This window comes from Citrobacter sp. Cpo109, from assembly GCF_030332565.1.
Lineage (GTDB): Bacteria > Pseudomonadota > Gammaproteobacteria > Enterobacterales > Enterobacteriaceae > Citrobacter > Citrobacter portucalensis.
In genome coordinates, this window is sequence record NZ_JAOWHQ010000071.1 from 287,659 (window position 1) to 401,788 (window position 114,130).

Annotated in this window: 112 protein-coding genes, 1 tRNA gene and 1 pseudogene (2 of these 114 running past the window's edge); 48 read left to right on the forward strand and 66 right to left on the reverse strand. The window is 53.6% G+C overall.

Annotated features, from left to right (window positions below; translation table 11 throughout):
- The 3 genes from btsT to yjiA all read left to right on the forward strand — a co-directional run.
- Window positions 1-2,101, forward strand: partial view of a pyruvate/proton symporter BtsT gene (btsT, locus tag OGY71_RS22000; protein WP_003830033.1) — the 3' portion only. Its footprint begins 50 nt before the window's first position; only the last 2,101 of its 2,151 coding nucleotides appear in the window; the start codon falls outside the window, past its left edge; the stop codon is at window positions 2,099-2,101.
- A 106-nt stretch (window positions 2,102-2,207) separates the two neighbouring features.
- Window positions 2,208-2,402 carry a YbdD/YjiX family protein gene (locus OGY71_RS22005; protein WP_003830038.1) on the forward strand — a complete coding sequence of 65 codons (195 nt, stop codon included), beginning with the start codon at window positions 2,208-2,210 and terminating at the stop codon, window positions 2,400-2,402.
- A gap of 12 nt (window positions 2,403-2,414) precedes the next feature.
- On the forward strand, window positions 2,415-3,371 hold the full coding sequence (yjiA, locus tag OGY71_RS22010; protein ID WP_286613724.1) for a GTPase: 957 nt from the start codon (window positions 2,415-2,417) through the stop codon (window positions 3,369-3,371).
- Between the two features lie 102 nt (window positions 3,372-3,473).
- Here yjiA and OGY71_RS22015 read toward each other — a convergent pair whose 3' ends face one another.
- The 4 genes from OGY71_RS22015 to OGY71_RS22030 all read right to left on the reverse strand — a co-directional run bounded on the left by OGY71_RS22015 (window position 3,474) and on the right by OGY71_RS22030 (window position 6,376).
- Window positions 3,474-4,538 (reverse strand): DUF2955 domain-containing protein, encoded by a 1,065-nt coding sequence (locus tag OGY71_RS22015; protein ID WP_164563161.1) that lies wholly within the window; start codon window positions 4,536-4,538, stop codon window positions 3,474-3,476.
- On the reverse strand, window positions 4,528-5,595 hold the full coding sequence (locus OGY71_RS22020) for an HlyD family secretion protein (protein ID WP_149281679.1): 1,068 nt from the start codon (window positions 5,593-5,595) through the stop codon (window positions 4,528-4,530). The genes OGY71_RS22015 and OGY71_RS22020 overlap by 11 nt, the downstream gene beginning before the upstream one ends.
- A gap of 5 nt (window positions 5,596-5,600) precedes the next feature.
- On the reverse strand, window positions 5,601-6,065 hold the full coding sequence (locus OGY71_RS22025) for a MarR family winged helix-turn-helix transcriptional regulator (RefSeq protein WP_164563162.1): 465 nt from the start codon (window positions 6,063-6,065) through the stop codon (window positions 5,601-5,603).
- Window positions 6,066-6,211: 146 nt separating this feature from the next.
- Entirely contained in the window at window positions 6,212-6,376 is a 165-nt protein-coding gene (locus tag OGY71_RS22030) for a DUF1127 domain-containing protein (protein ID WP_008786105.1), read from the reverse strand.
- Window positions 6,377-6,553: 177 nt separating this feature from the next.
- Between OGY71_RS22030 and OGY71_RS22035 the strand changes: the two genes are divergently transcribed.
- Complete coding sequence (locus OGY71_RS22035) at window positions 6,554-7,966, forward strand: aminotransferase-like domain-containing protein (protein WP_164563163.1); 1,413 nt, start codon at window positions 6,554-6,556, stop codon at window positions 7,964-7,966.
- A gap of 51 nt (window positions 7,967-8,017) precedes the next feature.
- On the opposite strand, the gene OGY71_RS22040 is transcribed toward OGY71_RS22035, so the two are convergent.
- Window positions 8,018-8,932: an Rpn family recombination-promoting nuclease/putative transposase gene (locus OGY71_RS22040; protein WP_286613725.1), complete on the reverse strand. Its 915-nt coding sequence runs from the start codon at window positions 8,930-8,932 to the stop codon at window positions 8,018-8,020.
- A gap of 230 nt (window positions 8,933-9,162) precedes the next feature.
- On the opposite strand from OGY71_RS22040, the gene OGY71_RS22045 reads away from it, so the two are divergent.
- The 3 genes from OGY71_RS22045 to mdtM all read left to right on the forward strand — a co-directional run bounded on the left by OGY71_RS22045 (window position 9,163) and on the right by mdtM (window position 12,243).
- On the forward strand, window positions 9,163-9,978 hold the full coding sequence (locus tag OGY71_RS22045) for a helix-turn-helix transcriptional regulator (RefSeq protein ID WP_126957763.1): 816 nt from the start codon (window positions 9,163-9,165) through the stop codon (window positions 9,976-9,978).
- 48 nt (window positions 9,979-10,026) lie between these two features.
- On the forward strand, window positions 10,027-10,677 hold the full coding sequence (locus OGY71_RS22050) for a LysE family translocator (RefSeq protein WP_286605958.1): 651 nt from the start codon (window positions 10,027-10,029) through the stop codon (window positions 10,675-10,677).
- Between the two features lie 324 nt (window positions 10,678-11,001).
- The gene (gene mdtM / locus OGY71_RS22055) at window positions 11,002-12,243 is read left to right on the forward strand and encodes a multidrug efflux MFS transporter MdtM (RefSeq protein ID WP_063941055.1); all 1,242 of its coding nucleotides are present in this window, start codon (window positions 11,002-11,004) and stop codon (window positions 12,241-12,243) included.
- 79 nt (window positions 12,244-12,322) lie between these two features.
- On the opposite strand, the gene metC is transcribed toward mdtM, so the two are convergent.
- Both metC and OGY71_RS22065 read right to left on the reverse strand, forming a co-directional pair.
- Window positions 12,323-13,513, reverse strand: coding sequence for a cystathionine beta-lyase (metC, locus tag OGY71_RS22060; protein ID WP_003830063.1), 1,191 nt, complete (start codon window positions 13,511-13,513; stop codon window positions 12,323-12,325).
- Window positions 13,514-13,543: 30 nt separating this feature from the next.
- The gene (locus OGY71_RS22065) at window positions 13,544-14,776 is read right to left on the reverse strand and encodes a dicarboxylate/amino acid:cation symporter (protein ID WP_149281685.1); all 1,233 of its coding nucleotides are present in this window, start codon (window positions 14,774-14,776) and stop codon (window positions 13,544-13,546) included.
- Between the two features lie 219 nt (window positions 14,777-14,995).
- Here OGY71_RS22065 and OGY71_RS22070 point away from each other — a divergent pair, with 219 nt between their 5' ends.
- From OGY71_RS22070 to OGY71_RS22105, 8 genes are all read left to right on the forward strand, one after another.
- Complete coding sequence (locus tag OGY71_RS22070; RefSeq protein WP_003830068.1) at window positions 14,996-15,922, forward strand: LysR family transcriptional regulator; 927 nt, start codon at window positions 14,996-14,998, stop codon at window positions 15,920-15,922.
- 75 nt (window positions 15,923-15,997) lie between these two features.
- The gene (locus OGY71_RS22075; RefSeq protein WP_191221866.1) at window positions 15,998-17,278 is read left to right on the forward strand and encodes a DUF445 domain-containing protein; all 1,281 of its coding nucleotides are present in this window, start codon (window positions 15,998-16,000) and stop codon (window positions 17,276-17,278) included.
- A gap of 13 nt (window positions 17,279-17,291) precedes the next feature.
- Window positions 17,292-17,756, forward strand: a complete 465-nt coding sequence (locus OGY71_RS22080; RefSeq protein ID WP_003830072.1) for a GNAT family N-acetyltransferase — start codon at window positions 17,292-17,294, stop codon at window positions 17,754-17,756.
- A 95-nt stretch (window positions 17,757-17,851) separates the two neighbouring features.
- Window positions 17,852-19,003, forward strand: a complete 1,152-nt coding sequence (locus OGY71_RS22085) for a double-cubane-cluster-containing anaerobic reductase (protein WP_267395261.1) — start codon at window positions 17,852-17,854, stop codon at window positions 19,001-19,003.
- A 9-nt stretch (window positions 19,004-19,012) separates the two neighbouring features.
- Entirely contained in the window at window positions 19,013-19,780 is a 768-nt protein-coding gene (yjiL, locus tag OGY71_RS22090; protein ID WP_003830076.1) for a putative 2-hydroxyacyl-CoA dehydratase activator YjiL, read from the forward strand.
- Window positions 19,777-20,028, forward strand: a complete 252-nt coding sequence (locus OGY71_RS22095; RefSeq protein WP_003830079.1) for a putative Se/S carrier protein — start codon at window positions 19,777-19,779, stop codon at window positions 20,026-20,028. Before yjiL ends, OGY71_RS22095 begins: the two co-directional genes overlap by 4 nt.
- A 94-nt stretch (window positions 20,029-20,122) precedes the next feature.
- Complete coding sequence (locus tag OGY71_RS22100) at window positions 20,123-21,310, forward strand: MFS transporter (RefSeq protein ID WP_286613726.1); 1,188 nt, start codon at window positions 20,123-20,125, stop codon at window positions 21,308-21,310.
- Between the two features lie 191 nt (window positions 21,311-21,501).
- A complete protein-coding gene (locus OGY71_RS22105; RefSeq protein ID WP_003830083.1) occupies window positions 21,502-21,903 on the forward strand; it encodes a hypothetical protein in 402 nt (133 codons plus the stop codon).
- A gap of 62 nt (window positions 21,904-21,965) precedes the next feature.
- On the opposite strand, the gene OGY71_RS22110 is transcribed toward OGY71_RS22105, so the two are convergent.
- From OGY71_RS22110 to uxuA, 5 genes are all read right to left on the reverse strand, one after another.
- Window positions 21,966-23,021, reverse strand: coding sequence for a porin (locus OGY71_RS22110; protein ID WP_003830085.1), 1,056 nt, complete (start codon window positions 23,019-23,021; stop codon window positions 21,966-21,968).
- Window positions 23,022-23,214: 193 nt separating this feature from the next.
- On the reverse strand, window positions 23,215-23,424 hold the full coding sequence (locus tag OGY71_RS22115) for a hypothetical protein (RefSeq protein WP_003830087.1): 210 nt from the start codon (window positions 23,422-23,424) through the stop codon (window positions 23,215-23,217).
- A gap of 627 nt (window positions 23,425-24,051) precedes the next feature.
- Complete coding sequence (uxuR, locus tag OGY71_RS22120; protein ID WP_032934226.1) at window positions 24,052-24,825, reverse strand: Uxu operon transcriptional regulator; 774 nt, start codon at window positions 24,823-24,825, stop codon at window positions 24,052-24,054.
- A gap of 176 nt (window positions 24,826-25,001) precedes the next feature.
- A complete protein-coding gene (locus OGY71_RS22125; RefSeq protein ID WP_003830089.1) occupies window positions 25,002-26,477 on the reverse strand; it encodes a fructuronate reductase in 1,476 nt (491 codons plus the stop codon).
- Window positions 26,478-26,557: 80 nt separating this feature from the next.
- On the reverse strand, window positions 26,558-27,742 hold the full coding sequence (gene uxuA / locus OGY71_RS22130) for a mannonate dehydratase (RefSeq protein ID WP_003830090.1): 1,185 nt from the start codon (window positions 27,740-27,742) through the stop codon (window positions 26,558-26,560).
- Window positions 27,743-28,003: 261 nt separating this feature from the next.
- On the opposite strand from uxuA, the gene gntP reads away from it, so the two are divergent.
- Complete coding sequence (gntP, locus tag OGY71_RS22135) at window positions 28,004-29,347, forward strand: gluconate permease GntP (RefSeq protein WP_003033260.1); 1,344 nt, start codon at window positions 28,004-28,006, stop codon at window positions 29,345-29,347.
- 49 nt (window positions 29,348-29,396) lie between these two features.
- Here gntP and OGY71_RS22140 read toward each other — a convergent pair whose 3' ends face one another.
- The 4 genes from OGY71_RS22140 to dld form a co-directional block, all read right to left on the reverse strand.
- Window positions 29,397-30,092 (reverse strand): LutC/YkgG family protein, encoded by a 696-nt coding sequence (locus tag OGY71_RS22140; RefSeq protein ID WP_063941052.1) that lies wholly within the window; start codon window positions 30,090-30,092, stop codon window positions 29,397-29,399.
- Window positions 30,085-31,512, reverse strand: a complete 1,428-nt coding sequence (locus OGY71_RS22145; protein ID WP_003830092.1) for a LutB/LldF family L-lactate oxidation iron-sulfur protein — start codon at window positions 31,510-31,512, stop codon at window positions 30,085-30,087. Before OGY71_RS22145 ends, OGY71_RS22140 begins: the two co-directional genes overlap by 8 nt.
- A 10-nt stretch (window positions 31,513-31,522) precedes the next feature.
- Window positions 31,523-32,242, reverse strand: a complete 720-nt coding sequence (locus OGY71_RS22150) for a (Fe-S)-binding protein (RefSeq protein ID WP_001102107.1) — start codon at window positions 32,240-32,242, stop codon at window positions 31,523-31,525.
- Between the two features lie 74 nt (window positions 32,243-32,316).
- The gene (gene dld / locus OGY71_RS22155) at window positions 32,317-34,014 is read right to left on the reverse strand and encodes a D-lactate dehydrogenase (RefSeq protein ID WP_286613727.1); all 1,698 of its coding nucleotides are present in this window, start codon (window positions 34,012-34,014) and stop codon (window positions 32,317-32,319) included.
- Window positions 34,015-34,450: 436 nt separating this feature from the next.
- On the opposite strand from dld, the gene OGY71_RS22160 reads away from it, so the two are divergent.
- Window positions 34,451-36,004, forward strand: coding sequence for an L-lactate permease (locus tag OGY71_RS22160; RefSeq protein WP_079937197.1), 1,554 nt, complete (start codon window positions 34,451-34,453; stop codon window positions 36,002-36,004).
- A gap of 500 nt (window positions 36,005-36,504) precedes the next feature.
- Here the strand turns inward: OGY71_RS22160 and pdxY are convergent, their stop codons facing one another.
- The 3 genes from pdxY to OGY71_RS22175 form a co-directional block, all read right to left on the reverse strand.
- The gene (gene pdxY / locus OGY71_RS22165) at window positions 36,505-37,362 is read right to left on the reverse strand and encodes a pyridoxal kinase PdxY (RefSeq protein WP_284962167.1); all 858 of its coding nucleotides are present in this window, start codon (window positions 37,360-37,362) and stop codon (window positions 36,505-36,507) included.
- Between the two features lie 11 nt (window positions 37,363-37,373).
- Window positions 37,374-38,639: an aromatic amino acid transporter gene (locus OGY71_RS22170; RefSeq protein WP_003830097.1), complete on the reverse strand. Its 1,266-nt coding sequence runs from the start codon at window positions 38,637-38,639 to the stop codon at window positions 37,374-37,376.
- A gap of 190 nt (window positions 38,640-38,829) precedes the next feature.
- On the reverse strand, window positions 38,830-40,200 hold the full coding sequence (locus OGY71_RS22175; RefSeq protein WP_003830098.1) for a tyrosine phenol-lyase: 1,371 nt from the start codon (window positions 40,198-40,200) through the stop codon (window positions 38,830-38,832).
- Window positions 40,201-40,608: 408 nt separating this feature from the next.
- Here OGY71_RS22175 and OGY71_RS22180 point away from each other — a divergent pair, with 408 nt between their 5' ends.
- Both OGY71_RS22180 and symE read left to right on the forward strand, forming a co-directional pair.
- Window positions 40,609-40,782 carry a hypothetical protein gene (locus tag OGY71_RS22180; RefSeq protein ID WP_154816715.1) on the forward strand — a complete coding sequence of 58 codons (174 nt, stop codon included), beginning with the start codon at window positions 40,609-40,611 and terminating at the stop codon, window positions 40,780-40,782.
- 195 nt (window positions 40,783-40,977) lie between these two features.
- Window positions 40,978-41,340 (forward strand): endoribonuclease SymE, encoded by a 363-nt coding sequence (symE, locus tag OGY71_RS22185; RefSeq protein WP_164563172.1) that lies wholly within the window; start codon window positions 40,978-40,980, stop codon window positions 41,338-41,340.
- Window positions 41,341-41,395: 55 nt separating this feature from the next.
- Here symE and OGY71_RS22190 read toward each other — a convergent pair whose 3' ends face one another.
- The 3 genes from OGY71_RS22190 to OGY71_RS22200 are packed head-to-tail and all read right to left on the reverse strand — an operon-like array spanning window position 41,396 to window position 42,669.
- Window positions 41,396-41,881, reverse strand: a complete 486-nt coding sequence (locus OGY71_RS22190; protein WP_003830101.1) for an Hcp family type VI secretion system effector — start codon at window positions 41,879-41,881, stop codon at window positions 41,396-41,398.
- A gap of 18 nt (window positions 41,882-41,899) precedes the next feature.
- Window positions 41,900-42,226: a DUF1493 family protein gene (locus OGY71_RS22195; RefSeq protein WP_003830102.1), complete on the reverse strand. Its 327-nt coding sequence runs from the start codon at window positions 42,224-42,226 to the stop codon at window positions 41,900-41,902.
- Window positions 42,220-42,669 (reverse strand): STM2901 family protein, encoded by a 450-nt coding sequence (locus OGY71_RS22200; protein ID WP_003830103.1) that lies wholly within the window; start codon window positions 42,667-42,669, stop codon window positions 42,220-42,222. The genes OGY71_RS22195 and OGY71_RS22200 overlap by 7 nt, the downstream gene beginning before the upstream one ends.
- A 221-nt stretch (window positions 42,670-42,890) precedes the next feature.
- Between OGY71_RS22200 and OGY71_RS22205 the strand changes: the two genes are divergently transcribed.
- Complete coding sequence (locus tag OGY71_RS22205; RefSeq protein ID WP_149335449.1) at window positions 42,891-43,238, forward strand: hypothetical protein; 348 nt, start codon at window positions 42,891-42,893, stop codon at window positions 43,236-43,238.
- Between the two features lie 149 nt (window positions 43,239-43,387).
- Here the strand turns inward: OGY71_RS22205 and OGY71_RS22210 are convergent, their stop codons facing one another.
- From OGY71_RS22210 to OGY71_RS22230, 5 genes are all read right to left on the reverse strand, one after another.
- Window positions 43,388-44,398 (reverse strand): Ldh family oxidoreductase, encoded by a 1,011-nt coding sequence (locus tag OGY71_RS22210; protein ID WP_126957123.1) that lies wholly within the window; start codon window positions 44,396-44,398, stop codon window positions 43,388-43,390.
- 11 nt (window positions 44,399-44,409) lie between these two features.
- The gene (locus OGY71_RS22215; RefSeq protein ID WP_063941042.1) at window positions 44,410-46,011 is read right to left on the reverse strand and encodes an APC family permease; all 1,602 of its coding nucleotides are present in this window, start codon (window positions 46,009-46,011) and stop codon (window positions 44,410-44,412) included.
- An 11-nt stretch (window positions 46,012-46,022) separates the two neighbouring features.
- Entirely contained in the window at window positions 46,023-47,630 is a 1,608-nt protein-coding gene (locus tag OGY71_RS22220) for an aldehyde dehydrogenase (NADP(+)) (RefSeq protein ID WP_164563331.1), read from the reverse strand.
- A 14-nt stretch (window positions 47,631-47,644) separates the two neighbouring features.
- Window positions 47,645-48,565, reverse strand: coding sequence for a dihydrodipicolinate synthase family protein (locus OGY71_RS22225; protein WP_003830108.1), 921 nt, complete (start codon window positions 48,563-48,565; stop codon window positions 47,645-47,647).
- Between the two features lie 138 nt (window positions 48,566-48,703).
- A complete protein-coding gene (locus tag OGY71_RS22230; protein WP_008786078.1) occupies window positions 48,704-49,519 on the reverse strand; it encodes an AraC family transcriptional regulator in 816 nt (271 codons plus the stop codon).
- Window positions 49,520-49,827: 308 nt separating this feature from the next.
- Here OGY71_RS22230 and OGY71_RS22235 point away from each other — a divergent pair, with 308 nt between their 5' ends.
- From OGY71_RS22235 to OGY71_RS22255, 5 genes are all read left to right on the forward strand, one after another.
- Window positions 49,828-50,769, forward strand: a complete 942-nt coding sequence (locus OGY71_RS22235; RefSeq protein ID WP_079937204.1) for a 4-hydroxyproline epimerase — start codon at window positions 49,828-49,830, stop codon at window positions 50,767-50,769.
- Entirely contained in the window at window positions 50,766-51,869 is a 1,104-nt protein-coding gene (locus OGY71_RS22240; RefSeq protein ID WP_164563173.1) for an NAD(P)/FAD-dependent oxidoreductase, read from the forward strand. Before OGY71_RS22235 ends, OGY71_RS22240 begins: the two co-directional genes overlap by 4 nt.
- Window positions 51,866-52,120 carry a (2Fe-2S)-binding protein gene (locus tag OGY71_RS22245; protein ID WP_008786074.1) on the forward strand — a complete coding sequence of 85 codons (255 nt, stop codon included), beginning with the start codon at window positions 51,866-51,868 and terminating at the stop codon, window positions 52,118-52,120. The genes OGY71_RS22240 and OGY71_RS22245 overlap by 4 nt, the downstream gene beginning before the upstream one ends.
- Window positions 52,107-53,363, forward strand: a complete 1,257-nt coding sequence (locus OGY71_RS22250) for an NAD(P)/FAD-dependent oxidoreductase (protein ID WP_164563174.1) — start codon at window positions 52,107-52,109, stop codon at window positions 53,361-53,363. The genes OGY71_RS22245 and OGY71_RS22250 overlap by 14 nt, the downstream gene beginning before the upstream one ends.
- Window positions 53,364-53,864: 501 nt before the next feature.
- Window positions 53,865-54,737, forward strand: coding sequence for a phosphorothioated DNA-binding restriction endonuclease (locus tag OGY71_RS22255; protein ID WP_126957117.1), 873 nt, complete (start codon window positions 53,865-53,867; stop codon window positions 54,735-54,737).
- Window positions 54,738-55,112: 375 nt separating this feature from the next.
- Here OGY71_RS22255 and OGY71_RS22260 read toward each other — a convergent pair whose 3' ends face one another.
- The 7 genes from OGY71_RS22260 to OGY71_RS22290 form a co-directional block, all read right to left on the reverse strand.
- On the reverse strand, window positions 55,113-57,446 hold the full coding sequence (locus OGY71_RS22260; protein WP_121572215.1) for a primase-helicase zinc-binding domain-containing protein: 2,334 nt from the start codon (window positions 57,444-57,446) through the stop codon (window positions 55,113-55,115).
- A 14-nt stretch (window positions 57,447-57,460) separates the two neighbouring features.
- Window positions 57,461-57,781, reverse strand: a complete 321-nt coding sequence (locus OGY71_RS22265; protein WP_121572214.1) for a DUF5375 domain-containing protein — start codon at window positions 57,779-57,781, stop codon at window positions 57,461-57,463.
- On the reverse strand, window positions 57,778-58,038 hold the full coding sequence (locus tag OGY71_RS22270; RefSeq protein ID WP_378078887.1) for a hypothetical protein: 261 nt from the start codon (window positions 58,036-58,038) through the stop codon (window positions 57,778-57,780). The genes OGY71_RS22265 and OGY71_RS22270 overlap by 4 nt, the downstream gene beginning before the upstream one ends.
- Window positions 58,039-58,109: 71 nt before the next feature.
- Window positions 58,110-58,559, reverse strand: coding sequence for a hypothetical protein (locus OGY71_RS22275; protein ID WP_121572213.1), 450 nt, complete (start codon window positions 58,557-58,559; stop codon window positions 58,110-58,112).
- Window positions 58,552-58,851 carry a derepression protein gene (locus OGY71_RS22280; protein ID WP_121572212.1) on the reverse strand — a complete coding sequence of 100 codons (300 nt, stop codon included), beginning with the start codon at window positions 58,849-58,851 and terminating at the stop codon, window positions 58,552-58,554. Before OGY71_RS22280 ends, OGY71_RS22275 begins: the two co-directional genes overlap by 8 nt.
- Window positions 58,844-59,443, reverse strand: coding sequence for a host cell division inhibitor Icd-like protein (locus OGY71_RS22285; RefSeq protein WP_121572211.1), 600 nt, complete (start codon window positions 59,441-59,443; stop codon window positions 58,844-58,846). The genes OGY71_RS22280 and OGY71_RS22285 overlap by 8 nt, the downstream gene beginning before the upstream one ends.
- Window positions 59,440-59,706 carry a helix-turn-helix transcriptional regulator gene (locus OGY71_RS22290; protein WP_121572210.1) on the reverse strand — a complete coding sequence of 89 codons (267 nt, stop codon included), beginning with the start codon at window positions 59,704-59,706 and terminating at the stop codon, window positions 59,440-59,442. Before OGY71_RS22290 ends, OGY71_RS22285 begins: the two co-directional genes overlap by 4 nt.
- 551 nt (window positions 59,707-60,257) lie before the next feature.
- On the opposite strand from OGY71_RS22290, the gene sid reads away from it, so the two are divergent.
- The 4 genes from sid to OGY71_RS22310 all read left to right on the forward strand — a co-directional run bounded on the left by sid (window position 60,258) and on the right by OGY71_RS22310 (window position 64,199).
- Window positions 60,258-61,061, forward strand: a complete 804-nt coding sequence (gene sid, locus OGY71_RS22295; RefSeq protein WP_121572209.1) for a capsid size-determining scaffold Sid — start codon at window positions 60,258-60,260, stop codon at window positions 61,059-61,061.
- Complete coding sequence (locus OGY71_RS22300) at window positions 61,058-61,300, forward strand: ogr/Delta-like zinc finger family protein (RefSeq protein WP_286613729.1); 243 nt, start codon at window positions 61,058-61,060, stop codon at window positions 61,298-61,300. The genes sid and OGY71_RS22300 overlap by 4 nt, the downstream gene beginning before the upstream one ends.
- 16 nt (window positions 61,301-61,316) lie before the next feature.
- Window positions 61,317-61,892, forward strand: a complete 576-nt coding sequence (locus tag OGY71_RS22305) for a phage polarity suppression protein (protein WP_121572208.1) — start codon at window positions 61,317-61,319, stop codon at window positions 61,890-61,892.
- A gap of 438 nt (window positions 61,893-62,330) precedes the next feature.
- Complete coding sequence (locus OGY71_RS22310; protein ID WP_121572207.1) at window positions 62,331-64,199, forward strand: ATP-binding protein; 1,869 nt, start codon at window positions 62,331-62,333, stop codon at window positions 64,197-64,199.
- A 37-nt stretch (window positions 64,200-64,236) separates the two neighbouring features.
- On the opposite strand, the gene OGY71_RS22315 is transcribed toward OGY71_RS22310, so the two are convergent.
- On the reverse strand, window positions 64,237-65,490 hold the full coding sequence (locus OGY71_RS22315; RefSeq protein WP_121572206.1) for a tyrosine-type recombinase/integrase: 1,254 nt from the start codon (window positions 65,488-65,490) through the stop codon (window positions 64,237-64,239).
- A 163-nt stretch (window positions 65,491-65,653) separates the two neighbouring features.
- A tRNA-Leu gene (locus OGY71_RS22320) sits at window positions 65,654-65,738 on the reverse strand.
- 230 nt (window positions 65,739-65,968) lie between these two features.
- On the opposite strand from OGY71_RS22320, the gene ahr reads away from it, so the two are divergent.
- Together ahr and OGY71_RS22330 are read left to right on the forward strand one after the other, a co-directional pair.
- Complete coding sequence (gene ahr, locus OGY71_RS22325) at window positions 65,969-66,988, forward strand: NADPH-dependent aldehyde reductase Ahr (RefSeq protein WP_111466188.1); 1,020 nt, start codon at window positions 65,969-65,971, stop codon at window positions 66,986-66,988.
- Window positions 66,989-67,135: 147 nt separating this feature from the next.
- Window positions 67,136-68,638, forward strand: coding sequence for a helicase HerA-like C-terminal domain-containing protein (locus OGY71_RS22330; RefSeq protein WP_003830246.1), 1,503 nt, complete (start codon window positions 67,136-67,138; stop codon window positions 68,636-68,638).
- A 103-nt stretch (window positions 68,639-68,741) separates the two neighbouring features.
- Here OGY71_RS22330 and lptG read toward each other — a convergent pair whose 3' ends face one another.
- The 3 genes from lptG to OGY71_RS22345 all read right to left on the reverse strand — a co-directional run bounded on the left by lptG (window position 68,742) and on the right by OGY71_RS22345 (window position 71,037).
- Entirely contained in the window at window positions 68,742-69,824 is a 1,083-nt protein-coding gene (lptG, locus tag OGY71_RS22335) for an LPS export ABC transporter permease LptG (RefSeq protein WP_003025875.1), read from the reverse strand.
- Complete coding sequence (gene lptF / locus OGY71_RS22340; protein WP_032942200.1) at window positions 69,824-70,924, reverse strand: LPS export ABC transporter permease LptF; 1,101 nt, start codon at window positions 70,922-70,924, stop codon at window positions 69,824-69,826. Before lptF ends, lptG begins: the two co-directional genes overlap by 1 nt.
- Window positions 70,925-70,986: 62 nt before the next feature.
- Window positions 70,987-71,037 (reverse strand): hypothetical protein, encoded by a 51-nt coding sequence (locus OGY71_RS22345; protein ID WP_212723231.1) that lies wholly within the window; start codon window positions 71,035-71,037, stop codon window positions 70,987-70,989.
- Between the two features lie 153 nt (window positions 71,038-71,190).
- On the opposite strand from OGY71_RS22345, the gene pepA reads away from it, so the two are divergent.
- The 4 genes from pepA (at window position 71,191) to OGY71_RS22365 (ending at window position 76,830) form a co-directional block, all read left to right on the forward strand.
- A complete protein-coding gene (gene pepA / locus OGY71_RS22350; RefSeq protein WP_003025870.1) occupies window positions 71,191-72,702 on the forward strand; it encodes a leucyl aminopeptidase in 1,512 nt (503 codons plus the stop codon).
- Window positions 72,703-72,821: 119 nt separating this feature from the next.
- Window positions 72,822-73,265, forward strand: a complete 444-nt coding sequence (gene holC / locus OGY71_RS22355; RefSeq protein ID WP_003830256.1) for a DNA polymerase III subunit chi — start codon at window positions 72,822-72,824, stop codon at window positions 73,263-73,265.
- Window positions 73,265-76,120, forward strand: coding sequence for a valine--tRNA ligase (locus tag OGY71_RS22360; RefSeq protein WP_008786064.1), 2,856 nt, complete (start codon window positions 73,265-73,267; stop codon window positions 76,118-76,120). The genes holC and OGY71_RS22360 overlap by 1 nt, the downstream gene beginning before the upstream one ends.
- Before the next feature lie 206 nt (window positions 76,121-76,326).
- A complete protein-coding gene (locus OGY71_RS22365) occupies window positions 76,327-76,830 on the forward strand; it encodes a GNAT family N-acetyltransferase (RefSeq protein WP_003830259.1) in 504 nt (167 codons plus the stop codon).
- Between the two features lie 26 nt (window positions 76,831-76,856).
- On the opposite strand, the gene OGY71_RS22370 is transcribed toward OGY71_RS22365, so the two are convergent.
- From OGY71_RS22370 to rraB, 3 genes are all read right to left on the reverse strand, one after another.
- Window positions 76,857-77,687 carry a hypothetical protein gene (locus tag OGY71_RS22370; protein ID WP_003830260.1) on the reverse strand — a complete coding sequence of 277 codons (831 nt, stop codon included), beginning with the start codon at window positions 77,685-77,687 and terminating at the stop codon, window positions 76,857-76,859.
- A 165-nt stretch (window positions 77,688-77,852) separates the two neighbouring features.
- Window positions 77,853-78,611: a tRNA isopentenyl-2-thiomethyl-A-37 hydroxylase MiaE gene (gene miaE / locus OGY71_RS22375; RefSeq protein ID WP_148362521.1), complete on the reverse strand. Its 759-nt coding sequence runs from the start codon at window positions 78,609-78,611 to the stop codon at window positions 77,853-77,855.
- A 51-nt stretch (window positions 78,612-78,662) separates the two neighbouring features.
- Window positions 78,663-79,088, reverse strand: coding sequence for a ribonuclease E inhibitor RraB (gene rraB, locus OGY71_RS22380; RefSeq protein ID WP_003025845.1), 426 nt, complete (start codon window positions 79,086-79,088; stop codon window positions 78,663-78,665).
- Between the two features lie 98 nt (window positions 79,089-79,186).
- On the opposite strand from rraB, the gene argL reads away from it, so the two are divergent.
- Window positions 79,187-79,282, forward strand: a complete 96-nt coding sequence (gene argL, locus OGY71_RS23335; RefSeq protein WP_370867251.1) for a putative translational regulatory protein ArgL — start codon at window positions 79,187-79,189, stop codon at window positions 79,280-79,282.
- A complete protein-coding gene (argF, locus tag OGY71_RS22385; RefSeq protein WP_003830265.1) occupies window positions 79,252-80,256 on the forward strand; it encodes an ornithine carbamoyltransferase in 1,005 nt (334 codons plus the stop codon). The genes argL and argF overlap by 31 nt, the downstream gene beginning before the upstream one ends.
- Window positions 80,257-80,362: 106 nt before the next feature.
- Here the strand turns inward: argF and OGY71_RS22390 are convergent, their stop codons facing one another.
- Entirely contained in the window at window positions 80,363-80,815 is a 453-nt protein-coding gene (locus OGY71_RS22390; RefSeq protein WP_048215052.1) for a YhcH/YjgK/YiaL family protein, read from the reverse strand.
- 238 nt (window positions 80,816-81,053) lie between these two features.
- Between OGY71_RS22390 and pyrL the strand changes: the two genes are divergently transcribed.
- From pyrL to ridA, 4 genes are all read left to right on the forward strand, one after another.
- Window positions 81,054-81,155, forward strand: coding sequence for a pyr operon leader peptide (gene pyrL / locus OGY71_RS22395; RefSeq protein WP_003025819.1), 102 nt, complete (start codon window positions 81,054-81,056; stop codon window positions 81,153-81,155).
- A gap of 36 nt (window positions 81,156-81,191) precedes the next feature.
- Window positions 81,192-82,127 (forward strand): aspartate carbamoyltransferase, encoded by a 936-nt coding sequence (gene pyrB, locus OGY71_RS22400; RefSeq protein ID WP_003025818.1) that lies wholly within the window; start codon window positions 81,192-81,194, stop codon window positions 82,125-82,127.
- A gap of 13 nt (window positions 82,128-82,140) precedes the next feature.
- Window positions 82,141-82,602, forward strand: coding sequence for an aspartate carbamoyltransferase regulatory subunit (pyrI, locus tag OGY71_RS22405; RefSeq protein WP_003025816.1), 462 nt, complete (start codon window positions 82,141-82,143; stop codon window positions 82,600-82,602).
- 76 nt (window positions 82,603-82,678) lie between these two features.
- Window positions 82,679-83,065, forward strand: coding sequence for a 2-iminobutanoate/2-iminopropanoate deaminase (ridA, locus tag OGY71_RS22410; RefSeq protein WP_000047544.1), 387 nt, complete (start codon window positions 82,679-82,681; stop codon window positions 83,063-83,065).
- Between the two features lie 91 nt (window positions 83,066-83,156).
- Here the strand turns inward: ridA and OGY71_RS22415 are convergent, their stop codons facing one another.
- From OGY71_RS22415 to mgtL, 5 genes are all read right to left on the reverse strand, one after another.
- The gene (locus tag OGY71_RS22415) at window positions 83,157-84,443 is read right to left on the reverse strand and encodes a TRAP transporter large permease (RefSeq protein WP_003830349.1); all 1,287 of its coding nucleotides are present in this window, start codon (window positions 84,441-84,443) and stop codon (window positions 83,157-83,159) included.
- A 30-nt stretch (window positions 84,444-84,473) separates the two neighbouring features.
- Entirely contained in the window at window positions 84,474-84,983 is a 510-nt protein-coding gene (locus OGY71_RS22420; protein ID WP_043018240.1) for a TRAP transporter small permease, read from the reverse strand.
- A 62-nt stretch (window positions 84,984-85,045) separates the two neighbouring features.
- Window positions 85,046-86,023 carry a TRAP transporter substrate-binding protein gene (locus tag OGY71_RS22425; RefSeq protein ID WP_048215053.1) on the reverse strand — a complete coding sequence of 326 codons (978 nt, stop codon included), beginning with the start codon at window positions 86,021-86,023 and terminating at the stop codon, window positions 85,046-85,048.
- Between the two features lie 375 nt (window positions 86,024-86,398).
- A complete protein-coding gene (gene mgtA / locus OGY71_RS22430) occupies window positions 86,399-89,107 on the reverse strand; it encodes a magnesium-translocating P-type ATPase (protein WP_003830356.1) in 2,709 nt (902 codons plus the stop codon).
- A gap of 144 nt (window positions 89,108-89,251) precedes the next feature.
- Window positions 89,252-89,485: a mgtA regulatory leader peptide MgtL gene (mgtL, locus tag OGY71_RS23205; protein ID WP_122973918.1), complete on the reverse strand. Its 234-nt coding sequence runs from the start codon at window positions 89,483-89,485 to the stop codon at window positions 89,252-89,254.
- Between the two features lie 11 nt (window positions 89,486-89,496).
- Between mgtL and treR the strand changes: the two genes are divergently transcribed.
- From treR to nrdG, 5 genes are all read left to right on the forward strand, one after another.
- The gene (treR, locus tag OGY71_RS22435; RefSeq protein WP_003830358.1) at window positions 89,497-90,444 is read left to right on the forward strand and encodes a trehalose operon repressor TreR; all 948 of its coding nucleotides are present in this window, start codon (window positions 89,497-89,499) and stop codon (window positions 90,442-90,444) included.
- Window positions 90,445-90,601: 157 nt separating this feature from the next.
- Window positions 90,602-92,020, forward strand: a complete 1,419-nt coding sequence (treB, locus tag OGY71_RS22440; RefSeq protein ID WP_048215055.1) for a PTS trehalose transporter subunit IIBC — start codon at window positions 90,602-90,604, stop codon at window positions 92,018-92,020.
- Between the two features lie 49 nt (window positions 92,021-92,069).
- Window positions 92,070-93,722, forward strand: coding sequence for an alpha,alpha-phosphotrehalase (treC, locus tag OGY71_RS22445; RefSeq protein ID WP_003830361.1), 1,653 nt, complete (start codon window positions 92,070-92,072; stop codon window positions 93,720-93,722).
- A 408-nt stretch (window positions 93,723-94,130) separates the two neighbouring features.
- Window positions 94,131-96,269, forward strand: coding sequence for an anaerobic ribonucleoside-triphosphate reductase (nrdD, locus tag OGY71_RS22450; RefSeq protein ID WP_003830363.1), 2,139 nt, complete (start codon window positions 94,131-94,133; stop codon window positions 96,267-96,269).
- 119 nt (window positions 96,270-96,388) lie between these two features.
- Window positions 96,389-96,853, forward strand: coding sequence for an anaerobic ribonucleoside-triphosphate reductase-activating protein (gene nrdG, locus OGY71_RS22455; RefSeq protein ID WP_003830365.1), 465 nt, complete (start codon window positions 96,389-96,391; stop codon window positions 96,851-96,853).
- A 3-nt stretch (window positions 96,854-96,856) separates the two neighbouring features.
- On the opposite strand, the pseudogene OGY71_RS22460 reads toward nrdG, so the two are convergent.
- The 13 genes and pseudogenes from OGY71_RS22460 to pmbA all read right to left on the reverse strand — a co-directional run bounded on the left by OGY71_RS22460 (window position 96,857) and on the right by pmbA (window position 107,067).
- Window positions 96,857-97,141 (reverse strand): annotated as a pseudogene (locus OGY71_RS22460) (type II toxin-antitoxin system RelE family toxin).
- On the reverse strand, window positions 97,131-97,373 hold the full coding sequence (locus tag OGY71_RS22465; protein WP_003830370.1) for a type II toxin-antitoxin system RelB/DinJ family antitoxin: 243 nt from the start codon (window positions 97,371-97,373) through the stop codon (window positions 97,131-97,133). The pseudogene OGY71_RS22460 and the gene OGY71_RS22465 overlap by 11 nt, the downstream one beginning before the upstream one ends.
- A 77-nt stretch (window positions 97,374-97,450) precedes the next feature.
- Complete coding sequence (locus OGY71_RS22470; protein WP_126957084.1) at window positions 97,451-99,364, reverse strand: BglG family transcription antiterminator; 1,914 nt, start codon at window positions 99,362-99,364, stop codon at window positions 97,451-97,453.
- A 21-nt stretch (window positions 99,365-99,385) separates the two neighbouring features.
- Window positions 99,386-100,126 (reverse strand): 2-dehydro-3-deoxy-phosphogluconate aldolase, encoded by a 741-nt coding sequence (gene dagF / locus OGY71_RS22475; protein WP_286605973.1) that lies wholly within the window; start codon window positions 100,124-100,126, stop codon window positions 99,386-99,388.
- Window positions 100,123-101,241, reverse strand: coding sequence for a DgaE family pyridoxal phosphate-dependent ammonia lyase (locus tag OGY71_RS22480; protein ID WP_032942188.1), 1,119 nt, complete (start codon window positions 101,239-101,241; stop codon window positions 100,123-100,125). The genes dagF and OGY71_RS22480 overlap by 4 nt, the downstream gene beginning before the upstream one ends.
- Window positions 101,225-102,358, reverse strand: a complete 1,134-nt coding sequence (locus OGY71_RS22485; protein ID WP_003830377.1) for an amidohydrolase/deacetylase family metallohydrolase — start codon at window positions 102,356-102,358, stop codon at window positions 101,225-101,227. Before OGY71_RS22485 ends, OGY71_RS22480 begins: the two co-directional genes overlap by 17 nt.
- Window positions 102,359-102,469: 111 nt before the next feature.
- Window positions 102,470-103,114, reverse strand: a complete 645-nt coding sequence (locus OGY71_RS22490) for a DUF4310 family protein (RefSeq protein ID WP_003830379.1) — start codon at window positions 103,112-103,114, stop codon at window positions 102,470-102,472.
- 11 nt (window positions 103,115-103,125) lie between these two features.
- Window positions 103,126-103,902: a DUF4311 domain-containing protein gene (locus OGY71_RS22495; RefSeq protein ID WP_193134938.1), complete on the reverse strand. Its 777-nt coding sequence runs from the start codon at window positions 103,900-103,902 to the stop codon at window positions 103,126-103,128.
- A gap of 23 nt (window positions 103,903-103,925) precedes the next feature.
- Window positions 103,926-104,225: a DUF4312 family protein gene (locus OGY71_RS22500; protein ID WP_003830382.1), complete on the reverse strand. Its 300-nt coding sequence runs from the start codon at window positions 104,223-104,225 to the stop codon at window positions 103,926-103,928.
- Between the two features lie 2 nt (window positions 104,226-104,227).
- Window positions 104,228-104,590 (reverse strand): SFCGS family glycine-rich protein, encoded by a 363-nt coding sequence (locus OGY71_RS22505; protein ID WP_008786042.1) that lies wholly within the window; start codon window positions 104,588-104,590, stop codon window positions 104,228-104,230.
- 10 nt (window positions 104,591-104,600) lie between these two features.
- The gene (locus OGY71_RS22510) at window positions 104,601-104,909 is read right to left on the reverse strand and encodes a glycine dehydrogenase (protein ID WP_286613738.1); all 309 of its coding nucleotides are present in this window, start codon (window positions 104,907-104,909) and stop codon (window positions 104,601-104,603) included.
- A 332-nt stretch (window positions 104,910-105,241) separates the two neighbouring features.
- Window positions 105,242-105,628, reverse strand: coding sequence for a cytochrome b562 (gene cybC / locus OGY71_RS22515; RefSeq protein ID WP_003025756.1), 387 nt, complete (start codon window positions 105,626-105,628; stop codon window positions 105,242-105,244).
- 86 nt (window positions 105,629-105,714) lie between these two features.
- Window positions 105,715-107,067 carry a metalloprotease PmbA gene (gene pmbA, locus OGY71_RS22520; RefSeq protein WP_003830385.1) on the reverse strand — a complete coding sequence of 451 codons (1,353 nt, stop codon included), beginning with the start codon at window positions 107,065-107,067 and terminating at the stop codon, window positions 105,715-105,717.
- A gap of 95 nt (window positions 107,068-107,162) precedes the next feature.
- On the opposite strand from pmbA, the gene yjgA reads away from it, so the two are divergent.
- Complete coding sequence (gene yjgA, locus OGY71_RS22525; RefSeq protein WP_008786039.1) at window positions 107,163-107,714, forward strand: ribosome biogenesis factor YjgA; 552 nt, start codon at window positions 107,163-107,165, stop codon at window positions 107,712-107,714.
- A gap of 98 nt (window positions 107,715-107,812) precedes the next feature.
- On the opposite strand, the gene mpl is transcribed toward yjgA, so the two are convergent.
- Window positions 107,813-109,189, reverse strand: coding sequence for a UDP-N-acetylmuramate:L-alanyl-gamma-D-glutamyl-meso-diaminopimelate ligase (mpl, locus tag OGY71_RS22530; protein ID WP_003830388.1), 1,377 nt, complete (start codon window positions 109,187-109,189; stop codon window positions 107,813-107,815).
- Window positions 109,190-109,364: 175 nt separating this feature from the next.
- On the opposite strand from mpl, the gene fbp reads away from it, so the two are divergent.
- Window positions 109,365-110,363: a class 1 fructose-bisphosphatase gene (gene fbp, locus OGY71_RS22535; RefSeq protein ID WP_003830390.1), complete on the forward strand. Its 999-nt coding sequence runs from the start codon at window positions 109,365-109,367 to the stop codon at window positions 110,361-110,363.
- Window positions 110,364-110,439: 76 nt separating this feature from the next.
- Here the strand turns inward: fbp and OGY71_RS22540 are convergent, their stop codons facing one another.
- From OGY71_RS22540 to ytfR, 4 genes are all read right to left on the reverse strand, one after another.
- On the reverse strand, window positions 110,440-111,552 hold the full coding sequence (locus OGY71_RS22540; RefSeq protein WP_008786037.1) for a methyl-accepting chemotaxis protein: 1,113 nt from the start codon (window positions 111,550-111,552) through the stop codon (window positions 110,440-110,442).
- Between the two features lie 103 nt (window positions 111,553-111,655).
- The gene (gene yjfF, locus OGY71_RS22545; protein ID WP_063941641.1) at window positions 111,656-112,657 is read right to left on the reverse strand and encodes a galactofuranose ABC transporter, permease protein YjfF; all 1,002 of its coding nucleotides are present in this window, start codon (window positions 112,655-112,657) and stop codon (window positions 111,656-111,658) included.
- Entirely contained in the window at window positions 112,644-113,666 is a 1,023-nt protein-coding gene (gene ytfT / locus OGY71_RS22550; RefSeq protein ID WP_003830397.1) for a galactofuranose ABC transporter, ATP-binding protein YtfT, read from the reverse strand. Before ytfT ends, yjfF begins: the two co-directional genes overlap by 14 nt.
- A gap of 13 nt (window positions 113,667-113,679) precedes the next feature.
- A protein-coding gene (gene ytfR, locus OGY71_RS22555; protein ID WP_286613740.1) for a galactofuranose ABC transporter, ATP-binding protein YtfR crosses the window boundary here: on the reverse strand, window positions 113,680-114,130 show its final stretch. 1,052 nt of this gene lie beyond the right edge of the window; 451 of the gene's 1,503 nt are visible here — the last part of the coding sequence; its start codon lies off the right edge, out of view; it ends in the stop codon at window positions 113,680-113,682.

Sequence of the window (114,130 nt, forward strand, 5' to 3'; positions counted from 1 at the left end):
CATCGGTGCATTCTGCCTCTCGGTAGTGGCATTACGTCGGGGTGAACACATTAGTGCCCTGTGGATCGTGGTCGCCTCAGTTTCTGTTTATCTGGTGGCCTATCGTTACTACAGCCTGTACATCGCCCAAAAGGTGATGAAACTTGACCCAACGCGTGCCACGCCGGCGGTCATCAACAATGACGGTCTGAACTACGTTCCAACCAACCGTAACGTCTTGTTTGGTCACCACTTTGCCGCTATCGCAGGTGCAGGTCCGCTGGTTGGGCCGGTACTGGCCGCGCAGATGGGCTACCTGCCCGGTACGCTGTGGCTGCTGGCAGGCGTCGTGCTGGCCGGTGCGGTACAGGACTTCATGGTGCTGTTTATCTCTTCCCGCCGTAACGGCGCATCTCTGGGTGAGATGATCAAAGAAGAGATGGGCCCGATCCCGGGAACCATTGCGCTGTTCGGCTGCTTCTTAATCATGATCATCATCCTCGCAGTACTGGCGTTGATCGTAGTGAAAGCGCTGGCAGAAAGCCCGTGGGGTGTGTTCACCGTCTGCTCAACCGTACCTATCGCGTTGTTCATGGGGATCTACATGCGATTCCTGCGACCGGGACGCGTGGGCGAAGTGTCGGTGATTGGTATTGTGCTGCTGGTAGCTTCTATCTACTTCGGCGGCGTGATTGCGCACGACCCGTACTGGGGCCCGGCGCTGACCTTTAAAGACACCACTATTACCTTTACCCTGATCGGCTACGCATTTATCTCTGCGCTGCTGCCGGTATGGCTGATCCTCGCCCCGCGCGACTATCTGGCTACCTTCCTGAAAATCGGCGTTATCGTCGGTCTGGCGGTGGGGATTGTTATCCTCAACCCGGAACTGAAAATGCCAGCGATGACCCAGTACGTTGATGGTACCGGTCCGCTGTGGAAAGGCGCTCTGTTCCCGTTCCTGTTCATCACCATCGCGTGTGGTGCGGTATCTGGCTTCCACGCGCTGATTGCTTCCGGTACCACACCGAAGCTGCTGGCCTGTGAAACCGATGCGCGCTTTATCGGTTACGGCGCGATGCTGATGGAATCCTTCGTCGCAATTATGGCGCTGGTTGCCGCGTCTATCATCGAACCAGGTCTGTACTTCGCGATGAACACCCCGCCTGCGGGCCTTGGCATCACCATGCCGAACCTGCATGAAATGAGCGGCGAAAACGCACCGCTGATTATGGCGCAGTTGAAAGACGTCACCGCACATGCGGCAGCGACCGTCAGCTCCTGGGGCTTCGTCATTTCGCCTGAGCAGATCCTGCAAACCGCGAAAGACATCGGTGAACCGTCCGTTCTGAACCGAGCAGGTGGCGCACCGACGCTGGCCGTTGGTATCGCTCACGTATTCCACAAAGTGCTGCCGATGGCTGATATGGGCTTCTGGTACCACTTCGGTATTCTTTTTGAAGCGCTGTTCATCCTGACCGCACTGGATGCCGGTACCCGTTCTGGCCGCTTTATGCTGCAGGATTTACTGGGTAACTTCGTGCCGTTCCTGAAGAAAACCGATTCTCTGGTTGCGGGTATCATCGGTACTGCGGGCTGCGTAGGCCTGTGGGGTTACCTGCTGTATCAAGGCGTTGTTGACCCGCTGGGCGGCGTTAAGAGCCTGTGGCCGCTGTTCGGTATCTCTAACCAGATGCTGGCTGCCGTGGCACTGGTTCTCGGCACCGTGGTACTGGTTAAAATGCAGCGCACCAAATACATCTGGGTTACCGTTGTTCCGGCAGTATGGCTGCTTATCTGCACCACCTGGGCGCTGGGTCTGAAACTGTTCAGCACCAACCCGCAGATGGAAGGCTTCTTCTTCATGGCGAATCAGTACAAAGAGAAGATTGCTAACGGCGGCGAACTGACCGCTCAGCAGATTGCCAACATGAACCACATCGTCGTCAACAACTACACCAACGCAGGTCTGAGTATTCTGTTCCTGGTGGTGGTGTACAGCATCATTTTCTACGGGTTCCGTACCTGGCAGAAAGCCCGCGCCATCAACGGTCGCTCTGATAAAGAGACGCCGTATGTACCGGTGCCGGAAGGCGGCGTGAAGACCTCTTCACACCACTAACCTGAAGCCGGGTGGCGAACTGCGCTCCCGGCCTACAAAGTAAAGTTAACGTAGGCCGGATCAGGCGCAAGCCGCCATCCGGCTTTATTCATTAACAGGGCGTTCCATGTTTGGTACTTTAGGTCAGGCAAAAAAATATCTCGGTCAGGCGGCGAAAATGCTGATTGGTATTCCGGACTACGACAACTACGTCGAGCACATGAAGACCAACCATCCCGATAAGCCGTACATGACCTACGAAGAATTCTTCCGCGAGCGCCAGGAAGCCCGCTACGGTAGCGGCGGAAGCAGTTGCTGTTAGAAGGAGAAGTGAATGACCCCGATTGCAGTTACCCTACTCACCGGTTTTCTTGGCGCGGGTAAAACCACCCTGCTGCGCCATATTCTCCACGAGCAGCACGGTTACAAGATTGCCGTTATCGAAAACGAATTCGGCGAAGTCTCGGTGGACGATCAGCTGATTGGCGATCGCGCCACGCAGATCAAAACCCTGACCAACGGCTGCATTTGCTGTACCCGCTCCAGTGAGCTGGAAGACGCACTGTTAGACCTGCTCGATAACCTCGACAAAGGCGCCATCAATTTCGACCGTCTGGTGATCGAATGCACCGGCATGGCCGATCCCGGCCCGATCATCCAGACCTTTTTCTCCCATGAAGTGATTTGCGAACGCTACCTGCTGGACGGCGTAATTGCGCTGGTTGACGCGGTACATGCCGACGAGCAGATGAACCAGTTCACCATCGCCCAGTCGCAGGTCGGCTACGCCGACCGGATCCTGCTGACCAAAACCGACGTCGCGGGTGAAAGCGAAAAACTGCGTGAGCGCCTGTCGCGCATCAACGCCCGTGCGCCGATTTACACCGTGACGCATGGCGATATCGACCTCGCGCAATTGTTCGACACCAACGGTTTTATGCTGGAAGAGAACGTGGTCAGCGCCAAACCGCGCTTCCACTTTATCGCCGACAAGCAAAACGATATCTCCTCGATCGTCGTCGAGCTGGATTACCCGGTAAACATCAGCGACGTGTCGCGAGTGATGGAAAACCTGCTGCTGGAATCCGCCGAGAAGCTGCTGCGCTACAAAGGTATGCTGTGGATTGAAGGCGAGCCAAACCGCCTGCTGTTCCAGGGCGTCCAGCGCCTGTACAGCGCCGACTGGGACCGCCCGTGGGGCGACGAAACACCGCACAGCCTGCTGGTGTTTATCGGCATTAACCTGCCGGAAGACGAGATCAGAGCTGCGTTTGCGGGATTGAAGAAGTAATCCCCTGCTGAATTGCCCGGTGGCGCTACGCTTACCGGGCCTACTAATGGCACTTTCCCGTAGGCCGGATAAGGCGCAGCCGCCATCCGGCACTTGCCCCACTCACTCGGTAATCACAAATCGCGTCGCGGCAAAGCAGTTCAACACCCGGTGTACCAGGAATACCATGGTGAGCGTTGCCACCAGAGCGACGGTGACGGAGGTGATACGGTACAGATCGCTGAATACCAGGTCCTGATCCGGGTGCAGGTTCTGGCCAAACATAATGCCGATAGTGGTGATGCTAGCAAAACCCACGCCCGCCCCGACTTTTTCCATTACGTGCAGGCGGGCGCTGAACGCCAGCCCGAGGCCAATCAGCGGCATCATCAGCAGCATATGGTTGCTGAAATCATAGATAAGCAGCTGCACCAGCAGAATATACAGGCAGGCCAGCACCACGCCGACCACGCGCCAAATCGAGCTGATCACCGCGCCGCGGTAGTGCATCGGAAACAGGATCAAAATGCCGGCCATCAGCGCCGACAGCGAATCACTCAAATCGCAGATCTGGAAGACCACAAAAATCATCGTCGCCACCGTACCGGAAAGCAGCGATTCATGGCGCACCCGGGCGGCATCTTTCTCAATGCGCGGCGGCGGCTGGCGAGGTTCTACGTCCGGGATCAGATAATGCAGCAGCGCGCTCAGCGCCACTGCCATGACGCAGGCTTCCATATTGGAGAACATCAGCGTATGCCAGTTGGTGGTGGGATAACTCATAAAGTTGAGCATCGTGCTCTGGCACACCACGCCCATCGAACCGAGCAGAAACAGCGGGCCTTTGCTCATAAAACGAAAGCGCATCACGTACAGGCCGAACACCACCAGCGTCATGATCAGCGGCCACTGCGAGAGATAACCGACAATCAGCACCATTTCAACGTAGTTCACCGCCGCGCTGAACACAAACTGTGTTGCCACATGGCGGTTGAATACTGGCACCAGCGACAGCAGCATCAGCGGATAAACCACAAAAAATACGCCGTACTGCACGTTGTAGAATGTCGAGATACTCAGCGCGATTGTCCCGGCAACGGAGATACGCAGGGTCTGGCGAAAATCATTGGCGGTATAGACAATATTCCCGTGCGGCGTAAAGACGTGGGCCAGCGTGTTAATAGACATAATGCAGCCAACTAACGAGGTGGATCTGCGCCCCGGCAAAGGTGCGGGCGAACATCCCCTCGCTGTTATACAGCTGTACCGTGGCGCGCGCCCCGGTCGGTAACGGCGTGTCGAGCGGTTCGTTCAGCGCGACGTGAATGCGCATACGCTGGGCATCGCGCACCCAGCGGGTGGACTGTTCCGGCTGCGACAGCTGGCCGTTAACCTGCTCCTGACCCGCCAGAATACCGGCATCGCTGCTGGTAACGCGAGCAGAGAAAACCTTGCCCGGCATGGCATCGAACACCACGGCGGCATCGGTATTTACCCGAGTGTGACGCAGGCTTTTCTCGCGAAAGTCAGCCACGATATCGGTCTGATGGCTGACCAGCGCCAGTAGCGGCGTGGCGGCGGTGGCGTAAAGTCCGGGGCTAAGCTGGAGATTGCTCACCGTACCGTCGGTCTGGGCATATACTTTGCTCCAGCCGAGGTTCAGTTGCGCCTCTTCCAGCGCGTTACGGTATTTTTGCAGCGTCACGTTACGCTTGTCATCGCGCTCGCCGCGCTGGATCAGCAGGTTCTGAATACTGGCATTCAGCGCCGCCACCGACTGCTCGCTGGTCTGCCAGGCGGTACGCACCTTGTCGAGATCGGATTGCGACACGTTCTGCATGGCGCTCAGGCGCTGATAGCGATCAAGGGTGGTCTTATCGTTATGGGCGTTGAATTGCGCGGTGCGCAGGTTGGCGCGCGCGGAAGCTATCTGCGCATCCAGCTGTTGATTGCTCAGCTTCGCCTGCTCAAGGGCGATTTGCGCAGCCTCGACCTTATTGATAAACGGCGTCGGATCCAGTTCGTACAGCAAATCGCCCTTCTTCACCTGGCTATTATTGTGTACATGCACCTGCGAGACGTAGCCGGAAACGCGTGAGGAAACGGGCGTTACCACACGCATCACCGTGGAGTCCGGCGTCAGCGGGATCCAGATATCAGCAACGATAAACCAGGCGAATATTACCAGGAAAGCGGCAATACTCACCCTTACCCAACGGGCAAATTTTTGTTCTGGGGTCATCATATTTTTTAGTGTTGATTGTCTTCTTCGCGGATTGTCCGCAGATTGCAGGCGATTTGATTGAGCGTGGCGCTGAAGGAAGCGAGTTCCGCCTCAGGGATGGTGCAGGTGACGCGATGTTGGTATGTCTCTATCACCCGGTTGAGTTCGTCCAGCCTTAAGCGGCCTTGCGCGGTCAGCGTTAGCAGGCGGATACGTTTGTCATAAGGCGATGTGGAACGCAGCAGATACCCCTGCTTTTCCAGCTGTGAGAGGGTGCGCATCAGCGGAGGCAATTCAATGCCCTGCATTTGTGCCAGTTCGCTGATCGAGACGTTGTCTCCCAGTTGATACAGCTGCATCAGTACCGTCCAGCTGGACTGCGTCAGGCCAGTATCGGTGATGGCAGCATCAATAATGGCCCGCCACTGGCGCACCACCATTGCCATGCGCATTCCCATTGGTCGGCGGGCAAACAATTCATCTTCAGTCATCTTATTTTCCCCTCATCGCTGAAAAGAAAATAATACTTATCAGGATAAGTATCAAGGAACAGGCTATCCAGAAGCATGAATTGATAAATATCGTGAATATAAAAGAGGCCGGGACGATAACCCCAGCCTCAGTCAATAAAAGAAAATCACTCCACCTGATCGCGTCGCAGCCCGACGTCCCGCAGCCGCTCATCACTCATCTGTTGCAATACGCGCCGCGTTTGCGCTCGCAGCCGCCACGCCTTGTATGCCCGCCAGATCAGTACAAACCCAATAAACGGCTGTTTTGCTTTATTCTCGTGAAATTCCATACCTTGCCTCCCCGCCTTGCCAGAGGCTTTATCTTCACGGATCTGGCCTAAAACAATACAGACTCACAAAGTACTTTTATTTAACATACAGATTGGTTAAAAAGAGTTCTGCATCGCTTTTTTCACACCAATCTGTACTAATTTTTTAATCTGTATGGTACCCATGAGGGATACAGCATGACGCGTTACCAACATCTGGCCAATCTGCTGGCCGAACGCATTGAGCAAGGGCTGTATCGCCATGGCGAAAAACTGCCCTCGGTTCGCAGCCTGAGCCAGGAGCATGGGGTCAGCATCAGCACCGTCCAGCAGGCGTATCAGACGCTGGAACAGCGCCAGCTGATCACGCCCCAACCACGTTCCGGTTATTTTGTCGCGCCACAAAAAGCGCAGCCACCCGTGCCACCGATGTCGCGTCCGGTACAGCGTCCGGTCGAAATCACCCAGTGGGATCAGGTGCTGGATATGCTAAAGGGCAACGCGGACAAATCGATAATTCCGTTTAGCAGCGGCGTGCCCGACATTGATCAACCGAGCCTGAAGCCGTTGTGGCGCGAGCTCAGCCGCGTGGCTCAGCATAATCTGCGCGCGATACTGGGCTACGATGAAATATCCGGATGCCGTGAACTGCGTCAGCAGATTGCACGGCTGATGCTGGACGGCGGTTCAGTGGTCAATGCAGACGATATTGTGATCACCAGCGGCAGTCAGAGCGGAATGTCGCTGGCGCTGCTGACGGTCTGCCAGCCCGGAGATATTGTCGCCGTTGAATCACCGGCCTACTACGGCACGATGCAGCTACTGCGCGGCTTAGGGATCAAGGTGATTGAGATCCCAACCGATCCGGATACCGGGATCAGCATTGAAGCGCTGGAGCTGGCGCTGGATCAGTGGCCGATCAAAGGTATGCTGCTGGTTCCAAACTGCAACAATCCGCTCGGATTTATTATGCCGGATGCGCGTAAACGGGCGGTGCTCGCCCTCGCCCAACGGCACGATATTGTGATTTTTGAAGACGATGTGTATGGCGAACTGGCCACAGAGTATCCCCGCCCGCGCACGATCCACTCCTGGGACAGCGACGGTCGGGTAATACTCTGCAGTTCGTTTACCAAATCCGTCGCCCCCGGTCTGCGTGTGGGTTGGGTGGTGCCCGGTCGCTATTACAACAAACTGCTGCACATGAAGTACGCCGTCATTGGAACTAACGTTCCCGCTACGCAACTGGCAGCGGCTTCCTTTGTGCGCGAAGGTCATTATCATCGGCATATCCGGCGTATGCGCCAGATTTATCAGCGCAATATGGAAATCTACACCTGCTGGGTACGGGAATACTTTCCCTGCGGGATCTGCATCACCCGACCAAAAGGCGGCTTTATGCTGTGGGTCGAGCTACCGCTCCAGGTCGATATGGTCTGTGTCGCTAAGCAGCTTTGTCGCCTGAAAATCCAGGTTGCGCCGGGTTCGCTGTTCTCCGCATCGGGGAAGTATCGCAACTGTGTGCGCATCAACTGCGCATTGCCGCCAAACGATAAGCATCGGGAAGTAATGCAGAAGCTCGGAGAGGCGGTAAAAACGGCAATAGAGTAGATCGAGCTGCCCGGCGCTTCCGGGCAGGCAATTAGGCAGTTTAAGCTATATCTAATGTCTTAAACCCTGAATATCTTCAGCGGAAAGTCGGGTGATTTTTTGTACCGTGCTGATATCGATGCCATCTGCCAGCATGGTGCGGGCAATACGCAGTGCCTCATCACGTCGCCCCTCTCGAAGCCCTTCCAGCCTGCCTTTTTGTAGTCCTGCCTCATGTAATCTGTCCGCGATCGTCATCAATTGCTCCTTGTGCTGCGGTGAACGTTCGGCAACCCCGCGAATAAACTCACTGAATCGAGGTGCATCGCCAGTTCGTAAAATATAATTAAACAGTGTCTTTATCTGGCTGTCATTAGTCAGTCCGGTAAGTAGCAGGGAAACAATTTGCTCAACCAATCCCATAAGATCGCGTTGACGGATATGTTTTTGGATTAACTCCAGCAGCGCCATACGTCGATGCTGCACAATTTCGTCATCCGGAATAACCGTAATATCCACCAGCGGAAACGCCGCAGCATACAGCTGACGAGCCAGCTTCGGGTTGGCAAACTCATCCAGCCAGCACAGCGAATAAGGGTACGGGCTTTTAGCGCCGTGATAAAACAGCATCGGCACCACCAGCGGCAACTGCTGATGCCCGGCATCTAAATGTTTCTGCATGGCCGCTACCGCATAGCGCATCAGTCTGAATGCCATATGCGCATCCGGTGTGCTTTGGTGTTCAATCACTACATAAATATATCCATCCCCATCCGTCGTTTTCACCGACCACAGCACATCGGAATAGTACGCACGTAAATTCTCTTCGATAAAACTGTCTGACTCGAGTTTAAGCGTCCGAAGATCGCAAAGCTCGCGCAGCGAAGCGGGAAGATGTATTTGTAGGAAATCCCGTGCAGTCTCAGGGTGACGTAAAAATGTTTTAAAAACCGCATCATGCGGTGTTGAAGCGGAAGCTTTGTTCATGGCGATCCTTCACCTGAAAATAAGATGCCATGACTGTAGCGCCGGAAAACCACATCCTCACCTGCAACTTTCTCTCTTTGCGAGGCGATTTCCGGGATAACAACGCCCTTATGTAACGTCTACATTTGTCTGGAACACGTCACGCAGAATCGCCATCTCAATGCGCATTCCCACTTTTTCACCTCCCGGCCTGTGCTATAACAAACCATCACTTTCAGGGAGGACACGATGTGACGCATACCCGAGATATTCCACAATCGTTCTGGCGTGATGAGCAGTTGCCGTGGCTGGAGCTGCGCAGCACCTGGCAGAGCCAGCAGGCCTATAAGCGGCATCACCACTCTCAGCTCTCGATTGGGGCAATTCTCGAGGGGGAAACGTGCTGTCTGTGCGATGGCGAGGAATACCATCTGCAGGTGGGCGATCTGATTGTGATACCGCCGCTGGCACCTCACAGCTGTAATCCTGTGAACGGACAGTTTCGCAGCTATCATATGCTTTATCTTGATGCCCAGTGGTGTCTTGCTAATCTGCCTGCACAGAACACCAATCAGCGGCTTTGCACGCCTGCTCCCGTTATCCGCGATGCGCAATTATTCCAGCGTTATATGCACCTTGTGACGCTCATGCCGCAACGCCAAACCGCGCAAATAACGGATGCCGCACAAGCATTGCTGCACACGCTGCCGTTGCAGTCGGTCACACAAGACAACCTAAGCGCAACCAGCCAGTATCTGCGCGAACGGTTGCAGTCCAGCCTGCTCGCGCCGCCCTCGCTCGATGAGCTGGCACATGAGTGTCATATGCGTAAAGAGACGCTGATCCGTACCTTTAAGCAAGATACCGGGCTGACGCCAGGAAGTTATCTGAACATCATACGGATTGACTATGCTCGCCAGCGGCTACGGGCCGGGGACGAAATTGCCGATGTCGGATACCAGAGCGGGTTTGCCGACCAGAGCCATTTCCATCGCACCTTTGTTCGCTACACCGCCGCCACACCGCGCCAGTACGCGTTGGGACGATCAATATCAGACAATAATTAGCGCTGCGTCAGGCGTACGGTGCTCTCAGATTCATTCTCTGAGGTCGCTATGTCGCTGCTTTCTGTACTTTTTCCTTCTGCTTTTCCCGCGCTGGCGCTGGCGCATTTCGTCGCATTGCTTAGCCCCGGGCCGGACTTCTTTTTACTGGTCGGTTACGCCGCACGATACCGGATGCGCGGCAGCGCCGGGTTGTGCGTGGGGATCGCTTTCGGCAACGGGCTGTATGTTCTGCTGGCAATTATCGGTTGGGGGATCCTGCGCCAGCTTCCCCTGTTGTTAACGGTTATTGAGCTGCTGGGCGCGCTTTATTTATTGTGGATTGGCAGCCTGCTGGTACGCAGCCGCCCGCAAACGCTGACCGGAACAGACACCCAGTCTACCTGTCCAGGATTTGGCAAACAGCTACTGCTGGGATTGGGTTCGTCACTGCTCAACCCAAAAAATGCGCTGTTCTATCTGGCGCTAATGACCGCCCTGCTCGGCCCGTCGGTGACGCTGCTGCAGCAAACCATGAGCGGGATCTGGATGACCAGCGTAGTGCTGTGCTGGGATCTGCTGATCGTGATGTTCATCGGTTTACCGCAGATCCAGCGACGGTTATCCAGAGGGATATTATGGGTGGAACGTATCGCTGGGGGTGTATTGATTATCTTCGGTTGTGCCATCGCGCTGCGATTTTTGCCGAGCATCGTAGTCTGATTTCCAGGGTGATTTTCTGCACATAAACCGGATAAACTCGTTTAATTAATATCCAATCCGCATTACACTGCGGATGGTTATTACCCGTTCAACTTACTCTTCCTGAGGTGCGATGTGCTGATTGTTACCTGTAATCGTTACGTTTTCTGACCCCGCGTCAGTGAGCGTATCTTCTGTTTGCGCTTCGCGCAGACAGCGTTTTTGATTACATGAAATTCAGTACATTTGCAGTCTGCTTTTTTCTGTCATCGGTCTGACGTCTCAAAGACGGTATTGAATTTCGCTATTCCCGTTGAGGGTTTTCTCCCGACAAGGAGCTGTTTTATGCAACGGATTCTCGCGTTTTTCTCCCAACGCGCCACAACGCTATTTTTTCCTGTCGCGTTGATTTTATATGACTTCGCCGCCTATCTGTCGACGGACCTGATCCAGCCTGGCATCATCAATGTGGTACGTGATTTCAACGCCGATGTTAGCCTGGCACCCGCTGCGGTGAGCCTCTATCTGGCGGGCGGCATGGCGCTGCAATGGCTGCTGGGGCCGCTTTCCGACCGAATTGGCCGTCGACCCGTGCTGATTGCGGGGGCGTTAATCTTTACCCTCGCCTGCGCTGCCACGCTGTTCACCACCTCAATGACGCAATTTTTGGTAGCCCGATTTGTGCAGGGCACCAGCATCTGCTTTATCGCGACCGTTGGCTATGTCACGGTGCAGGAGGCGTTTGGGCAAACGAAGGCCATTAAGTTAATGGCGATAATCACTTCCATTGTGTTGGTTGCACCGGTTATCGGCCCGCTCTCCGGGGCCGCGCTGATGCACTTTGTACACTGGAAGATCCTGTTTGCCATCATTGCCGTCATGGGGCTTATCGCCCTGATTGGGTTAATGTTAGCCATGCCGGAAACCGTCCAGCGCGGCACGGTGCCGTTCAGTGCCCGCGGCGTAGTGCGTGATTTCCGCGACGTTTTCCGCAACCGGGTGTTCCTGTTTGGCGCAGCCACGCTGTCGTTAAGCTATATCCCGATGATGAGCTGGGTGGCGGTCTCACCGGTTATTCTGATCGATGCTGGCGGCATGACCACATCGGAGTTTGCCTGGGCACAGGCCCCGGTGTTCGGCGCAGTTATCATCGCCAATATGGTGGTGGTTCGTTTCGTGAAAGATCCGACCCAACCACGCTTCATCTGGCGGGCCGCACCTATACAGCTGAGCGGGCTGGCAGTGCTGATTGTCGGCAATTTACTGTGGCCGCACGTCTGGCTGTGGTCGGTGCTGGGGACCAGCCTGTATGCGTTTGGTATTGGGATGATCTTCCCAACGCTGTTCCGCTTTACACTGTTTTCCAACAACTTACCGAAGGGTACGGTTTCCGCATCGTTGAATATGGTGATCCTGACGGTGATGGCGGTTTCTGTCGAAATTGGGCGCTGGCTATGGTTTAACGGCGGCAGGATTTCGTTTCATCTGCTGGCGGTTGCGGCAGGGCTCACTGTCGTGTTCACGCTGGCAGGTTTACTCAAACGGGTACGCCAGCATGAGGCAACGACGTTAGCCACTGAAAACTAACCTGCCCGCTTATCCGGCCTACGACAACTATGTAGGCCGGATAAGCGCTTGCGCCGCATCCGGCTACGCTCACCTCACCTTACGCAATGCGTGCAAATCCCGCTTCCAGATCGGCAATCAGGTCGTCGATATCCTCAAGGCCGATATGCACCCTGACCAGCGTACCGCTGAAATCCACCTCTCCAGCCGGGCGAATGCTGTTTAGCTCTTCCGGCTGGTTCGCCAGAATGAGCGATTCAAATCCGCCCCACGAATAGGCCATATGGAACAGCGAGAAGTTATCGAGGAAATTCGCCATCTGTTCGTCGGTCAATCTCTTTTTCAGCACAAACGAGAACAGGCCTGAGCTTCCGATAAAATCACGCTGAAAATACTCATGGCCCGGACATTCCGGTAATGCCGGATGATTCACCCGTGCCACTTCCGGCCTTGCCGACAGCCAGCGGGCAATATGGATGCTGCTCTCCTGATGCTGCTTAAGGCGTACCGCCAGGGTGCGCAATCCGCGGCTGCCATTGTAGGCCGTATCGGCGTCCAGCGTTTGCCCCATCAGATAGGAGTTCTCGCGCAGACGATCCCAACAACGGGCGTTCGACACCGCCGTGCCCAGCATGCCGTCCGAATGACCGATGGTGTACTTCGTTCCCGCCTGAATGGAAATATCCACGCCATAATCCAGCGCTTTGAACAGCACGCCCGCCGCCCAGGTGTTGTCGATCATAATAACAATCTCCGGATTCACCGCGCGGATAGCCTTCACCATCCCCGGCACGTCCTGGACTTCCATGGTGATAGAACTTGGTGACTCAAGGAATACCACCTTCGTTTCCGGACGCAGAAGATCGACGATACCTGCACCAATCAGCGGATCGTAATACGTTGTTTCCACGTTGAATTTACTCAGGATCTTATTGCAAAAATCCTGGGTTGGTTCATAGGCCGCACCCGTCATCAGAATATGATCACCACCCTGAACAAACGCCAGAATCGCGTTTGTCACCGCCGCAGCGCCGCAAGGGTACAGCGCGCAGCCAACGCCGCCTTCCAGCTCGCTCATTGCCTTCTGAAAGGCAAAGTGGGTGTAGGTTCCGCGACGACCGTAAAACAGCTCGCCGTTAGCGCGATTGGCGGTGGCAAATTTCTTGTCCTTCACGGTATCAAATACCAGTGAAGAGGCGCGTTGGATAACCGGATTCACCGCTCCCTGGGTGTAGCGTTTGTCACGACCAGCAACAACCAGGTGCGTTTCAAGCTTCATTGCGTCTTTCATAACATCTCCTGTTCTTAATCCGTGTGAGACCTATACCACCGCAGCAGTAGAGTTTATTTCAGTGTTGGTCTGCTTTTTTCCAGCGAACCGTTCAACAATCTGCGCCGCATTCAAATCATGGATAACGTTAATCAGTGTGGCCGGCGCATCGGTAATGGTGCCCAGCACCACCAGCATCGGGATTGCTTCCATCGGCAGGCCGAGCGTTGTGACGATAAAGATTTCACCGAGGAACGCCCCGCCCGGTACGCCACCAACGATAATGGCGGAGAGCACCGCAATCAGCATCGTCAGGAAGAAGGTTTCGGTGGTGAATTCCATGCCCAGCACGGAATAGATAAAGACAATTTTTAGCGCGGCAATCATCGCCACGCCGCCCTTGTTGAGATTAACCAGCAGCGGAATGGAGACATCAACGATTTCCGGGTTAATCCCCATCGCCTTACCGGCACGCAGCGTCACCGGCAGCGTCCCCAGTGAAGAGCAGGTCCCCAGCGCGGTCGCAGACGGTTCAATCGCGTTACGCCAAAAGGCTTTGACCGCCGGAATACCGCCGCCAATATACGAATAGAGAATTGAGCCAAAAACAAAGTAGACCAGCGTGGCAATCATAAACAGGCCGATGGCGCGGGCAAAGGTTAACAGTAGTGCAGAGTCCTGACTGGCCATGGTGGCGGCGAAGTAGCAGCCCAGACCAATCGGCGCGACCTTCATAATGATCGACACGATCTTCATGATCACGGTATTGGCGTCTTCCAGCAGTGACGCAATGCGTTTACCGGCCTGATCCGACTGGCCAATTGCGACACCGGCGATGATCGCCATTACGATCAGCGCCAGAATATTGGACTTAGAAAACAGTCCGATAAAGTCGCTGGTGGTGATCATACTGACAAAATCCATCTTACCGCTGCCCGCCTGTACCGACTGCGAGAGATCGATAGTGACGCCCTGCGCCGGGTTATACCAGAGCGCCAGCGCGACGATCCCGGCGGCTGGAATAAAGGCCATGGCGATCGAAACAATAAAGATAATCGCCATAATGCGCCCTAACCTTTTCAGGTCGGTCATACTGGCGATCGAAGACATGACGCTGATCCCCACCAGCGGCACAATAATCATAAATAACAGGTTTAAGAATATCTGACCTATTGGCTGGAGTTTACTTGCAAACGATGGGGCATAAATACCTAATAAGCCGCCAATCACCAGAGCAACTAATAAAATAATCGACGATCTGTAGGGTTCGAGTCGTGACCACATAATCGGTACCTTTAGAATAATAATTAATGAGATTAAATTCACAATGTGATGAGTTTCCGTTTCGCCTCCTTTTATTTTGTGACGTAACTCACCTAAGTTGTTATTTTTTCATTTTGCCAGCAAGTTGTTTCCTGTGATTCAATAGTTGCATGTTTAAAACGCGAATGTAACGGCCTATTCGTACCGTTTTTGCAAATCACTTGTGAATTAAAGGAAACTATGAGTACGCCGATTTCACTCAAGCATCTGGAGTTTTTTACTAAAATCGTCGACTGCGGAGGATTGTCAGAAGCCGCGGCGCAGCTCAACGTATCGCCGTCTGCGGTCAGCAAAAGTCTGGCTGCGATGGAAGACACGCTGGGCACGACATTAATTAAACGCACCACCCGCAGTATTACCCTGACCGACGCAGGGCAATATCTCTTCAACCGCGCTAATAAGCTTTTGAAAGAATTCGATGAAACGCTGAATACCACTTCCGGTTATTACCACAGCCCGCAGGGTGAATTACGCATAACCTGCTCAATTGCGTTTGGTTATTCCCGGCTGGTGAACCTGGTGGATAAATATCGCTCCCAGTTCCCGGATGTGAATCTGTATATCGATCTCAACGATAACTTTGTGAATCTGAACGAAACAGATTTCGACATCGCCCTGCGCATCTCCACCGCACCGCCGCAAAACTATGCGATGCGCAAGCTGGTGCCTGTTCGCTGGGCGTACTGCGCTTCACCCGGCTACCTTGCCAAAAAAGGCATGCCCCAGCGCCGAAGCGACCTGGTCAACCATGATTGTCTGGTTTACCCAGGCCTCACGCCGGTGCTGAAGGTGGCGGATGAACAGGATCGCCTGCACCAATTAAAACTGCATATGCCAATCCAGGCCAACAGCAGCCTGGTATTACTGAAGTCGGTGTTAGAAGATCAGGGAGTGGCGTATTTGCCCACCTATCTGATTGGCGATCATATTCAAAAAGAAGAGATAACGCCGCTGATGCTCGACGGCACTATCACCTGTGAAACTCACGCCCTGTATGCGCTGTACTTTCCCAGCAAGTACAGCAATCCTAAGGTGCGATCGTTTATCGATTTTCTGGTGGCGGAACTCGGCCCCTTGCCCGCCTGGGACAACTGGATCCCGGAGTAAGCCCAGCCCACCTGAAAATGGGAGGCGCTCCACATTTTTTGCGCGATCCCCCCGTCTGGCTCTATCCTTAAGCCTATGAATAAAATTGCTGAACTCAAACGCGCCAAGCGACTGGCGCTCTCATTACTGCTGATTGCCGCTGCCACCTTCGTCATCACGCTGTTTCTGCCACCTAACTTTTGGGTACTGGGGATCAAAGCGATCGCCGAAGCGGCGATGGTGGGCGCGCTGGCGGACTGGTTTGCCGTGGTGGCGCTTTTTCGCCGGGTGCCGATCCCGTTTATCTCGCAGCACACGGCGATTATCCCGCGCAATAAGGATCGGATCGGCGAAAATCTCGGGCAATTTGTCCAGGAAAAATTTCTCGATACCCAGTCGCTGGTCGCGCTGATCCGCCGCCATGAACCGGCGCTGTTGATCGGCAACTGGTTCAGCCAGCCGGAAAACGCCCAGCGCATCGGCCAGCATCTGCTGCAAATTATGAGCGGTTTTCTCGAACTGACCGACGACTCGCGCATTCAGCGGCTGATCAAGCGGGCGGTGCACAAGGCCATCGACAAGGTCGATCTCTCAGGTACCAGTGCGTTGATGCTGGAAAGCATGACCAAAAACAATCGCCATCAGGTGCTGCTCGACACGCTGATCGCCCAACTGATCGCCCTGCTCCAGCGCGACAGCTCGCGAGCGTTTATCGCCAGACAGGTCGTGCACTGGCTGGAAACCGAACATCCGCTGAAAGCGAAGATCCTGCCGACCGAATGGCTGGGCGAGCACAGTGCCGAGCTGGTGTCTGATGCCGTTAACTCCTTGCTGGATGACATCAGCCACGATCGCGCGCATCAGATCCGCCATGCCTTCGATCGCGCCACGTTTAAACTCATCGATAAGCTCAAACACGATCCGGAGATGGCCGTGCGGGCCGAAAGCCTGAAAAGCTATCTGAAGGAAGATGAAGCCTTCAACCGTTATCTTGGCGAGCTGTGGGCAGACCTGCGTCAGTGGGTGAAAACCGACATTAACGCCGACGATTCCCGCGTGAAGCAGCGTATCGCTAGTGCGGGACAATGGTTTGGCGAAACGCTGGTAGCCGACAGCGCCCTGCGCGCCTCACTGAATGGGCATCTGGAACAGGCCGCGCATAAAGTAGCGCCAGAGTTCGCCACCTTCCTGACGCGCCATATTAGCGACACGGTGAAAAGCTGGGATGCACACGATATGTCGCAGCAAATTGAACTGAACATCGGTAAAGATTTGCAGTTTATCCGCGTCAACGGCACGCTGGTTGGCGGTTCTATTGGGCTGGTGTTATATCTGTTGTCGCAAATTCCGTCCCTGCTGACGCTGGCGAATTTTTAAGGAGAAAAATTCAATGACGATGAACATCCGCATTTTTTCCCTGCGCGAAACACCGGAAAAACTGCACGAGGTCACCGCTTACTTTCAGCAACAATGGGCCTCAGAAGACTCCGTGAAGGTATACGAAGATGCGCTGCATCGTTGCATTGGCGCAAAGAACCCGCTACCGCAGTGGTACTGGCTGCAGGACGGCGACAGCATTGTTGGCTGCGCCGGATTGATCACTAATGATTTTATCAGTCGCGGCGAACTGTGGCCGTGGCTATGCGCGCTCTATGTCGATCCTCGCTATCGTGGTCACGGTCTGGCATTTCGCCTGATTGAACATATTGCGCAGCAGGCTAAACAGCTAGGCTTTATGCAGCTCCATTTGTGTACTGACCTGGAAGGCTTATACGAGAAAGCGGGATTTTACTTTGACGGGCCGGGCTATCATCCGTGGGGGGAAGTCTCACGGGTCTACAGTCGTAATCTGTAAGCGCACAATTGTTGTACATCAATAAAGCCAGATAAATTGCATGGTTATAATGCGACGTCTTTTTACTGTCTCCCGTGTTACGGGGAAGGAAAATCATGTCGCTAATCACCGATTTACCCGCCATTTTTAATCAATTCTCCGACGCCCGTCAGAAAGGTTTTCTCACCGTAATGGATCTTAAAGAGCAGGGTATCCCGCTCGTTGGGACCTATTGCACCTTTATGCCGCAGGAGATAGCGATGGCGGCAGGCGCGGTCGTCGTTTCGCTATGCTCAACCTCTGATGAAACGATTGAAGAGGCCGAAAAAGATCTGCCACGAAACCTGTGTCCACTGATCAAAAGCAGCTACGGGTTTGGTAAAACGGATAAATGTCCGTACTTCTACTTCTCTGACCTGGTGGTGGGCGAAACGACCTGCGATGGTAAAAAGAAGATGTACGAGTACATGGCTGAATTTAAAGCGGTACATGTGATGCAACTGCCCAACAGCGCCAGTGATGCGGCTTCGCGGGCGCTGTGGAAAGCCGAGATCCTGCGTTTGCAGCAGGTAATCGAAGCCCGTTTTAGCACCCCGATAACCGAAGCCGCGCTACGTGAAGCCGTCATTCTAAAAAACCAGGAACGTCGTGCACTGGCAAACTTCTACCGCGTTGGTCAGCTCAACCCACCCGCACTCAGCGGCAGTGACATTCTGAAAGTCGTCTACGGTGCAACCTTCCGCTTTGATAAAGCAGCACTGATCGACGAGCTTAATAGCATGGCCGAGCGGGTACATCAGGAATGGCAGGCCGGGAAACGTCTGGCGTCACGTCCACGCATACTGATAACCGGCTGCCCCATCGGCGGCGCGGCAGAAAAAGTGGTTCGTGCCATTGAAGAAAACGGCGGTTGGGTGGTGGGCTATGAAAACTGCACCGGGGCGAAAGCCACTGAACAGTGCGTGGAGGAAACTGGCGACGTCTACGACGCGCTGACCGATAAATACCTCGCCATCGGCTGCTCATGTATTTCCCCTAACGATCAACGTCTGAAAATGCTCAGCCAAATGGTTGAAGAGTACCAGGCTGACGGCGTCGTCGATGTCATTTTACAGGCTTGCCACACTTACGCTGTTGAATCACTGGCCATTAAACGCCACGTCCGCCAGCAGCACAACATTCCCTATATCGCTATTGAAACCGACTACTCCAGCGCGGATATCGGCCAACTTAGCACTCGTGTCGCCGCGTTCATTGAAATGTTGTGAGGAACAGGGATGACATACTCAATAGGGATCGATTCCGGCTCCACGGCGACTAAAGGGATTTTGTTGGAAAGGAACGTCATCAGACGTCGCTTCCTCTGCCCAACACCTTTTCGCCCTGCCGAAGCGATCGCTCAGGCATGGGAAACGCTGCAAGCGGGGCTGAACGATAGACCATTTTTAACCCTCACTGGCTACGGACGGCAGCTCGTGGATTATGCCGACAAACAGGTCACTGAAATTTCCTGCCACGGTCTGGGGGCGCGCTTGCTGGCTCCCGGCACCCGCACAGTGATTGATATCGGCGGTCAGGACAGTAAAGTCATCCAGTTAGATGATGATGGCAACCTCAGCGATTTCTTGATGAACGACAAATGTGCGGCAGGGACCGGACGATTTCTGGAAGTCATCTCACGCACGCTCGGCGCCAGCGTAGAGCAGCTAGATGCGATTACCGCTGGCGTCGAACCACATGCCATCACCAGCATGTGCACGGTTTTTGCCGAGTCAGAGGTTATAAGCCTGCGCTCTGCGGGTGTCGCGCCGGAGGCCATTTTAGCAGGTGTGATCAACGCGATGGCCCGACGCAGCGCGAATTTCATCGGACGGCTTTCAGGGCAGGCTCCACTGTTATTTACCGGGGGAGTAAGTCACTGTCACGCCTTTGCTCGTATGCTTGAAGGCCACATTGGCATTCCCGTACACACGCATCCCGACGCGCAGTTTGCTGGGGCGATTGGGGCCGCGTTAATTGGTCAGCGTCAGGGGAAACGTGAGTGAAGGAAACACTGTTCTTGTTTCATACTACCCTCGGCGTCATCAAAACGCGTAAAGCGCTACAGGCTGCGGGTATGTGCTTTCGGGTGGCAGATATTCCCCGCGAGCTACGCGGTGGCTGCGGGCTGTGCATTTACATCGACTGTGTTGCTGGCAAGGAGGATGAGTGGATAATTCCGGGTCATACCGAATCTATCTACCGTCTTGAAAACGGAGACTGGCGCTGCCTTGCCACTTTTCCTCCTTCCTGAACGAGTCAGGGGACTTGGTTTTATTTTACTTTTCATTATCATTTACGCATGTAATATAACAATTATCAGCTAACAGCGCGAAATGAGAGTCCGTATGTCCCAGGGAAGCCCAGATTCAAATCGTCATGCCATCAGCGTCGCGCTTTTTGGCATGCTGGTCTTAACACTGGGTATGGGAATTGGGCGCTTTCTGTATACACCAATGCTGCCAGTGCTGCTGTCGGAAGGTCTATTTACGTTTGACCAACTCTCCTGGATTGCTAGCGCCAACTACGCCGGGTATCTGGCAGGAAGCCTGCTCTTCTCCTTCGGGCTCTTCCATCTTCCCTCACGCTTACGCCCGATGCTGCTAACGTCCGCGCTCGCTACCGCAGGGCTGATTCTGGCGATGGCCAGCTTTACGCAGCCCGCGCTGGTGATGCTGATCCGCTTTCTGGCAGGCGTCGCCAGTGCCGGTATGATGATCTTTGGCTCAATGATCGTTCTGCATCATACCCGGCATCCCTTCGTGATCGCGGCGTTGTTCTCCGGCGTTGGTGCAGGCATTTTGCTGGGCAATGAATATGTCATTATCGGTCTGCATTTTGCGCTTTCATCGCACACGCTCTGGCTGGGCGCAGCGGCAGCCTCGGCTCTGTTCTTCGTGCTACTGGTTATACTCCTGCCATCTCGCGACCACATGCTCCCCGCTGCGGCCCCGGTAAAAACAGAGTATCAGCCTATGTCCTGGTGGCTGCTGGCGCTACTGTACGGGCTGGCCGGATTTGGCTACATCATTGTCGCCACCTACCTGCCGCTGATGGCGAAAAGTGCCGGTTCGCCGCTGTTGACTGCCCATCTCTGGTCGCTGGTCGGCATATCGATAATTCCGGGGTGTTTCGCCTGGCTGTGGGCCGCCCGACGCTGGGGTGTATTGCAATGCCTGACGGCGAATTTGCTGATTCAAAGCGCCTGCGTGGTCATGACGCTCGCCAGCGGCTCCTTGCCGCTGCTGGTGATAAGCAGCATGGGGTTTGGCGCAACGTTTATGGGAACCACTTCACTGGTGATGCCGCTTGCCCGACAACTTAGCGTACCGCGCAATATTAATCTGCTGGGCCTGGTCACTCTGACTTACGGCATTGGGCAAATACTTGGTCCGCTATTAACCAGCCTGCTGGGAAGCGGCGCACAGGCGATCGTTAACGCCACGGTGTGCGGCGCGGTCGCGTTGTTTATTGCGGCACTTATCAGCCTCACGCAATTATACAAACAGCGTTTCGCCTCGCCCAAAAGGGTATAACCGGCTAACGTCTAAAGAAGATATATTCGGATTAGTCCGCAATTAAATGTCAGCATTTAATAAACCGCAAATAATCGGCAATTATCCGTCAGACAATTTATAATCCCCGGCTGTTCATTTATAAACTCAATTTAAAATGCGTAAAAATGGACATATTAATTCAACATCAACACCATCTTCGGGAAAGGCACATGTCGTGGTTTAAAAAAATACTACTGGGGTTAATTATTTTAGCGGGTTTAATTGGCACGCTAAAGGATTATAAAGACTTTGGCTTATTTGGCGCACTGGGATTGTTTATTATCTTCCTGTTATCAACAACATTCTTATGGCAATGGGCCTCTGGCAAGTTACCGGAGATAACAAAGTTACATGCCATACTTATTTTACTGGCCAGCGCGGTAGCCTCTATTTTTGTTATCAATATGGCAATTGCCGGAAATTTGCATGTGGATTTAATGGAAGTCATGCGCGTTACCATTACCCATAATCCGCTTTTTTATCTGATCCTCTGCGTGGTCGCATGGGTAAAAGTGGGCATCTGGCAATGGCTGTTTAACGGTGTACAGATGAAAGAGAGTCAGCCGGTTTAAACTCCAGCAAATGTAAAAAAGGCGTCTTAACCAAGACGCCTTTTTCGTACTAGTATAACTACTTAGAACTGATAGGTCAGACCCGCAACAACCTTGTTGTCGCCGTCTTTGCCATCAAGCAGGTTAATTTTGTAACCCACATCAGCAACCATGTTTTTGTTGAAGTAGTAGTCTGTGCCCAGCGCAACGTATTCGGTCAGATCGTTATTGTTGTTGTCACGCGTATGGACGTAGCCCACGTTCGGACGCAGACCAAAATCAAACACATAGGCCGCCATCGCTTCAAAGTGCTGCGCTTTGTCCGCATCCTGAGGGACACCCTGAGAATTTTTTTCGCGCGTATTCAGGAGCAGGTTGTGGGATTCGCCGTACATGGTCGCAACGTAGATTGCGTTTGCATCATACTTAAGGCCTGCGCCCCAGAACTCTGCGTTTTCACCATCCCATATACCGTCTGTATTGCCTTTCTTTTGGGCCGCGGTAATTGAGCTTTTTGTATAGGCCGCAATGGCAGAAACACCAGAATCCGCGATATTGTCATAGCCCAGGGAGAAGCCGTAGCCGTTGCCGTGCTGTTTGGTCGGATCCGTATTGGTATCGTCCTGCCCCTGATATTGCGCACCAACGCTCAAACCATCAACGGCACCAAACAGATTTTTGGTACGGAGTGTTGCAACGCCAGAAGTGCGTGAAGTAAGGAAGCGGTCAGCATCTTCAAAGGAGTCACCGCCGAACTCTGAGAGAGTGTCAGTGTAAGCTCCCACGTCGTAAGCGATACCGTAGTTACGACCGTAGTCAAAGCTAACGTCATGGCCGTAATCCAGGCCAGCAAACGCCAGACGTGTCTTAACGCCATTCTGAGAACCTTCTGCTTTAGAGGCATCAAACTGACTCTCAAATTGGCCATAACCGGTCAGTTGATCGTTGATTTGTGTCTCACCGCGAAAACCCAGACGCGCGTAGGTCTCATCGGCGTTATTGCCGTCAGTCCAGGAATGGACCGCTTTTACTTTGCCGTACAGATCCAGTTTGTTACCATCTTTATTATAAATTTCCGCTGCATGAACGGAGGTTACCCCTAATGCCATTACAGCTAATGCCACTACTGACTTTTTCATGTTATTACTCACTTTTAATTGTGAATTTTGCTATCAACTTTGTTATGAAGGCGGGATGCCCACATAAAAAAGTCCCCTCCAGATAAGGGGAAACACCAATAACACACCGAAAAAATATACCAATAAAGGCAATAATGAAGTGGCAAGACCTGTTTCAATTTTGGGTTTTAAAGAAAACCCGAACAGAGAGTAATTACTTAGATTCTTCGCTTGTGCTCTCATTAATAGAGCGATGCAACATTAATGCCTCGGCAATAATGTCTTGTTTACTTTTACGAGTTTCAAATGCCAGCGTCCGAACATATTCCCATAGAGAAGTATCGACACGGGCACTTAATAGAACCATATCTTTTGATCGGGTTCCCCTGGCTTTTCGGATATCAGGGTAATCTCGAGAGGGCATAATCATCTCCTGAACGCAAACACGCTTATGGCGATGAAATATGCAGTCAGTGTAAAAACATGTCAACGGCAAAATACAGTCACAATAGTAATGAAACTGTTAATAAAGAACAAAAAACTGGAACGTTATTTCAAATGAAAGATAACTTGATTATAGAATAATGTGTAATGTTAGCTTTACATATATCCGTTTTTATTCATATGATTAAAAAGCCACGAATCATTCACATTAATAATAATGCTCAATCAAAACATCACTACAGACAATGAGTTACATGCCATTATTAATGTCTACTTTTACGCAAACCACCAGTTTTTATGCGCTGTTATGCCAGGCGGCCCTGCACTATCTGCAGCGGAAATCACTTTGATTCTCACTTAATACAGACCTGTATTGTCTAAAAATAAGCACAAAAAGGTAAAAATAAGGTAAATAGCGCATTTTTTCGCAAGCAAAAATAAGTTGTTTTTAATTGATGAAAATCAATTTACATCACACAGGGGCGGCGAAAAAAATGATCATTGAAGACTATGGAAACCATTTTTTACATGAGGTTTAAGACGTGAAAAGAAAGGTTGTTATGCAATGCCGAGCGGGCCGCAACAGCCCGCGTGAGAGGTGGTAAAATCAAGCGTTAACTTTATCCAGCGGCCAGGAGTCAAACAGATAGCCATCGAAGTCGATATCATCAACATTTGAAAACTCCAGCAGGCGCTGTTTGACGTTTTCCAGATGCTGCCACATCGCCAGCTTGGCCGCGCGAGCATCCTTTTTGATTAACGCCGCCAGGATCTGCTTGTGGTCACCCATCCACTCTTTACGATAGTGGGTATCATCGAGATGGCTATGAAGCTGGATCCACATCGGGTTGTTCTCGCGCCACTGCCATGACTGGCGGAACAGCTCCACCAGCATGCTGTTATGCGTGGCCTCGGCGATAGCGAGATGGAACTGCATGTCACCGCTTTCAGAACCGTTGGGTTCGCTGGAGGCCAGCTCCCGCTCTTCCAGCTGCAACGCCTGGCGCATTTTGACGATATCTTCGCGGGTGGCCTGCAGCGCGGCAAATTCGGCGATGTTGCTTTCCAGCAGCTGTCGCGCCTGTAGCAGCTCAAACGGGCCTGCATCATTGCAATGATTCACATCCGAACTGTCGATAGTCTGAGCTTCTGCATTGTCGAGTACGTAGATCCCGGCACCACGACGCACGTCCACCAGACCTTTAATTTCCAGCATGATTAACGCTTCGCGCACCACCGTGCGAGTGACATTGAGCCTCTCGGCGATTTCACGCTCCGGAGGTAAGCGCTCACCAGGCAGGTACGGCGTCTGGACAATCAGATCGCGGATCATTGCACCCACTTCCTGGTAGGGTCTTTGCTGAGAAGTGTTTGATTTCATCGTGTTATGTCCGTCAGATGCGTCAATTCAGAATCCGGAGGCTGGATGACTGCGCACACCTTATCCGGCCTACCAATAACGTTTTTTTCGCCTGAACTATAGCATTTGCGGGAAGCCAAAAACAGAAAACGGGTCAACCAAATTAGTATTTTGATTGACCCGTCATACCTGGGAGGTTATGCGTCAGCGCTTAACGCTGCAACGCACTCGCGTGCGCCGTGTTCACACAACTGTTGATACTCCGCGATAATCGTTTCCACAAAATCGGCGTTTTCCGCCAGATCGTGACCAAAAATGCCGCTTAACCCCAGCAGCGCCGTCACCCGTTCGGCTCCCTGGAACTGTTGGTTAATGCGCTGGAATTCGGCCTGCATTGGGTCGACAACATCAATGACTTGCCCCTGTTCATCCACACCGTGGGTGTAGCGCATCCAGCCCGCGATGCCCAGTGCCAGATGACGCCAGCCGCTGCCGTTTTGCAGATGCAGACGCACCGGATCCAGCAGGCGCTGCGGCAGTTTCTGGCTGCCATCCATCGCAATCTGCCAGGTACGGTGGCGCAGAGACGGGTTGCTGAAACGCTCGATCAGCAGCGTCGCGTAGGCACTGAGATCGGTGCCTTCCGGCATCGACAGCGTTGGCGCTTGCTCCTGCATCATCAGTGCAAACGCCGCTTTGCGGTACGCTGGATTGGTCATGGTGTCAGCGATGGTTTCATAACCGCCAAGATAGCCCAGATAAGCGAGGAAAGAGTGGCTACCGTTGAGCATGCGCAGTTTCATCATTTCAAACGGTACTACGTCGGCAACAAACTGTGCGCCGACTTTGTCCCAATCAGGACGACCGTTAACAAAGTTGTCTTCAATCACCCACTGGCGGAACGGTTCGCAGGCGATAGCGCACGGATCGTAAACGCCCAACTGGTCGGCAATCTCTTGCAACGTTTCTGGCGTCGCCGCCGGAACAATGCGGTCGACCATGGTGCATGGGAAAGTGGCGTTCGCTTCAATCCACTGCGCCAGCTGCGGATCGCGCGCCTGCGCCAGGCCCAGCACCGCAACTTTCGCCACATGGCCATTTTCGCGCACGTTATCGCAGGACATCACGGTAAAGGCCGCCAGCCCCTGCTCACGACGCAGATGCAGCGCCTGTACGATGTAACCAATCGCCGATTTCGGCGCGGCCGGATTCGCCAGATCGTGTTTAATCAGTGGGTTATTGAGATCTAACTGACCGCTGGCGGCATCGGTGCAGTAGCCTTTTTCCGTGACCGTCAGCGAGACAATTGCCGTCTGCGGGCGCGCCATGGCCTGTAAAATACCATCACAGCCATCAAGCTCCGGGTGCAGGGCTTCTTTCATTGAGCCAATCACTTTCAGCACGGTATTGTCCGCGCCTTTTTCCGCCACGGTATACAGCAATTGTTGCTTGCGCAGGTTTTCAATCAGTATGCAGTCATTACCCGGCATCAGGTTAACTTCACAGATACCCCAGTCGCTGTCGGTGGTTTCCAGCAGATGGTGGGTGTACAGCGCCTGATGCGCGCGGTGAAAAGCGCCGCATCCCAGGTGAACAATGCGGGATTGCAGACGAGAGCTGTCCCATGCGGGGCGTGCAACCGGCAGGTTGCTATTGGCAATTGTCGTTGTCATCGTGAACTCCAGATCCCGTCGGAAAGACCAACGGAGAGAAAAGAAAAAAGCCGGCCAGACAGGCGACCGGCAACACTGCTTTAGCGGCTAAAGAAAGCGCGCTGGATAGCCATCTCAACGCCACGCACTTCCGCCAGGCCTTTCAGGCGACCAATCGCGGAGTAACCTGGGTTGGTTTTCTTTTTCAGGTCGTCAAGCATCTGGTGACCGTGGTCCGGGCGCATAGGAATCAGATCCTCTTTGCCCTCGGCTTTACGGCGCTGTTCTTCCTCAACGATCGCTTTCACCACTTCGTACATGTCGACGTCGCCGTTAAGATGCGCCGCTTCATGGAAAGTTTTCGGGTTATCTTCACGCAGCGTGGAGCGCAAATGTGTGAAGTAAATGCGCGGGCCAAACTGTTTGATCATGTCGACCAGGTCGTTATCCGCACGAACGCCGTAGGAGCCGGTACACATGGTGAAACCGTTCGCCATGCTGTTGACCGTATCGACCATCCACTGCATGTCTTCCACGGTGGAAACAATGCGTGGCAGGCCAAGGATTGGGCGCGGCGGATCGTCCGGGTGTACCGCCATGCGCACACCGACCTCTTCTGCTACAGGAATAATCGCCTTCAGGAAGACGGCAAAATTCTCACGCAGCGCAGCTTTATCGATATCCTTATAGCGTTCAAGATGCTGGCGGAACTGGTCGAGCGTGTAGCCCTCTTCCGCGCCCGGCAAACCGGCGATGATATTGCGGGTCAGACGTGCTTTGTCTTCTTCGCTCATGGTGGTGAAGCGTTCATGCGCCTGCGCAATCTCTTCGGCGGTGTAGTCCGCTTCCGCGCCCGGGCGTTTGAGGATATGCAGCTCAAAGGCGGCAAATTCAATTTGATCGAAACGCAGCGCTTTGGAGCCGTCCGGCAGGACGTATTCCAGGTCGGTACGGGTCCAGTCGAGAACCGGCATAAAGTTGTAGCACACGGTACGAATGCCGCACTCGGCCAGGTTACGCAGGCTTTGCTGGTAGTTGGCAATCCACTGCTGATAGTTGCCGGAACGGGTTTTAATGTCTTCGTGGATCGGTACGCTTTCGACGACCGACCATACCAGGCCCGCCTGCTCAATAATGGCTTTGCGTTTTAGGATCTCATCAACCGTCCACACTTCCCCGTTCGGGATATGGTGCAAGGCGGTAACAACGCCCGTAGCACCCGCCTGACGTACATCCGCTAAGGTGACCGGATCGTTAGGACCATACCAGCGCCATGTCTGTTCCATGTTTTATTCCTCATTTACGTTATGGACTCGACGATATGGCACATAAATTCCTCCTTTTGGTATTACATGTCAACCTGAAGCGCTAAATTGGTTAACCAAATCACGATGCCTGCTGATTAGATCGCCTTTTTACGTCCAGACAACCCAGTATTAATGTAAACATGTAACGCAATGTGACATCCATCGCATCATAGGTTGACCAATATATGTAACATCTCAACCAAAATCATAATAGTTCAACCAAAGTAAGGTAGACGTTATATGCACGTTCTCAATATTCTGTGGGTTGTATTCGGCATCGGCCTGATGCTGGTGCTCAATTTAAGATTCAAAATAAACTCGATGGTCGCCCTGCTGCTGGCGGCACTCTCGGTCGGTATGCTGGCGGGAATGGATTTAATGGAACTGCTGCATACCATGAAATCCGGCTTTGGCAGCACGCTGGGTGAGCTGGCGATTATCGTGGTATTCGGAGCCGTCATCGGTAAGCTGATGGTTGACTCCGGGGCGGCGCATCAGATTGCCCATACGCTGCTGGCGCGACTCGGTCTACGTTACGTGCAGCTGTCGGTGATCATTATTGGTCTGATCTTCGGCCTGGCGATGTTCTATGAAGTGGCGTTTATTATGCTGGCACCGCTGGTGATCGTCATTGCCGCGGAAGCGAAGATCCCGTTCCTCAAGCTGGCGATTCCTGCGGTTGCCGCCGCCACCACCGCTCACTCACTGTTCCCACCGCAGCCGGGTCCGGTCGCGCTGGTTAACGCCTACGGCGCTGACATGGGCATGGTCTACATCTACGGTATCCTGGTGACCATTCCGAGCGTAATCTGCGCCGGGCTTATTCTGCCGAAATTCCTCGGCAACCTCGATCGTCCAACGCCGTCATTCATGAAGGCCGACGTACCGGTTGACCAGAACAACCTGCCGTCCTTCGGCGTGTCTATCCTGGTGCCGCTGATCCCGGCGATCATCATGATCTCCACCACCATTGCCAACATCTGGCTGGTGAAAGGGACGCAGGCGTGGGAAGTGGTCAACTTCTTAGGCTCCTCGCCGATTGCAATGTTTATCGCCATGGTTGTCGCCTTCGTGCTGTTTGGTACCGCGCGCGGTCACGACATGCAGTGGGTAATGAACGCCTTTGAAAACGCGGTGAAAAGCATCGCCATGGTGATCCTGATCATCGGCGCGGGCGGCGTACTGAAGCAAACCATTATCGATACCGGCATCGGCGATACCATCGGCATGCTGATGTCACACGGCAACATTTCTCCGTACATTATGGCGTGGTTGATAACCGTACTGATTCGTCTGGCAACGGGTCAGGGCGTGGTCTCAGCCATGACGGCCGCGGGGATTATTAGCGCAGCAATCCTCGACCCGGCAACCGGTCAACTGGTGGGCGTCGACCCGGCGTTGCTGGTACTGGCAACAGCGGCGGGCTCCAACACCCTGACCCATATCAACGATGCTTCGTTCTGGCTGTTCAAAGGCTACTTTGACCTGTCGGTGAAGGATACGCTGAAAACCTGGGGTCTGCTGGAGCTGGTAAACTCCGTGGTTGGCCTGATTATCGTGTTGATCATCAGCATGATTGCATAACGTCGATACCGCTCTGGCCTATAGCGCCAGAGCGGTTTTCCATCCTGCCTCAACAATCCTCAATAATCAGATACACCGCCTTCACCGGGCCATGTACCCCAACCACCTTGATAAGCTCAATATCCGCCGTCGAGCTGGGTCCACTGATGATATTAATGCACGATGGCATACGCTCACCGGCCTGCGCTTTCTGATGCAGTTTTTCTGCCAGTTGCGCCACACGCGGCAGAATGGAGCTTTTACGCAGCACGAAAATCGAGGACTCCGGCAACAGGCTCAGGGAACGCCCACGCTCGGGCGCAGAAAACAGCACCACGCCGCCGGACTCCGTCAGGCCATATTCGGCATACACCACGCCGACTTTCGCCTGTTCGGCCTGGGTAATATTTTCGCTACCACGCGCCGGATCCCAGACCACGGCGTTGCATTCCTGCTGCAAGCGTTCGGTGATACCCAGCTCCACCAGCCGGCTGTCGCCGCTCAGCACCACCGGCTGCTGACCCAATTCTTCGCACAGGCGTAACGCCGCGTCTGCGGCCAGGTCCTCGCGAGTCAGCTCGCAGCGAGCCAGCATCACTTCGCTGGCGAACTGGATGAACGCATCGCAGCGCTGCTGCGGGCTAAGTTCGGTCAGGCGCTCGTTGGCATAGTTGTTAACCGGCGCGGCATCCGCTTGCGGTTCGAAACGCAGCGGGCGACCCAGCGCCTGGGCGATGGTGTTTAAAAACGCGGTACGGTTATCCATTCTTTTTCTCCTGCGCCTGATGTTTCTTAAACCAGCTGCGGAAGCTCTCGCCGTCAGCATCAGGCAGATCGCGCGCCTCCATCCAGTCACCAATCGCGCCAACCTTGAGCGGGGTTTTGCCGCCATTGATAAACCAGCTCGCCGCATGCGCGCCCGCCATCATCCCGACTTTCCACAGCCCCGGATGGCTATTGGCATAGGCGAACATCTTGATCGCCCGTCGCTCGGCTTTCGGGGTAATGCCCTCCTCGGCCATCACCCGGCGATGACGCAGGATCAGTTTTGACAGAGGAATGCGCACCGGGCAGACGCTGTCACAGGCCGTGCATAAAGAACAGGCGTACGGCAGGTCTTTAAAATCTTTATAGCCGCCGAGCAGCGGAGAAATCACCGCGCCGATAGGTCCTGGATAGATAGAGCCATAGCCGTGTCCGCCGATGTGGCGGTATGCCGGACAGGTGTTCATACAGGCTCCGCAGCGGATGCAGCGCAGCACATCGCGAAACTCTGAGCCCAGCACCTGCGAGCGACCGTTATCGACAATCACCAGATGGAACTCTTCCGGTCCGTCAACGTTATCCGCCTCGCGCGGGCCGGTCAGCCAGGTGTTGTAGCCCGTCAGACGTGCACCCACGGCGCTGCGCGCCAGCATGGTGATCAGCACATCCACCTCGGCAAAGGTCGGCGCGATACGCTCCATGCCCATCACCGCAATGTGCGTTTTCGGCAGCGTGGTGCACATGCGCGCGTTGCCTTCGTTGGTCACCAGACACACCGAGCCGGTTTCCGCCACGGCAAAGTTACAGCCGGTAATACCGATTTCGGCACTGAGGAAATCCTCACGGATCTTCTGACGAATGAACAAGGTCATGGCTTCCGGGGTTTCCGGGCCGTCATACCCCAGACGTTCGTTCAGCACGCGGCGGATCTGATAGCGATCTTTATGAATCGCCGGGACCACGACGTGCGAAGGCGGATCCTGATCCAGTTGCAGGATATATTCCCCGAGATCGGTTTCGATCACCTGGATTCCGGCATCCTGCAGCACATGGTTGACGCCGATCTCTTCGGTCACCATCGACTTGGACTTCACCACCTTCTGCGCATTTTTACTTTGCGCAACCTGCAAAATGTAGCGAGTGGCATCTTCTTTGGTTTTGGCGAAATAGACGTGCCCGCCGTTTTCCGTCACTTTCTCGGAGAGTTGATACAGGTAAGCGTCGAGGTTGCTCAGAACGTGATCGCGGATCTGGCTGGCACGATCGCGCCAGTCTTCCCAGTGGCCTAACTCATCGACCATTTTTTGCCGATTTGCGCCGATACGCTCCTGCGCATTAGCCACGGCTTTGCGCATGATCGGATCTTCTATCTGCTGACGAATGCGCAGTTTAAATTCTACATCGCTGGTTTTTATCGACATCTCTTTCCCCTCAGCGGCTCATCAGCACTTCAGCAATATGCATCACTTTGACCGGCTGGCCTTCCCGTTGCAGTCGGCCGCCAATGTTCAGCAGGCAGCTGACGTCTGCGCCAATCAAATATTCCGGCTTTGCATCCATCAGATGTAAGACTTTCTCTTTCACCATCTCACCGGATATCTCGGCCATCTTGACCGAGAACGTTCCGCCAAAGCCGCAGCAGGTGTCCTGATCGGCAAACGTCAACAGCTCCAGTCCGCGCACGTTTTTCAGCAGCGTGAGCGGCTCTTCCTTCACCCCCAGTTTGCGGGTCAGGCTACAGGAAGGATGATACACAGCGCGCCCCTGCAGGCTGGCGCCAACGTCCACCACGCCCAGTTTGTTGACGATAAAGGAGGTGAGATCCTGCATACGCGCGGAAACTTTCTCAGCACGCAGCGCCCATTCAGGTTCATCGGCCAGATACGTTGGGTAGCTTTTTACCGCGTAGGTGCAGGAGCCCGCAGGGGAGATAATCGGATCGTCGTTGTCTTCCAGCGCGGCGATCAGGTTTTTCATCCCAGGGATCGCCTCTTTGATGTAACCGCTGTTGATGGCTGGCTGACCGCAACACCCTTGCTTCTCGGGGAAATTCACGCGACAACCCAGTTTTTCCAGCAGCAATACGGAGTCTCGTGCCATCCGTGATTTCAGTGCGTCACCAATGCAGGTAACAAAGAAATTTACATTCACAATAACTACTCCATTGCTTCATTTCTGTTTATTGCGCTTGATATCGCGATATCAAACAAATGTTCATTCATATTTCATGCCCAGTTTTTCTGTTTACTGGTTTTACCAATGCCTGGGTTCATAGTGTTGGTCGGATCATTCTCCTGATAAAAACGCGCCAAATTCTCCGGCGCTTTATACAGATGACCGACATTGTGTTCCGCCGGATATTGCGCTCCGCGTTGGCGCAGTAATTCCAGCATCTGTTCTTTTAACGCGTGGGCATCTACGCCTTTTTTAACGATATAATCCTGATGGAAGACATGGCACATAAAATGACCGTAATAGAGTTTATGCACCAACTGACTATCAATTTCTGCCGGTAAATGCTCATACCATTCGGTATCATTACGGCGTAATGCAATATCCAGCGCGAGAATATCCTCAACCTCATCGGAATGAACGGCCTGATAACGAATGGCAGCGCCCGCAGCGGCAAAACGATGCAGAAACGCCTTACTGCCCTCTTCCGCGGTACAGGTAAAGAACGCGCCCTCGGCCGATTTAAAATAGTCCGTTAACCATGCCTGGGCTTCGGCCACACCCTCACCGGACATTTTCAGCATTAGATGGTGTTCATAGTTATCGCGCCAGGTCTTCATCCGCGCCGGGAGATGGCTCGGGAACAGATGGCTAAAAGCCTGCATAGCGCGGTCGGTAAAGTGCGGACGAAAAATCTTCACTTTCTCAAGTATGGCCTCGGTACGCCCCTTCAGGTTGAAGAAGAACGGCATTTTGTCCGTGCCAAGTTTGTCGATCATCAGGAAGGTATCTTTGCTATATTTCTCTGCAATATCATAGATATCGCGGTGCATATACTCCCCAGCAACCGGCAGGTTTGTAAAATTCGCCAGGATGTGGCGGCGAATCTCGGTCAGGACATCAGTCTGATTGGTACCGATATAAAAGACCTGCTGGTTCTTCTCGGCTTCAAAGGTATCCAGACGTACGGCAAACACCGCTAACTTGCCCGCGCAGCCAGAGGATTCAAACAAGCGATCCGGGTCAGCGTTGTAACGTGCTGGCGTGTCGGCATTGATGTCCCGCACGCGGCTAACATAGTCGTGATCGTGCGCGTGACGCCCGTCATGGTTGACGAGCGCGGCTTCAATCGCATTGTTATCCAGCCGGGCAAGGATTTGCTCTGGCGTCTGACCTAGCTCAATGCCAAGGTGATTGACCAGCTGCAAGCGTCCCTGTTCATCAATGCGGGCAAACAGCGACATCTCGGTGTAAGCCGGGCCTCGCTGGACCAGAGAACCGCCCGAGTTATTACAGATACCGCCGATAACCGACGCGCCGATGCACGAAGAGCCGATCACCGAATGCGGCTCACGGCCAAACGGCTTCAGCACCTTTTCCAGCGAGTACAGCGTGGTGCCCGGATAAGCCAGCACCTGCTTGCCCTCATCCAGCACATGCAGACTGTCCAGCCGCAGCGTGCTGATAATGACGATCTCGCGGTCGTAGTCATTACCATTTGGCGTCGAACCCTCGGTCAGGCCAGTGTTCGACGCCTGCATCAGGATTATTTTATCGGCCTCAACGCAGGCGCTAAGGACTTTCCAGAGTTCAAGCAAAGAGCCGGGGATAACCACCGCCAGAGCATCACCCTGACCCGAGCGGAATCCCTTACGGTAACGCGCAGTTTTTGACGGTTCGGTGAGGATATGAGCAGGGCCAACCAATTGGGTAAGAGTCGTCAAAAAGGTCTTATTATCAGTATGTTTCATGGAGGGCGGCTCTCCGCTCCTTATATCAGGGCCAGTGAAAATGGCTATAAGTTCATTTGTATGACAAAACAGAATATTCCCTCAATCAATATCCACATGCAATACCCCATTTTATTTCTTTCGGTACCGCTCACATTTTTTTAATGAAATTACCACCGCCATATAATTCATACCTCGCCCTTTGAGGGGATGCCAAAACACTTATTTCATTTATTGCAAAGATCATCCCATACCTATTAATGATTAACTCTAATGGGTGTTGTAATATTTAGTGGTTATTCATATTTAATAAAAAAATAACATTATTCATACAATTATTAACCTTTATAACTTTATTTCACTGAAGCGATTCAGTTTGCATTTTTTATTTTATTATTCAGGTAGCTTCCTTCCCCCTAAATATAGTTCAGTCTAAAAAAGTAAATCGGGAATTGTAATGCACGAATATTTAATGTTTGCTCTGGCACTCTCTCCTTTGCTGCTGATGGTATTTTTAATACTGAAATTAAAAATGCCCATCCATTATTCCGTACTGATCTCTTTGGTATTCACCGCTGCACTATCGGCAATATTCTGGGAAATGCCCGTACAAAATCTGAAAGCCGCGATAGGGTATGGCGCACTGAAGGGACTATGGCCGATCGTGATTGTGATCCTCGGCGCTATTTTCAGTTATAACGTCATGCAGGCGACCAAAGCGCTGGATATTTTGCGCGATATTCTCGCCAGCATTAGCGAAGATAAGCGTATTCAGGTGCTGCTGATTTCATGGTGTTTTGGTGGATTTCTTGAAGCCGCAGCGGGCTATGGCACGGCGGTCGCTATTCCGATCGGCATTCTCATTGCGCTGGGATTCAACCCGTTGAAGGCGGCGATTGCCTCTCTCGTGGCAAATACAGTTCCTACCGCATTCGGCGCGGTCGGGATCCCGGTTTCTATTCTGGCTGAACAGGTTAATCTGCCGGTTTATACCTTAGGCGGAACCATTATTTTGCAGCTCGCGTTGTTTAATATCCTGCTGCCGTTTGTGATTGTCTGCATTATTGGCGGTGGCCTGAAAGCCATTCGCGGCGTATTTCTGATCACGTTGATTTGCGGCATTTCCACGCTGGTTCCACAATATTTTGTCGCCATCCATCTTGGCGCGGAATTACCCGCCTTTGCCGGTAGCCTGGTCAGCCTGTTTGCCGTGGCGATGGTCAGTCGCCTGCGCAAAGGGAAAACCGATCCCGAGTGGCGCATTGAGGTCAGCCATACCCGCGAAACCACGCCGCGCTCGGCAAAAGTGTTGTTCCGCGTGGGCTCTATCTATCTGTTTATTTTTGTGTTTATCCTGCTGTGTTCGCCGCTGTTCCCGACAATAAAAGGTGCGGCGTCCCAACTGGCTTCTGTGCTGCATTTCACGTTGGCTGACGGCAAAACGATGGCACTGAAAGTTGAATGGGTGACCACACCAGGGATGCTGATTATCTTTGCGACCATTATCGGCGGTTTTATTCAGGGAGCGTCCGCACGCGGGATGCTGGAAGTATTTATCAAAACGATTTTCCAGCTTAAAAACTCTATCGTGGCAATTATGGCGATCGTCGCGCTGGCCACGGTGATGGATCTCAGCGGGATTATCTCCACGCTGGCGCAGTCGATTGTCGATCTGACCGGCAGCTCGTACGTCTTCCTCGCCCCGGTGATTGGCGCGCTGGGCACGTTCGTTACCGGCAGCGATACCAACTCGAACATTCTGTTCGGCAAGCTGCAAACCATAGCTGCCAGCAAGTTACATATCGATCCCAACTGGCTGGCGGCGGCCAATACCTCTGGCGCTACGGGGGGCAAAATGATTTCGCCGCAAAGCATCGCTATCGCGGTTTCTGCCACCAAAATGGACGGTCAGGCCAATCAGATCATGTCTGGCACCATGAAATACTGCTGTGCCTACATTGTGATCCTTGGCCTGAAAGTCGGTCTCTTTTATTACTGGTTTATGGCGTAAGCCATTGTCAACCCCGTCAAATTCGCGGCAATCGTATTTGACGACACAGTGACCAAAAAGGTTTACACCACCCCAGAAACAGAACAAGGCGACAGGCTTTACGATTTGTCGGCGCTGACTAAAATAGCGCCGATGTTTCAAATCGAGGATTGTTGTTATGTTGTTCTGGAAAAAGATGGTGAAGAAGTTCGACGCCTTTTCCGCGTTGATTCCACCACGCTACTTCCGCGTGTAATACCTGGCACTTATGCCTGATGGCGCTTCGCTTATCAGGCCTACATTTCACACTCATTTGTAGGCCTGCGTTTCACGCTCATTTATAGGCCGGATAAGGCGCGAGCCGCATCCGGCAGCAACAGCAGCGTAAAATGCTCACCCCTTTCTCTTACGTAGACCGCATGCTCTTAACACCACCACCCACAGACGAAGCCACGCAAAACGGTAGACCAGCGGATGCTGAAATCGCAGCAATGTCAGAAACATAAAGCCTCCCTGCGGCGCTACAGTACCGCTGCCCGATAGAGAATTTGCGGATCCATTATCTGGTGACGCGCATCTATCAGCCGCAGTTCATACGAATCATGCTCTTTTGTCAGTCGCATCACCGCATCGACGACACTGGTGGTCCGCTCCAGCGCCTGCTTATCCTCATAACCATTGAGCAGTGAGGCCAGCATCACGCTGCAAATCAGATCCCCAACGCCCACCGGCATTTTGGCAAAGGTATACAGCGGCCGGGCAATGTGTAACATCTGTTCCGGCGTCACCAGCAGCATTTCAAACGACTGTTTGTCCCGTGAGCAGTCGCCGAGATGCTTCACCAGCACCTTTTTCACCCCCCATGCCACCAGCTGTTGCGCAGCTTCCACCACCTCGTCAAAACCACGCAGTTGTCTGCCCGTCAGCACGCCCAGCTCATAGAGATTCGGTCCCATTATGTCGGCCAGTTGAATGGCATCATCGACAAAAAAGGACTCTACGCCCTGCGCGACAATGCAGCCTTTTTGCGGATCGCCCATCACCGGATCGCAAAAATAGAGCGCCTGCGGATTACGTTGACGAATGGTGGTGACCGCGTGCTTCACCTCTTCACAATGACGTTTATCTCCAAGATACCCGGACAGCACGGCATCGCATTGCGCCAGCTTTTGCAGGTCATCCAGCCCGCTGATGATGGCACTCAGCTCGCCGTGCGGCATCGCCATGCCCTGCCACATCCCGTACTGGGTGTGGTTGGAAAACTGTACGGTGTAAAACGGCCAGACATCGATCCCCGAAAGCTGCATCGGCAGCACAGCGGCTTTATTTCCGGCATAGCCATAAACGACTGACGACTGAACAGACAACACGTTTTTCATTTTGACTCCGTCTAACGAAACGTTGGCAGCAGACCAAATACGTCCAGAACAACCGTCAGATAGACAACCGCCCCACAGACAATCACCAGGTTAAGTACGGTGTTATTACAGGGCGCGGTATAGCTGGCGGTCGGAAAACGTTTCCGCGCGGCTTTCACCAGGAACGGCGGCAGGATCACGCTCCAGATGGTAAAGGCCAGACCGGCGTAGCCAATCGCGTGCACAAAACCGTTCGGGAAGAAGAAGCACACGGCGGCTGGCGGAAAGTAGGTCACCAGCGCGGTTTTCAGGCGGCCCATGCCGTCATCCGGGAAGTGAAACAGGTCGGCGATATAGTCGAACAAGCCAAGCGTCGCCGCCAGCAGAGAACTGGCTACTGCGAAGTTGCCGAAGAAGGTCAGGATCAGATCCATATACCGGCTGGTGAACAGCTCGCTGATGGCCTCAACAAACACATCGATATTGCCGCCTTTGGCGATAATTGGCGGGAACGCGGAACGGCTGATGTTACCCATCGTGACGCCCAGCCAGAAGATGTACAGCAGCAGGGCAAACAGCGTACCGATGATAATCGAACGCGTGATATTCGGGACCCCACTCTTGCCATACAGCTTGACCAGGCTCGGCACGTTACCGTGAAAACCAAACGAGATAATACAGAACGGCAGCGTCATCAGAATGTAAGGCAGGTATTGTGAGTTGGGCAGCGCCACCGCCACGCTGTCGACAAGTTTCGCCACTTCAATATGACCAACCAGCCCGGAGAAAGTAGCAAAGAACGCGATAAACTTACCGATAATCAACACGGTAGTGATGCGTCCGACCAGCAAGGAGCTATACCAGGCAATCGCGCCGACCAGCATACTGACGATCACCACCGAGATATTCGCCGGAAAGCGCACGCCGCTGTATTTGAACACGGTTTGCGCCATCACCGCTGACGATCCGGAAATATAGGCATAGGTCAGAATATACAGCACAAAGCCGAAAGCGATACCGACTACGATATTCCACTTACGGCCTAATAAATCCTGAGTAAAGGTATTAAAACTGGCACCGGCACCATAATGCAGATTAACTTCAACCAGCATCAGACCGGTTAATAACATCATGATGGCGATAAACAGAAGAATAACAGACGCACCGGGGAACCATACGCCGGCCATCGCAATCGGCAGGGAGAACATCCCGCCACCCACTACGGTTGCGATAACCAACATGGTTCCGCTAATCAGTCCGGGGGTACTACTCTGTCGCTCAATGGCATTAATATCCATGATAAATGTTCCTGTAGACTATTCGTTATAATTACAGCTGTCATTTGTACATCATGCGGATAATAAAAATGTCGGAGTCAGGGTTTACTTTTTTTTAGTTATGTCACGGTAACGAGCACCGCAAAGGCTTCCTGTTCATGGAAAAGGAATACAAAAAAGCCCCATCATGTGATGGGGCCATAACTATTTTTTAGATGTAATCAAAGCGTGCAGTAAAGAAACGTAACTGCTTCGGCTCGTAAATAAACTTCAGCCCGCGAATATCTTCTTTGTGCTGGTAAAGTTTAATAATGCCGTCAGCCACGACATCCATATGTGCGTAGGTATATACACGACGTGGAATAGTCAGACGCACAGTTTCCAGTTTCGGTCTGTGGTGTTCACCGGTCACGTTATTCCGGCCCGCAGAGATAATTCCGCGTTCCATACTGCGTACGCCGGTTTCCACATAGATGCTGGCGGCCAGACTTTGTGCCGGGAACTCGTCCTGCGTCAGGTGCTCGCAGAAGCGACGCGCATCGAGGAATACCGCGTGACCGCCCACCGGTTCAACAATCGGTACGCCAGCGGCTTTCAGCTTATCGCCCAGGTAGCGAACCTGCTTCACGCGGTGCTCGATGTACTCATACTGCATGGCTTCACGCAGGCCAATCGCCATGGCTTCCATGTCGCGTCCGGCCAGACCGCCGTAAGATGGCATCCCTTCGTACACCACGACTAACTCTTTGGCAGAAGAGAACATTTCGTCATCGTTCATGCACAGGAAGCCGCCGATGTTCACCAGACAGTCTTTTTTACCACTCATGGTGCAACCGTCGGCGTAGCTGAACATCTCATGCACGATCTCGGCGATGCTCTTGTTCTCAAAGCCCTGCTCTTGCTCTTTGATAAAGTAGGCGTTTTCCACGCAGCGGGTAGCGTCGTAGAACACTTTAATGCCGTGTGCTGCCGTCAGTTCACGCACCGCACGCATGTTCGCCATCGAGACCGGCTGGCCGCCCGCGAGGTTAACCGTCACCGCCAGGCAAATATACGCAATATTCTCTGCGCCTTTTTCATCAATCAGCGTTTGTAATTTTTTAAGATCGATATCACCTTTAAACGCAATATTCAGACCGGCATCGTGCGCTTCGTCACGAACGATATCGACAAACACCGCACCATTTTTTTCCTGGTGATAACGGGTAGTAGTGAAATACATATTACCAGCAACATATTGCCCTGGTTTAATAGCCAGTTGTGATAATAAGTTTTCTGCGCCGCGGCCCTGGTGAGTCGGAACAATATGTTTAAAGCCGAACAATTCCTGCACGGTTCTTTCCAGATGATAGAAGTTTTCGCTGCCCGCGTACGCTTCATCACCCATCATCATTCCGGCCCACTGCTTGTCGCTCATTGCGTTGGTGCCACTGTCGGTCAGCAGGTCAATATAAATATCTTTCGAATTTAACAGGAAAGTATTGTAACCCGCTTCTTGCATTTTCTTAAGGCGCTCATCACGCGGGATCATAGATACAGTTTCAACGCTTTTAATACGGAAGGGTTCTGCCGGATAATTCATTTTGTTTCTCCAGTAACAGTGGTCATGTACGTATTAATGTGAAGTAAAGCATACCTGGTTCATCAATAAAGTCTGATGAAATATAACTATTCGCCTCCTGATCCAGGGGGAGAAATAATGTGGAGGCACTATGCAAGATTTGATTGATTATGGAAATAGCCCGGTCAACATTAATCACTGGCAATAATTTAAAAAGCTGTAAATGTGAGTGATGCAAATCACACGCCTTTTTTTTACCCGTTAATATTCAACAAGTTTTTTTTTGCGTTTCGATTTGCCATTCATCGTAGTGTGTCTGCGGAGAGTGGAAATACTGAAAACTTAACTTTCCAGGCTGTGCTCGTAATGTATTGCTGAATGAGTACACCTCATTTTGTGAGAGTCGGATCACTTCACGGAGTGATATTTGTGATTTACATCACTAAAAGTGTAAAGCAAAGTGTACAAAACGGTGTTGTTTCAGAGTTTGCTATTTGCTTCAGTGAGTTAGATCGCATTTTTGGCCTGATGCAGAGGAGCGCTATTTTCTGGAAATGGCCGTATTTGGCGGACTGGAAGGGAATGGATTTATACGGTGAATAATACCGGATTTATTGGGGTGAAGGCGTTTTCTATTTATTCCGAAAGCGTGCTATTCGCGCTTATTTCATCTTATTTACATCTGGACTTACCGAAGATCACTGGGGGAATTTACAGGGGTTTTATTAGCGCGATACGAAGGTGCGCCAACACCTGCGCATCGCTAATCACAGTAACTATTTCACGAGAATAGCCATCATGACTGATACGCATTGTATTGCAGTTTCATTTGATCCAGAAGTGCACGCCGCAGATAACCGTCGCCTGAAAGTGGGTTATGCGAGCCGTTATCCTGATTACAGCCGTCTGCCGGTGAAGTACGTTCAGTTTCCGTCCATCGTGATGAAGGGCCAGTGGCTTAAAGCCGCCGGATTCGACACCGGCACCCGCGTTGATGTGCGCGTAATGCAAGGTTGCATCGTGCTCACCGCCCGCGCCGCCGAACCCGAAGAGTCAGCGCTGATGAAATCGCTGCGCAAAGTAGAAAAGCTGCCGGCACGCAAACAAAAGCAAGTGCTGGAGTTTATCGGGGTGATTGCGGGGAAAACGTTGAAGGGGTGAGAGTGTCCTTGAGGCGCCTGTGGCGCCTTTATTAGGGGTTATTGCGCCATCTTTGTTATGCCGTAGTACGTTCGTTCCAGGCGTCGGTATATTGAATATTGCCATCTACAATACACCAGGTGATTTTTTCATAGCGCAGTTGTACGCTTTCCAAATGCCCGGTTCCCGTTACCGTACGTGTGTCATGCACGATTGGTGTCACTGATACAACTTTTACACCTTCAAGTAGGGTATTAAAATATTCCACTTCCTGGCCTGCGTCGTTTATGTGATAGAACTTAAGTTCCGCACTTTGAAGTGTCTGACCTGTCGCAACTGCTTTGTAAAGGTATGGGCTGGAGGAGTCGATCTCTTTGTCAAATAGAAATGGGCCATGTTGGCGTGTGCCGGTTAGCTTCCCGGTGGCACCATCTGTTGGAATGCTAAGGTTATGTGTCAGACCACGGAGCTCAATACTGCCTTCACGTCCCCGGACATCTGAACCTCCACGAATCATCGCGCCACCATCATCTTTTAAAAATAAATGAACGGGTACAGCCATTTTTAAAACTCCTTGTAATCAATCATATAACCAGTGACCTGCTCTGGCTGATTCTGCGAACATACGCACAGTAAGCGGTTTTGACACTTGTTTGATGGGTTCTTTGGTAAACCACTTTCGATAGACCGACTCTCTTTCCCACGGGTAATAGGCCTCGAAATCAATGACTGAAACATCAACGTTATATTTCTCTCCAAAATCTTCAATGGCATACGGTAATTCATCCCATTCAGCGTAACCTTGCAGCGGCGTATCAAGTTCAATCGGGATAGGCTTGAAAGTAAACGTTACCGCGAGAGATAACTCTCCCCGAAAAAATTCTAATACCTCGTTATCAGTCACCATACGCGATCTTCCTCTCTGGCAATGGTGTTGTAGGTATTCACCGTTTTATAGACAATTTGGGCGACATCACTTGCGAGTAATGCCCAACCAATCACAGGAATTGTTCGTCCAACGAATGCCCCAAGATTGTTAGTCATCATTGGTTTTAAATATTTGATACTGGCATTGGTGATGGTAGGAAGCCTGACGGACAATGTTACGTTAAGAAACTCACGAGAATATTTGGAGGCAATTGATGTGCCTTGTGTTGCCCCATATGGTTTACCCCGTGTTTTCAGCAATGGTAACCCAAGAATGATACATGACATTGTTACCACATCTTTAATTCCCCCAAATTGTTCATCAATTTTATCGAGGAAGATCCAGAAAAATAGCTCACCTGCAGAAATGTTACAGACCCCTTTATAAAAGTATGTTCCGTTGAGTTCCTCTACTGTATCCATCAGTCCCCCTTCTTCCCTCAATGATTTGCTTGCTTATCGTACTCCAGGGGAATCACGAAGAATAAAGATGACTACCGTATAAAGTCTATTTTCAGATAAAATAAATATCATGCCGTTAGTAGTAATGTACCAGGAAGACATAATGTAGTGATTGAGTGTTATATCTGGTAAGGAAAACGTTCAGAACAATAATGCAAATAAAACTACCGAGGCATAGTGATATGAGTAAGTTTACTATTCCGATAATAAATATAATTCTTAGCGGTTATGTAGCTACCTTATTTTTAATTTGCTTGTTCGAATTCGATTCATGGCAAGATAAAACCCTTGCCGTTATTATCATCGTAGGGAGTATTTATATTATCGTTTCTATCGTAAACAGGTTTTTACCCACGAAAATGCGTCTATTGGGTGGAGTACTTGACCTATTATCCGGACCATTGCTGATCGCAGGAATCCTCGCCTGTTTCGCCTTGTTTGAACCCTGGCCCATACAAATTATTGGCATTTTTATATGGGTTATCTTTATGATTTATTTACCTTTGCGTATAAATAATGGTAAGGATTAATCATGTTAATTCTCCGTCACCATACCCGATTTCCCTCTCTGCATAGATCCTGGCAGGGCTACTTTACGCTCAAAATACAGTGTGAAAAAGGAATATGTAACGATACACGTATAACAGGAGGGACATCATCCCTCCTGTTCTCGCGATAATTATTTCACTAACGCGGATATATCCTTGAACAGCGAATGGGCTATTTCCACACCGTCACGAGTTGTACGCGTACGGGAATGGTAGCGGCGCTCGCCCGGTAAACGCGCCCCTTGCCGCTGCATATCGGCAAAGAGTCTCTCGGCACGTGCCAGATGCTGCGGAGCCTCCAGTCCCAGAAAGCGGGCCGGGTCCAGGGCCAGAATCAGCTCGCCACCATAGGGCAACCCGCCAGCCCCCTTATCCCACGCCAGCGATTCCGCGCTGGTCATATCGCCGATGAGCGGTCCGGCAAGCAGTTCCACCATCGCCGCCAGTGCCGACCCTTTATGCCCGCCAAACGTTAACATCGCGCCGTCGAGGATCGCCTGCGCGTCGGTGGTGGCCTGACCGTCACCGTCAATCCCCCACCCTTCCGGCACCGCTTTTCCCGCCCGTTGATGGAGTTGGATCTCTCCCCGTGCCGCCGCACTGGTGGCCATGTCGAAGATAAACGGGGGTTTTTCTTCACGCGGCCAGCCAAATGCTATCGGGTTAGTGCCAAAAAGCGGCTGCGTCCCGCCTGCGGGAGCAACCCACGCATGGCTGGGCGTCGTCGCCAGCGCCACCAGCCCCGCCTCGGTGAGCGGCTCAACGTCGGCAAACAGCGCCGAAAAGTGCACACAGCGGTTAATCGCCAGGGCTGCAATACCGCTGTGGCGCGCCTTTTCTATCAGCAGTGGAAGTGCGCGCTCGAATGCCAGCAGGGAAAATGCCCCACCGGCATCCACCTTCACAATGGCCGGCGCGGTATCGGTGATAACCGGCTCAGCGTCAGGTGACACCTTTCCTTTACGTCGCGTCTCCACAATCCCCAGCAACCGCCACAAACCATGCGAGGCACAGCCATCACGCTCACCGTGGGTCACGTTTGTCGCGACCACCACGGCATGCGCTTCACTGAATCCGTTCCCGCGCAGCACCTTATATGCCAGCGCATAAGCCTCTGTTAACGAGAGGTTTACCATCTCCATGACCGACTCCTTTACTCTTCTTCATCACCGGTAAAGTTAGCCTGCGGCAGACAGGTTCGCTCGCCCCAGTAGTAAATTCCCAGCGACATCACCGCTACCACCACCGTATCCCACGGATGACCAATCACCCCTGTGCCTCCAAAACTGCCCAGCCAGGAGAAGAGCATAATCAGTGCATAGAAGGCGATAAGCCACAGAGACGACTTCACCTGCTGTGCCAGACTCACGGTGTGCACCGGCACTTTTGATTTGCAAAGCACATAGACGACAAACATCACAATCTGCAGTCCCAGCAGCCATGACAGCGTGCCCCAGCCAGACCAGAATACAATCAGCGCCGAAATCACAAACGACACCGGACCGATAATCCCGAAGGCCCGCACGCGGAATGGACGCGGCAAATCCGGTGCATTACGGCGTAGCCCCGCCGCCGTGACCGGGGCAATGGCGTAGCTCAGTACCAGCGCCGCCGACACCACGCTTATCAACTGTTCCCATGACGGGAACGGCAATGTCCAGAAGATAGACAATGCAAAGGTCAGCCACAGCGCCGGACGCGGAATGCCAGACTCTTTATCGATGTGGGTAAACGTCTTAAAGAAGGTGCCTGCTTTCGCCCAGCCATAAATCACGCGCGGCGTGGCGTTCATGTAGATATTGCCGGTACCACTTGGGGAGACAATCGCGTCGCACACTACCATAAACGCCAGCCAGCCCATACCGAGCGTAATGGCGATATCCCGGTACGGCAGCGAAAATTGCTTGCTGATCTCTGCCCAGCCGCCACCCAACATATCGGTCGGAATACTGCCAAGAAATGCCAGTTGCAACAGCACGTAAATAATCGTCGACAGCACCACGGATAAAATCAGCGCCACCGGGATGGTACGCTGCGGATTCTTGACTTCACTCGCCACAGAAATAATTGGCGTCAACCCCAGGTAGGCGAAGATGATCCCACCGGCGCTAATCGCAGCCTCAACGCCCGACATACCAAAGGGTGCAATCCCCTGAACGTGCAGGTTCTCAGGTTTGAAAAAGGTAAATAGCGTTACAACGACCGCTAACGGCACCAAAAATTTCAGAATACTGATGATGTTATTGGAGCGGGCAAATGTTTTTACGCTGTAGTAATTCAGCCCGAAGAACAAACACAGCAGCAAAAACTGCACTATCCATCCCAGCAGCGTTGGGTCGCTTGAGCCAGTTTGAGTCAGCATCGGGAACCATGCTGCCGCATACTGCCGCGCGGCAACAATCTCTATGGAGATGAGGCTTGAAAACGCAATCAGCGTAATAAATCCAAGCAGATACCCCATCAACTCACCGTGGGAAAAAACCGGATAACGGATAATCCCCCCGGCACGAGGCAGTGCTGCGCCCAGTTCACAATAGACAATCCCCAGCAGCAGAACGGCAATCCCGCCGATGACCCACGAGGCAATGCCCGCAGGTCCGGCAATCGATGCCACATGGCTTGCTGCAAACAGCCAGCCGGAACCGAAGATAGCCCCAAGCCCAATAAACGTCAGGTCGGTTAGCGTTAGCTGCTTTTTAAATTTACCCACCTCAGCAACGCGGGCCTGTGTTTGGTGCGTAGAGTGAATCGTCATGGTCATGCCCTTCAGTCAACAGAGGGGGAAATGGCTTCCCGGGTCCACTGCCCGTTAATCAGGCGCAGCAGGTTCAGAGGGTTGTCATCCTGGACAGCAGGCGGAAGCAGCGCGGCAGGCACATTTTGCAGGCATACCGGGCGTAAAAAACGGTCGATGGATTGCGTCCCTACCGAGGTACCGCGAGCATCGGTGGTGGCAGGCCACGGGCCGCCGTGCACCATGGCATCGCAGACCTCAACGCCGGTCGGATAACCGTTAAACAAAACGCGTCCCGCTTTTTCAGTGAGGGCTGGCAGCAGGCGCTGCGCCAGCGGCCCATCATCAGATTCGGCGTGCACGGTTGCCGTCAACTGGCCCGGAATCACGCGCAAAATGGACTGCAACTCCGCCTCATCGGCCACCTCGACCAACACCGCCAGCGGGCCAAACACCTCCTGCTGTAGCAGTGGATCCTGTGCCAGCAGCAGCGAAGCCGGAGCCTGATACAACCGGGCCTGCGCGCGGCCGATAACCGATTCATCAGACCCTGCCAGACGCTGAATATGCGGATGTGCCTCAAGCGCGCTGACACCCTCTTCATAATGGGCAAGCGTTGGGGCATTCAGCATGATCTGTGCCGGTGCCAGGTCAACCGCGACCTTCAGTGCCTGCGTGAAGCGGGACATACCCTCGCCGCGTAAGACAAGGATCAGCCCCGGCTTGGTACAAAACTGTCCACATCCCAGAGTGAAAGAGGACACCAGCTCATTGGCCAGCGTTTCTGCCCGCGTGGCGACGGCCTGCGGCAGAATAATCAGCGGGTTAATGGCCGACATTTCCGCAAAGACGGGGATCGGCTGCGGACGCTGCTGCGCCAGCTGCCAGAGCGCCTTACCGCCGCGCAGCGAACCGGTAAAACCCACCGCCTGAATCGCCGGATGGCGAACCAGATCCGCGCCAATATCGGTGCCGAAAATCATGTTAAAAACGCCCGCAGGCAGGCCAGATGCCGCGACCGCACGCACAATCGCCTGGGCAGTCAATTCCGCCGTCGCCATATGTCCGGGATGGGCTTTCACCACCACCGGACAACCCGCCGCCAGCGCGGATGCGGTATCGCCTCCTGCCGTAGAAAAGGCCAGCGGAAAATTGCTGGCCCCGAACACCGCCACCGGGCCAAGCGCGGTCAGAAACTGACGCAGATCCGGGTGCGGCAGCGGCTGGCGGTCAGGGAGTGCGGTATCAATACGTACGCCAAAGGCATCGCCCCGACGCAACACCCCGGCAAACATGCGCAGCTGATTACTGGTACGGGTGCGCTCTCCCTGTAACCGCGCCAGCGGCAGCGCCGTTTCCTGGTGGGCTATGGCGAAAAAATCCTCGCCGAGCAAATCCAGCTCGTCGGCAATAGTGTCGAGAAAGCAGGCACGCACGTCTGGCGCTGTCTGTGAATAGACCGGAAACGCCTGGTCAGCCGCCTCCGCCGCGGCGGCGGCCTCCTCACGAGAGGCCGGGTAAAAATGGTATCCGGTCAGCTTGCCGTCAGCGGCACGCAGACTTGGCAGCGTCGCCTCACCGCTTGCCACGCGGCGTCCGGCGATAAACTGCTGACCCGAAACAGAGAGGGGTAGCGTCATCATCACTCCTTTACTTAAAGGCCGACATCCGGCAGCTGTGGACGGGTCGCCAGCGCCTTCTCAACAATCGCCACCACTTGCGCACGGGTATCCCCTTCCAGCGCCAGACGCGGTGGACGGGTAATGGCGCTGCCACGCCCCAGCAATTCTTCACAGAGCTTGATGCACTGCACCAGATCCGGGCGCGCATCCAGATGCAGCAACGGCATAAACCAGCGGTAAAGCGCCATCGCTTCCTCATAACGCTGTTGTTTCGCCAGGCGGAACAACGTCTCCCCTTCACGCGGGAAGGCGTTCGACATTCCGGAGATCCAGCCTTCCGCCCCAACGGCAATGCTCTCGACCACCACATCATCCAGCCCAGCGAACAGCACAAAGCGGTCACCAACAGAGTTACGCAGGTCGATAAAACGGCGGGTATCGCCGGAGGAGTCTTTGAAGCAGACGATGTTGTCGCAGTCGGCAAGCGTCGCCAGGATATCCGGCGTCACGTCGTTTTTGTAAATCGGCGGGTTGTTGTACACCATGATAGGCAGGTCGGTAGCTGTAGCCACACTGCGGAAGTGGGCCGCTGTTTCATGCGGTTTTGAGGAATACACCAGCGCAGGCATCACCATAATACCGTCGACGCCCACGCGCTCTGCCTCTTTCGCCATCTTCTGTGCAAACGCGGTGGTGAATTCGGCCACCCCCGCAATGACCGGGATCTGACCGCCCGCTGCATCTTTCGCTACTTCGATAATCTGCAGCTTTTCCTGCGTGGTCAGAGAGGTGTTCTCCCCCACGCTGCCGCACACCACCAGGCCAGAAACACCATCCTTGACCAGATTTTTCATCACCGTGTGGGTGGCATCCAGATCCAGGGAATAATCGCTACGAAACTGGGTGCTGACTGCCGGGAATACACCGCTCCAGTGAATGGCTTTCTTGCTCATGTTCGGTTCCTTGTCGTCAATTTGTTAATTTAAAGTGAATGAATGGTGAATATTCACTGACAGATTGACGTTTCAGGCGACCGACTGCTTGGTGGTTTTCTTCCTCTTTGATGACGAAATTAGCACAGTGAGTGTGTCTTACCCGGCAAGCGTAATGCGAAAATCACGCGGCGTAGAGCCCGTCATCGCCTTAAACTGGCGGCTAAACGCGCTGTGATCGGTATAACCGCACTGCAACGCAATATCGGTAATCGGCGTATCGCCCGCCAGCAGTTCGGTGGCTTTTTCCAGCCGAACTTTGTGGATCATCTGGCGCGGCGTGAGATGAAAAATACGCTTACAGTAGCGCTCAATTTGCGCCACCGACATGCCGCTCAGGGCGGTTAGTTCTTCCATCGCGATGGGACGGTGATAATGGTTGCGGATATGATCGTCGACGATCGCCAGCCGCTGCCACGCCGGGTGACGCGCCTGCGCTTCCTGCAGATCGTGTGAAATCCCCGCCATACCGATGACCTGGCCCTGCGCATCCCGCAGCGCCAGCTTCTGGGTCAAACACCAGCCGCGTTCACGACCGTTGTAGAGATGCATTTCCAGCTGATCGCGTAGCGTTACCCCTTCGCGCAGCACCCGCATATCCTGCTCGGTATAGCCCAGCCCAAGCGCTGAAGGGAAAACATCAGCAGAAGTTTTACCCAGCAGAGAAACCACCGTCTTAAACCCGCAGCGTCGTGCCAGGGTCATATTGACCATCAAATAGCGGGCCTGCACATCTTTGATAAAAAAAACCACATTCGGAATGGCATTGAGCAGCGGCGCAATCAATGCCATCGCATGGAGCAACGTCTGGATATTGTCCGGACGCTGACGCGCCAACCCCTCACATATCTGGCTAAGTTCAGCCACTTCCGGCACCGGCGACGGGGCCCGCACATCATTAATCACACAGGACATCATGCTTCCTCCCGATTAGTGACCTGAATATTTATTAACTTTTTGTTAACCGAGCAAGCATCCTTACTGCGTTTTGCGATCCTGCCGTAGATTTATAACTTCCCCTTTTCCAGCCACTGGCGCGGTTGCCTTTTTTGGTTTACCACACCACTAACGAAATGATTAATAACAAATAAATATGATACCGACTTAACGATGACAGCGGCCATTATGCTGATTTCGTCATTTGCGGTGACGAAAGCGATCAAGCCGGGACGCAAGGCTTGCGTCAGCATTTAGCAACAAAATATTAACTTTCCGGAGATCCTATGACAGCGCAGTACAGTGAACTGAGAGTGATTGATTCTCACACCGGCGGTGAACCCACTCGCCTGGTCATCGACGGCTTTCCGGATCTGGGTACGGGGAGCATGAGCGAGCGTCGGGAGCGCTTTTCCCGCGACTACGACGACTGGCGTAAAGCCATTATTCTTGAGCCACGCGGTAACGACGTTCTGGTCGGTGCATTGCTCTGTGAACCGGTTTCGCCACAGGCCACGGCGGGAGTCATCTTCTTTAACAACTGCGGCTTTCTGAACATGTGCGGTCACGGCACCATCGGGCTGATTGCCTCGCTGGCATGGCTTGGGCGCATTCAACCCGGTAAACATCTGATTGAAACGCCGGTGGGCGATGTGACCGCCACGCTGCACGAAGACGGCAGCGTCTCGGTCGAAAACGTGCCGGCCTACCGCTGGCGTAAGCAGGTACAGGTTGAAACCGTCCACGGTACGGTAACGGGTGATATCGCCTGGGGCGGCAACTGGTTTTTCCTCGTCAACGATCATCCGTTCGCGGTCTCGCCGGAAAAGATCCCTGAATTGACGGAGTACGCATGGGCAATCCGTGAAGGGTTAGATCGTGCAGGCATCCGTGGTGAACATGACGGCATTATCGATCATATCGAACTGTTTGCAGAAGATGATCGCGCGGACAGCCGCAGCTTTGTTCTTTGCCCCGGTAAAGCCTGGGATCGCTCGCCCTGCGGCACCGGCACCAGCGCCAAACTGGCCTGCCTGGCAGAGGACGGAAAACTCAAATCCGGAGAGTCATGGCGGCAGGCGAGCATTATCGGCAGCGAATTTACGGCGCATTTCGTGCCGCATGGCGACAAGATCGTCCCGACGATCCGCGGGGAGGCATGGGTCTGTGGCGATAACAAGCTGATCCTCAATCCTGAAGATCCGTTCTGCTGGGGGATCTCACTGTGATCGAAAGTGACGTCATCGTCATCGGTGCCGGGATTATCGGGGCCGCCTGCGCCTGGCAACTGGCCGCTCGCGGGCAGCGAGTCACGCTGATTGATGACGGCAATGCAGGTGCGACGGCGGCGGGTATGGGTCACCTGGTGTGCATGGATGACGATCCTGCGGAGCTCGCACTCTCCGCCTGGTCTCTGGAGAGCTGGCGCAAACTGACGCCCCGGATGCCGGAAAGCTGTGCCTGGCGCGGATGCGGCACGCTGTGGCTGGCGGAAACGCCGCAAGAGCTTGCGCTGGCAGAAGAAAAGCAACAACGGATGGCACAATACCAGGTTGTCAGTGAAATGCAGACCCGCGATCGGCTTGCCGCGCGCGAACCGCTGCTCACCACCGGGCTCGCTGGCGGGCTGTGGGTCCCCGGCGACGGGATAGTTTACGCCCCAAACGTCGCCCGCTGGTTTATTAACGATGCCGATTTAACGCATCTTCGGGATAGCGCCCTCTCTGTTGATGCCCCTTACGTCACCCTACACAGCGGCAAACGACTGCGCGCGCGCGCCATTGTCGTCGCCAGCGGTCTGGGGGCCAATATGCTGCTGGGTGAAAACTGGCTCAGGCCCAAAAAAGGTCAGTTGGCGATCACCGACCGCTACGGCCCCTTGCTCAGCCACCAGCTGGTAGAGCTGGGATACGGTGCCAGCGCCCATGCAGGCGGTACCTCAGTGGCCTTTAACATTCAGCCACGCCCCACCGGACAGTTGCTGATTGGCTCCTCTCGCCAGTTTGATAACACCGACCGCGAGGTTGACCTCCCTCTGCTGGCACAGATGCTGGCGCGCGCGCGCCATTTTTTACCCTCTCTTGAGGCACTTAATATCATTCGTTGCTGGAGCGGTTTTCGCGCGGCATCGGCTGACGGTAACCCGCTGATTGGCCCACATCCTGCACGTCCGGGTATCTGGCTGGCGCTGGGACATGAAGGACTGGGCGTCACAACCGCGCCAGCAACCGCCGAGTTACTTTGCGCCCAGATCCTTGGCGAGCGCCCGGCGGTATCCCCGGACGCCTGGCTCCCCGCACGCCTGCACAAGCAGGAGGCCATCGCATGACAACCCTGAACGTAATTATCGACGGCCAGAGCTGTGAGGTTCCCGTCGGAATGAGTATTGCAGCAGCACTGGCCCTGGTGGGCAACGGCGTGACCCGTCGTTCTGTGAGTGGTCAACTGCGCGCGCCCTTCTGCGGAATGGGAGTGTGCCAGGAGTGCCGCGTCACGGTGAACGGACACCGGGTGCTCGCCTGCCAGACGGAATGCCAGCCCGAAATGGTGATTGAAAGGAGCCATCATGCAAAGCGTTGACTGTGAGATCCTGATCCTTGGCGCAGGGCCAGCCGGATTGTCGTCGGCGCTGGCTGCCGCACGCTGTGGAAAATCAGTGATAATCCTTGATGACAACCCGCGCCCCGGCGGGCAAATCTGGCGCGACGGGCCGCAGGTCTCACTCCCCCGGCACGCCAGACGGCTTCGTCAGGCGGTAGCTGAACATCCCAACATCACACTGCTGAGCGGTGCCCGGCTAATTGCCCGCCCCACCCCACATTCCGTAGTCTTCGAAACCGCAGACGACTGCGGCGAAATCCGCTGGCAGCGGCTGATTTTATGCTGCGGCGCCAGAGAACTCTCGCTGCCTTTTCCTGGCTGGACGCTACCCAATGTGACGGGGGCCGGAGGCCTGCAGGCGCAGATAAAACATGGCCTGCGACTCAAAGGGGAACGCGTGGTCATTGCAGGCAGCGGTCCTCTTCTGCTGGCGGTCGCCAGTACGGTGAAACGCGCTGGCGGGAATATTGTTGCCATCATCGAACAGGCACCGATGACCGCACTGGCCCGTTTCGCAACCGGGCTATGGCGCTGGCCTGAAAAATTGCGTCAGTTCGGCGAGCTCTTGCCAACCCGCTATCATCCTGCAAGCCAGGTCATCCAAGCGCAGGGTGATACCTGTCTGCAGTCAGTGACCGTGCGCCACCAGGGACAAACCCGGGAGATAGCCTGCGACAGGCTGGCCATTGGCTATGGGTTGGTACCGAATATAGAACCTGGCGCCATCTTTGGCTGCAAAACAGAAAATCAGGCTATTTGGGTCGATACGGATCAACGCACCAGTGTGCAGGATATCTATGCGGCAGGAGAATGCACCGGCTTTGGCGGCAGCGAGCTGGCGTTAGCCGAGGGAGAAATTGCCGGCTACGCCGCCGCAAATTGTCCGCAAAAAGCCCAAAGCGCCATCTCCGCGCGCGCCCGCTGGCAGCGTTTTGCCCAGGCGCTGCATACGACTTTTGCATTGCCGGAGTCGCTAAAAGCCGCGACCACCGCAGATACGCTGCTCTGTCGTTGTGAGGATATTCGTTGTGGCGACGTGCAAAACGCCGAAAGCTGGCAAGCGGCAAAGCTCGCCTCACGCTGTGGAATGGGGGCCTGCCAGGGAAAAGTCTGCGCCACCAGCGCCCGCTGGCTGTACGGCTGGCCGCTGCCGCAGCCGCGCGAACCGCTCTCCCCTGCGCGTATCGACACGCTTATCCATCTAGCAAAACCAGAGGGGTGATGGTCAGGTTTAAAGGCGCCCACTGGCGCCTTTTTTGATGTGGTGTATCCGTAGACCATTTCGTCAAAGGGAATAATTTTATCTTCACCCATATCTATTTCACTCTGTGTTTTGGGAACCGAGCGTCCTATTTCTGCCAAGCATTCAAAAATATAAAGGGAATGTAATGCATGTTTAAAATATGATAAACCCAACAATTCAAATTACCGATATTGCTTTTATTAGTAAGCAGAAACTAGCATAACACCCCAGGAAATAACCTTTTCTCTCCGTATCGTTAGAAAAAATAACACTTACTAAAGCAATGTTTATTTTTATAAAATACCCCCTATGAATAAGCTTGAATAACTTAAAAATAATATGGCGAAAAAAGTTTTTTAATTAATCTGCGAATTCGATAATGAATATTATTTTTAGTGTTGGCCGTAATAGGCACAGCAACGCTTGATTAAGTGATATTTTGCGAGCATCATCGCAATTATTTACCCGAAAATGAAATCAATGACTTCTAGTAAATCCCTGCAACAGGCAATTGCTGACATCACCATCTGGCGTAAAGGCGAACAGCGCGCGCCGCACAAGCCCCTACTGCTGCTTCACGTGCTGGCGGGGTATCAGCAAGGCCATGACCGCCTGTTTGATTACGGTTCAGAAGTTCGCGCCCCCTTGCATAGCCTGCTGGAGCGATTTGGACCACAGCGCGCGCAGTACCGCCCGGATATGCCCTTCTGGCGCTTACAGGGCGATGGATTCTGGGAGCTCCAAAACGCCGAGCATTGCTCAACATCCGGCAGCAGCAAACAGCCCCCCGCCGGAGAACTGGTGACGCATAACGTTGTGGGAGGTTTTGATGAACAGCATTTTGCCCTACTGAAAAAGAGCAAAAACCTCATTAACACCCTGGCACAGCAAATTCTCGAGGCTCACTTCACCGAAAGCATCCAGGAAGAGATCGCGGATGAACTGGGGTTTGATATCCTGCAAATCCGCAAACAGCGGGACCCATTGTTCCGCCAGCAGGTTCTGCGTGCCTATAACTATAAATGCGCCATTTGTGGCTTCAATATGCGCCACGACAGCACTTCGGTTGCCCTAGAGGCCGCCCATATTAAATGGAAACAGCACGGCGGCCCGTGCGAGATTTCAAACGGCCTGGCGCTGTGTGCAATCCACCATAAAGCATTTGATAAAGGTTCGATTGGGCTGGATGAGAGTATGCGAGTTCAGGTGTCACCCGCAGTAAATGGCAGCGGCATGGTGGGCAGACTATTCTGGGATTTCGACGGGAAGGAGATTGCTCTACCGATGATGCGCGAGAATTATCCAAAAGAAGGTTTTGTGGAGTGGCACAGGAAGGAGGTGTTTAGAGGGTGAGTGCGAAGGCCGGACTCAAATCACAACTTAACATGTTAAATATAAAGAATTTATTTACCAAATCTCATTAAAGTGCCCCCATTTGTGCCCCCATCATTTTTTAACCCCCTTCAAACGACAACACATTGATAAGAAAGATTAATAACTTCAAAACATGATCTCCGGTTTGGATCCGTGCTACGGATCCAAACCGGAAGAATGAAGAACCTAAAAAAAACTTTTTTTACGGAAAACTGTTCACACTGTTCACTCGCCATTATTTATGTTTATTTTCAATATTATACGCAGTGAACAGTCCGTGAACAGTGAACACTTTACTGTTCACTTTCCGGGATTTCAGGTAAAAAAAGACCGGCTGATGCCGGTCCGGGTAGGTTATGTCGCGGTGGTTTCATCGCACCGGGGCAGCCAGTCGGCGTTGCTTTCCTCCCTGAGTGCAAGGTTCGTCTGCATCCCCTGATTTGTTCGCCGCTTACCGTAATTCAGCCCGTACTCTTTCAGCATCGATGACAGTCCTTTGCCGAACATGGTCAGGCTGAGTGTGTTCTTGTAGCCGTGCGCCTCCATGTAGACCAGATAGGCGTGATACAGGTACAGGCGCGGCTGTCGCGGGATGATATTCGCATTCCCCATGTACATACCGTCAGGCTCGGGCAGTGCCTCCAGATAGCCACAAAAATCAAATGTCGGGTCGGCGTCGCGCTTGATGCTGAGTGCCTCGTCGGAGTTCTGCTGCGACTGGAGCAGTGTACGCGCGGTCATCGGGTCGCTGAACGTCTGCATGAGCTGGCGCACGATGACGGCCAGCTCCCGGGCGATTTTATCTTTCAGTTTCGGGTCACGCTCTTCCGGGGCAATCTGTTCCGGGAAGTGCATTATCACCCGGCGACGCGACACCCCGCCGCTGCGGTCGGTGAAGCGCATCGGATTGTTGTTTACGGCCAGTATCACTGCCGGAATATGGGTGGAGTATGCATCGCGGTATTTCGGGTCGACGGAGACCGCATCCCCGCCGGTGATGGCCTTGAGTCCTGCCCCGTCACCGCTCCATTTTTCCTGGTCAGGCAGACGTATCAGCGAGAAGCCAATCAGCGCCGCGCGCTCGCGGGGCGACTCCAGCGTCTCGATGGTCGCTGACGTGGCGTTATCTTCTCCGGCGAGCATGGTCGCTATTTCGGCCAGAATACTTTTCCCGCTGCCACCGGGACCGGTCACTTCGAGGAAGAGCTGCCAGTCGTAACGGTTCGCCAGCACCATAAACAGCGCGGCAAGTATCACGTCACGTTTATCGGCGCGCGAACCGGCGGCGCGGTCGAGCCAGCGCCAGAAATTCGGCGCGTGCGTCTCCAGCGTTTCCCCCTCCACCGGCGGGGTGAAATCCACATCGCACAGCGTGCGCAGCCAGTGCGCTTTGCTGTGCGGGCTGAATATACCGCTTTTGGTATCGAGCACGCCGTTGCGAAAGCCAATCAGCCGCCGCGCCGGGGCGTCCTGCTGCGGAATAATCAGTTTCAGGGTGTCCACCACCGAGGCAATTTTCCCCGATGAGAACGGTGCGCGCAGACGCTGGAACAGCCCGGCCACGTCGCGCGCAAAGTCCGACGGCGGAATGATTTTCCAGATTCCCGCCTCATAGCGGGACAGGAGCTGCCCGTTCGCATCCACCGCCAGCGCTTCGCCGTAATGCTCATGCACCCGCATGGCTTTCTCACTGGTGCTCATGGCGGTAAATTCCGCCTCGCTCATGGTGCTGAACGGGCTGTCAGCCGGTGGCCGGATGGCGTCATACATGGCTTTACGCATGGCCTCCCCGCCGTGCTGTGTGTACGCATCATTCCAGTCACCAAACACCGGCGGCAGGGCGACCACGCCCTCGCAGGACTCTGCGGCCGCAGACGCTTTGGTCTGGCCGTCGCCGTTAAGGTCACGGTCGGCGGCGAGGACAATCTGACAGGCCGGATATTTCTGACGGGCAAGGCTCGCCAGAGAAAGGAGGTTCACGGAGGACAGCGCCACCATGACGGTTTCCCCGGTCAGGTGATGCACGGTGAGCGCGGTCGCGTAGCCCTCCGCTATCCACAGCCGTTTTCCCGCCTCTTTTTTCCCGTCGAGAATATGACACGCCCCTTTGACCTGCCCCCCTTTCAGGGTGCGCTTGAGTCCGTCCGCATTAATGAGCTGGACGTTAACCAGTGCGCCGCTATCGTCATACAGCGGGACAACCACATCCCCGGCGCGGTACGTCACGCCGCCGGTTTTATGCAGGGTGGTGAGCGTCAGACATTCCCGGCCGGGGAAGCCCTTGCGGGTGAGGTAGGCATTGCCGGTGGCCGGGCGGGCTTTCTCCGTCAGTTTTACGGCCAGCGCGGCCGCCGCCTTGCGGTCGGCTTCTGTTTCAGCGTCTGCGGCCGCAGTCACCGCCGGGGAAACCGGCGGCAGGTTGCCGGTCACGGCGTTCACCTTCCCGGCCGCCACTGACGGGGTCACGCCGAACACTTTCTCAACCAGTTTCAGACCGTCTCCCGCGCCACACTGGTTACAGAACCACGTCCCGCGCCCCTCCTTATCGTCAAAGCGAAAGCGGTCGGAGCCGCCACACACCGGACAGGCCTGATGGCGGTTTTTGATGACCGTTACACCCAGCGCCGGGAGAATGCGCGGCCAGTGGCCGCACGCCTGTTTTACGGTGTCCGTTACGTTCATTTTCATGGTTATTTTCTCCCTCAGTGCAGTGCCGGTGCGGTGATATGACGGGCGCAGAGTTCATCCATCACGACCAGCCCGAGAAAGGACAGCGACGGGGCGGCCTTGAGTGGTCCGGCTTCCATTAAATCTTCGAGCAGGGCACAGGCAATCTGGCGGCCTTTTTCCTCGCCATGCTGGCGCAGGTAGAAGCCCTCCAGCTCGGTCGCAATGGCACTTTCCAGCGTACTGAGTGTGAGCTGCGGGTAGCGGTGCTGACGTTCGCAAAGGGTCAGCCAGGCACAGGCGACCGCGCGGCGATAAAGCGCAGCGCGCAGAACGGGAGATAATGCGGTTTTCATACATTGCCCTCCCCGGTCAGCCAGCGCTGATTGCAGCGGTCGACCACGCCGTCAAGCCGGGCAGTCATGAGGTAAATCACCGAGGTGAGCTGTAGCTGCTGCGCCGGATTGTGGCGCAAAGAGGTGCAGTCCTGCACCTGCATCAGGTCGCCGACAAGCTGGCCGACATTGCGAAGGTGTTCGAGACATTCAAGGTCTGCCCGGCTGATAGTGGGCTGTTTTATATTCTGCGGCCGTTCCGTACTGTTAACAGGCATTATTTCGTCTCCTGAGGACGTGCGTATCCCTGCGCAGATACGCACATTTTATTTTTGGGTGTCGTTTTTAATTACAGATAATGGCGGTAGCTGTTATCCGGTTTTATTTCCGTTTCCGGCCTGAAATTATTCCGCCATTTATGCGCCACCGGCGCCGGACGTTTAACCGGGGGAATATCATCAGGATAGTTATCGATATTTCGCGCCCGGTATTGCTGTAATGCCGGGTCGGCCGCTATTTCGCGTAATACGGCATGGCGGTTGTCAGGGTTGCGCTTAAATACATCGGGATGCTCACAGGTAAAGTCCCGCAAAAAACGACTGAGCGGAATTTCTGCCATACGGCCACCGGCAATTATACGAATGAGGATGGTGTAAGTGCGCCGGTACGGGTTCCAGACCAGCCCCGGACAGCGGTACGGCATATCCCACGGAATACCGTCGGCCAGCACGCCCGACACCACCACATCAGGAAATCCTGTACAGCGATATGTTTCGCCCGGCTGAGGGAAATCAAACATGGTGCTCCCCTCCGTTTCCCGACGTCGTGGTGAGAAAGTCACGGCACAGGCCTTTGGCTTTCAGCTCTTCCAAGACGTAGCTGACGTCCTCATGGATATAACTAAAAATCTGCGGCAGGTATAGCTGGTGTAAACCGTTCAGTTCACGGCGCAGCAAATCACCGCCCACGAACTGCGAGACGGCGCTGGCGCGATTGAGTTTATGGTACGCCTCAATGCTGAGGTGTTCCTGCATGGGGTTAAGGTCATCACGACGCGCTGAGACGGTCTGAGAGGTGTTTTTATTATGCATGCGACACCTCCACAACCGGCAAACGGGCGGCAAGGGAAAGCACGTATTCCCGGACAAGGGTGCGGCGGGCGGCCAGCTCGTCACCGGCCACGGTGCGGAGCATACAGATACGGGGCTTACGGTCTGCGCGACGGACGGCGGCAAACACAAAGACAAACTGCGGGTGTGACGGGGTGAGGGTCGTAGCCATAAGGCAACCTCCTTCGAGTAGCAAATTATTGCTATCGCCGGAGTTTCCACGCTCAGTGGCGATAGCCCAGACGGGGGTGGAAATACCGGCCTCGAAGAATACCGGCCAGCCCGAGGGCTGCCCCGCCTGAGCTACCATTGACATGACAGCATGATATGCGATTGCGGACAGGAGACACAAAGTGACGTCTGCACGACAATCCGCACACCACGCCATTATCTGGCGCTCTGTGGCGTTAGTTGCGACACAAAAAAAGACGCATGGCGCGTCTGGTGTCGCCTTCGAGTTGCTCGGGTTTCCACGCCCGGCTGTCGATTTTGCGACAGCGACAAAACTGTACCAGGAAACACACAACGGATGCAAGCCAGAAAAAGGGGCTTTGTGAAATCGGCTCTGATTCATGCGTCGTATTTCCGGTTGCGGTGCGCGACACGTTCTGCCATCCACGCCGTGATTTCAGACTGTAGCCAGGCGACATTTTTACCCCCGAGGGAAACCTGCGCCGGGAAAGCATTGCGGGCAATTAAATCGTAGAGCGTGGAGCGGGACAGGCCGCACTGATGAATGACTTCCGGGAGACGTAAAAAACGCTCCTGAGCCGGGGCTGAAACCGGCATCGGGTGCACGGTGCTGGGGGAGGATGGTACTGATGAAACTGTGAGCATAACGCTACCTCGTTAATATCCGCAGAGATCCGGACGTGTCCGTCCGGTATCAGGTAGCGCTCTATTTTGTGAATATTTTTTCTCAATGCAACAGGGGGAAATTGTACAAAGCACGGGACAACGGGTGCTGTTTTTTTACTCATGACCATTTAAAGGCGCTGGAAGCAGTTATAAGGCGCTGGAGATTTCAAAAGTGAAATGCAAATTGATTCAATCACCCTAACAGCATGAATTAATAGGATATACCGCATAAAATTTACATTCGGGATGTTCAGACCAGTGAACAGTAGTGAACAGTTGGTGAACACTTCCCTCTCAACTGTTCACTCTTTAATTTATTGTTTTACTTATATTTTTATACTGAGTGAACAGTAGTGAATAGTTATTAGTAAAAAAACAAACAGAGAGAGGGGTTTACCTGCGCCCTTTCTCTGGCCAGCCGGGTTTTTAAGTCCTGTTTGTGCCATGTCTGCGACAACGGCAATGAATCGAGTTGTTGTCTGAGGGACGGCAGAATGGCGTCAGGTTGAAAACACAGAGAGAACCCGACGATGAAACCAGATTTGTTTACCGCAGTAATGAAAACCATCGGCAGCACGCAGGATGAGAACATCCGCACGGCCATTGACAGCGCACTGGATACCCTTAACGAGAAAGCAAACCAGAACGCAGAGGCCACGATAAATAATGCGCTTGAGGCATTCAGCAAGGCCAAATCCGCGCACACGGAAAATATGCTGAAGCTGAATGATATTGATGCCGCCATTACCCGCAGCGAGAAAGAGCGTCAGAACGCCCTGAATGAAAGTGCCGAAGCGGAACAGAACTGGCGTACCCGTTTTCGCGAACTGCGCGGCATGATGACCCCGGAACTGAAAGCCGAACACAGTCAGCGAGTGGCCGGTCGGGAGCTGGCGGAGGAATTTACCGCCCTGATTGATGAACTCAACGATGATAAGGCCAGTACCATGCTGGCCGCCTGTACATCAGGAGATAAGTATGTCGGCACGCATTTTACGGTGTTCTCTGCCTACTCCCGGAATGAGTGGGCGACCGTAATGAAAGACATCCCTCCCTCACTGATGCGCGCATTTGCGTTACGTCTGCGTGAACTCGAAATGAAAGGAGAAGAACACCCTCACAACGTTCTCATTCAGGAACTGGGGGAGAATGTACTGGCGCAAAGCAGGTACTACACATTCAACATGGCGCAGGAGCCGGTAATTTCAAAAATTGGGCTTCACCGTCCGGCACTCACCGGCGTGGATATGAAACTCTATAAAAGCCCTGTTCTCAGAATGGCGCGGGCTAAGGAGCTGGCACAGAAGAAAAAATCGCGGGGGGTTAAGCCATGATGCGCTGCCCGTACTGCAAACAGGCTGCCCATGTCCGTACCAGCCGCTACCTGTCGGATAACGTCAAACAGAGCTACCTCCAGTGCGTGAATGTCTTTTGCTCCGCAACCTTTCGCACCACCCAGTCTATCGACGAGGTGATACGGCCACCGGCAGAAGAAAAGCCCGAACCGCCGCAGACAGTACCAGAAACACCGCCCCGAATTCTGGACTGCGCCCGCTCATCGCTGCGCCACTGATTCAGGAGAAAAGACAATGGCACGAGCACTACTGGAACAGGCCTTTGAAACCTGTCAGAAGAATAAATCGGACTGGATGAGCAGCAAGTCTGCACTGGCGCGGGCTGAAATGGCACTGAAAGAGCTGGAGCTGACCTGCACCCGTTATGAACCGGAGGCAGCACAGGCGCTGCGGGATGATATTGACCTGAAAAAATGGGCGGTAAATCAGTCGGCCGGGCAGTACATCCGGTCACATGAGGCCGTGCAGCGTATCAGTATCCGGCGTCAGCTCCACGCTTTTATGCAGGTAAGCGGCGACGCGCTGGCCGCTGCACTGGCACCGGAATTACTGCATCTCAGCGAACAACCTGACATCGTCAGAGAACGGGCGCTCGACCGGGCGGCCGCCAGTGTTCGCGAAGCGCTGTCCGTTCATGTAACCCGCGGAGGAAATATTGATTACGCAGAGGAAGATCGCGACATTCTGACAACCATCGGTTTCCGGCCTGACAGAGCATCGAGAGACGACAACCGGGCAAAATATACGCCTGAACAGAGTCAGATTTTCATGCGCCGACAGGCCACGCAGACCCGCAAAAAATCCGCATAAAACGCCCCGAAAATACCCGTCTTTTTAATAAAAATAGCCATGCATGCCTACGCTGCATGGCTTTGCATGCAAAAACCTGAATTTTCCACACCCCGCCGCACCAGTACTGGCGCGGCCTGAGCCCCTTCACGTACCTGCATTAAAAGCTCCCCACGAAGCGGGCAGGCGTGGCGGGGAGAGCATTGCGCGCTTGGGCTGATATTTATTTTCATTTTTTTCATAAATCTGAATGGCTAATGATAATGTCGGTTGCGTTTCCATCATGCCGATGATGAAACGACAGACGCTGCAGACCTCGTCTCGATCACTTTGCTTTTGAAGTCATCTAGCTATATGATTTTCTGAGAAAGTACAAACGAAAGATTACATTCGTAATCACTAAAAGAAGCGAAATATTCATTTCTAACTAGAAGATTTAGAATCTCTAATGGAGTTCAAATGAGTCTCATTGGTATCGAGGAAAGAGCATTAACGGCAGTAACTTTGGGAGAAAGTCATTTTAGGGAGTTCAAAAGCGCACTTCAGGGGCCACCAGACAAAAAAGAAAAAAGGCCCACCAAAGATATTTCGACCAACATCGCACAAACTCTTGTTGCATTTGCAAATGCTGATGGCGGCGAGCTGCTTATAGGTGTCGAAGATAACGGAGAAATCACTGGAATAGATGCCTTCAATGACACTGAAATAAACACTCTCCTGGATGCACCAAGAGTTAGAGTACACACTGACACTCCTTTAAACTCTGTCAGAAAAAAACTAATAACGATAGAAAACAGAAGAGTAATTTATTTTTCAGTTGAAAAGAGCACTGAGGTCATACATATAACATCAGATGGAAGATGCTTACAAAGAAAGGATTTAGAGTCAGTTCCAGTACCTCATGAAAATATAAAATTTGATCGACAAGACAAATTATCCAGAGAGTATGACAGGCAGTTTATTGATGCAGCCAAGGTCGATGACTTAGATATTGAGCTTATCCGAACAGTATCTGATGTTATTTTGAAAGGAATGTCCCCTGAGAAATGCCTTCAATATTTGAATTTAGCAGAGTTTGGAACTAGTAAACTCAACTTGAGAAGAGCTTCTTTGCTTTTATTTTCTAAAGAATATATTCGATGGCACCCTAGATTACAGGTCAGAATTATTAGAGTAGATGGGACGGAACTCTTAACAGGAAAAAATTACAATGTTGTAATGGATGAGGCAATTGGCGGGAATATTCTAAATCTTGTTGATAAGTCATGGGAGGCATTGAGACCACATTTAGTACAAACAAAAATTGATAAATCGGCTCGATTTGAACAGAAAACTATTTATCCAGAGTTAGCCTGCCGAGAGGCGTTGCTGAATGCAATAGCTCACAGAGATTATTCTCAAGAGGGTAAAGGTGTCGAAGTATATATATTCAATGACAGATTGGAATTCAAAAGCCCGGGAGCATTACTTTCGACCATCAGAATTAAGGATATAATTAATCAAACGGGAGCGCACCAATCAAGAAATACATATATAGCAAGAGTCTTAAGGGAATTAGGGTATATGAGGGAATTGGGCGAAGGAATGCGAAGAATATATCAACTGATGCAAGAGAATGAACTTACGCCACCAGAACTTAGAGGAAGCCAGGATAGTTTTAGCATAACGTTATTTAACAAACCCATATACTCGAATAAGGAAGCTTTTTTCTTAGAGCAGTTTGATAGATTTAACTTGGATAAGGATATGAAAGCAGTCATCCTTTTAGGTATGGATGAGGCTATATTCTCTGCCCAGAATATATGGGATGCTGTGGGGATAGTAGACACCGAACATTATAGAAGGTTAGTTGAAAAGCTTTGGCGTTTAAAAATATTAGAAAATAAAGTCGATCGTGAATTAGCTAAAAAAATCAGCCGTAAAGAAAAAATACCATTTAAAAAGTATCCACGCTATTCAATCTCTTTCCCTAGTAAATCTTCTCAGGTTCCTCAGGTTCCTCAGGCTCCTCAGGCTCCTCAGGCTCCTAAGGTTTCTCAGACTCCTAAGGTTCCTCAGACTCCTAAGGTTCCTCAGACTCCTCAGACTCCTCAGACTCCTCTGGCGCACCAGTCCATAGTAATAAAAGCTTCCGCCACCATTAATGGAAAAGTAAAGAAAGTTTCTCCTAGAGGATTTTTTGGATTTGTAGTTGATGAGAAAGGTAATGAATACTATTTCAGACTTAATGAAAATAAAACAAATGATAAGTTGACAGTTGGTCAACCGGTAAAGTTCCAGATAAGTCATGGTAAAAGAGGTGACATTGCAATAAATATTACAAATTAACATCTCATCGTTAATGAAAATCGCTGACAAATAAAAATCAACATTTTGCGAATTCATAAGGAGGAATATATTCCTCCTTAACTCCATCCAAGTAATCAGCCCACCACTGAACCATCAGTTGCCGTTCATCCAAATGCTCAGATGTATGAATATAAGCCGCACGTACATTATTACGCTCTGTATGGCTCAACTGACGTTCAATCGCATCATCGCTCCACAGCCCCGACTCACCCAACGCCCCACGCGCCATCGTTCTAAACCCATGCCCGCAGACCTCAGTTTTCGTGTCATATCCCATAGTACGCAGCGCACTGTTTACTGTGTTCTCACTCATGACCTTAGTTGCGTCGTGATCACCCGGAAAAAGCAGCTCTTTCTCACCACTGATTTGTTTAAGTTGTCCTAACAAAATCATCGCCTGACGACTAAGCGGAACGATATGCTCCTCTTTCATCTTCATGCCACGATACGAATAACGCACACCCTTAATTTCTTCTCGTTTTGCAGGTACACGCCAGAGAGATTTATCGAGGTCGAATTCATCCCAACGCGCGAAACGTAACTCACTAGAACGAACAAAAGTAAGTAAGGAAAGCTCGACCGCGATCCGTGTCATTACACGGCCACGATATGCAGCAAGACGAGCAAGAAACTCAGGGAACTGGCTGGAGGGTAAAGCGGGGTAATGTCGCGCTTTGGTTGTCGATAGCGCACCGGCCATATCACTGGCTGGATTTGAGTCGATGTAATCGTTCTGTACGGCGTAACGCATTATGGCCGTGACGCGCTGTTGCAGGCGCTGAGCAACGTCGTGTTTACCACTGGCATCAACTTTTTTAATCGGGGCTAACAGGTGGCTGGTTTTGAGCTGGCGAATGTCGGACGAACCGATATGAGGGAAGATATAAAGCTCAAGATAGCGAAGAACGCGCGATCGATGGTCTTCACTCCAGCGCTTGTTACTGGCGTGCCATTCACGAGAGATAGTTTCGAAAGTGTATGCCCCCGAGTTCTCGGCCTGAGCTTCTTTCTGTTCGGCTTTTGGGTCGATGCCCTGCACTAACAGCTTTTTAGCTTCATCGCGCTTTGCCCTTGCCTGAGCAAGCGTCACGGTAGGCCAAACACCAAAAGCGAGGCGATCCTCTTTTTTGTCAGAGGGGCGTCTGTATTTCATGCGCCAGTATTTAGAACCCTTTGCAGAAACCTCAAGATATAAACCGCCGCCATCGGCCATTTTGTAGGTTTTGTCTTTTGGCTTTGCGGTCTCGACTTGTCTGGCGTTGAGCTTCATTTGGGGGCACATTTCTAATCGAAGTTAAGATGCCCCCAATTATGCCCCCAATGACATCCGGATTTCAACGGACAACCTCGGACGGCTCAGGACGTAAAGATCGCTGCAAGCATTGATTTTAAAGGGATAATCGGACTTTCTAGGATGGTCTTGGAAGTACTAATGGTGCCGAAGGCCGGACTCGAACCGGCACGTATTTCTACGGTTGATTTTGAATCAACTGCGTCTACCGATTTCGCCACTCCGGCACGGAAGGGATGCGGAAAACGTTGTGGATTATACCTGTCATGCGCCACCATGCAAGCGCCAGCGTGTGTCTGGCTCGCTAAGTGTTGAAAATTTCAGCATTACCTTTTGTACCTGCAATCAACATCACGGTTTAGCCCACGCAATAACCGCCTTAATCCCCCCTTCTGCGAAGCGTCCCGTTTCCCCATGCTCTACACTTCCAGTTCAACACCACACTGAGGGAAACACGATGTCGATGATAAAAAGCTACGCTGCAAAAGCGGCGGGCAGCGAACTCGAACTCTATGAATATGATGCTGGCGAGCTTAAGCCGGAGGATGTAGAAGTCCAGGTCGATTACTGCGGTATCTGCCATTCCGATTTGTCGATGATCGACAACGAATGGGGATTCTCTCAGTATCCGCTGGTTGCCGGGCATGAGGTGATTGGTCGCGTGGCGGCGCTCGGCAGCGCGGCGCAGGATAAGGGCCTGAAAGTTGGTCAGCGCGTCGGCGTTGGCTGGACGGCGCGCAGCTGCGGGCATTGCGACGCCTGTATCAGCGGTAATCAGATTAACTGTCTGGAAGGGTCTGTTCCCACAATTCTTAATCGCGGCGGCTTTGCCGAGAAGCTGCGGGCCGACTGGCAGTGGGTGATCCCGCTGCCGGACAGTATCGATCTGGCAGCCGCTGGCCCCTTACTGTGCGGCGGCATCACGGTGTTCAAACCGCTGCTGATGCACCATATCACCGCCACCAGCCGCGTCGGGGTGATCGGCATCGGCGGCCTGGGGCATATCGCCATTAAGCTGTTACATGCGATGGGTTGCGAAGTGACCGCGTTCAGCTCCAATCCGGCGAAAGAGCAGGAAGTGCTGGCAATGGGGGCGGATAAAGTGGTCAACAGCCGCGATCCGGATGCGCTAAAAGCGCTGGCGGGCCAGTTCGATCTCATTATTAACACGGTTAACGTCGATCTCGACTGGCAGCCCTATTTTGAAGCGCTGGCCTACGGCGGTAACTTCCATACCGTCGGCGCGGTGCTGAAGCCGCTGCCGGTTCCGGCGTTCACCTTAATTGCCGGCGATCGCAGTATCTCTGGTTCGGCGACCGGTACGCCGTTCGAACTGCGCAAGCTGATGAAGTTTGCCGGGCGCAGCAAGGTGTCGCCCACCACCGAACTGTACCCGATGTCGCAAATTAACGAAGCTATCCAGCACGTGCGTGACGGCAAAGCCCGCTACCGCGTAGTGCTTAAAGCCGACTTCTGATCGTCTTTGCCGGGTGGCGTAAGCTTCCCGGCTATTCTCCCCGCTATTCCAGACAGGTTAAATTCTCCTCACAATCTCTGCAATTTAGCGGTGAAGAGTGCGTCACGGTTGCCTATACTCCAGGCAGGATAAATGGAGGAAATCTCAATGAGCGCACCCCTGCTAATTGCCCGCACACCGGACACCGAATTGTTTTTACTGCCAGGTATGGCCAACCGCCACGGGCTGATTACCGGCGCGACCGGGACCGGTAAAACCGTCACGCTACAGAAACTGGCCGAATCGTTGTCCGAGATTGGCGTGCCGGTATTTATGGCCGATGTGAAAGGTGACTTAACCGGTGTAGCCGAGGAAGGACAAGCCTCTGAAAAGCTGCTCGCCCGCCTGAAAAATATCGGCATTACCGACTGGCAACCGCATGCTAATCCGGTCACGGTGTGGGATATTTTCGGCGAAAAAGGTCACCCCGTGCGGGCCACGGTATCTGACCTCGGACCGCTGCTGCTGGCCCGTCTGCTGAACCTCAACGACGTGCAGTCCGGCGTGCTGGATATTATCTTCCGTATTGCCGATGACCAGGGTCTGTTGCTGCTCGATTTCAAAGACCTGCGGGCTATCACCCAATACATTGGCGATAACGCTAAATCCTTCCAGAATCAGTACGGCAATATCAGTAGCGCCTCGGTCGGGGCTATCCAGCGCGGGCTGCTGTCGCTGGATCAACAGGGCGCGGCACACTTCTTTGGCGAACCGATGCTGGACATCAAAGACTGGATGCGTACCGACGCCAGCGGCAAAGGGATGATCAACATCCTCAGCGCCGAGAAGCTCTACCAGATGCCCAAACTGTACGCTGCCAGCCTGCTGTGGATGCTCTCCGAACTGTACGAACAATTGCCGGAAGCAGGCGATCTGGAGAAGCCAAAACTGGTGTTCTTCTTCGATGAAGCGCACCTGCTGTTCAACGATGCTCCGCAGGTGCTGCTGGATAAAATCGAGCAGGTGATCCGCCTGATCCGCTCGAAAGGGGTCGGCGTGTGGTTCGTCTCGCAAAACCCGTCGGATATTCCGGACAACGTGCTTGGTCAGTTGGGGAACCGCGTGCAGCACGCCCTGCGCGCGTTCACCCCGAAAGACCAGAAAGCGGTGAAAAGCGCGGCGCAAACCATGCGCGCCAACCCGGCATTTGATACCGAAAAAGCCATTCAGGAGCTGGGAACCGGTGAGGCGCTGGTGTCGTTTCTGGACGCCAAAGGCAGCCCTTCTGTGGTTGAACGGGCGATGGTGATTGCGCCATGCTCACGGATGGGACCGGTGACGGACGACGAGCGCAACGGGCTGATTAATCACTCTTCGCTGTACGGCAAATATGAAGAAGATATCGACCGCGAGTCCGCCTATGAACGTTTACAGCAAGGCGTGCAGGCCAGTACCGAGCAGCAAAATACACCTCCCGCCAACGGTAAAGCTGTCGATGTGGATGGCGGTATTCTCGGTGGGTTGAAGGATATTCTGTTTGGCAGCACCGGACCGCGCGGCGGTAAGCGCGATGGCGTAGTGCAGAGCGTGGCGAAAAGCGCGGCGCGACAGGTTACCAATCAGATAATCCGCGGCATGTTGGGGAGTTTGATGGGCGGGAGAAAACGCTAGCCCCGTGTTACGTTGCCGGATGGCGGCGTAAACGCCCTATCCGGCCTACGGGTCCGGAGTAGGCCTGAAAAGCACAACGCCATCAGGCCTACGATTACTGTGATTACGACTTACGTAGCATCAGCCACAGGCTTATCAGGAAGAAGCTGGCGCTTGGCAGCAGCGCACCGATAATCGGCGGAATGCCGTACACCAGCGTCAGCGGGCCAAAGATTTGGTCCAGCACATAGAACACAAAGCCAAAGCTAATCCCTGTCACCACGCGCACGCCCATCGGGACGCTACGCAGCGGACCAAAGATAAATGACAGCGCCATCAGCATCATGACCGCTACAGACAGCGGCTGGAAGACTTTGCTCCACATATTGAGCTGGTAGCGTCCGGCATCCTGGCCGCTCGACTTCAGGTACTTCACGTAGTTATGCAGACCGCTAATCGATAGCGCGTCAGGATCCAACGCCACGACGCCGAGCTTGTCGGGTGTCAGGTTGGTTTTCCAGGTGCCGCTCACCGTTTGCGAGCCGGTGATTTGCTTCGGATCGGTCAGGTTGGATTCATCCACCTGCGACAAACGCCAGACCTTCTGCTCCGGGTCAAATGTCGCGCTTGCGGCATAGCGAACGGACTGCAGACGGCGCTTGTCGTTAAACGAGTAGATGCTAATCCCGCCCAGCTCGGCCTCGCCTTTCACTCGCTCGATGTAGACAAAGCTGTCACCGTCTTTCGCCCACAAACCCTGCTGAGTAGAGAGCAGCGAGCCGCCGTACATCTGCTGCGCACGGTAGTTACGCGCCATCTGTTCGCCTTGTGGCGCGACCCATTCGCCGATAGCCATCGTCAGCAGCACCAGCGGAATCGCGGTTTTCATCACCGACAACGCCACCTGCATACGGGTAAAGCCAGAAGCCTGCATCACCACCAGTTCACTACGCTGGGCCAGCATGCCCAATCCCAGCAATGCCCCCAGCAGCGCCGCCATCGGGAAGAAGATCTGGATATCTTTCGGCGCGCTGAGCAGGGTATACAGCCCGGCGCCCATCGCATCGTAGCTCCCCTGCCCGGCTTTTTTCAGCTGGTCAACGAACTTGATGATCCCAGAGAGCGACACCAGCATGAACAGCGTCATCATGATGGTGGTGAAAATGGTTTTACCGATATAGCGGTCAAGTACACCAAAAGGCTGCATTATACCGCTCCTTTACGCATAAAACGGGCACGCAAGCGGCGCATCGGCACCGTATCCCAGAGGTTAAGCACAATCGCCAGCGCCAGATACGCCAGGTTAACCGTCCACATCCAGAACACTGGATCCAGCTTACCTTTACCACCGTTCGACTTCAGCGACGTTTGAACCAGGAAGAACAGCAAATAGAGCAGCATTGCTGGCAGCATCGACAGCACGCGACCCTGACGCGGGTTCACCACGCTCAGCGGTACGACCATCAGCGCCATCATAAATACGGTGAAAACTAACGTGATACGCCAGGTCAGCTCCGCGCGGGCACGATCGGTGTCGGTCGTCCACAGCGTACGCATGTTCATCTGGTCGGTATCGTTTGGATCCAGCGCCACGGCCTGATGACCGATAATCGCCTGATAATCCTGGAAGTCGGTAATGCGGAAATCGCGCAGCAGCGCGGTACCTTCAAAGCGCGTCCCCTGGTTCAGCGTCACGACCTGAGAGCCATCACGCATCTGGGTAAGATGTCCGGAATCGGCTACGACGACCGAAGGACGAGCGTTGCCTTTCGGGCGGATTTGCGCGAGGAACACGTCTTTGAAGTTGCTGCCGTCAACGCTTTCGATAAACAGCACCGAACTGCCGTTGGTCGCCTGCTGGAATTGCCCCTGAGCAAGCGCCGCCATACCGGGGTTCGCTTTCGCCTCCGCCAGGACTTCGTCCTGATGTCTGGAGGACCACGGTCCAGCCCACATCACGTTGACCGCCGCAATAATACTGGTAAACAGCGCCAGCACCATCGCAGCTTTCACCAGCACTGCCTTGCTCAGCCCGCAGGCGTGCATGACCGTAATTTCGCTTTCGGTATACAGTTTGCCCAGCGTCATCAACAGCCCGAGGAACAGGCTTAAGGGCAAGATAAGTTGCGCCATTTCTGGCACGCCCAGCCCCAGCAGCGAGAGCACCAGATTTGCCGGGATATCACCGTCAACAGCCGCACCAAGGATCCTGACCAACTTTTGACAAAAGAAGATCAAAAGCAGGATGAATAGGATCGCAAGTTGGCTTTTGAGCGTTTCCCGAACCAGATATCTTATGATTATCACTTTAAATACGCCCGTAAAAACCCGTCTTTTGCCGGAATTTAGCTTGTTTCATGGCTTAAACGTCATTTATTCTCTTGAGTCGTCGAAATCGTCGCTAAGATCATTATACTCAACGGATCCACCTCTCAGAAATTGTTCTGACGTGCCAATGCCGTAATAACGTTAAGATTAACACGAAGTCACCGCAACAGCGGGTATGAGTTACGAAAGCTTGCAATTCTATCCGTAGCCACCGCCGTTGTCTTTAAGATTCAGGAGCGTAGTGCATGGAGTTCAGTGTAAAAAGCGGTAGCCCGGAGAAACAGCGGAGTGCGTGCATCGTCGTGGGTGTCTTTGAACCACGCCGCCTCTCTCCGATTGCAGAGCAGCTCGACAAGATCAGCGACGGGTACATCAGCGCACTGCTGCGTCGCGGCGAACTGGAAGGCAAACCGGGTCAAACCCTGTTGCTGCACCATGTTCCTAACGTTCTGTCTGAGCGAATTCTCCTCATTGGATGTGGCAAAGAGCGCGAACTTGATGAGCGCCAGTACAAGCAGGTCATTCAGAAAACCATCAATACCCTGAATGATACAGGCTCAATGGAAGCCGTCTGCTTTCTGACTGAGCTGCACGTCAAAGGGCGCAATAACTACTGGAAAGTGCGCCAGGCCGTTGAGACGGCACAGGAAACGCTGTACAGCTTTGATCAACTGAAGACCAACAAAAGCGAGCCACGTCGCCCGCTGCGTAAAATGGTCTTCAATGTGCCGACCCGCCGCGAACTGACCAGCGGTGAGCGTGCGATCCAACACGGTCTGGCGATCGCCGCCGGCATTAAAGCGGCAAAAGATCTTGGCAACATGCCGCCGAACATCTGTAACGCCGCCTACCTGGCCTCTCAGGCGCGCCAGCTGGCAGACAGCTACAGCAAAAATGTTGTGACCCGCGTGATCGGCGAGCAGCAGATGAAAGAGCTGGGCATGCACTCTTATCTGGCCGTCGGTCACGGCTCGCAAAATGAGTCGCTGATGTCGGTCATCGAGTACAAAGGCAATCCGTCCGAAGACGCGCGTCCGATCGTGCTGGTCGGTAAAGGGTTAACCTTTGACTCCGGCGGTATCTCCATCAAACCAGCCGAAGGCATGGATGAGATGAAATACGACATGTGCGGCGCGGCAGCGGTATACGGCGTGATGCGCATGGTGGCCGAGCTTCAGCTCCCCATCAACGTTGTCGGCGTGCTGGCGGGCTGTGAAAACATGCCGGGTGGCCGCGCGTATCGCCCAGGCGACGTGCTGACCACCATGTCTGGACAGACCGTTGAAGTGCTTAATACGGATGCCGAAGGCCGTCTGGTGCTGTGCGACGTGTTAACCTACGTCGAGCGCTTTGAGCCAGAAGCGGTGATTGACGTCGCGACCCTGACCGGCGCGTGCGTGATTGCGCTGGGCCATCACATCACCGGCCTGATGTCGAACCACAACCCGCTGGCGCATGAGCTGATCGGTGCGTCCGAGCAGGCTGGTGACCGCGCATGGCGTTTGCCGTTGGGTGATGAATACCAGGAGCAGTTAGAGTCCAACTTTGCGGATATGGCGAACATCGGCGGACGTCCTGGCGGTGCCATTACCGCGGGCTGCTTCCTGTCACGCTTTACCCGTAAGTACAACTGGGCGCACCTGGATATCGCCGGTACCGCATGGCGTTCAGGGAAAGCCAAAGGCGCAACCGGTCGTCCAGTGGCGCTGCTGTCGCAGTTCCTGCTCAATCGTGCCGGTTTTAACGGCGAAGAGTGATGTAAAACGCCGGGTGGCGGCTTCGCCTTACCCGGCCGACAACGTTACTCAACCGTAGGCCGGGTAAGCGTAGCGCCACCCGGCTTTGCATTTAAATCCACAACAAGAAGCCCCATATCATGAGAAACGCAACGTTCTATATTCTGGACAATGACAACACCGTCGATGGCTTAAGCGCCGTTGAACAACTGGTGTGTGAAATTGCCGCAGAACGTTGGCGTGCTGGCAAGCGCGTGCTGATCGCCTGTGAAAACGAAAAGCAGGCTCTTCGACTGGATGAAGCTCTGTGGGCGAGACCGGCAGAAAGTTTTGTTCCGCATAATCTGGCGGGAGAAGGCCCCAGAGGCGGCGCGCCGGTAGAGATTGCCTGGCCGGAGAAACGCAATAGCAGCCCGCGCGACCTGCTCATCAGTTTGCGCGTTGGCTTTGCAGATTTTGCCACCGCTTTCACAGAAGTGATAGACTTCGTTCCTTACGAAGATTCTTTGAAACAATCGGCACGCGATCGCTACAAAGCTTACCGCGTGGCTGGTTTTAACCTGAATACGGCAACCTGGAAATAATGGAAAAGACATACAACCCACAAGATATCGAACAGCCGCTTTACGAGCACTGGGAAAAGCAGGGCTATTTCAAACCTAACGGCGATGAAAGCAAAGAGTCCTTCTGCATCATGATCCCGCCGCCGAACGTCACCGGCAGTTTGCATATGGGTCATGCTTTCCAGCAAACCATCATGGATACCATGATTCGCTACCAGCGCATGCAGGGTAAAAACACCCTGTGGCAGGCCGGTACCGACCACGCGGGTATCGCTACCCAGATGGTGGTTGAGCGTAAGATTGCCGCTGAAGAAGGTAAAACCCGTCACGACTACGGTCGCGAAGCGTTTATCGACAAAATCTGGCAGTGGAAAGCGGAATCCGGCGGCACCATTACCCGTCAGATGCGCCGTCTCGGCAACTCCGTTGACTGGGAGCGCGAGCGCTTCACTATGGACGAAGGTCTTTCCAATGCCGTGAAAGAAGTCTTTGTTCGCCTGTACAAAGAAGATCTGATCTACCGTGGCAAGCGTCTGGTCAACTGGGACCCGAAACTGCGCACCGCTATTTCTGATCTGGAAGTGGAAAACCGCGAGTCTAAAGGCTCCATGTGGCACATCCGCTATCCGCTGGCCGACGGCGCGAAAACCGCAGACGGTAAAGATTACCTGGTCGTCGCCACCACCCGTCCGGAAACCGTACTGGGTGATACCGGCGTAGCTGTGAACCCGGAAGATCCGCGTTATAAAGATCTGATTGGCAAATTCGTTGTTCTGCCGCTGGTTAACCGCCGCATTCCGATCGTCGGTGATGAACACGCCGACATGGAAAAAGGCACCGGCTGCGTGAAGATCACCCCGGCGCACGACTTTAACGACTACGAAGTCGGGAAACGTCACGGCCTGCCGATGATCAACATTCTGACCTTTGACGGCGACATCCGCGAAACTGCGGAAGTGTACGACACCAAAGGCGAAGAGTCCGACGTTTACTCCAATGAAATCCCGGCTGAGTTCCAGAAGCTGGAACGTTTTGCTGCGCGTAAAGCGGTGGTTGCCGCCGTTGATGCGCTGGGCCTGCTGGAAGAAATTAAACCGCACGACCTGACCGTACCTTACGGCGACCGTGGCGGCGTGGTTATCGAACCGATGCTGACCGACCAGTGGTACGTCCGTGCCGACGTGCTGGCAAAACCGGCGGTTGAAGCGGTTGAGAACGGCGACATCCAGTTCGTACCGAAGCAGTACGAAAACATGTACTTCTCCTGGATGCGTGATATTCAGGACTGGTGTATTTCCCGTCAGCTGTGGTGGGGTCACCGTATCCCGGCATGGTATGACAACGACGGCAATGTCTACGTTGGCCGTACCGAAGACGAAGTGCGTCAGGAAAACAACCTCGGCGCCGACGTTGCGCTGCGTCAGGACGAAGACGTTCTCGATACCTGGTTCTCTTCTGCACTGTGGACCTTCTCTACGCTGGGCTGGCCGGAAAATACCGACGCACTGCGTCAGTTCCACCCAACCAGCGTGATGGTTTCCGGCTTCGACATTATCTTCTTCTGGATTGCCCGCATGATCATGATGACCATGCACTTCATCAAAGATGAAAACGGCAAGCCGCAGGTTCCGTTCAAGACCGTCTACATGACCGGTCTTATCCGTGACGACGAAGGCCAGAAGATGTCCAAATCCAAGGGCAACGTGATTGACCCACTGGATATGGTCGACGGTATCTCTCTGGCAGAACTGCTGGAGAAACGTACCGGCAACATGATGCAGCCGCAGTTGGCTGAGAAAATTGCCAAGCGTACCGAGAAGCAGTTCCCGGACGGCATCGAGCCGCACGGCACCGACGCCCTGCGTTTCACCCTGGCAGCGCTGGCCTCTACCGGTCGCGATATCAACTGGGACATGAAGCGTCTGGAAGGTTACCGTAACTTCTGTAACAAGCTGTGGAACGCCAGCCGCTTCGTGCTGATGAACACCGAAGATCAGGATTGCGGCTTCAACGGCGGCGAAATGACCCTGTCGCTGGCGGATCGCTGGATCCTGGCTGAATTCAACCAGACCATCAAAGCGTACCGCGAAGCGCTGGATAACTTCCGCTTCGATATCGCCGCGGGCATTCTGTACGAGTTCACCTGGAACCAGTTCTGTGACTGGTATCTGGAACTGACCAAGCCGGTCATGAACGGCGGTTCCGAGTCTGAACTGCGCGGCACCCGCAATACGCTGGTTACCGTGCTGGAAGGTCTGCTGCGCCTGGCGCACCCGATCATTCCGTTCATCACCGAGACCATCTGGCAGCGCGTGAAAGTGATTTGTGGCAACACTGCAGATACCATCATGCTGCAGCCGTTCCCGGAATATAACGCCGCACAGGTTGATGAAGCCGCGCTGGCCGATACCGAATGGCTGAAGCAGGCGATCGTTGCCGTACGTAACATCCGTGCGGAAATGAACATCGCCCCGGGCAAACCGCTGGAGCTGCTGCTGCGTGGTTGCAGCGCTGACGCAATGCGTCGTGTGAACGACAACCGTAGCTTCCTGCTGAACCTGGCACGTCTGGAAAGCATTACCGTGCTGCCAGCCGATGACAAAGGCCCGGTCTCCGTGACCAAAATCATCGACGGTGCCGAACTGCTGATCCCGATGGCTGGCCTCATCAACAAAGAAGATGAGCTGGCACGTCTGGCGAAAGAAGTGGCGAAAATCGAAGGCGAGATTGCCCGTATCGAAGGCAAACTTTCCAACGAAGGTTTCGTTGCCCGCGCACCGGAAGCAGTTATCGCCAAAGAGCGTGAGAAGCTGGATGGTTACGCAGAAGCCAAAGCGAAGCTGATTGAACAGCAGGCGGTCATCGCCGCGCTGTAATTGCCTATGCCGGATAGCGCTGCGCTTATCCGGCAAACGGGCACCGTCATCGTAGGTAGGATAAGCGTAGCGCATCCGATACCACAGACGATAAAGCCTCTGACGCATAGGCTCAGAGGCTTTTTATTGAATTATCCTCGCTTGCGCTTCCCCTCGCCGCAGTGGTATTAACTGCATATGTCTCACTTTTATGTCATGAGTTCGCTATGAGTGCCATTACCTCCGTCGCGGCAACGCTGCGCCGAATTTCTGCCGATGATAACGCCGCCATTGCCCGTGTTATCCGCAAAGTTTCCGCTGAATACGGGCTTACCGCCGATAAGGGGTATACCGTTGCCGACCCTAATCTGGACGAACTGTTCCAGGTTTACAGCCAGCCGGGCGCGGCCTACTGGGTGGTTGAGCAAAACGGTGAAGTCGTGGGCGGCGGTGGCGTTGCGCCGTTAGGATGTAGTGAACCAGGCATTTGTGAGCTGCAAAAGATGTACTTCCTGTCGAGCGCGCGCGGTCAGGGGCTGGCGAAAAAACTGGCGCTGATGGCGCTCGAACATGCCCGCGAGCAGGGTTTTAAACAGTGCTATCTGGAGACCACAGCGTTTCTGACCGAGGCAATCCGCCTGTATGAACATTTAGGCTTTGAGCATATCAGCGAAGCGCTGGGCTGTACCGGGCACGTGGATTGTGAAGTGCGGATGTTAAAGCCCCTCTGACCTTACGCCGAGAGGCTTTAGCCACGTTACTGCATCTCGGCTGAGAGCATCAGTCTAATAACGCCAGCCGCGCGGGCGGTTGGCAGTTTCAGCACCTGTGACCAGAGATCCTGCACTATCTCACAGGCAATCTTCTCTTTGCCGATCGCTTTAGTCGGATCGGCCATGATCTGAATATCCGGCCCATAGCGCTGTACTAACCCAGGGCTTATTGCTTGCAGATCCTGCAACGCCAGCTGTTTCTCTTCTGCCGCGACCGTATGTTTGTTCGGACCATAGGCAGCACGCATCATACTCATATCACTCGCCATACGACGGTTCATGATCTCATGCGGAACCAGACGTGCCGGGTTAATCCCCCCTTTCACTGCCGGAAACAGAAAGCGGAAGCATTCGTCATCACCGATTTTGGCCACAGCAGCGATCTGCTCAAGGTTAATTTTCATATATTCAATGACATTGGCATCTGGCGCCTGCTGCAATCTTGCCATTTGCAACTGAAGAATTTGCGGCTGTATCGCGTCGATAACCTGCTGTTCGCTACTCCCTGCTTTCTTCATCTGCGCTGCCTGGCTGATAATTTTTTGTGTCAGCTCAGGTTCCTGCTCCTTAATCACCTGAAACGCCGGATTGGAGAGCATCGCCTTTTCAAACTGCTGCTCTTCGGTCAGACCATAATCCGGGCTTTCGCGTGGGATCAGGTAGTGCACATCAAACAGATTCCACGCGATAATCGCCAGCACAAAAACCACCGCGCCGGAGATCTTGCCCAGCCAGCCTTTTTTGCGAAACATGCCGACGACGATAGCAATCACCGCCCCGATATAACCTGCCAACAAAACGTGTGCCCAGTTCATTAACCATCCTTATGCCAAATCATCTCTGTTACGGGGATATATTTCCCCTTCGTGTGTTTTGATTATTACGGCAGCAGCGAGCGATTTCCAGCCACCAGATTTTGCTAACAGAAACAGGAAGGATTAAACCGCGCGGCGATGAGCACCGCGCGTCAAAGAAAGGAATTAAGCTGGCACACCGCTGTGGAAGCGGAATTCATCGTCAGGAGAGGTGATCAACGCGGCTTCTACTTCGCCAAAAAACCGCACCCGGCTACTGATATCATCGGCTGAAACCTGCTGCGCCAGCGCCAGGTAATCCTGATAGTGTCGGGCCTCGGATCGCAATAGCGACAGATAAAACGCCTGCAGATCATCATCCAGATACGGCGCCAGCGCGGCGAACCGTTCGCAGGAACGCGCCTCAATGTAAGCCCCGCAAATCAGTTTATCGATTAGCGTTAAAGGCTCATGGGTGCGTACCTCTTTGAGCATGCCTTTGGCGTAACGGCTGGCGGTAATCTTGATATAGGGAATGTTGCGGCTCATCATCGCCTCACGCACCTGCCAGAAATGATGCAGCTCTTCTTTGATCAGCAAAACCATGCTGTCGATAAGCTTGCGTCCCCACGGGTCGTCGGTTTGCGGCATCACGCTTTTGCTTATCTGTTTATTCAGCGCGATAAAATCCGGCTCATCCCCTTCTCTGAAAGCAAACGCTTCATAGGGCTTCAGCCAGTCCAGCAGCGCCTGCGATCCCTGTTTATCCGCGACATACTTACGCACCAGCAGCATCGCCGTTTGCGCCGCTTTCAGCTCACAGACGAGGTGATCGGTCAATAACAGAGGCAGATTCGCTGGGTCTCGCGCTTTATCAAGCCAGGCCTGGGGCGTTTTACAGTGCAGGAAGTTGTAGATCGGGGAAAGTATTTGCAGGTAATCCATACGTTATCCTTGGCCTGCGGCAGCCGATGCTACCGCAGGTCAGTAGATGACTTAGTGACGCACGCCGTCATCATCTTCGTCGACGAGGTCTTCATCGTCGCCGTCTTCACCTTCTTCGCCGTTCGGGTCTTCAAAATAGGTACCCCAACCGTCGTATTCCACATCATATTTTTCAGCCAGGTTCATCAGTTGCTCAACCTGAGCATCAATCAACTCCGCATTCAGTGCACATTCGCTCAGAATGTCACAGCAAATAACCGTGTCGCCTTCTTCCACTTCCAGCTCTTCCGGCTCGGTCACTTCATAACCCAGCTTGAAGGCTTCTACTGCCGCTTTTTCCAGGGTTTCGAAGTCATCCGCGGAAAGGTGATGCTCGATGGTGTACAGCGCATCTGGATCGCTGCCATCTTCGAGTAGCTCTTCAATAATCAAGCGCGTTTCTTCACGCTGTTCTTCCAGTAGTTCCGGGTTTGCCATGGCTCGTTCCTCATAATGTCCTGCCGATACTCTTATTGTCACATACCGCTGTCATTGCCTCCACCTTTCCAGGAAAGATTTGTTAAACAAGGTTGCAAATGAATAAACATCCATATAAATTGAATTTTAATTCAATAAATGGCCTAAGCCATGTGAGGGAACCATGTCTGCGTTTTATCAGAAACATTTTTTGAAACTGCTTGATTTCACCTCTGCTGAACTCACGTCACTGCTCCAGCTCGCCGCACAGCTGAAGGCAGATAAGAAAAACGGCACTGAAGTCGCTAAGCTCACCGGTAAAAACATCGCGCTCATCTTCGAAAAAGACTCAACCCGTACCCGTTGCTCTTTCGAAGTTGCCGCATACGATCAGGGCGCGCGCGTGACGTATCTCGGGCCAAGCGGCAGCCAGATTGGCCATAAAGAGTCGATCAAAGACACCGCCCGCGTGCTCGGCCGCATGTACGACGGTATTCAGTATCGGGGTCACGGTCAGGAGATTGTCGAGACGCTGGCGGAATATGCCGGAGTTCCGGTGTGGAACGGATTAACCAACGAGTTTCACCCCACTCAACTGCTGGCGGATCTGTTAACTATGCAGGAACACCTGCCGGGTAAAGCGTTTAATGAGATGACGCTGGTCTACACCGGTGATGCCCGCAACAATATGGGCAATTCCATGCTGGAAGCCGCCGCGTTAACCGGGCTAGATCTGCGCCTGGTCGCACCGCAGGCCTGCTGGCCGGAAGAAAGTCTGGTTGCGGAGTGCAAAGCGCTGGCGCAGAAAAACGGCGGCAATATTACGCTGACTGAAGATGTCGCCACTGGCGTGAAAGACGCGGACTTCATCTATACCGACGTCTGGGTATCAATGGGCGAAGCAAAAGAGAAGTGGGCCGAACGTATTGCGCTGCTGCGTAAGTACCAGGTTAATAGCGCGATGATGGCGTTGACCGGCAATCCGCAGGTGAAATTCCTGCACTGCCTGCCCGCGTTTCATGACGATCAAACCACGCTTGGCAAACAAATGGCACAGGAATATGGTCTGCACGGCGGAATGGAAGTGACCGATGAGGTCTTTGAATCCCCCGCCAGTATCGTATTTGATCAGGCGGAAAACCGGATGCACACCATCAAAGCGGTGATGGTGGCGACGCTGGCGAAGTGAGGGCATGGATGAAAAGAATGCCGGATGGCGATGCTGAGCATCTTATCCGGCCTACAACCGCGCTCCCGTAGGCCGGGTAAGGCGAAGCCGCCCCCGGCAAATACGCTTATGCCACCCGCATTTTCACCACGGCTTTGCGTACCAGCGCTGGAGCACCGACCGCGCACAGCGGTTTATGCACTTCGCCCGGATAAAACACCACGAAATCACCTTCGTTCAGCACCACCGTTTTCTCCTGTACCCCTTCCGGCAGGAAGGCGATATCTTTATCCGCCAGCCAGTCAGTTTCCGGCGCGCCCGCAGGCTGCGTGCTGAAGGTCATGCCTTCCTGACCTTTGAGCAGGATCTGAATATCCAGATAGCGCGCGTGATACTCGGCGCGGCGCTGTGCAAACGGCTCCGTCATATCTTCAGCAATCAGATAAAACAGACGATCGCCGTCGATGTCGTGCTTACCTTTTTCCGTCTCATCCGTCACATGCGCTTTAATGTGTTCAATCGCCTGACGCAGCTCTTCCGGCAGCCAGGCATCCAGGTTGTGAATATTGCCGACAATCATCTCAAACCCCTTAATTAAAACATCGTTTCACTTTAGTTGTTATACGAAAAAATGGTCTGCCATACTACTGCTATTTGCCGATATTTTGCGTCAACGCATGTTTATCTCATTGTTACTGTTTGGCATTCAGGGTGAATGAATATTCATGAGAATCGTTTGCGATGAATAATTTGTGCATTTTTCGCTTGATCCCATAACGGAGCTGAGTATAATCGCGGACAATTTGCCGGGAGGATGTATGGTTCAGTGTGTACGACATTTTGTCTTACCGCGTCTGAAAAAGGACGCTGGCCTGCCGTTTTTCTTTCCGTTGATCACCCATTCCGAGCCCCTCAATTGAGGGGCTTTTTTTTTGCCCAGGCGTCAGGAGATAAACATGGCTAATCCGCTCTATCAAAAACACATCATTTCCATAAACGACCTCAGCCGCGATGACCTCAATCTGGTCCTCGCAACGGCGGCGAAATTAAAAGCTAACCCACAGCCGGAGCTGTTAAAGCATAAGGTTATCGCCAGCTGCTTCTTTGAAGCCTCAACCCGCACCCGTTTATCCTTTGAAACCTCCATGCACCGCCTGGGCGCCAGCGTGGTGGGTTTCTCTGACAGCAGCAACACCTCTCTGGGCAAAAAAGGTGAAACACTGGCCGATACCATTTCCGTCATCAGCACCTATGTCGACGCCATCGTAATGCGCCATCCGCAGGAAGGCGCCGCGCGTCTGGCTACGGAGTTCTCCGGTAACGTTCCGGTACTGAACGCAGGCGACGGCTCCAACCAACATCCCACCCAAACGCTGCTGGATCTGTTCACCATTCAGGAAACTCAGGGTCGCCTGGACAATCTTCACATCGCCATGGTGGGTGACCTGAAATATGGCCGCACCGTCCATTCCCTGACCCAGGCGCTGGCGAAGTTTGAAGGTAACCGTTTCTACTTCATCGCCCCGGACGCGTTGGCCATGCCGCAATATATTCTGGATATGTTGAATGAAAAAGGTATCGCCTGGAGCCTGCACGGCACTATTGAAGAGGTGATGGCGGAGGTCGATATCCTCTACATGACCCGCGTACAAAAAGAGCGTCTGGACCCGTCCGAATACGCCAACGTGAAAGCGCAGTTTGTTCTGCGCGCCAGCGATCTGAACGGCGCCAGAGCAAACATGAAGGTACTGCATCCGCTGCCGCGTATCGATGAGATCACCACCGACGTCGACAAGACGCCGCACGCCTGGTATTTCCAGCAGGCTGGCAACGGCATCTTCGCCCGCCAGGCGTTACTGGCACTGGTACTGAATAGCGAACTGGCACTGTAAGGGAGAAAAAGAGATGACACACGATAACAAACTGCAGGTTGAAGCCATCAAACGTGGCACCGTGATTGACCATATTCCCGCACAGGTTGGTTTTAAGCTGCTGACGCTGTTCAAACTGACGGAAACCGACCAACGTATCACCATCGGTCTGAACCTGCCGTCAGGCGAGATGGGCCGTAAGGACCTGATTAAAATTGAAAACACGTTCCTGACCGATGAGCAGGTAAACCAGCTCTCCCTGTACGCCCCGCAGGCAACGGTAAACCGCATTGACGATTACGACGTGGTGGGTAAATCACGTCCGAGCCTGCCTGAGCGTATCGACAACGTACTGGTTTGCCCGAACAGCAACTGTATCAGCCATGCTGAACCAGTATCTTCCAGTTTTGCAGTGAAAAAGCGCGCTGATGACATCGCACTCAAATGCAAATACTGTGAAAAAGAGTTTTCGCATTATGTGGTGCTGGCCAACTAATTGGGGTTGGTTATGAGATCCCGGCTCCCTATAATGAGCGGGAACATTCTACTACCGCTGTAATTCAGGAGAAATCATGAGCAAGACTATCGCGACGGAAAATGCACCAGCAGCAATCGGCCCATACGTTCAGGGCGTTGACCTGGGTAGCATGGTAATCACTTCCGGTCAGATCCCGGTCGATCCGAAAACCGGTGCCGTAGCGGAAGACGTGTCCGCTCAGGCACGTCAGTCGCTGGAAAACGTAAAAGCTATCGTTGAAGCAGCAGGCCTGAAAGTGGGCGACATCGTAAAAACGACCGTTTTCGTTAAAGACCTGAACGATTTCGCAACTGTAAACGCGACCTACGAAGCATTCTTCACCGAACACAACGCGACCTTCCCTGCGCGTTCTTGCGTAGAAGTTGCCCGTCTGCCGAAAGACGTGAAAATCGAGATTGAAGCGATCGCTGTTCGTCGCTAAGTCTTCTTGTGCCGGATGATGGCTTTGCCTCGTCCGGCCAATGCACGGGTCCTTTACAGGCCCGGTAAGCGCAAGCGCCACCGGGCATTTATCACATCACACCAAACAGTTTCGGCAGGAACAGTGAAATCGCCGGAATGTACGTCACGAGCATCAGCACCAGGAATAGCACGAGGTAAAACGGCAGCATCGCCTTCACCACCTGCTCTATTTTCTGTTTACTCACCGCACTGGCCACAAACAGCACCGACCCTACCGGCGGCGTAATCAGGCCGATCCCTAAGTTCACCAGCATGATCATGCCAAAATGAACCGGATCAATGCCGAGCGCGTTGGTCACCGGCAGCAGAACCGGCGTCAGAATGAGGATCAGCGGTGCCATATCCATCAGCGTACCGATCAGCAGCAGCATGATGTTAATACACATCAGGATGACGTATTTGTTGTCCGAGATGCTGGTGAAGGCTTCAGTGATACGCATCGGCAACTGCATATAGGTCATGACGGCACCGAACGCAGCGGCAAAGCCTATCAGGATCATGACGATAGTGACCGTTTTCACCGTGCGGAACATCAGCTTCGGCAGCTCAGACCATTTATAGTCACGATAGATAAACATGGTGACAAAGAAGGCCCACAGGCAGGCAATTGCCGCAGACTCCGTTGCGGTAAAGATACCTGACAGGATACCGCCCATGATGATCACAACGGTCATCAGGCCCCACAGCGTATCGACGAAAATCTTCAGCGCCTGGCGAAACGGTACACGTTCTCCTTTTGGATAACCGCGCTTGTGCGCGAACGCCACACACATCACCATCAGGCTGAGGCTTAACAGCAGCCCCGGCAGGATCCCGGCGATGAACAGCGCGGCAATCGACACCGTGCCACCGGTTGCCAGCGAGTAGATAACCGAGTTATGGCTGGGCGGCGTAAGAATCGCCTGCACCGAACCGCTGGCCGTTACCGCTGCGGCAAAGTCACGCGGATAACCTTTTTTATCCATCTCCGGGATCATTACCGAACCGATGGACGCGGTATCCGCCACGGACGATCCGGAAATAGCGCCAAAAAAGGTTGATGCCACAATATTTACCAGCGACAGTCCGCCGCGGATAAAACCAACAAAAATATAGGCAAAGTTCACCAGTCGCCGCGCAATTCCCCCTTCGGCCATAATAGCCCCGGCCAGAATAAAGAATGGGATCGCCAGCAGCGAAAACTTATTCACCCCACTGGTCAGTTGGATCATTACCGCTTCCAGCGGAATATCTATGTACCAGGCCCCAATGATGGCGCTAATGCCAACTGCGTACGCTACCGGTACCCCAATCGCCAGCATAATGCCGAGCGTAAAGACGAGAATAAATGCATCCATCTGCTTTCCTTTCTGAAATGGGGGCGGTAACTAGCTGGTCGATCCCAGCATAACAACGGGACGTTGGTACTGCGGTCCACGGAAAATCTTTTCTGCGATAAACAGCAGCGTTATGGCAGAGCCAATTGGCAACGGAAGATAGTTTTGCCCGGCGCTTAAAAGCGGGAATTCCGCCACGGGCTGGTCCCACAGTTCAAGACAGAGATTGGTTCCGTACCAGAGGATAAACAGGCTTATCGCCACCAACATAACGTCTGCGATTACCGAGCAATAACGGCGGGAAGCATCCCCCAGACGGTCAGTCACCATGCTCACCGCGATATGCGAGCCTGCACGATAGCTCACCGCCGCGCCAATAAAGGTGAATGTCACCATACAGAGAATAGCGACGGGTTCAGGCCATGACAGGGCGTTATTCAGAACATAACGCGCGAATATGCCAATGGGGATAATGGCGACCATGACCAATAATGCGATACCGGCAATCCACATTGACACCCGATAAAGAAAATCCATTACCGATGAATAGCATTCACCCATAATTATCACCTCGAATTAATCAAAAGATTCAGGCGGAGGGTTGATATCCTCCACCTGATGAATTACTTCACATCCTGAATACGTTTGATCAAATCCTGGTGGTCTTTACCGTAATTATCCCGCACTGACTGCGTGGCTTTATAGAAATAGTCCGTATCAATATCGTGGAACTGAACGCCGTTGGCTTTCATGGTCTCCAGTGATTTCGCATTATAATCCTGCCAAAGTTTTCGTTGCTCTATCTGTGCTTCCTTGGCGAGTTTAATAATGAGATCCTGATCTTCTTTTTTCAACTTATCCCATTTAGCTTTCGAAAACAGAAAAAGCTCAGGAATAATAAAGTGTTTACTCCAGGTATAGTTTTTCACGACCGGCAAATAGTTATGCGCAACAAACGTTGGCGGGTTATTTTCCGTGCCATCAATAACGCCGGTCTGCATGCCGCTAAATACTTCACTGACGCCCATGACAACGGAGTTAGCGCCCATCGCTTTCAGGGTATCCAGCGCTATCGGACTTCCTTGAACGCGGATTTTCATACCGTGTAAATCTTCCGGTTTCACCACCGGATTTTTGGTGATCAGGTTACGCGTGCCGGCATCCATCCAACCGAGAAACACCAGCCGCGATTTGGTATTGGCCGTCAGACGGTCGCCAATTTCCTGACCGATCATGCCATCGAGAACCTTATGCAGATGGTCCTCATCGCGGAAAATATATGGCAGGGTAAACACGTTAATTTCAGGGAGAATGGCGGCAACAGGCGTCATTGAGACACGAATAATATCGATAGCGCCTAATTGCGCCTGTTCAATCATCTGTTTTTCGTCGCCTAACACGCCACCTGGAAAGGTTTTAATCTCCAGACGGCCGTCGGTCGCAGCGCTAAGTTTTTCCCCCATATGTTTGACAGCAACAACGTTAGGGTAATCAGCCGGATGCACATCTGCGGCGCGAAAAGTTTGTGCCAGCGTTGCATGACTCGCCAGGAATACAGACGCGCCAATACACAGACTTAACAGGTTTTTTGTCAGTTTCATTTGTCCTTCTCCAGAAGTTCATAATATCCATTAACAGGAATAGCTTGCAGAGCAAATGACTGCCGGAATTAAAAACGGGCAGCGAGAAACTTTCTTAACAACGTTACCTGCGCAGACTAACTGGTGTAACAATTTATTTCGATGACTGTGTTCACAAAAAATCGCAGATGCTTAAAATTTTTAGCACACTGTTTCATTTTTGCAATGAAGATCGTTTTATTGATACAAAAACAACGCAAAGAAGGCGATTTGATACTAATAACACCCGTTAGCATTTCAATAAAAATAAAACACTAATATTTTGGGATAATATCTTTCGAATGAAAAAGAGAAATGCAGGATGGTATTAACACCATCCTGCAGAGACGTTGAGGATTACTGCCAGCCGTAGCGACGGCTATAAAAACCTTTCACAAGCTGGGTTAATGTCATGTAACCCGCCAGAATCGCAATCAGCCATGGGAAGTAGCTCAGCGGCAGCGCCTGCAATTGCAGGTAGCTGGCCAGCGGCGAGAACGGTAATGCAATGCCCACCACCATTACCACCAGCGTCATCAGCATCAGCGGCCATGCGGCGCGGCTCTGGATGAACGGCACGCGACGGGTACGGATCATATGCACAATCAACGTTTGCGACAGCAGGCCCACCACGAACCAGCCAGACTGGAACAACGTCTGATGTTCAGGCGTATTGGCATGGAAGACGAACCACATCAGGCAAAAGGTCAGAATATCGAAGATCGAGCTGATCGGTCCAAAGAAGATCATAAAGCGGCCCAATTCGCTGGGATTCCAGCGCTGCGGCTTTTTGATCTGCTCTTCGTCGACGTTATCAAACGGAATCGCTACCTGGGATACATCGTACAGCAGGTTCTGAATCAGTAAGTGCAGCGGTAACATCGGCAGGAACGGTAAGAAGGCGCTCGCCACCAGCACGCTAAACACGTTACCGAAGTTAGAACTGGCCGTCATTTTGATGTACTTCAGCATGTTAGAGAAGGTACGGCGTCCTTCGATCACCCCTTCTTCCAGCACCATCAGGCTCTTTTCCAGCAGAATGATATCCGCCGCTTCACGTGCAATATCTACCGCGCCGTCAACGGAGATACCAATGTCCGCCGCGCGCAGCGCCGGGGCATCGTTTATACCATCGCCCATAAAGCCGACCACATGGCCTTCGCGCTTGAGCAGCGTGACAATGCGCTCTTTGTGCATTGGCGTCAGACGGGCAAACAGCGTGGTGCGCTGAGCAAGCCGAGCCAGCTCATCATCGCTTAACCCTTCAATGCTGCTACCGATAACCACATCACCCGCATCCAGGCCCACTTCATGACACACTTTCGCCGCCACCAATTCGCTATCGCCAGTGAGGATTTTCACCGTAATACCGCTGGCTTTCAGCGCTTTAAGCGCAGGTGCGGTGGTCTCTTTCGGCGGATCGAGGAACGCAATATAGCCTTCGAGGATCAGATCTGATTCATCAATACGCTGATAATCACCTTCACGCGCTGGCAGGTATTTCGTCGCCACCGCCACCACGCGCAGCCCCTGGCGGTTCAGCGTGTCCGTGACGCGTTTCACCCGACGCAGCATGTTGTCATCTAACGGGACTATCTCACCGTTGTGACGCACCTGGGTACAGACGTTGAGGATCTCCTGTAGCGCCCCTTTACAGACCAGCTGGTGCACATCGTTTTCTTCTGCCACCACTACCGACATGCGGCGACGTTCAAAATCAAACGGGATCTCATCGATTTTCTGCCAGCGAGTCGAGAGCTGGCGGGCTGATTCTTCGTCCACGCCTTCCAGCACCGCCGTATCCAGCAGATTCTTCAGCCCGGTCTGATAATGGCTGTTCAGCCACGCAGAATGCAGGACATGTTCGCTGGGCTTTCCAGAGATATCCGTATGATTCTCAAGTACAATTTTATCCTGAGTCAGGGTGCCGGTTTTATCGGTGCACAGGATATCCATCGCGCCAAAGTTCTGGATAGCGTCGAGGTGTTTAACGATAACCTTTTGTTTTGACAGCTTCACCGCCCCACGCGCCAGCGTTGAGGTGACGATCATCGGCAGCATTTCCGGTGTCAGTCCCACCGCCACAGACAGGGCAAACAGCGCCGCTTCCCACCAGTCGCCTTTAGTGTAGCCGTTGATGATAAGCACGATGGGCGCCATCACCAGCATAAAGCGGATCAGCAGCATGCTGACGCGGCTGATCCCTTTCTGGAAGGCATTCTGCTCGCTTTCCTGCTCGCTGACGCGGCCTGCCAGTTGCCCGAACCAGGTATTGGCGCCGGTTGAAATCACAATGGCCTGCGCCGTGCCGCTCACTACGTTGGTGCCCATAAAGCACAGGGTATCGCATTCCAGCGGGTTGCTTTGCTGCGGATCGCGACTGGTTGCCACTTTCTCCACCGGCAGCGATTCACCGGTCAGCGAAGCCTGGGCCACGAACAGGTCACGAGCCTGCACCACGCGCAAATCGGCTGGGATCATATCCCCTGCCGCCAGCTTGATGACATCGCCGGGAACCAACTGGTCGATCGGCAGTTCAACCCAGCCGTTCTCCCCTTTCTCGTTGATAACGCGCAGCACCGTGGCGGTGTTGCTGACCATCGCTTTCAGCGCATCAGCCGCTTTGGTGGAACGCGCCTCTTGCACAAAATTCAGCAGCGTAGAGATGACGACCATCAGGGCGATGACCCCAGCGGCAAACAGATCTTCGGTGGCATAGGAAATCGCCCCGAGAATGGTCAGCAGTATATTAAACGGGTTGCGATAGCAGACCCACAGATGCACCCACCAGGGCGACGGCTTCTGCGCCGGCAACTGGTTCTCGCCATGTATTTCACGGGCGTTTTCGACTTCTGTGGCGTTTAAGCCTTCCGGATGAGCGCCGAACGTTTTCCACAGCGCTTCTTCGTCCATCAGCGCCATTTTCAGGCAATGTTCGCTCAGCGATGGCGGGATCGGCGTGCTGGCAACGGTCTGAGCATTCGGCAATGGATCACGATGCACCAGACGATGCGGTAAATGGCGGTTTAGCCGGGCAAACAGCTGGCGGGTTATATTTTTGAACATAGGCAGTCCCTCTGCACCAGTATAAACAGGCGCAGTAAATCCTTCAGGCGTGGCAAAGCCTTGCCTGGTGGCAATATTAAAATCACAACAGGGACGTCAGAACGTCACTGTCTTACAGTTCCGGTAAGACAGTGAAAGACAAGCTTACCGGAAAGGGTTGTTTCTCCATCTCGGGAGAGGGGTGGGATCGGGATCCATATAGCCTCCGGTAAGTGAATGATTTGCGCTGCGGATTATACGCAGAAAACCATAAGGTTTGTGGCAATTATGGCGGTATGATAAACCATGGAAACTAAACCAAACATATACCAGACTTTGCCCATTGCACTGTGCTTGAGTAAAGTTATTCTCTATTTGGCATAACTTCACACGCAACATGGGAAAACAGGATGCAAAATCGGCTGACCATTAAAGACATCGCCCGCTTAAGCGGTGTGGGAAAATCAACCGTTTCCCGTGTGCTCAACAATGAAAGCGGCGTGAGTGAACGCACCCGCGAACGCGTTGAGGCGGTGATGAATCAGCACGGTTTTTCCCCTTCCCGCTCCGCACGCGCCATGCGCGGACAAAGCGACAAGGTGGTGGCGATTATCGTCACGCGTCTGGACTCGCTTTCGGAAAATCTCGCCGTGCAGACCATGTTGCCCGCCTTTTATGAACAGGGCTACGATCCGATCATGATGGAAAGCCAGTTCTCGCCCGAGCTGGTTGAAGAACATCTCGGCATGCTCAGACGCCGTAACATTGATGGCGTGGTGCTGTTCGGTTTTACCGGCATTACTGAAACCATGCTCGCCTCCTGGCAGGATTCTCTGGTGCTGCTGGCAAGAGATGCAAAAGGCTTTGCCTCCGTCTGCTATGACGATGAGGGTGCCATTCGTACCCTGATGCAGCGTTTATACGAACGCGAGCATCGCCATATTAGCTTTCTTGGTGTTCCGCATAGCGATGTGACCACTGGTAAACGCCGCCATGAGGCCTACCTGGCATTCTGTAAAAAACATAAACTGCATCCTGTGGCAGCGCTACCTGGTCTGGCCATGAAGCAGGGCTATGAACAGGCCGCCAACGTCATCACCCCGGAAACCACCGCCTTAGTCTGTGCGACGGATACCCTTGCCCTTGGCGTCAGCAAATACTTGCAGGAGCAGCGAATAGAGAACCTGCAGTTGGCAAGCGTGGGCAGCACGCCGCTGATGAAATTCCTCCATCCGGAAATTATCACCGTCGATCCAGGATACGCCGAAGCCGGGCGACAAGCGGCCTCGCAGCTGATCGAACAGATCAACGGCCGTAGCGAACCACGACAAATCGTTATTCCTTCCACCCTCTCCTGATCGCTTTCTGAGCATTAATTTGTGATCTTCGCTGCGTTTCGGGAACGTTCCCATTTTTAAAAATTCATCGAAGATATACTCTGGCGTCAACAACGAGAGAGTTGCCGAATGACGACGCAACAGCGTCTTTTCCGGTCTACGGGGAACACACACCATCATGAGCAAAATAAAACAAGCAGACATCGACCGGCTGATTGAGCTGGTTGGCGGGCGCGACAATATCGCTACGGTGAGCCACTGCATTACTCGCCTGCGTTTTGTGCTGAATCAGCCTGCGAACGCCAGGCCGAAAGAGATCGAATTGTTGCCAATGGTCAAAGGCTGCTTCACCAACGCCGGGCAATTTCAGGTGGTAATTGGCACCGAGGTGGGCGATTACTACAAAGCGCTGTTGGCGACCACCGGACAAGCCAGTGCCGACAAAGAGCAGGCAAAGAAAGCGGCGCGGCAGAACATGAAGTGGCACGAGCAGCTGATTTCTCACTTCGCGGAGATCTTCTTCCCGCTGCTGCCAGCGCTGATTAGCGGCGGCCTGATCTTAGGTTTCCGTAACGTGATCGGCGATCTGCCCATGAGTAACGGGCAGACGCTGGCGCAGATGCATCCTTCGCTGAAAACCCTCTATGACTTCCTGTGGCTGATTGGCGAAGCGATCTTCTTCTATTTGCCGGTCGGGATTTGTTGGTCGGCGGTGAAGAAAATGGGCGGTACGCCGATCCTCGGTATTGTGCTGGGCGTGACCCTGGTTTCTCCGCAACTGATGAACGCCTATTTGCTCGGTCAGCAGGTGCCGGACGTGTGGAACTTCGGCCTGTTCAGCATTGAGAAAGTGGGCTACCAGGCGCAGGTCATTCCGGCACTGTTGGCCGGGCTGGCGCTCGGGTTTATTGAAACACGCATGAAGCGCATCGTCCCGGATTACCTGTATCTGGTGATCGTCCCGGTGTGCTCGCTGATCCTTGCGGTATTCCTTGCGCACGCCTTTATCGGTCCATTTGGCCGCATGATTGGCGACGGTGTCGCGTTTGCGGTCCGTCATCTGCTGACCGGCAGCTTTGCCCCGATCGGCGCGGCGCTGTTCGGTTTCCTGTACGCCCCGCTGGTGATCACCGGTGTGCATCAGACCACGCTGGCTATCGATATGCAGATGATTCAGAGCATGGGCGGCACGCCGGTATGGCCACTGATCGCCCTGTCGAATATCGCTCAGGCCTCTGCGGTGGTCGGGATCATTATCTCCAGTCGCAAACACAACGAACGTGAAATCTCCGTTCCTGCCGCGATCTCCGCTTATCTCGGGGTAACCGAACCAGCGATGTATGGGATCAACCTGAAATACCGCTTCCCGATGCTGTGCGCGATGATCGGTTCCGGTCTCGCCGGACTGCTGTGCGGCCTGAACGGTGTGCTGGCGAACGGGATTGGCGTCGGCGGTTTGCCGGGCATCCTCTCCATCCAGCCGACTTACTGGCAGGTCTTTGGCATGGCGATGGTCATTGCGATTGTCATCCCAATGGTACTGACCTCATTCGTTTACCAGCGTAAACACCGTCTGGGCACATTACAGATTGTCTAACTTTTCTTCGGGGCGCAGTTGCGCCCCAGCGTATTTCCAGGAAACAACCATGAATATTCCCCACTGGTGGCAAAACGGCGTTATCTATCAGGTTTACCCCAAGAGTTTTCAGGACACCACCGGCAGCGGCACCGGAGATTTACGCGGCGTGACGCAGCGCCTCGACTATCTGCAAAAGCTGGGCGTTGATGCCATCTGGCTGACGCCGTTCTATATTTCGCCGCAGGTTGATAACGGTTACGACGTCGCAGACTACACGTCTGTCGATCCGGCCTACGGCACGCTGGAAGACTTTGACGAACTGGTGGTACAGGCGAAAGCACGCGGCATCCGTATTATTCTCGACATGGTGTTTAACCACACCTCAACCCAGCACGCCTGGTTTCGTGAAGCGCTGGATAAAGACAGCCCGTATCGTCAGTTTTATCTCTGGCGCGACGGCACGCCAGACTGCCCGCCGAATAACTGGCGTTCCAAGTTTGGCGGCAACGCCTGGGACTGGCACGCCGAAAGCGAGCAGTACTATCTGCACCTCTTTGCTCCGGAGCAAGCCGACCTGAATTGGGAAAACCCGGCGGTCCGCGCCGAGCTAAAAAAAGTCTGCGAGTTCTGGGCCGATCGCGGCGTGGACGGACTGCGCCTCGACGTGGTGAATCTTATCTCTAAAGACCAGGACTTCCCGAACGATCCCGACGGCGATGGACGGCGTTTTTATACCGACGGCCCACGCGCGCATGAATTTTTGCGTGAGATGAACCGCGATGTTTTTACCCCACGCAACCTGATGACGGTCGGCGAAATGTCATCCACCACGTTGGAACATTGCCAGCAGTACGCCGCACAAGATGGTAGCGAACTGTCGATGACCTTTAACTTCCACCACCTGAAAGTGGATTACCCCAACGGCGAGAAGTGGACGTTAGCAAAACCCGACTATATGGCGCTGAAAACCCTGTTCCGCCACTGGCAGCAGGGCATGCACAATCAGGCCTGGAACGCATTATTCTGGTGTAACCACGATCAGCCGCGCATCGTGTCGCGTTTTGGCGATGAAGGTAAATACCGCGTTCCGTCGGCCAAAATGCTGGCGATGGTGCTGCATGGCATGCAGGGCACCCCCTATATCTACCAGGGTGAAGAGATCGGTATGACCAACCCGCACTTCCGCCAGATTACCGATTATCGCGATGTGGAAAGCCATAACATGTTTGCCGCCCTGAACGGCCAGGGACGCGATGCGCAAGAGCTGCTGGCGATCCTCGCCAGTAAATCACGCGATAACAGCCGCACGCCGATGCAATGGGATGCCAGCAAACACGCGGGCTTCACCTGCGGCGAGCCGTGGATCAATCTGTGTGACAACGCGGCAGACATCAACGTGGCGGCTGCACTGAACGATACTGACTCGGTGTTCTACACCTATCAGAAGCTGATCGCATTGCGCAAAGCGGAGCCGGTTATCACCTGGGGCGACTACCAGGATCTGCTACCGGACAGCCCGCATCTGTGGTGCTATCAACGAGAGTGGCAAGGGCAGCGGCTGCTGGTCATTGCCAATCTGAGCGATACCTTCCAGAGCTGGCAGCCAGCCCAGACCGACGGAAACTGGCAGGTGCTGATGCACAACTATGCCGAGGTTGCCAGCCAACCTGGGGACATGACACTGCGTCCTTTTGAGGCCGTCTGGTGGTTGCAAAAATAGCTTGCAATTATGTTCAGGCCCGGTACGCATAGCGCTACCGGGCGTTGCTACATACGCTTAGCTTAGCTTCCTGTTTTTGTTGAATAATTAATCAGAATTTTCTGCCCACAATTTACAATCGCTGTACTGCCCGTCATCTGTACGCTCCGATTTTTACTTTGCGCTACATCAAATAAATCGTAAACATCCTTGATGCAAATCACTACATATAGAACTTAAAATGCACGCCGACCCAATATGTTGTATTAATCGACTACAATTGCTACAACTACAGTGCACCGTTTAACGGTGGAATTGTGGATAAAGTGGGTCAGGATTGCGGGAAGTCATTGGCCAGAGAGATGAATAAAGCCATGGCCGCTTCTCCAACCTCTGTGGATAACCTGTTCTTATAAATATGGAGTGATCATGACACCGCATGTGATGAAACGAGATGGCTGTAAAGTGCCGTTTAAATCAGAGCGCATCAAAGAAGCCATTCTGCGTGCAGCTAAAGCAGCGGGAGTCGATGACGCAGATTACTGTGCCACCGTCGCAGAAGTCGTTAGTAGCCAGATGAATGAGCGCAGCCAGGTCGATATCAACGAGATCCAGACAGCGGTAGAAAACCAGCTGATGTCTGGTCCGTACAAACAACTCGCCCGTGCGTACATCGAATATCGCCACGACCGTGATATACAGCGTGAAAAACGTGGCCGTCTAAACCAGGAAATTCGTGGTCTGGTTGAGCAAACCAACTCTGCTCTGCTGAATGAAAACGCCAACAAAGACAGCAAAGTGATCCCGACCCAGCGCGACCTGCTGGCCGGTATCGTCGCCAAACACTATGCACGTCAGCACCTGCTGCCGCGTGATGTCGTCCAGGCGCACGAGCGTGGTGATATTCACTATCACGATCTCGACTACTCTCCGTTCTTCCCAATGTTTAACTGCATGCTGATCGACCTGAAAGGTATGCTGACGCAGGGCTTTAAGATGGGTAACGCGGAGATTGAGCCGCCAAAATCCATCTCCACCGCGACGGCCGTCACCGCGCAAATTATTGCGCAGGTTGCCAGCCATATTTATGGCGGTACCACCATTAACCGTATTGACGAAGTTCTCGCACCGTTCGTGACCGAGAGCTTTAATAAGCATCGCAAAACCGCTGAAGAGTGGCAGATCCCAGATGCCGACGGTTATGCGCATTCCCGTACCGAGAAAGAGTGCTACGACGCATTCCAGTCCCTTGAGTATGAAGTGAATACCCTGCATACCGCCAACGGTCAGACGCCGTTCGTTACCTTCGGTTTCGGCCTGGGAACCAGCTGGGAATCGCGTTTGATCCAGCAGTCCATTCTGCGTAACCGCATTGCCGGCCTGGGTAAAAATCGTAAAACCGCTGTGTTCCCGAAACTGGTGTTTGCGATTCGTGACGGTCTGAACCACAAGTTTGGCGATCCGAACTATGACATCAAGCAGCTGGCGCTGGAGTGCGCGAGCAAGCGTATGTATCCGGACATCCTGAACTACGATCAGGTGGTTAAAGTGACCGGCTCGTTCAAAACGCCGATGGGCTGCCGCAGTTTCCTGGGCGTATGGGAAAACGAGAACGGCGAACAGGTCCACGATGGCCGTAACAACCTCGGCGTTATCAGCCTTAACCTGCCGCGTATCGCGCTGGAAGCTCATGGCGATGAAGCCACCTTCTGGAAACTGCTCGACGACCGTCTGATCCTGGCGCGTAAAGCGCTGATGACCCGCATTGCGCGTCTGGAAGGCGTGAAGGCCCGCGTTGCACCGATCCTGTATATGGAAGGGGCCTGCGGCGTGCGTCTGAAAGCAGACGATGACGTGTCTGAAATCTTTAAAAACGGCCGCGCGTCGATTTCTCTGGGTTACATCGGCATTCACGAAACCATCAACGCGCTGTTTGGCGACAAACACTTGTACGACAGCGAGCAGCTTCGCGCTAAAGCTATCGCCATTGTGGAACGTCTGCGTCAGGCGGTCGATCAGTGGAAAGACGAAACCGGCTACGGCTTTAGTCTGTACAGTACGCCAAGTGAAAACCTGTGCGATCGTTTCTGCCGTCTGGATACCGCCGAGTTTGGCGTGGTGCCGGGTGTTACCGACAAAGGTTACTACACCAACAGCTTCCACCTCGACGTGGAGAAAAAGGTTAACCCGTACGACAAGATCGATTTTGAAGCGCCGTACCCGCCGCTGGCGAACGGAGGCTTCATTTGCTACGGCGAGTACCCGAACATTCAGCACAACCTGAAAGCACTGGAAGACGTCTGGGATTACAGCTATCAGCACGTGCCGTATTACGGGACCAACACGCCAATCGATGAATGCTACGAGTGCGGCTTTACCGGTGAGTTCGAGTGCACCAGCAAAGGCTTTACCTGCCCGAAATGTGGTAACCACGACGCCGCACGCGTGTCGGTCACCCGCCGCGTATGCGGTTATTTAGGCAGCCCGGACGCTCGTCCGTTTAACGCCGGTAAGCAGGAAGAAGTGAAGCGCCGCGTTAAGCATTTAGGTAATGGGCAGATAGGTTAATTTCCGTTTGCAAAGGCCGTAGGCCTGATAAGACGCGATCGCGTCGCATCAGGCATCACAATGTTGCCGGATGCGGTGCAAGCACCTTATCCGGCCTACATGCTTTCTGGACACCCGCTATGCGCTACCATCAATACTATCCCGTCGATATCGTTAACGGCCCCGGCACTCGCTGCACCCTGTTTGTGTCGGGATGCGTGCATGAATGCCCTGGCTGCTATAACAAAAGCACCTGGCGACTCAATTCCGGCCAGCCGTTTACCAAAGAGATGGAAGACAAGATCATTGCCGATCTGAACGACACGCGAATCCCTCACCAGGGTATTTCGCTGTCCGGCGGCGATCCGCTGCATCCGCAAAACGTGCCGGATATCCTGCAACTGGTACAGCGTATTCACGCTGAGTGTCCGGGGAAAGATATCTGGGTGTGGACCGGCTACAAGCTTGATGAACTCAACGCCGCACAAATGCAGGTGGTGGATCTCATCAACGTGCTGGTCGATGGTAAATTTGTGCAGGATCTTAAAGACCCGGCACTGATCTGGCGCGGCAGCAGCAACCAGGTTGTACATCATTTGCGTTAATCGCTAAAGCCGTTTGTTTGCATCGTGATAAACGGCTGAATGTTCTCGCTTACCTACCGCGGCAACAAACACGACCACAACCTCATCCCGAACCTGGTACACCAGACGGAACCCGGACGATTTAAGCTTAATTTTCTAGCAGTCAGGAAGACCATTTAAACGGGCAGAGTCAATTCCGGGGTTCAACAACACGTCGGCCAACTTCTTCTTAAACTGAGCCTTCACCGTATCACCCAGTTTATGCCACTCTTTTAAGGCTCTCGGGTCGAATTCCAGTTCATAAGTCATCCAGACTAACCTTGATTCCCTTTTGCGGACTGGCAAGCCTTTCCCGGACTGTCTGAATGAGTGCATCTTCACTGTCGCTAAGGGTGACGGTTTTCACCGGCATGCGCCCCGTTTCCGCGACGTACTGAAACAGTAATCGCACAGCTTCCGTTGGAGTAATATTCAGTTTTTCCAGCACGGCATAAGCCTCATTTTTGAGTTTGTCATCCAGACGGACGTTCAGCGTGGCCATTATGCCTCCAGTAAAATCGAATGTGTAATGCAGTTTAGCATTACATTCGCATTACATCGAATTCTGGATAACGCCTCTCAAAAACGGCTCACACACTCCATCGCAACCGCTTTGAACTCGGTGAAATTGCGACACGCACAGAGTCGCGTCATCGCGCGTTCGCGCAGGAAGGTGACGAAGATATCGTAGATAGCCATCGCCTCTTCATATTCACTCTTGCTGATGGCGAGCAAGAAGATCACGTGGGCCGTTTCATCGCCCCAGGCGATACCCTGTGGGGCGAGGATGGTGTAGACCACCGTTTTCTTTGCCAGCAGACCAAGGGCGTGCGGCAAGGCAATGCTGTCACCCAGCATGGTGCTGACGATGGCCTCACGCTCAACCACCGAATCAAGAAACTCCGCGTCGACAAAACCTTCATCCTGCAACTGACGGCATAAGGTTTTGAACAACGTTTGTTGATCCATTGGCTCGTCAATCACACGAAAATGGGCGGCATCGAAGAATTTGTTCAACATCCACGGACGGGTTCTGTCGACCAGCACCAGTTTACCAATCTGCTCCAGCTGATAATCGGTAGGGAACGGCGCAATCATCACCACCGGTTTATCTTTTTCAGCAATCCGCGCGGTAGAGATGACAAAATCTTCGCTGATGCTTTCCCGCTGTTCGTAGTCGCGAAGCGTTACGGTATCGACGATCTCTATCTGCGGATACTTACGCGCCAGTACCGCTTCAATCATCCGCGCCATCGCATTTCCGGCATCGCATACCAGCAGAACCTTCGGCTGTCTCTGGTAACCGATGTTGTAACTACGCTCCAGCCCGACGCCAATATGCAGCACAAGGAAGCCAATCTCATTTTCACTGATGGTGTACGGCGTATATTTTCCCCATCCCGAGACGGCGGCCAGCGTCATGTCCCACGCCATGGGGTAGTGCTGTTTAATATTTTCCAGCAGCGGATTGGGGATCATTATCTGGTAACGCACCCGGGTGATCATCGTCTTAATATGCGTCAGCAGGTCAGCATGTAACTGTTTGTCATTCAACAGGTTGTAGTTGTACTGGCTGTTGATAAAACGCAGGATGTAATTGACCAACGCTTCATCATCATCCGCATTGATAGCACTGGGCGCGATCTCTTGTACCTGGCGGGCAGCAATATGCACCTGTAGCCAGTTTTCTTCGGAAACGGAAAGCGGTTTGTCTGCCAGGCGGTGCAATACCGCCGCGATTTCCCGCGTGGCCAGGCACACCGATTGATCGGCCTCTTCTGCGGCAAAATCCGGGAGTGGATATCCTTCGCTAATCCGCCGTACCGCCACCGCGCAGTACAAGCGTAAAAACAGCTCGCCCTCATCGGTCAGACGAATATGGAAACGGGCAAAAATGTCCTGCAAAACGGGTTGCAACTGTTCAGGGAGCCCCGCATTCAGCGCTTCTTGCGTCACTAACGGATGCTGCGGATCCTGCTGCGCCAGCGTCCACAGCAGATCGGTCAAACAGGCGCGGATCGCCATTTCGCTGCCGAACAGCTTCATGCCGTGACGGGGACGCGTTTCCAGCGTCAGATGATAACGTTGCAGATGCTCGCGCACCTCAGCCATATCGTTTTGCAGCGTCGCGCGGCTGATAAACCATTCATCAGCCAAATCTTCCAGCTTCAGCGAGAAAGCCGATGTCAGAAAACGCACCACCAGCCAGTGTATCCGTTCCTGGCTGGTGCGTGGGATGCGCAGCAACGTATTGGGCTGCTGCGTTTGCAGGGTGTGAAAGCTTGCCGGGTCGTCAATTTTGAGCTGATAACCATTACCCCGGCTGAGGACAAACTGTGCGCCGTACTGGGTGAGCAGCGCGTTTAGCGCGGTGATATCCGCCCGTACGGTGCGTGTGGAAACCGACAACCGCTGCGCCAGCTCGTCCTGCGGAAGCGCTTCGTTTTGCAACATGTCAAACAGCTGTGCTAAACGTTGGTTGGGGAATCGCACGTCAGTTTCCTCATCAGTCAGTTAGCCTACGCAGGCCCGGGTCATCGCCATCAGCTGGCGTACGTCGTCCGGACGAGTGTTACCACTCACCTTATCAATAATCGAACTATAGATGTGAGGAATGATTTTACTCACTCCGACATCGAGGGCAATTTGCAGGATTTCAGTGAAATTATCCAGATCGATACCGCCGGTTGGCTCCAGCCAGAAGTCATGACGGGCGCAGGCCTGCGCGACCGCAATGTACTCGTCACGGCATTGCAGGCCGCCCATCGGGAAGTATTTAATTGAGCTACCGCCCATGTCTTTGAGCAGCGCAATCGCGGTTTCTACCGGCACAATACCGTCCGGCGTCTGGCTGCTTAGCGGACCAGTGGAGATTTTCACCCTGCCCGGCGTGCCGGTTGGCGAGACCAGTCCGTTGACCACTGTCTCCTGCTGGCCCAGCAGCGCGCGACTGGTAGCCACGCCGGTGAAGACCTGATTGACATGTTGTGGCTGCACCTGACGGGAGATTTCACTGACCATCGCCGACTGGTTAGGATCGCCCGCCCCCAGCCCCACGGAGAGCGCATTGTCGATAAGGGCCGCGTATTCACGCATATCCGCTACCGCGCTTGCGACATCCGGGTAATTTTTTGACAATACGCCAACCAGCACGTGTCCTTCCGCCGCCGCATAAATATCTCGGGCATTTTCTTTGGAGCCTGCCAGCACGTTCAGGCAGACGCGGTCGCGATAAAAGTTAGGGGTCAGTTTCATGCATTTTTCTCCTGCGAAATCACTTCACCAATTCGACGGGCCACAATCTCCAGCTGCGCGCGATCGACACTGCGCACATCGGCTTCGATAATGCCTTCATTGGCTTTGTAACCACGGAAGTAAATCGCGTACTCCCCCTGTTTCAGCGCGTCGACCAGTTCCCCCGTGGCGATCCCGGTTACCGCTTCATCAAACTTAATTTCCGTGCGTGCGATGTCGCGCCCTGCACTATCCCACACCACGCGGGCGCTCACGCCGTTAAGCTGGTTCAAGGCATTAATGAACGGCGTCATTTTCTCGACCATCTCCGCGCCGCTCTCTTTCTGCGCGTTCAAATACAGTTCGATGGCGCAGGTCAGTCCAAGAATTCCCTCTTTGCCCACCTTCATCGCCCGGCCAATTCCCGCCGTCTGGCGCTTCACCCACTCAACGTACTGGGTTTTACCTATCACCAGACCGCTGGTTGGTCCTTCTATCGCCTTGGCGCCACTATAAATCACCAGATCTGCACCAACCCGGTAGTAGCACTGCAAATCCTCTTCCGCCGCCGCGTCCACGATCAACGGCAGATTATGCGTACGCGCCACCACCGCGGCCTGCTCCACGCTGAGCATACTTTTCTGGACGCAATGGTGAGATTTGATATACAGAATGGCCGCCGTACGCGGTGTAATGGCCGCCGCCAGCTGCGCCGCGGAACATTCGTTGGCATAACCGGCTTCCACTAACTTGCCGCCGCCAAGCGCCACCATGGTGCCTACCGGAGCGCCAAAGTTGACGTTGTGACCTCTGGGCAGCACGATTTCGTTGTTTTCAATGGGCGTGACGTGCAGGTTCTCCAGCAGCCAGTCGCTATCTTTAACCAATACGCCAGCCACCGACAGGGCGATCCCGGCCGAGGCGCAAGAGACAACCGTTGCCCCTTCCACTTCCAGTAATTTCGCGATGTAGTCGCCTGTTTTATTGACCAGGTCTTTCATCTCGAAATATTGGTTCATCCCCGCCATCGCGGCTTCAACCACTTCTGGTCGCGGCGTGGAAACGCCGAGCGCCGTCATGCGGCCGGAGGTATTAATCACCTGTTTTAAATCGTATTTCTCAAAAATCGAAGGCATGTTCCGCGCTCCCTTGTTCGGTCATATAGCCCTTGCCCGCACGTATTGCGGCAAGCGGCACCAGCAGTTGTTCAGCCTGCAGGCTGTCGTTTTCTGCATCTACCAGCACGGTTGGCTGGCGCTTAAGCGTAAAGAGGGTTAAATCGGCATCCAGACCGACCTGCAGCCGCCCCTTCTGTTTCAGGCGCAGACCATCGGCGGCATTGGCGGTAACGCACTCAATGACCTGCGGAAGCGACATCCCAATGGCGAGGAATTTCGACATCACATTCGCCAGGGAATGTACCGGGCCGCTGATACGGTTGCGGCAATAAATATCGGAGCTGATGGTGTGCGGCAAAATGCCCAGGCCGATCGCGCGTTTTGCCACCGCAAAGCTCAGGCTGGCGGTGCCATGCCCAACGTCCAGACGCACGCCACGTGAAATCGCCCGCGTCACTGACGCCCGCAGCTCGCCTTGCGGCGTCAGAATGCGATTCGGCTTACCGTTGTAACAGTGGGTAATGATGTCACCCGCGCTCAGGCGCTCAGCGATATCATCGAGATTCGGCGGGTTGTTGCCGATATGCACCATCAGCGGCAGGTCGCCGTTCTGTGCTTGCATCGCTTTGGCGCGATCCAGCGGCGTGATGCCATTTTCACCGACTACGCTGCTGCTCATACGTGCCTTCAGACCGACGATAAAATCAGGGTGGCGTTTCACCGCCTCTCGCACCGCATCAGCGTCAATATTGGCCATGTTGGCCAGCTCGTTCTGGGCGATAAGCCCCACGCGGGAGATATTCAGCAACGCGTACACTTCGGTCGCAGCTTCCCGGGTCAGGGTGTAAAAATCGTCGATGTCATCCGCCCCGGTGCTGCCCGCATCCACCACGGTAGTGACGCCGGTCGCAATACCGACGCTATCCGGCTGGTCGTGATAAATCGGGGATTTCGGGTAGCAATGAACGTGGGAGTCAATCCAGCCTGCGCTGACGTAGCACTCACCGCCCAGCTCGATGGTTTTCAGCGCCGGACCATCAACGTCACCCAACGCCGCGATCTTGCCGTCTTTGAGCGCAATATCGCTCACCGTATCGTCAACGAGGCGCGCACGGCGCAGGAGTAAATCAAACATGTCTCTCTCCTGTTGAAATGGGGGCGGTCGTGTAGGCCTGATAAGCGCAGCGCCATCAGGCGTCATTGTCGGATGGCGGCTGCGCCTTATCCGGCCTACAACGACACACCATCAACTAATGGCAATCGGGAAGATGGACCCGAGGATCATTGCGCCGAGGATCGCCCCGCCGGTAATCGGTTTTTGCCACAGGTAAAACAGCAGCGCACCCGCCAGAGAACCGATTCCGATAGGAATAGAAGCCGTCATCGCGCTGAGGATAATCAACGGTCCGAGGAAGCGTCCGGAGGCGTTACCGGCCCCCATCATGACGTCCGCACCGTAGGTCGAGTCGCTCTGGTTGATGGTGAACTTACGCGCCAGAATGATGATGTAGCCAATCGCCAGACCAATCACCAGACCGGTGACCAGCGAGGCGGCGAAGTTGGCGACCGGGAAGATAATGCCCGCGCCCAACAGCAGCGCCGGAACACCTAACCCGACTCCGGTCTGAATCGCCCCGCCGATATCCAAAATCCCCACCAGCGAACCTTCAATGATGCGGGCAAACAGGAAGCTTGCGCCAAATGCCGCCACCGCTCCGTAGGAGCCGGTATCCATTCCCGCCTTCAGCATCGCCACAAAAGCCACTTCGTTAAATGCGCCAATACCGTACAGGTAGTACATGTGTGTTCCGGCAAACACGCCAGAGGAGAGCAGGCCCACGAAGATCGGGAATGACCAGTCAGCGAACCAAAAACCTTTATTCTGTTCCATGATGACCTCCGTTATTTGCCGCTGAGCGAGTTGTGGATAAGTTCGAGCCAGTTAGGCACGGTCAGATGGAAGGATTCGATCATCTTCATGTCGAAGCCACGGAAGAAGCCGCTCAGGACAAACAGCGCGACGATAGCCACCATCATCACTTTAGTGACGTGGTTCCAGCCGCTCTCTTCAACACCTTTGCCGATCAGAATGCCGAGAACCAGACCCGGAACGGCGTTGCCCATAATCAGCTGCGCCGCGCCGCCAAAAACGGTGGCCCAGAAGCCGGATTTCTTACCAGCGTCGATCGCCGCCAGCCAGAAGATCACTGGCATCACGGTGTTAACCAGCAGGTTAGCCGCGGGCACCAGCACCTTGACGGCGGTAACTTGCAACGCTTCCGGTACGGATGATGCGGTGAGGTTCAGGAAGGTCACTACGATCATCCCGATAACGCCGCAGGCAATTGCCATGCGTTTGGGGTCGTGCAGCGTTTCACTGACGTTACGATTTTTAATCATCAGCGCGGCGGCGCCCCAGTTGGGGATGATGCGATGGTCGACGTCCTGCGTGAACGCCCCCGCCGCAACGGAGGAAGCCCAGGCATTAAAGAAGAAGCCCAGGCCGAACGAGAAGTGAGAAGCTGGATCTCCTTCGCAGGAATTCAGTTCTCCCAGAGTACGAAACGCGCCCATCCCTTGAGTGGTAGGCGCATGAAACATGCGTGCAGCCCCAGCGCCGACACCAACGCCAACCAATGCGCCGATGATGAGCGATTTTATTAATATTATCAGGAACATAATTATGCCTTTTAATAGAAAAATCAGCGTTGCGTAACGAAATCCACCTTGTCGAGATTGATGGCAGTCACGTTGACGGTCACGTCCAGCTCCACGCTGAAAGTGCGTCTTTCCCGGCGCAAAAAGAGGAATAAAAACGCCTCTTTACGCACCGATTCATGCGCTTGAACAACCTGCACATCCTGTGGCTCAATACGCAGTAAGATATGCGGCGACGCTTTCATCACCGCAGCCTGAACGTGGTTCAGGGCATCGGCAAAGGCGCGAGCTTTGGTCTCGCCCTTACCCGTGACTCTCACCGTGGTGGTGAATTGCTCTTTCATGCTTAAGCGCCGTATTTCTTTTGCCACGCCTGCACCAGGCGCTCGCCGAGCTCTTCTTTATCCATAAAGCCGAATCCCAGTACGTTGCACCCTTCGTTGATGGCGGTTACCCCTTCATCGACCGAGCGCATGCCGTATTTCGCCTTGTAGCCGTATTTGGTCTGCGCGGTAATCGCTCCCGCACCACCGCTGCCGCAAAACGAGATACCAAAGGTGGCGTTTTCCGCTTTCATCACGTCACCCAGCTTCATATCTGCTGCAACGCCCGGCACCACAACGGCACGGCCACCCGCTTTCTCTACGCCTGCCGCCACTTTCTGGCCTTTACCCAGACGATCGCCAATCACTACGGTAATCTGTTCCATCTTTTGCTCCTTAAAGGTTGTCTTTCGCGACTTCGAAGTGCACCGACAGCAGCCAGGCCTCTTCCTCAGGAAGATTGCCAAACTCGGCGACCACGTCGCGGGCAAGCGCCATTGATTCGGCAGATATTTCATCAAACAAGCTGGCATCGACCTCTGGTAAGGGTTCACCCGTTACCGAGCGGTGCGCCATGGCGCGAACATGCGACGTCAGCATCTGTTCCTGTACGGCGTTGGGAATAATGTTGCGTTCACGCAGCAAGGCATACACCTGCGCCAGCATGCGGTCGGCCAGTTCCACCGATTTCCCCATGTCATTCATTACAGCTCCGTTATTCACTCGTCTTACCCCGTTAATGTCTCTGAGGGTAAATTAGCGACGGAGGTTATGAGTTTGTAGCGAGTTGTTTTCCACTTCGAAGTGGAAAGGTGTGCAGCGATAGTGATCTGTGCCGCAAAAAGAGCTGGAACCACGATTTATCACTGGAAGAATGTGATTGAGATCGCAAGAGCGAGCAGAAAAATGGAAGGAAGTGCGAACAATGAATGGGCGATAAAAATGAAAAAATGTGATGGGGATAGCATTTACTTATGAGACGTGCAGTAGCGGGGTGTTGTATCCGACCTACGGGTATGCAGGCCGGATAGCGCAGATTAGCGGAACTTCTTGTGGTTTTCGTTGCGCGTGGTTTTCAGCTCTTCCGCAACGGCTTTCGCCTCTTTAACTTTACCTTCGTTCGCCAGCTTCAACGCGCCGTCGATCTGACCGATCAGCGTGTCAAAGCCGTGGCGGAAATCCTTCATCTCCGGGCTGTCCGGGGATTTGTTTTCCAGCTTCGGCGGCGTTCCCTTTTGCGCGTCCAGCGCGGCTGCACGCATTTTGGTTAACGCATCTTTCAGTTCAGTCGCATTGTCCGTTTTTTCGACGATTTTCAGGTTGTCGTTGAGGATCCCCATATCGTCTTCAAGATCGGCTGCAAACGCAGAAGAACCAAGAACCAGCGTTGAAGCTGCGACGATCGCTAACAGGTGTTTACGCATTGCTCACTTCCTTTTTTATTATTCAAAAATAAACAAACGCCAGATACCCTCAATAATTCACGCCACAGCTTGAAGTATGACGGATATTATTGCCCGGCGATCTTCATCTCCGGCAACAGGACCGAACCACACTGAATATTACTGCGCGTTTCAATATCGTTGCCGACGGTGACGATATTACGCCACATCTCTTTTAAGTTACCGGCGATGGTAATTTCACTCACCGGGTACTGAATTTCACCGTTTTCGACCCAGAAGCCCGCCGCGCCGCGCGAGTAATCGCCGGTAATGCCGCTTACGCCCTGTCCCATCAGCTCGGTAACCACAAGACCTGTGCCCATCTCTTTGAGCAACTGCTCGAAGCTTAGACCCTGTCCCGGAATTCGCCAGTTGTGGATCCCGCCTGCATGACCGGTGCTCTTAAGCCCCAGCTTACGTGCAGAATAATTGGTCAGCAGCCACTGAGTCAGCACACCGTCTTTAATAATGTCGCGGCGTTCGGTCCGTACGCCTTCGCTGTCGAACGGCGACGACGCCAGCCCTTTCAGCAAGTGCGGATGTTCTTCAATGGTCAGCCATTCCGGCAGAATTTGCTTGCCCAGCGAGTCGAGCAGGAAGGTGGATTTGCGGTACACCGAGCCACCAGCAATCGCGCCAACCAGGTGTCCGAACAGTCCGGTCGCCACTTCATTGGCGAAAATCACTGGTGCTTTCATGGTGGAAAGTTTACGCGGAGACAGGCGAGATAAGGTACGGCGAGCACAGTCAGCCCCCACCCACTCCGGCGTTTGCAGATCGCCCATCGCCCGGCCAATGGTGTAGGCGTAATCACGCTCCATATCGCCATTTTCTTCTGCGATTACGCAGCTGGAAAGGGAATGGCGCGTGGAGCAATAGCCCTGCAGCATGCCGTGGCTGTTGCCAAACACTTTGATGCCATAGTGGCTGTTAAAGCTGCCGCCTTCGGTGTTGGTGATACGTTTGTCAGCCTGCAACGCCGCCTGTTCTGCACGAGCAGCCAGTTCGATAGCTTCATCAGGGGAAACTTCCGCCGGGTGAAACAGGTCCAGATCGGGCGCATCAAAGGCCAGCAGTTCTTTATCTGCCACGCCCGCACACGGGTCCGGCGAAGTGTAACGTGCAATGTCCAGCGCGGCCTGCACGGTGCGTGCAATCGCCTGCGGGCTTAAATCGGTGGACGATGCGCTGCCTTTACGGTTTTGATGGTAAACCGTAATCCCCAGTGCACCATCGCTATTGAATTCGACGTTCTCCACTTCACCATAACGGGTGCTGACGCTAATACCCGTGGTCTTGCTCACAGCGACTTCCGCGCCATCCGACTTACCTGACGCTAATTCCAGTGCCGTCGAGACTGCTTCTTCCAGAATCTTACGCTGCGCTTCAACTTGTGAGATTACTTTCATCGCAAATGCCATAATGTAGAGAGAGTTTCTCTGAAGTCTAACAGAGAACCGTTTTTCAGTGCGCATCTTAACTGGTAACATTAGCCTCTTTTTTTAAGGAGCCTGACATGACTAAGCAGCCCGAAGACTGGCTCGACGACGTTCCCGGTGATGACATCGAAGACGAAGACGATGAAATTATCTGGGTCAGTAAAAGTGAAATAAAACGTGACGCCGAGGAGTTAAAACACCTTGGTGTGGAACTGGTAAAACTGGGGAAAAACGCGCTGGACAAAATCCCGCTCGATGCGGATTTACGTGCCGCGATTGAGCTGGCCCAGCGTATTAAGATGGAAGGTCGCCGTCGTCAGCTGCAGCTGATTGGCAAAATGTTGCGCCAGCGCGATGTTGATCCTATCCGTCAGGCGTTGGACAAGCTAAAAAACCGTCATAACCAACAGGTCGTTGTCTTCCATAAGCTGGAGCAACTGCGTGACCGTATGGTTGACGGTAGCGATGAAGCTATCGAAGAAGTGATGAACCTGTGGCCTGACGCCGACCGTCAGCAACTGCGTTCGCTGGTGCGTAACGCCAGGAAAGAAAAAGCGGGCAACAAGCCGCCAAAATCTTCCCGCCAGATCTTCCAGTATCTGCGTGAACTGGCGGAAAACGAGGCCTAACCTCTTCGTCCGCCGAAAGTGCCGGATGGCGGTGCAAATACCTTATCCGGCCTACGATCCGTTGTAGGCCCGGTAAGCGTAGCGCCACCGGGCATTTTTTACTCTTCTTCCGCCTGAGCTTTCTTCGCCAGACCATCCAGCAGTTTTTGATGAATGCCGCCAAACCCGCCGTTGCTCATCACCAGAATGTGATCGCCAGGCTGCGCGGTTTTCACCACCATATCTGCCAGTGCATCCACATCGCCGCTCCAGTGTGCCGGCTGAACGCAGGCTTCAGCGACTTCTGCTACCTGCCACGGAATGTGCGGGGGTTGCAGCAGGAACACTTCGTCTGCACGCCCTAACGACGGCGCCAGGTCATCTTTGCACAGGCCCATTTTCATGGTGTTCGAGCGAGGTTCCAGCACAGCGATGATGCGCGCCGTGCCGCCCACTTTACCGCGCAGTGCCGCAAGCGTTGCCAGAATGGCCGTCGGGTGATGGGCAAAATCGTCATACACCGTCACGCCATTGGCTTCACCGCGCAGCTCAAGACGGCGACGGGCGTTGATGAACGAGCCCAATGCATTGGCCGCATCCGCAGGCACGACGCCAACATGACGCGCGGCTGCAATCGCCATCAGGCCGTTGTGCATGTTGTGCTCGCCCACCAGGCCCCACTTCACTTCGCCGACTTTTTCACCGTCCAGCCACACTTCCCACTCGGAGGCATCGGTGGTCAGTTTTTTCGCCTGCCAGTGACCTTGTTCGCCCACCAGCTCTTGTTCGCTCCAGCAGCCCATCGCCATCGTCTGTTTCAGATTGATGTCGTTTTCCGGGTAGATGATGCGTCCCTGGCCCGGCACGATACGCACCAGATGGTGGAACTGTTTCTGAATAGCTTTCAGATCGTCAAAGATATCCGCGTGATCGAACTCAAGGTTATTGAGGATCAGCGTGCGCGGGCAGTAATGCACGAATTTAGAACGCTTGTCGAAGAACGCACAGTCGTACTCATCCGCTTCAATCACGAAGAAGTCGCTCTCGCCGAGGCGCGCGGAAACCTCAAAGTTGCCCGGAACGCCGCCGATCACAAAGCCAGGTTTATAGCCGCAGGCTTCGAGGATCCAGGTCGCCATTCCGGCGGTAGTGGTTTTGCCGTGCGTACCCGCAACCGCCAGTACCCAGCGATCGCGCAAGACAAAGTCATGCAGCCACTGCGGGCCGGACATGTACGGAATGTTCTTTTCCAGCACCGCTTCCACGCACGGATTACCACGGGTCATAGCATTGCCAATGATCACCAGGTCCGGCTGTGGGTCGAGCTGGCTGGCATCGTAACCCTGAATCAGATCAATGCCTTGCTTCTCAAGTAAGGTACTCATCGGCGGATACACATTGGCGTCCGAACCGGTTACTTCATGACCGAGCGAGCGCGCCAGCATCGCCAGACCGCCCATGAAAGTGCCACAAATTCCCAAAATATGAATGCGCATACGTCACTATCCTTTTTTAATCTGGGGGCCATTTTACGCACATGTCCGGCAAGTGAGAAACGCATTTCAGGATATTCCGCAGTTTGCTGGCGCGATTCACCTAAGCGCAGCAATGGAAATATTTGTTAATATTGTTGCGGTCGCTTTACTCCACATAAATTGCAGGGAAAGTGTTATGAAAACGTTAGGTGAATTTATTGTCGAAAAGCAGCACGAGTTTTCTCATGCTACCGGTGAACTCACTGCTTTGTTGTCGGCAATAAAGCTGGGCGCCAAGATCATCCACCGCGATATCAATAAGGCCGGTCTGGTCGATATCCTGGGTGCCAGCGGTGCTGAGAACGTGCAGGGAGAGGTTCAACAAAAACTCGATCTGTTCGCGAACGAAAAACTGAAAGCTGCACTGAAGGCGCGCGACATTGTGGCGGGCATTGCCTCAGAAGAAGAAGATGAAATCGTCGTCTTTGAAGGCTGTGAACACGCTAAATACGTTGTGCTAATGGATCCGCTGGATGGCTCATCCAACATCGATGTTAACGTCTCTGTCGGTACGATTTTCTCTATTTACCGCCGCGTAACCCCAGTCGGCACACCGGTCACGGAAGAGGATTTCCTGCAACCGGGCAACAAGCAGGTTGCTGCAGGTTACGTTGTTTATGGTTCTTCCACCATGCTGGTGTATACCACTGGCTGTGGCGTACATGCCTTCACCTACGATCCTTCTCTGGGCGTATTCTGCCTCAGCCAGGAACGTATGCGCTTCCCGGCGAAAGGCAGCACGTACTCCATCAACGAAGGTAACTACATCAAATTCCCGAACGGCGTGAAGAAGTACATTAAATTCTGCCAGGAAGAAGATAAGCCAACCCAGCGCCCGTATACCTCACGCTACATTGGCTCTCTGGTTGCGGATTTCCATCGCAATCTGCTGAAAGGCGGGATCTACCTGTACCCAAGCACCGCCAGCCACCCGCAAGGGAAACTGCGTCTGCTGTATGAATGCAACCCGATGGCCTTCCTGGCCGAGCAGGCGGGCGGCAAAGCCAGCGATGGTAAAGAACGCATTCTGGATATCACCCCAGAAAGTCTGCACCAGCGCCGCTCCTTCTTCGTGGGTAACGACCATATGGTTGAAGATGTAGAACGCTTTATCCGCGAGTTCCCGGACGCGTAAGTATCATTCATCGCACGGACGTAGGCCGGATAAAACGCGTAGCGTTGCCATCCGGCCTACAAAATCCATCGTCCGGTTACGCTTTCTGTAGCTTAAATACGGCCATTGCTTCGATTAGCGCTGAAGACTGCTCTTCCAGCGAGCGGGTAGCCGCTGAAGACTGCTGTACCAGCGCCGCGTTTTGCTGCGCCGTTTCATCCATCTGAATCACCGCGATATTCACCTGCTCTATGCCGCGACTCTGTTCCTGGGACGCACTGGCAATTTCACGCATCAGTTTGGTCATACGCATAACCTCGGTCGCGATTTCATCCATGGTTTCGCCCGCCTGCTGCGCCAGTTCACTGCCTTCCCCCACATGGGTGTGCGAATCGCTGATTAGCGTACGGATCTCTTTGGCCGCCTCGGCGCTGCGACTGGCCAGATTACGCACTTCACCAGCAACAACCGCAAAGCCCCGCCCCTGCTCACCAGCTCGCGCCGCTTCAACGGAAGCATTGAGCGCCAGAATATTGGTCTGGAAAGCAATGCCATCAATCACGCTGAGGATGTCGGCGATTCGGCTAGAACTACCTGAAATATCGCGCATTTTCTCGATCACATAGCACACCATTTCGCTACCGCGATCGGCGGTATCCGACACCGATTTTGCCAGCTGGTGCGCCTGTTCCGCGTTCTGCGCATTCTGTTTCACCGTCGCTGTGAGTTCTTCCATGCTGGCGGCGGTCTGCTCCAGCGAAGTGGCTGTGGATTCAGTGCGTTGCGCCAGATGCTGGTTACCGGCCGTCAGTTCACGACTGCCAATATCAATTTGCGAGCTGGCATCGCGTACGCGCTGTACCGAGTCGCCCAGCGCATGGCGCATGTCATCCATTGCCGCATTCAGGCGGTTGAATTCGGCGCTGGCCGACAACGCGGTAACCGGCGACAAATCCCCCGTTGCCAGACGTTCCAGTTGCTCAACCATGTTATCCAACGGTTTGAGAAACTTATTTCGCAGCATAAACCAAATGACCGCCAGCAATGCGATAGCAGCCAACATCGCAGCGCTCATAATACCGTGATAAATCAACGATGTAATGACACGGGTAGAAGCATATAGCCCCATACCACCGGTCAGTAACAGAAGGAACGTCAGCAGAGACAATAACACCAACAAACTTGATCGAATTGAAAGGGATTTTGGCATCGTTATATTTCCGGTTGTAGGGTTAAAACAGACCTGTACAGAACCTATCGACTACAACCGGAAAAAGTTTAGGTATTTAAATGTTTTGTGCAAAATCAGGATGTTACTTTGGTGTTGCCGCCGTACCCACTCGGGTCACCGGCGAGCTTTGACGATTTTCCCAAAGCACCGTCAGACCGCGTTGTAACGCTATAAATATAAACAATAAAATGCCAATCGCGATCTTCGTCCACCAGGAACTTAATGTGCCGTCAAAATTAATGTAGGTCTGGATCAGCCCCTGAATGGCGACGCCAAACAACGTCCCTAACACTGTACCGACCCCACCGCTGAGCAGCGTTCCGCCAATCACCACTGAGGCTATCGCATCCAGTTCGACGCCAACGCCCGCCAGCGCATAGCCCGCCTGGGTGTAAATGGAAAAGACAATGCCGGCAAGCGTCGCAAGCCCGGTAGACAGCATATAAATGCGGATGGTGGTGCTGCGAGTTGAGATGCCCATCAGGTTGGCAGAGGTGGCGTTGCCGCCAATCGCGTAAACCTGATTACCAAAGCGCGTACGGTGCGCCAGGAATATGCCGATGACGACAACCGCCAGCATCAGCAATCCCATCGCGCTCAGGCGACCACCGCCGGGAATTTTCCATGCCAGGCTTGAGAGCGTGTCATAAACCGGATGATTAATTGGGATAGATTCTTCAGAGACCAGATAGCTGACGCCGCGCAGGAAGAACATTCCCGCCAGGGTGATAATAAATGCCGGGATCTTCAGCGCATCAATCAGTAACCCCATAAACGCACCAAACGCGCAGCCCATCAGCAAAACCAATGGGAACGCCAGCAGCGGGGAAATGCCCCAAAAACCAATGGCCTTTGCCAGAAATACGCCGGTAAAGGCGATCACCGAGCCAACGGAAAGGTCGATCCCGCCAGAGAGGATCACGAAGGTCATGCCTACGGCAATGATGCCCAGAAAGGCGTTATCGGTCAGGATATTGCAAATGACCCGGGTGGAAGCAAAAGCGGGAAACTGCGTCAGGCAGTAGAGATAACCCAGCACAAACACGCCGAGGGTGATCATCAGCGGTAAATTACGTTTTATCATGACCACGCACTCCTTTTATCAGGCTGATAAAGCGTTGCGACTGCACGACCAGCACACACAACACCACCACGGCTTTGACCACCTGATTCAGTTCCGGCTGGAAGCCCGACAGCAAAATCCCGGTGTTCATGCCCTGAATAATCAACGCGCCTACCACCGACAGCAGCAGGTTAAAGCGCCCGCCCATCAGCGAGCCGCCGCCGATAACCACCGCCAGGATGGCATCCAGCTCCAGCCATAATCCGGCGTTATTGGCATCTGCCCCCCGGATATCCGCCGTGACGATAATGCCAGCGATAGCCGCGCACAGGCCGCTCAGCACATAGGTGAGCATCACGATAATGCGGGTGTTCACCCCGGCGTTTTTTGCCGCACGAATGTTGATACCCACCGCTTCGATAAACATACCCAGCGCCGTTTTCCGCGTCAGCAGCCAGAACACCACCAGCGTGAGCAGTGCAATAATTACCGGCGTGGGGAATAGTAAAAGCGAGCCGCTGCCAAACCATGACAGTTCGGGCGAGTTAAAGGTGACGATCTGCCCGGAAGTGATAAGCTGCGCCACCCCGCGCCCGGCCACCATCAGGATTAGCGTGGCGACGAACGGTTGAATCTTGAGGATGGCCACCAGAATCCCGTTCCACAGCCCAGCCAGAATGCCGGAGCCTAAGGCGGCAAGCAGAACCACCGGCAGACTGTGCCCGGCCACCGTCATCGCCGCAGTAGTGGCACCGGCAATAGCCATGACGGCCCCCACGGAAAGGTCGATACCGCCGGTGGCAATCACCAGCGTCATACCAATCGCCAACAGCGCCACGGGAGCGGCGCGGTTGAGAATATCAATCGGGCTACCGAACAGCCGACCATCCTGCAAAATCACCTGGTAGAAATGCGGGGCGACCAGGCTATCCACCAGCAGCACCAGCAGTAACGCCACCAGCTGTGGCATCCCCTTTGGCCAACGGAACCGCCGTTTAGACGGATTGGATTGAGGGAGAGATTGAGGCATCACCATAGTCTCCTTAGGCCGCAATGGCGTTCATGATTGCCGGTACGGACAGTTCAGCCAGTGGGATCTCTGCCACCTGTTTGCGATCGCGCATAATAATGACCCGATCGGCATAGCCCACTAACTCTTCCAGTTCGGATGAAATGACCAGCAGCGCCAGACCATCCGCGCACAGCGTTTCGATCAGGCGGATGATCTCCGCATGCGCGCCAACGTCGATCCCACGCGTGGGTTCATCGAGGATCAGGAACTGCGGTTTGGTCAGTAACCAGCGCGAGAGCAATACTTTTTGCTGATTGCCGCCGGAGAGAAATTCGATCGGTTGCTCCGCGTTTGGAGTACGAATACCAAGCTGGCGGATAAACCGCTCGGCAATCTCGTTTTGCTCTTTACGGGGAATAGGCCGCAGCCAGCCGCGCTGCGCCTGCAATGCCAGAATGATGTTTTCCCGCACCGAAGCGGCG

Bases quoted from the DNA above. Each gene is read 5' to 3' on its own strand.
- OGY71_RS22220 (WP_164563331.1), bottom strand. From the start codon at position 47,630: ATGACGCTACCCCTCTCTGTTTCGGGTCAGCAGTTTATCGCCGGACGC.
- OGY71_RS22040 (WP_286613725.1), bottom strand. From the start codon at position 8,932: ATGAACAAAGCTTCCGCTTCAACACCGCATGATGCGGTTTTTAAAACA.
- OGY71_RS22370 (WP_003830260.1), bottom strand. From the start codon at position 77,687: ATGAACTGGGCACACGTTTTGTTGGCAGGTTATATCGGGGCGGTGATT.
- OGY71_RS22020 (WP_149281679.1), bottom strand. From the start codon at position 5,595: ATGATGACCCCAGAACAAAAATTTGCCCGTTGGGTAAGGGTGAGTATT.
- OGY71_RS22305 (WP_121572208.1), top strand. From the start codon at position 61,317: ATGGCACGAGCACTACTGGAACAGGCCTTTGAAACCTGTCAGAAGAAT.
- pyrB (WP_003025818.1), top strand. From the start codon at position 81,192: ATGGCTAATCCGCTCTATCAAAAACACATCATTTCCATAAACGACCTC.
- OGY71_RS22505 (WP_008786042.1), bottom strand. From the start codon at position 104,590: ATGGAACAGATTACCGTAGTGATTGGCGATCGTCTGGGTAAAGGCCAG.
- OGY71_RS22390 (WP_048215052.1), bottom strand. From the start codon at position 80,815: ATGATTGTCGGCAATATTCACAACCTGGATGCCTGGCTGCCGGAAGAG.
- OGY71_RS22015 (WP_164563161.1), bottom strand. From the start codon at position 4,538: ATGTCTATTAACACGCTGGCCCACGTCTTTACGCCGCACGGGAATATT.
- mgtL (WP_122973918.1), bottom strand. From the start codon at position 89,485: ATGTTGCGTGTGAAGTTATGCCAAATAGAGAATAACTTTACTCAAGCA.
- treB (WP_048215055.1), top strand. From the start codon at position 90,602: ATGAGCAAAATAAAACAAGCAGACATCGACCGGCTGATTGAGCTGGTT.
- lptG (WP_003025875.1), bottom strand. From the start codon at position 69,824: ATGCAGCCTTTTGGTGTACTTGACCGCTATATCGGTAAAACCATTTTC.
- sid (WP_121572209.1), top strand. From the start codon at position 60,258: ATGAAACCAGATTTGTTTACCGCAGTAATGAAAACCATCGGCAGCACG.
- OGY71_RS22280 (WP_121572212.1), bottom strand. From the start codon at position 58,851: ATGCATAATAAAAACACCTCTCAGACCGTCTCAGCGCGTCGTGATGAC.
- OGY71_RS22270 (WP_378078887.1), bottom strand. From the start codon at position 58,038: ATGCCTGTTAACAGTACGGAACGGCCGCAGAATATAAAACAGCCCACT.
- mgtA (WP_003830356.1), bottom strand. From the start codon at position 89,107: ATGTTCAAAAATATAACCCGCCAGCTGTTTGCCCGGCTAAACCGCCAT.
- OGY71_RS22230 (WP_008786078.1), bottom strand. From the start codon at position 49,519: ATGTCCTGTGTGATTAATGATGTGCGGGCCCCGTCGCCGGTGCCGGAA.
- OGY71_RS22310 (WP_121572207.1), top strand. From the start codon at position 62,331: ATGAGTCTCATTGGTATCGAGGAAAGAGCATTAACGGCAGTAACTTTG.
- OGY71_RS22490 (WP_003830379.1), bottom strand. From the start codon at position 103,114: ATGGAACAGAATAAAGGTTTTTGGTTCGCTGACTGGTCATTCCCGATC.
- OGY71_RS22360 (WP_008786064.1), top strand. From the start codon at position 73,265: ATGGAAAAGACATACAACCCACAAGATATCGAACAGCCGCTTTACGAG.
- OGY71_RS22035 (WP_164563163.1), top strand. From the start codon at position 6,554: ATGACGCGTTACCAACATCTGGCCAATCTGCTGGCCGAACGCATTGAG.
- OGY71_RS22495 (WP_193134938.1), bottom strand. From the start codon at position 103,902: ATGTTCCTGATAATATTAATAAAATCGCTCATCATCGGCGCATTGGTT.
- yjfF (WP_063941641.1), bottom strand. From the start codon at position 112,657: ATGATAAAACGTAATTTACCGCTGATGATCACCCTCGGCGTGTTTGTG.
- yjgA (WP_008786039.1), top strand. From the start codon at position 107,163: ATGACTAAGCAGCCCGAAGACTGGCTCGACGACGTTCCCGGTGATGAC.
- OGY71_RS22260 (WP_121572215.1), bottom strand. From the start codon at position 57,446: ATGAAAATGAACGTAACGGACACCGTAAAACAGGCGTGCGGCCACTGG.
- OGY71_RS22510 (WP_286613738.1), bottom strand. From the start codon at position 104,909: ATGAATGACATGGGGAAATCGGTGGAACTGGCCGACCGCATGCTGGCG.
- yjiA (WP_286613724.1), top strand. From the start codon at position 2,415: ATGACCCCGATTGCAGTTACCCTACTCACCGGTTTTCTTGGCGCGGGT.
- symE (WP_164563172.1), top strand. From the start codon at position 40,978: ATGACTGATACGCATTGTATTGCAGTTTCATTTGATCCAGAAGTGCAC.
- OGY71_RS22250 (WP_164563174.1), top strand. From the start codon at position 52,107: ATGCAAAGCGTTGACTGTGAGATCCTGATCCTTGGCGCAGGGCCAGCC.
- gntP (WP_003033260.1), top strand. From the start codon at position 28,004: ATGCACGTTCTCAATATTCTGTGGGTTGTATTCGGCATCGGCCTGATG.
- OGY71_RS22215 (WP_063941042.1), bottom strand. From the start codon at position 46,011: ATGACGATTCACTCTACGCACCAAACACAGGCCCGCGTTGCTGAGGTG.
- OGY71_RS22140 (WP_063941052.1), bottom strand. From the start codon at position 30,092: ATGGATAACCGTACCGCGTTTTTAAACACCATCGCCCAGGCGCTGGGT.
- OGY71_RS22225 (WP_003830108.1), bottom strand. From the start codon at position 48,565: ATGAGCAAGAAAGCCATTCACTGGAGCGGTGTATTCCCGGCAGTCAGC.
- cybC (WP_003025756.1), bottom strand. From the start codon at position 105,628: ATGCGTAAACACCTGTTAGCGATCGTCGCAGCTTCAACGCTGGTTCTT.
- OGY71_RS22065 (WP_149281685.1), bottom strand. From the start codon at position 14,776: ATGTGGTCACGACTCGAACCCTACAGATCGTCGATTATTTTATTAGTT.
- dagF (WP_286605973.1), bottom strand. From the start codon at position 100,126: ATGAAACTGACCCCTAACTTTTATCGCGACCGCGTCTGCCTGAACGTG.
- OGY71_RS22540 (WP_008786037.1), bottom strand. From the start codon at position 111,552: ATGCCAAAATCCCTTTCAATTCGATCAAGTTTGTTGGTGTTATTGTCT.
- OGY71_RS22200 (WP_003830103.1), bottom strand. From the start codon at position 42,669: ATGGATACAGTAGAGGAACTCAACGGAACATACTTTTATAAAGGGGTC.
- pyrI (WP_003025816.1), top strand. From the start codon at position 82,141: ATGACACACGATAACAAACTGCAGGTTGAAGCCATCAAACGTGGCACC.
- OGY71_RS22315 (WP_121572206.1), bottom strand. From the start codon at position 65,490: ATGAAGCTCAACGCCAGACAAGTCGAGACCGCAAAGCCAAAAGACAAA.
- pepA (WP_003025870.1), top strand. From the start codon at position 71,191: ATGGAGTTCAGTGTAAAAAGCGGTAGCCCGGAGAAACAGCGGAGTGCG.
- pmbA (WP_003830385.1), bottom strand. From the start codon at position 107,067: ATGGCATTTGCGATGAAAGTAATCTCACAAGTTGAAGCGCAGCGTAAG.
- OGY71_RS22500 (WP_003830382.1), bottom strand. From the start codon at position 104,225: ATGAAAGAGCAATTCACCACCACGGTGAGAGTCACGGGTAAGGGCGAG.
- OGY71_RS22480 (WP_032942188.1), bottom strand. From the start codon at position 101,241: ATGCCTTCGATTTTTGAGAAATACGATTTAAAACAGGTGATTAATACC.
- OGY71_RS22105 (WP_003830083.1), top strand. From the start codon at position 21,502: ATGTCGTGGTTTAAAAAAATACTACTGGGGTTAATTATTTTAGCGGGT.
- OGY71_RS22245 (WP_008786074.1), top strand. From the start codon at position 51,866: ATGACAACCCTGAACGTAATTATCGACGGCCAGAGCTGTGAGGTTCCC.
- uxuR (WP_032934226.1), bottom strand. From the start codon at position 24,825: ATGAAATCAAACACTTCTCAGCAAAGACCCTACCAGGAAGTGGGTGCA.
- OGY71_RS22170 (WP_003830097.1), bottom strand. From the start codon at position 38,639: ATGGATATTAATGCCATTGAGCGACAGAGTAGTACCCCCGGACTGATT.
- OGY71_RS22025 (WP_164563162.1), bottom strand. From the start codon at position 6,065: ATGACTGAAGATGAATTGTTTGCCCGCCGACCAATGGGAATGCGCATG.
- pyrL (WP_003025819.1), top strand. From the start codon at position 81,054: ATGGTTCAGTGTGTACGACATTTTGTCTTACCGCGTCTGAAAAAGGAC.
- OGY71_RS22195 (WP_003830102.1), bottom strand. From the start codon at position 42,226: ATGGTGACTGATAACGAGGTATTAGAATTTTTTCGGGGAGAGTTATCT.
- OGY71_RS22190 (WP_003830101.1), bottom strand. From the start codon at position 41,881: ATGGCTGTACCCGTTCATTTATTTTTAAAAGATGATGGTGGCGCGATG.
- OGY71_RS22415 (WP_003830349.1), bottom strand. From the start codon at position 84,443: ATGGATGCATTTATTCTCGTCTTTACGCTCGGCATTATGCTGGCGATT.
- OGY71_RS22205 (WP_149335449.1), top strand. From the start codon at position 42,891: ATGAGTAAGTTTACTATTCCGATAATAAATATAATTCTTAGCGGTTAT.
- mdtM (WP_063941055.1), top strand. From the start codon at position 11,002: ATGCAACGGATTCTCGCGTTTTTCTCCCAACGCGCCACAACGCTATTT.
- nrdD (WP_003830363.1), top strand. From the start codon at position 94,131: ATGACACCGCATGTGATGAAACGAGATGGCTGTAAAGTGCCGTTTAAA.
- OGY71_RS22420 (WP_043018240.1), bottom strand. From the start codon at position 84,983: ATGGGTGAATGCTATTCATCGGTAATGGATTTTCTTTATCGGGTGTCA.
- OGY71_RS22115 (WP_003830087.1), bottom strand. From the start codon at position 23,424: ATGCCCTCTCGAGATTACCCTGATATCCGAAAAGCCAGGGGAACCCGA.
- OGY71_RS22275 (WP_121572213.1), bottom strand. From the start codon at position 58,559: ATGTTTGATTTCCCTCAGCCGGGCGAAACATATCGCTGTACAGGATTT.
- OGY71_RS22425 (WP_048215053.1), bottom strand. From the start codon at position 86,023: ATGAAACTGACAAAAAACCTGTTAAGTCTGTGTATTGGCGCGTCTGTA.
- OGY71_RS22005 (WP_003830038.1), top strand. From the start codon at position 2,208: ATGTTTGGTACTTTAGGTCAGGCAAAAAAATATCTCGGTCAGGCGGCG.
- OGY71_RS22265 (WP_121572214.1), bottom strand. From the start codon at position 57,781: ATGAAAACCGCATTATCTCCCGTTCTGCGCGCTGCGCTTTATCGCCGC.
- holC (WP_003830256.1), top strand. From the start codon at position 72,822: ATGAGAAACGCAACGTTCTATATTCTGGACAATGACAACACCGTCGAT.
- OGY71_RS22235 (WP_079937204.1), top strand. From the start codon at position 49,828: ATGACAGCGCAGTACAGTGAACTGAGAGTGATTGATTCTCACACCGGC.
- treC (WP_003830361.1), top strand. From the start codon at position 92,070: ATGAATATTCCCCACTGGTGGCAAAACGGCGTTATCTATCAGGTTTAC.
- OGY71_RS22080 (WP_003830072.1), top strand. From the start codon at position 17,292: ATGACGATGAACATCCGCATTTTTTCCCTGCGCGAAACACCGGAAAAA.
- mpl (WP_003830388.1), bottom strand. From the start codon at position 109,189: ATGCGCATTCATATTTTGGGAATTTGTGGCACTTTCATGGGCGGTCTG.
- OGY71_RS22210 (WP_126957123.1), bottom strand. From the start codon at position 44,398: ATGGAGATGGTAAACCTCTCGTTAACAGAGGCTTATGCGCTGGCATAT.
- OGY71_RS22300 (WP_286613729.1), top strand. From the start codon at position 61,058: ATGATGCGCTGCCCGTACTGCAAACAGGCTGCCCATGTCCGTACCAGC.
- nrdG (WP_003830365.1), top strand. From the start codon at position 96,389: ATGCGCTACCATCAATACTATCCCGTCGATATCGTTAACGGCCCCGGC.
- OGY71_RS22290 (WP_121572210.1), bottom strand. From the start codon at position 59,706: ATGCTCACAGTTTCATCAGTACCATCCTCCCCCAGCACCGTGCACCCG.
- OGY71_RS22070 (WP_003830068.1), top strand. From the start codon at position 14,996: ATGAGTACGCCGATTTCACTCAAGCATCTGGAGTTTTTTACTAAAATC.
- argL (WP_370867251.1), top strand. From the start codon at position 79,187: ATGAATAAACATCCATATAAATTGAATTTTAATTCAATAAATGGCCTA.
- OGY71_RS22485 (WP_003830377.1), bottom strand. From the start codon at position 102,358: ATGTTTGATTTACTCCTGCGCCGTGCGCGCCTCGTTGACGATACGGTG.
- OGY71_RS22465 (WP_003830370.1), bottom strand. From the start codon at position 97,373: ATGGCCACGCTGAACGTCCGTCTGGATGACAAACTCAAAAATGAGGCT.
- fbp (WP_003830390.1), top strand. From the start codon at position 109,365: ATGAAAACGTTAGGTGAATTTATTGTCGAAAAGCAGCACGAGTTTTCT.
- dld (WP_286613727.1), bottom strand. From the start codon at position 34,014: ATGAAACATACTGATAATAAGACCTTTTTGACGACTCTTACCCAATTG.
- OGY71_RS22175 (WP_003830098.1), bottom strand. From the start codon at position 40,200: ATGAATTATCCGGCAGAACCCTTCCGTATTAAAAGCGTTGAAACTGTA.
- treR (WP_003830358.1), top strand. From the start codon at position 89,497: ATGCAAAATCGGCTGACCATTAAAGACATCGCCCGCTTAAGCGGTGTG.
- OGY71_RS22365 (WP_003830259.1), top strand. From the start codon at position 76,327: ATGAGTGCCATTACCTCCGTCGCGGCAACGCTGCGCCGAATTTCTGCC.
- OGY71_RS22330 (WP_003830246.1), top strand. From the start codon at position 67,136: ATGAGCGCACCCCTGCTAATTGCCCGCACACCGGACACCGAATTGTTT.
- OGY71_RS22100 (WP_286613726.1), top strand. From the start codon at position 20,123: ATGTCCCAGGGAAGCCCAGATTCAAATCGTCATGCCATCAGCGTCGCG.
- ridA (WP_000047544.1), top strand. From the start codon at position 82,679: ATGAGCAAGACTATCGCGACGGAAAATGCACCAGCAGCAATCGGCCCA.
- OGY71_RS22285 (WP_121572211.1), bottom strand. From the start codon at position 59,443: ATGAATCAGAGCCGATTTCACAAAGCCCCTTTTTCTGGCTTGCATCCG.
- argF (WP_003830265.1), top strand. From the start codon at position 79,252: ATGTCTGCGTTTTATCAGAAACATTTTTTGAAACTGCTTGATTTCACC.
- OGY71_RS22160 (WP_079937197.1), top strand. From the start codon at position 34,451: ATGCACGAATATTTAATGTTTGCTCTGGCACTCTCTCCTTTGCTGCTG.
- OGY71_RS22255 (WP_126957117.1), top strand. From the start codon at position 53,865: ATGACTTCTAGTAAATCCCTGCAACAGGCAATTGCTGACATCACCATC.
- OGY71_RS22075 (WP_191221866.1), top strand. From the start codon at position 15,998: ATGAATAAAATTGCTGAACTCAAACGCGCCAAGCGACTGGCGCTCTCA.
- OGY71_RS22110 (WP_003830085.1), bottom strand. From the start codon at position 23,021: ATGAAAAAGTCAGTAGTGGCATTAGCTGTAATGGCATTAGGGGTAACC.
- yjiL (WP_003830076.1), top strand. From the start codon at position 19,013: ATGACATACTCAATAGGGATCGATTCCGGCTCCACGGCGACTAAAGGG.
- OGY71_RS22050 (WP_286605958.1), top strand. From the start codon at position 10,027: ATGTCGCTGCTTTCTGTACTTTTTCCTTCTGCTTTTCCCGCGCTGGCG.
- rraB (WP_003025845.1), bottom strand. From the start codon at position 79,088: ATGGCAAACCCGGAACTACTGGAAGAACAGCGTGAAGAAACGCGCTTG.
- metC (WP_003830063.1), bottom strand. From the start codon at position 13,513: ATGAAAGACGCAATGAAGCTTGAAACGCACCTGGTTGTTGCTGGTCGT.
- OGY71_RS22030 (WP_008786105.1), bottom strand. From the start codon at position 6,376: ATGGAATTTCACGAGAATAAAGCAAAACAGCCGTTTATTGGGTTTGTA.
- OGY71_RS22145 (WP_003830092.1), bottom strand. From the start codon at position 31,512: ATGTCGATAAAAACCAGCGATGTAGAATTTAAACTGCGCATTCGTCAG.
- ahr (WP_111466188.1), top strand. From the start codon at position 65,969: ATGTCGATGATAAAAAGCTACGCTGCAAAAGCGGCGGGCAGCGAACTC.
- OGY71_RS22085 (WP_267395261.1), top strand. From the start codon at position 17,852: ATGTCGCTAATCACCGATTTACCCGCCATTTTTAATCAATTCTCCGAC.
- pdxY (WP_284962167.1), bottom strand. From the start codon at position 37,362: ATGAAAAACGTGTTGTCTGTTCAGTCGTCAGTCGTTTATGGCTATGCC.
- miaE (WP_148362521.1), bottom strand. From the start codon at position 78,611: ATGGATTACCTGCAAATACTTTCCCCGATCTACAACTTCCTGCACTGT.
- OGY71_RS22125 (WP_003830089.1), bottom strand. From the start codon at position 26,477: ATGACAACGACAATTGCCAATAGCAACCTGCCGGTTGCACGCCCCGCA.
- uxuA (WP_003830090.1), bottom strand. From the start codon at position 27,742: ATGGAACAGACATGGCGCTGGTATGGTCCTAACGATCCGGTCACCTTA.
- ytfT (WP_003830397.1), bottom strand. From the start codon at position 113,666: ATGCCTCAATCTCTCCCTCAATCCAATCCGTCTAAACGGCGGTTCCGT.